Source organism: Streptomyces sp. NPDC018026, assembly GCF_044327745.1.
GTDB classification, from domain to species: domain Bacteria; phylum Actinomycetota; class Actinomycetes; order Streptomycetales; family Streptomycetaceae; genus Streptomyces; species Streptomyces rubrogriseus.
The window spans coordinates 167,976-282,678 of the sequence record NZ_JBIRFY010000009.1 but is presented as its reverse complement, the minus strand read 5'-3'; the positions used below and the strand labels follow the sequence as shown (position 1 = coordinate 282,678).

100 protein-coding genes, 2 tRNA genes, 2 pseudogenes and 1 riboswitch (2 of these 105 only partly in view) are annotated in these 114,703 nt (G+C 70.0%); of the genes and pseudogenes, 47 read left to right on the top strand and 57 right to left on the bottom strand.

Annotated elements, in window-relative coordinates; genetic code table 11:
* Together pknB and ACH4D3_RS27385 are read left to right on the top strand one after the other, a co-directional pair.
* Window positions 1-1,773 carry the 3' portion of a Stk1 family PASTA domain-containing Ser/Thr kinase gene (gene pknB, locus ACH4D3_RS27390; RefSeq protein WP_398326993.1) on the top strand. The gene continues 225 nt to the left of window position 1, outside the view, so only the last 1,773 of its 1,998 coding nucleotides appear in the window; its start codon lies beyond the left edge, outside the window; its stop codon occupies window positions 1,771-1,773.
* 201 nt (window positions 1,774-1,974) lie between these two features.
* Window positions 1,975-2,445, top strand: a complete 471-nt coding sequence (locus ACH4D3_RS27385) for a hypothetical protein (protein WP_387066822.1) — start codon at window positions 1,975-1,977, stop codon at window positions 2,443-2,445.
* A gap of 139 nt (window positions 2,446-2,584) precedes the next feature.
* Here the strand turns inward: ACH4D3_RS27385 and ACH4D3_RS27380 are convergent.
* Window positions 2,585-2,886, bottom strand: a pseudogene (locus ACH4D3_RS27380) (transposase); the annotation flags it as partial.
* A gap of 560 nt (window positions 2,887-3,446) precedes the next feature.
* On the opposite strand from ACH4D3_RS27380, the gene ACH4D3_RS27375 reads away from it, so the two are divergent.
* Window positions 3,447-4,496, top strand: coding sequence for a restriction endonuclease (locus ACH4D3_RS27375; RefSeq protein WP_398326990.1), 1,050 nt, complete (start codon window positions 3,447-3,449; stop codon window positions 4,494-4,496).
* 93 nt (window positions 4,497-4,589) lie between these two features.
* Here the strand turns inward: ACH4D3_RS27375 and ACH4D3_RS27370 are convergent, their stop codons facing one another.
* The 5 genes from ACH4D3_RS27370 to ACH4D3_RS27350 are packed head-to-tail and all read right to left on the bottom strand — an operon-like array spanning window position 4,590 to window position 8,077.
* On the bottom strand, window positions 4,590-5,351 hold the full coding sequence (locus tag ACH4D3_RS27370) for a class E sortase (RefSeq protein WP_381974547.1): 762 nt from the start codon (window positions 5,349-5,351) through the stop codon (window positions 4,590-4,592).
* Between the two features lie 13 nt (window positions 5,352-5,364).
* Window positions 5,365-6,423 carry a class E sortase gene (locus ACH4D3_RS27365; RefSeq protein WP_398326986.1) on the bottom strand — a complete coding sequence of 353 codons (1,059 nt, stop codon included), beginning with the start codon at window positions 6,421-6,423 and terminating at the stop codon, window positions 5,365-5,367.
* Window positions 6,420-7,058, bottom strand: a complete 639-nt coding sequence (locus ACH4D3_RS27360) for an aminodeoxychorismate/anthranilate synthase component II (protein ID WP_381974552.1) — start codon at window positions 7,056-7,058, stop codon at window positions 6,420-6,422. Before ACH4D3_RS27360 ends, ACH4D3_RS27365 begins: the two co-directional genes overlap by 4 nt.
* The gene (locus tag ACH4D3_RS27355; protein ID WP_174256084.1) at window positions 7,055-7,252 is read right to left on the bottom strand and encodes a hypothetical protein; all 198 of its coding nucleotides are present in this window, start codon (window positions 7,250-7,252) and stop codon (window positions 7,055-7,057) included. The genes ACH4D3_RS27360 and ACH4D3_RS27355 overlap by 4 nt, the downstream gene beginning before the upstream one ends.
* A gap of 45 nt (window positions 7,253-7,297) precedes the next feature.
* The gene (locus ACH4D3_RS27350; protein ID WP_398326982.1) at window positions 7,298-8,077 is read right to left on the bottom strand and encodes a DUF881 domain-containing protein; all 780 of its coding nucleotides are present in this window, start codon (window positions 8,075-8,077) and stop codon (window positions 7,298-7,300) included.
* A gap of 150 nt (window positions 8,078-8,227) precedes the next feature.
* Here ACH4D3_RS27350 and crgA point away from each other — a divergent pair, with 150 nt between their 5' ends.
* Window positions 8,228-8,482 (top strand): cell division protein CrgA, encoded by a 255-nt coding sequence (crgA, locus tag ACH4D3_RS27345; RefSeq protein WP_115743070.1) that lies wholly within the window; start codon window positions 8,228-8,230, stop codon window positions 8,480-8,482.
* A 267-nt stretch (window positions 8,483-8,749) separates the two neighbouring features.
* Here crgA and ACH4D3_RS27340 read toward each other — a convergent pair whose 3' ends face one another.
* Together ACH4D3_RS27340 and ACH4D3_RS27335 are read right to left on the bottom strand one after the other, a co-directional pair.
* Window positions 8,750-9,643, bottom strand: coding sequence for a rhomboid family intramembrane serine protease (locus ACH4D3_RS27340; RefSeq protein WP_398326979.1), 894 nt, complete (start codon window positions 9,641-9,643; stop codon window positions 8,750-8,752).
* A 104-nt stretch (window positions 9,644-9,747) separates the two neighbouring features.
* On the bottom strand, window positions 9,748-10,281 hold the full coding sequence (locus tag ACH4D3_RS27335) for a peptidylprolyl isomerase (protein ID WP_398326976.1): 534 nt from the start codon (window positions 10,279-10,281) through the stop codon (window positions 9,748-9,750).
* A 342-nt stretch (window positions 10,282-10,623) separates the two neighbouring features.
* Between ACH4D3_RS27335 and ACH4D3_RS27330 the strand changes: the two genes are divergently transcribed.
* Window positions 10,624-11,322 carry a DUF5324 family protein gene (locus tag ACH4D3_RS27330; protein WP_398326973.1) on the top strand — a complete coding sequence of 233 codons (699 nt, stop codon included), beginning with the start codon at window positions 10,624-10,626 and terminating at the stop codon, window positions 11,320-11,322.
* 109 nt (window positions 11,323-11,431) lie between these two features.
* On the opposite strand, the gene ACH4D3_RS27325 is transcribed toward ACH4D3_RS27330, so the two are convergent.
* Together ACH4D3_RS27325 and ACH4D3_RS27320 are read right to left on the bottom strand one after the other, a co-directional pair.
* Window positions 11,432-12,208 carry an isoprenyl transferase gene (locus ACH4D3_RS27325; protein WP_011029274.1) on the bottom strand — a complete coding sequence of 259 codons (777 nt, stop codon included), beginning with the start codon at window positions 12,206-12,208 and terminating at the stop codon, window positions 11,432-11,434.
* Between the two features lie 396 nt (window positions 12,209-12,604).
* Window positions 12,605-12,677: transfer RNA gene (locus ACH4D3_RS27320), tRNA-Ala, on the bottom strand.
* 180 nt (window positions 12,678-12,857) lie between these two features.
* On the opposite strand from ACH4D3_RS27320, the gene ACH4D3_RS27315 reads away from it, so the two are divergent.
* Window positions 12,858-13,406, top strand: a complete 549-nt coding sequence (locus ACH4D3_RS27315; RefSeq protein ID WP_104636363.1) for a DNA-binding protein — start codon at window positions 12,858-12,860, stop codon at window positions 13,404-13,406.
* An 87-nt stretch (window positions 13,407-13,493) separates the two neighbouring features.
* Window positions 13,494-15,176, top strand: a complete 1,683-nt coding sequence (locus ACH4D3_RS27310) for a protein kinase (RefSeq protein WP_398326969.1) — start codon at window positions 13,494-13,496, stop codon at window positions 15,174-15,176.
* 40 nt (window positions 15,177-15,216) lie between these two features.
* On the opposite strand, the gene ACH4D3_RS27305 is transcribed toward ACH4D3_RS27310, so the two are convergent.
* On the bottom strand, window positions 15,217-16,560 hold the full coding sequence (locus tag ACH4D3_RS27305) for a hypothetical protein (protein ID WP_398326966.1): 1,344 nt from the start codon (window positions 16,558-16,560) through the stop codon (window positions 15,217-15,219).
* A gap of 129 nt (window positions 16,561-16,689) precedes the next feature.
* A complete protein-coding gene (locus ACH4D3_RS27300; RefSeq protein ID WP_003999697.1) occupies window positions 16,690-16,818 on the bottom strand; it encodes a DLW-39 family protein in 129 nt (42 codons plus the stop codon).
* A 338-nt stretch (window positions 16,819-17,156) separates the two neighbouring features.
* Here ACH4D3_RS27300 and ACH4D3_RS27295 point away from each other — a divergent pair, with 338 nt between their 5' ends.
* The 3 genes from ACH4D3_RS27295 (at window position 17,157) to ACH4D3_RS27285 (ending at window position 19,260) form a co-directional block, all read left to right on the top strand.
* A complete protein-coding gene (locus tag ACH4D3_RS27295; RefSeq protein WP_398326963.1) occupies window positions 17,157-17,534 on the top strand; it encodes a DUF6344 domain-containing protein in 378 nt (125 codons plus the stop codon).
* A gap of 146 nt (window positions 17,535-17,680) precedes the next feature.
* Window positions 17,681-18,469, top strand: coding sequence for a GntR family transcriptional regulator (locus ACH4D3_RS27290; RefSeq protein ID WP_398326960.1), 789 nt, complete (start codon window positions 17,681-17,683; stop codon window positions 18,467-18,469).
* Window positions 18,466-19,260: a glycosyltransferase family 2 protein gene (locus ACH4D3_RS27285; protein ID WP_398326957.1), complete on the top strand. Its 795-nt coding sequence runs from the start codon at window positions 18,466-18,468 to the stop codon at window positions 19,258-19,260. The genes ACH4D3_RS27290 and ACH4D3_RS27285 overlap by 4 nt, the downstream gene beginning before the upstream one ends.
* A gap of 68 nt (window positions 19,261-19,328) precedes the next feature.
* On the opposite strand, the gene ACH4D3_RS27280 is transcribed toward ACH4D3_RS27285, so the two are convergent.
* On the bottom strand, window positions 19,329-20,204 hold the full coding sequence (locus tag ACH4D3_RS27280; protein ID WP_398327084.1) for an FkbM family methyltransferase: 876 nt from the start codon (window positions 20,202-20,204) through the stop codon (window positions 19,329-19,331).
* Window positions 20,205-20,266: 62 nt separating this feature from the next.
* Window positions 20,267-20,479 (bottom strand): ferredoxin, encoded by a 213-nt coding sequence (locus ACH4D3_RS27275; protein WP_003975067.1) that lies wholly within the window; start codon window positions 20,477-20,479, stop codon window positions 20,267-20,269.
* A gap of 282 nt (window positions 20,480-20,761) precedes the next feature.
* Here ACH4D3_RS27275 and ACH4D3_RS27270 point away from each other — a divergent pair, with 282 nt between their 5' ends.
* Together ACH4D3_RS27270 and ACH4D3_RS27265 are read left to right on the top strand one after the other, a co-directional pair.
* A complete protein-coding gene (locus ACH4D3_RS27270) occupies window positions 20,762-21,328 on the top strand; it encodes a hypothetical protein (RefSeq protein ID WP_398327082.1) in 567 nt (188 codons plus the stop codon).
* A gap of 374 nt (window positions 21,329-21,702) precedes the next feature.
* Window positions 21,703-26,358 (top strand): hypothetical protein, encoded by a 4,656-nt coding sequence (locus tag ACH4D3_RS27265; protein ID WP_398326954.1) that lies wholly within the window; start codon window positions 21,703-21,705, stop codon window positions 26,356-26,358.
* Between the two features lie 218 nt (window positions 26,359-26,576).
* Here ACH4D3_RS27265 and ACH4D3_RS27260 read toward each other — a convergent pair.
* From ACH4D3_RS27260 to dnaA, 9 genes are all read right to left on the bottom strand, one after another.
* A tRNA-Ile gene (locus tag ACH4D3_RS27260) sits at window positions 26,577-26,653 on the bottom strand.
* 111 nt (window positions 26,654-26,764) lie between these two features.
* Window positions 26,765-27,526 carry a DUF3566 domain-containing protein gene (locus ACH4D3_RS27255; protein WP_398326951.1) on the bottom strand — a complete coding sequence of 254 codons (762 nt, stop codon included), beginning with the start codon at window positions 27,524-27,526 and terminating at the stop codon, window positions 26,765-26,767.
* Between the two features lie 18 nt (window positions 27,527-27,544).
* Window positions 27,545-30,139 (bottom strand): DNA gyrase subunit A, encoded by a 2,595-nt coding sequence (gene gyrA / locus ACH4D3_RS27250; RefSeq protein WP_398326948.1) that lies wholly within the window; start codon window positions 30,137-30,139, stop codon window positions 27,545-27,547.
* 42 nt (window positions 30,140-30,181) lie between these two features.
* Window positions 30,182-32,242 carry a DNA topoisomerase (ATP-hydrolyzing) subunit B gene (gyrB, locus tag ACH4D3_RS27245; RefSeq protein ID WP_398326945.1) on the bottom strand — a complete coding sequence of 687 codons (2,061 nt, stop codon included), beginning with the start codon at window positions 32,240-32,242 and terminating at the stop codon, window positions 30,182-30,184.
* A gap of 434 nt (window positions 32,243-32,676) precedes the next feature.
* On the bottom strand, window positions 32,677-33,261 hold the full coding sequence (locus ACH4D3_RS27240; RefSeq protein WP_398326942.1) for a DUF721 domain-containing protein: 585 nt from the start codon (window positions 33,259-33,261) through the stop codon (window positions 32,677-32,679).
* Window positions 33,258-34,379: a DNA replication/repair protein RecF gene (gene recF, locus ACH4D3_RS27235; RefSeq protein WP_398326939.1), complete on the bottom strand. Its 1,122-nt coding sequence runs from the start codon at window positions 34,377-34,379 to the stop codon at window positions 33,258-33,260. Before recF ends, ACH4D3_RS27240 begins: the two co-directional genes overlap by 4 nt.
* Before the next feature lie 37 nt (window positions 34,380-34,416).
* Window positions 34,417-35,292, bottom strand: a complete 876-nt coding sequence (gene gnd / locus ACH4D3_RS27230) for a phosphogluconate dehydrogenase (NAD(+)-dependent, decarboxylating) (RefSeq protein WP_398326936.1) — start codon at window positions 35,290-35,292, stop codon at window positions 34,417-34,419.
* 220 nt (window positions 35,293-35,512) lie between these two features.
* Window positions 35,513-36,643, bottom strand: a complete 1,131-nt coding sequence (gene dnaN, locus ACH4D3_RS27225; protein ID WP_003975054.1) for a DNA polymerase III subunit beta — start codon at window positions 36,641-36,643, stop codon at window positions 35,513-35,515.
* 929 nt (window positions 36,644-37,572) lie between these two features.
* Window positions 37,573-39,543: a chromosomal replication initiator protein DnaA gene (gene dnaA, locus ACH4D3_RS27220; RefSeq protein WP_398326933.1), complete on the bottom strand. Its 1,971-nt coding sequence runs from the start codon at window positions 39,541-39,543 to the stop codon at window positions 37,573-37,575.
* Window positions 39,544-39,920: 377 nt separating this feature from the next.
* Between dnaA and rpmH the strand changes: the two genes are divergently transcribed.
* The 9 genes from rpmH to ACH4D3_RS27175 all read left to right on the top strand — a co-directional run bounded on the left by rpmH (window position 39,921) and on the right by ACH4D3_RS27175 (window position 46,902).
* Complete coding sequence (gene rpmH / locus ACH4D3_RS27215) at window positions 39,921-40,058, top strand: 50S ribosomal protein L34 (protein ID WP_003975051.1); 138 nt, start codon at window positions 39,921-39,923, stop codon at window positions 40,056-40,058.
* 21 nt (window positions 40,059-40,079) lie between these two features.
* Window positions 40,080-40,451: a ribonuclease P protein component gene (gene rnpA / locus ACH4D3_RS27210; RefSeq protein ID WP_042822545.1), complete on the top strand. Its 372-nt coding sequence runs from the start codon at window positions 40,080-40,082 to the stop codon at window positions 40,449-40,451.
* Window positions 40,448-40,822: a membrane protein insertion efficiency factor YidD gene (gene yidD, locus ACH4D3_RS27205; RefSeq protein WP_003975049.1), complete on the top strand. Its 375-nt coding sequence runs from the start codon at window positions 40,448-40,450 to the stop codon at window positions 40,820-40,822. The genes rnpA and yidD overlap by 4 nt, the downstream gene beginning before the upstream one ends.
* A gap of 3 nt (window positions 40,823-40,825) precedes the next feature.
* Window positions 40,826-42,133 carry a membrane protein insertase YidC gene (gene yidC / locus ACH4D3_RS27200; protein WP_398326929.1) on the top strand — a complete coding sequence of 436 codons (1,308 nt, stop codon included), beginning with the start codon at window positions 40,826-40,828 and terminating at the stop codon, window positions 42,131-42,133.
* A 15-nt stretch (window positions 42,134-42,148) separates the two neighbouring features.
* Complete coding sequence (locus ACH4D3_RS27195; protein WP_115743094.1) at window positions 42,149-42,661, top strand: R3H domain-containing nucleic acid-binding protein; 513 nt, start codon at window positions 42,149-42,151, stop codon at window positions 42,659-42,661.
* Window positions 42,662-42,785: 124 nt separating this feature from the next.
* Complete coding sequence (gene rsmG, locus ACH4D3_RS27190) at window positions 42,786-43,505, top strand: 16S rRNA (guanine(527)-N(7))-methyltransferase RsmG (RefSeq protein WP_115743095.1); 720 nt, start codon at window positions 42,786-42,788, stop codon at window positions 43,503-43,505.
* 304 nt (window positions 43,506-43,809) lie between these two features.
* Complete coding sequence (locus ACH4D3_RS27185; protein ID WP_398327079.1) at window positions 43,810-44,883, top strand: ParA family protein; 1,074 nt, start codon at window positions 43,810-43,812, stop codon at window positions 44,881-44,883.
* Entirely contained in the window at window positions 44,880-45,986 is a 1,107-nt protein-coding gene (locus ACH4D3_RS27180; RefSeq protein ID WP_398326924.1) for a ParB/RepB/Spo0J family partition protein, read from the top strand. The genes ACH4D3_RS27185 and ACH4D3_RS27180 overlap by 4 nt, the downstream gene beginning before the upstream one ends.
* Window positions 45,987-46,284: 298 nt before the next feature.
* Window positions 46,285-46,902, top strand: coding sequence for a GNAT family N-acetyltransferase (locus ACH4D3_RS27175; RefSeq protein ID WP_398326921.1), 618 nt, complete (start codon window positions 46,285-46,287; stop codon window positions 46,900-46,902).
* 89 nt (window positions 46,903-46,991) lie between these two features.
* Here the strand turns inward: ACH4D3_RS27175 and trxA are convergent, their stop codons facing one another.
* The 7 genes from trxA to ACH4D3_RS27140 form a co-directional block, all read right to left on the bottom strand.
* Complete coding sequence (gene trxA, locus ACH4D3_RS27170) at window positions 46,992-47,324, bottom strand: thioredoxin (protein WP_003975042.1); 333 nt, start codon at window positions 47,322-47,324, stop codon at window positions 46,992-46,994.
* Window positions 47,325-47,362: 38 nt separating this feature from the next.
* Window positions 47,363-48,331: a thioredoxin-disulfide reductase gene (gene trxB / locus ACH4D3_RS27165; protein WP_398326917.1), complete on the bottom strand. Its 969-nt coding sequence runs from the start codon at window positions 48,329-48,331 to the stop codon at window positions 47,363-47,365.
* 159 nt (window positions 48,332-48,490) lie between these two features.
* Complete coding sequence (locus tag ACH4D3_RS27160; RefSeq protein WP_398327076.1) at window positions 48,491-49,342, bottom strand: anti-sigma factor family protein; 852 nt, start codon at window positions 49,340-49,342, stop codon at window positions 48,491-48,493.
* Window positions 49,343-49,359: 17 nt separating this feature from the next.
* Window positions 49,360-50,085, bottom strand: a complete 726-nt coding sequence (gene sigM, locus ACH4D3_RS27155; RefSeq protein ID WP_398326914.1) for an RNA polymerase sigma factor SigM — start codon at window positions 50,083-50,085, stop codon at window positions 49,360-49,362.
* Between the two features lie 28 nt (window positions 50,086-50,113).
* Window positions 50,114-51,811, bottom strand: coding sequence for a protein kinase family protein (locus tag ACH4D3_RS27150; protein ID WP_398326911.1), 1,698 nt, complete (start codon window positions 51,809-51,811; stop codon window positions 50,114-50,116).
* A 139-nt stretch (window positions 51,812-51,950) separates the two neighbouring features.
* Entirely contained in the window at window positions 51,951-54,401 is a 2,451-nt protein-coding gene (gene murJ / locus ACH4D3_RS27145; RefSeq protein ID WP_398326908.1) for a murein biosynthesis integral membrane protein MurJ, read from the bottom strand.
* 44 nt (window positions 54,402-54,445) lie between these two features.
* Window positions 54,446-56,818: a DUF6049 family protein gene (locus ACH4D3_RS27140; protein WP_398326905.1), complete on the bottom strand. Its 2,373-nt coding sequence runs from the start codon at window positions 56,816-56,818 to the stop codon at window positions 54,446-54,448.
* Between the two features lie 226 nt (window positions 56,819-57,044).
* On the opposite strand from ACH4D3_RS27140, the gene ACH4D3_RS27135 reads away from it, so the two are divergent.
* Window positions 57,045-58,496, top strand: a complete 1,452-nt coding sequence (locus tag ACH4D3_RS27135; RefSeq protein ID WP_398326902.1) for a CCA tRNA nucleotidyltransferase — start codon at window positions 57,045-57,047, stop codon at window positions 58,494-58,496.
* Between the two features lie 102 nt (window positions 58,497-58,598).
* On the opposite strand, the gene ACH4D3_RS27130 is transcribed toward ACH4D3_RS27135, so the two are convergent.
* The 4 genes from ACH4D3_RS27130 to ACH4D3_RS27115 form a co-directional block, all read right to left on the bottom strand.
* Window positions 58,599-59,183, bottom strand: a complete 585-nt coding sequence (locus ACH4D3_RS27130) for a hypothetical protein (protein WP_398326899.1) — start codon at window positions 59,181-59,183, stop codon at window positions 58,599-58,601.
* 31 nt (window positions 59,184-59,214) lie between these two features.
* Window positions 59,215-60,492: an MFS transporter gene (locus tag ACH4D3_RS27125; RefSeq protein WP_398326896.1), complete on the bottom strand. Its 1,278-nt coding sequence runs from the start codon at window positions 60,490-60,492 to the stop codon at window positions 59,215-59,217.
* Window positions 60,493-60,571: 79 nt separating this feature from the next.
* Entirely contained in the window at window positions 60,572-61,654 is a 1,083-nt protein-coding gene (locus ACH4D3_RS27120; protein ID WP_398326893.1) for an inositol-3-phosphate synthase, read from the bottom strand.
* A 44-nt stretch (window positions 61,655-61,698) separates the two neighbouring features.
* Entirely contained in the window at window positions 61,699-62,376 is a 678-nt protein-coding gene (locus ACH4D3_RS27115) for a helix-turn-helix transcriptional regulator (protein WP_385358589.1), read from the bottom strand.
* A 664-nt stretch (window positions 62,377-63,040) separates the two neighbouring features.
* On the opposite strand from ACH4D3_RS27115, the gene ACH4D3_RS27110 reads away from it, so the two are divergent.
* Together ACH4D3_RS27110 and ACH4D3_RS27105 are read left to right on the top strand one after the other, a co-directional pair.
* Window positions 63,041-65,428, top strand: coding sequence for a transglycosylase domain-containing protein (locus tag ACH4D3_RS27110; protein ID WP_398326890.1), 2,388 nt, complete (start codon window positions 63,041-63,043; stop codon window positions 65,426-65,428).
* Between the two features lie 120 nt (window positions 65,429-65,548).
* Entirely contained in the window at window positions 65,549-67,057 is a 1,509-nt protein-coding gene (locus ACH4D3_RS27105; protein WP_398327073.1) for a glycosyltransferase family 87 protein, read from the top strand.
* 75 nt (window positions 67,058-67,132) lie between these two features.
* Here ACH4D3_RS27105 and ACH4D3_RS27100 read toward each other — a convergent pair whose 3' ends face one another.
* From ACH4D3_RS27100 to ACH4D3_RS27090, 3 genes are all read right to left on the bottom strand, one after another.
* Complete coding sequence (locus ACH4D3_RS27100; RefSeq protein WP_003975028.1) at window positions 67,133-68,164, bottom strand: alanine racemase; 1,032 nt, start codon at window positions 68,162-68,164, stop codon at window positions 67,133-67,135.
* A gap of 61 nt (window positions 68,165-68,225) precedes the next feature.
* A complete protein-coding gene (gene femX, locus ACH4D3_RS27095; protein ID WP_003975027.1) occupies window positions 68,226-69,347 on the bottom strand; it encodes a peptidoglycan bridge formation glycyltransferase FemX in 1,122 nt (373 codons plus the stop codon).
* 151 nt (window positions 69,348-69,498) lie between these two features.
* Complete coding sequence (locus tag ACH4D3_RS27090; RefSeq protein ID WP_385358583.1) at window positions 69,499-69,804, bottom strand: hypothetical protein; 306 nt, start codon at window positions 69,802-69,804, stop codon at window positions 69,499-69,501.
* A 275-nt stretch (window positions 69,805-70,079) separates the two neighbouring features.
* On the opposite strand from ACH4D3_RS27090, the gene rpsF reads away from it, so the two are divergent.
* The 4 genes from rpsF (at window position 70,080) to rplI (ending at window position 71,795) form a co-directional block, all read left to right on the top strand.
* Entirely contained in the window at window positions 70,080-70,370 is a 291-nt protein-coding gene (rpsF, locus tag ACH4D3_RS27085) for a 30S ribosomal protein S6 (RefSeq protein WP_003975025.1), read from the top strand.
* 80 nt (window positions 70,371-70,450) lie between these two features.
* A complete protein-coding gene (locus ACH4D3_RS27080) occupies window positions 70,451-71,047 on the top strand; it encodes a single-stranded DNA-binding protein (RefSeq protein WP_109029143.1) in 597 nt (198 codons plus the stop codon).
* A gap of 46 nt (window positions 71,048-71,093) precedes the next feature.
* Window positions 71,094-71,330 carry a 30S ribosomal protein S18 gene (gene rpsR / locus ACH4D3_RS27075; RefSeq protein WP_003949403.1) on the top strand — a complete coding sequence of 79 codons (237 nt, stop codon included), beginning with the start codon at window positions 71,094-71,096 and terminating at the stop codon, window positions 71,328-71,330.
* Window positions 71,331-71,348: 18 nt separating this feature from the next.
* The gene (gene rplI, locus ACH4D3_RS27070; protein WP_388526493.1) at window positions 71,349-71,795 is read left to right on the top strand and encodes a 50S ribosomal protein L9; all 447 of its coding nucleotides are present in this window, start codon (window positions 71,349-71,351) and stop codon (window positions 71,793-71,795) included.
* Between the two features lie 100 nt (window positions 71,796-71,895).
* Here rplI and ACH4D3_RS27065 read toward each other — a convergent pair whose 3' ends face one another.
* The gene (locus ACH4D3_RS27065; protein ID WP_398326885.1) at window positions 71,896-73,233 is read right to left on the bottom strand and encodes an MATE family efflux transporter; all 1,338 of its coding nucleotides are present in this window, start codon (window positions 73,231-73,233) and stop codon (window positions 71,896-71,898) included.
* 459 nt (window positions 73,234-73,692) lie between these two features.
* Here ACH4D3_RS27065 and dnaB point away from each other — a divergent pair, with 459 nt between their 5' ends.
* The 3 genes from dnaB (at window position 73,693) to ACH4D3_RS27050 (ending at window position 77,275) form a co-directional block, all read left to right on the top strand.
* Window positions 73,693-75,168, top strand: coding sequence for a replicative DNA helicase (dnaB, locus tag ACH4D3_RS27060; protein ID WP_385358579.1), 1,476 nt, complete (start codon window positions 73,693-73,695; stop codon window positions 75,166-75,168).
* Between the two features lie 142 nt (window positions 75,169-75,310).
* Complete coding sequence (locus ACH4D3_RS27055) at window positions 75,311-75,763, top strand: nuclear transport factor 2 family protein (RefSeq protein WP_398326881.1); 453 nt, start codon at window positions 75,311-75,313, stop codon at window positions 75,761-75,763.
* A gap of 126 nt (window positions 75,764-75,889) precedes the next feature.
* Complete coding sequence (locus ACH4D3_RS27050; RefSeq protein ID WP_398326878.1) at window positions 75,890-77,275, top strand: serine hydrolase domain-containing protein; 1,386 nt, start codon at window positions 75,890-75,892, stop codon at window positions 77,273-77,275.
* An 82-nt stretch (window positions 77,276-77,357) separates the two neighbouring features.
* Here the strand turns inward: ACH4D3_RS27050 and ACH4D3_RS27045 are convergent, their stop codons facing one another.
* The 8 genes from ACH4D3_RS27045 to ACH4D3_RS27010 form a co-directional block, all read right to left on the bottom strand.
* Entirely contained in the window at window positions 77,358-77,810 is a 453-nt protein-coding gene (locus tag ACH4D3_RS27045) for a GNAT family N-acetyltransferase (protein ID WP_398326875.1), read from the bottom strand.
* A gap of 44 nt (window positions 77,811-77,854) precedes the next feature.
* Window positions 77,855-78,319 (bottom strand): MarR family winged helix-turn-helix transcriptional regulator, encoded by a 465-nt coding sequence (locus ACH4D3_RS27040; RefSeq protein WP_398326872.1) that lies wholly within the window; start codon window positions 78,317-78,319, stop codon window positions 77,855-77,857.
* A gap of 117 nt (window positions 78,320-78,436) precedes the next feature.
* On the bottom strand, window positions 78,437-79,303 hold the full coding sequence (locus ACH4D3_RS27035; protein WP_398326869.1) for a GNAT family N-acetyltransferase: 867 nt from the start codon (window positions 79,301-79,303) through the stop codon (window positions 78,437-78,439).
* 78 nt (window positions 79,304-79,381) lie between these two features.
* Complete coding sequence (locus ACH4D3_RS27030) at window positions 79,382-79,864, bottom strand: NUDIX domain-containing protein (RefSeq protein WP_398326866.1); 483 nt, start codon at window positions 79,862-79,864, stop codon at window positions 79,382-79,384.
* A gap of 70 nt (window positions 79,865-79,934) precedes the next feature.
* Complete coding sequence (locus ACH4D3_RS27025) at window positions 79,935-80,840, bottom strand: LysR family transcriptional regulator (RefSeq protein WP_398326863.1); 906 nt, start codon at window positions 80,838-80,840, stop codon at window positions 79,935-79,937.
* A gap of 193 nt (window positions 80,841-81,033) precedes the next feature.
* Entirely contained in the window at window positions 81,034-82,212 is a 1,179-nt protein-coding gene (locus ACH4D3_RS27020; RefSeq protein ID WP_398326860.1) for a cystathionine gamma-lyase, read from the bottom strand.
* A complete protein-coding gene (locus tag ACH4D3_RS27015; RefSeq protein ID WP_398326857.1) occupies window positions 82,209-82,703 on the bottom strand; it encodes a low molecular weight protein-tyrosine-phosphatase in 495 nt (164 codons plus the stop codon). The genes ACH4D3_RS27020 and ACH4D3_RS27015 overlap by 4 nt, the downstream gene beginning before the upstream one ends.
* 5 nt (window positions 82,704-82,708) lie before the next feature.
* Entirely contained in the window at window positions 82,709-83,086 is a 378-nt protein-coding gene (locus ACH4D3_RS27010; protein ID WP_385358559.1) for a phage holin family protein, read from the bottom strand.
* Window positions 83,087-83,136: 50 nt separating this feature from the next.
* Between ACH4D3_RS27010 and ACH4D3_RS27005 the strand changes: the two genes are divergently transcribed.
* The 4 genes from ACH4D3_RS27005 (at window position 83,137) to ACH4D3_RS26990 (ending at window position 85,390) form a co-directional block, all read left to right on the top strand.
* Window positions 83,137-83,454 carry a cupin domain-containing protein gene (locus tag ACH4D3_RS27005; protein WP_398326853.1) on the top strand — a complete coding sequence of 106 codons (318 nt, stop codon included), beginning with the start codon at window positions 83,137-83,139 and terminating at the stop codon, window positions 83,452-83,454.
* 141 nt (window positions 83,455-83,595) lie between these two features.
* Window positions 83,596-83,808: a DUF5326 family protein gene (locus ACH4D3_RS27000; protein WP_003975008.1), complete on the top strand. Its 213-nt coding sequence runs from the start codon at window positions 83,596-83,598 to the stop codon at window positions 83,806-83,808.
* 318 nt (window positions 83,809-84,126) lie between these two features.
* Window positions 84,127-84,852: an IclR family transcriptional regulator gene (locus tag ACH4D3_RS26995; protein ID WP_398327070.1), complete on the top strand. Its 726-nt coding sequence runs from the start codon at window positions 84,127-84,129 to the stop codon at window positions 84,850-84,852.
* A gap of 100 nt (window positions 84,853-84,952) precedes the next feature.
* On the top strand, window positions 84,953-85,390 hold the full coding sequence (locus ACH4D3_RS26990; protein ID WP_003975006.1) for an SsgA family sporulation/cell division regulator: 438 nt from the start codon (window positions 84,953-84,955) through the stop codon (window positions 85,388-85,390).
* Window positions 85,391-85,439: 49 nt separating this feature from the next.
* On the opposite strand, the gene ACH4D3_RS26985 is transcribed toward ACH4D3_RS26990, so the two are convergent.
* Window positions 85,440-86,999 carry a YibE/F family protein gene (locus tag ACH4D3_RS26985; RefSeq protein ID WP_398326849.1) on the bottom strand — a complete coding sequence of 520 codons (1,560 nt, stop codon included), beginning with the start codon at window positions 86,997-86,999 and terminating at the stop codon, window positions 85,440-85,442.
* Window positions 87,000-87,070: 71 nt separating this feature from the next.
* A riboswitch (TPP riboswitch) is annotated at window positions 87,071-87,260 on the top strand.
* Here ACH4D3_RS26985 and thiC point away from each other — a divergent pair.
* Window positions 87,253-89,082 carry a phosphomethylpyrimidine synthase ThiC gene (gene thiC, locus ACH4D3_RS26980; protein ID WP_398326846.1) on the top strand — a complete coding sequence of 610 codons (1,830 nt, stop codon included), beginning with the start codon at window positions 87,253-87,255 and terminating at the stop codon, window positions 89,080-89,082. Its footprint overlaps the riboswitch before it by 8 nt.
* A 63-nt stretch (window positions 89,083-89,145) precedes the next feature.
* Here the strand turns inward: thiC and ACH4D3_RS26975 are convergent, their stop codons facing one another.
* Complete coding sequence (locus tag ACH4D3_RS26975) at window positions 89,146-90,219, bottom strand: hypothetical protein (RefSeq protein ID WP_398326843.1); 1,074 nt, start codon at window positions 90,217-90,219, stop codon at window positions 89,146-89,148.
* A 121-nt stretch (window positions 90,220-90,340) separates the two neighbouring features.
* Here ACH4D3_RS26975 and ACH4D3_RS26970 point away from each other — a divergent pair.
* Window positions 90,341-90,472, top strand: a pseudogene (locus tag ACH4D3_RS26970) (thiamine biosynthesis protein ThiC); the annotation flags it as partial.
* A gap of 79 nt (window positions 90,473-90,551) precedes the next feature.
* Window positions 90,552-91,955, top strand: coding sequence for a VWA domain-containing protein (locus ACH4D3_RS26965; RefSeq protein ID WP_398326840.1), 1,404 nt, complete (start codon window positions 90,552-90,554; stop codon window positions 91,953-91,955).
* A gap of 24 nt (window positions 91,956-91,979) precedes the next feature.
* On the opposite strand, the gene ACH4D3_RS26960 is transcribed toward ACH4D3_RS26965, so the two are convergent.
* From ACH4D3_RS26960 to ACH4D3_RS26950, 3 genes are all read right to left on the bottom strand, one after another.
* Window positions 91,980-92,852: a hypothetical protein gene (locus tag ACH4D3_RS26960; RefSeq protein ID WP_398326837.1), complete on the bottom strand. Its 873-nt coding sequence runs from the start codon at window positions 92,850-92,852 to the stop codon at window positions 91,980-91,982.
* A gap of 181 nt (window positions 92,853-93,033) precedes the next feature.
* Window positions 93,034-94,140, bottom strand: a complete 1,107-nt coding sequence (sppA, locus tag ACH4D3_RS26955) for a Ser/Thr/Tyr protein phosphatase SppA (RefSeq protein ID WP_398326834.1) — start codon at window positions 94,138-94,140, stop codon at window positions 93,034-93,036.
* A gap of 387 nt (window positions 94,141-94,527) precedes the next feature.
* On the bottom strand, window positions 94,528-95,640 hold the full coding sequence (locus ACH4D3_RS26950) for a LacI family DNA-binding transcriptional regulator (RefSeq protein ID WP_398326831.1): 1,113 nt from the start codon (window positions 95,638-95,640) through the stop codon (window positions 94,528-94,530).
* Between the two features lie 427 nt (window positions 95,641-96,067).
* Here ACH4D3_RS26950 and hisC point away from each other — a divergent pair, with 427 nt between their 5' ends.
* The 6 genes from hisC to ACH4D3_RS26920 all read left to right on the top strand — a co-directional run bounded on the left by hisC (window position 96,068) and on the right by ACH4D3_RS26920 (window position 106,496).
* The gene (gene hisC, locus ACH4D3_RS26945) at window positions 96,068-97,147 is read left to right on the top strand and encodes a histidinol-phosphate transaminase (RefSeq protein WP_398326828.1); all 1,080 of its coding nucleotides are present in this window, start codon (window positions 96,068-96,070) and stop codon (window positions 97,145-97,147) included.
* 288 nt (window positions 97,148-97,435) lie between these two features.
* A complete protein-coding gene (locus ACH4D3_RS26940; protein ID WP_398326825.1) occupies window positions 97,436-98,941 on the top strand; it encodes a cytochrome ubiquinol oxidase subunit I in 1,506 nt (501 codons plus the stop codon).
* A 20-nt stretch (window positions 98,942-98,961) separates the two neighbouring features.
* Window positions 98,962-99,966 (top strand): cytochrome d ubiquinol oxidase subunit II, encoded by a 1,005-nt coding sequence (gene cydB / locus ACH4D3_RS26935; RefSeq protein ID WP_003974997.1) that lies wholly within the window; start codon window positions 98,962-98,964, stop codon window positions 99,964-99,966.
* A 75-nt stretch (window positions 99,967-100,041) separates the two neighbouring features.
* Entirely contained in the window at window positions 100,042-103,560 is a 3,519-nt protein-coding gene (gene cydD, locus ACH4D3_RS26930; RefSeq protein WP_398326822.1) for a thiol reductant ABC exporter subunit CydD, read from the top strand.
* Between the two features lie 81 nt (window positions 103,561-103,641).
* Window positions 103,642-105,324, top strand: a complete 1,683-nt coding sequence (locus ACH4D3_RS26925) for a GAF domain-containing sensor histidine kinase (RefSeq protein ID WP_398326819.1) — start codon at window positions 103,642-103,644, stop codon at window positions 105,322-105,324.
* 122 nt (window positions 105,325-105,446) lie between these two features.
* Window positions 105,447-106,496 carry a peptidoglycan DD-metalloendopeptidase family protein gene (locus ACH4D3_RS26920; RefSeq protein WP_398326816.1) on the top strand — a complete coding sequence of 350 codons (1,050 nt, stop codon included), beginning with the start codon at window positions 105,447-105,449 and terminating at the stop codon, window positions 106,494-106,496.
* Window positions 106,497-106,567: 71 nt separating this feature from the next.
* Here ACH4D3_RS26920 and ACH4D3_RS26915 read toward each other — a convergent pair whose 3' ends face one another.
* The 6 genes from ACH4D3_RS26915 to ACH4D3_RS26890 form a co-directional block, all read right to left on the bottom strand.
* Window positions 106,568-107,455, bottom strand: a complete 888-nt coding sequence (locus ACH4D3_RS26915; RefSeq protein ID WP_398326813.1) for an HAD family hydrolase — start codon at window positions 107,453-107,455, stop codon at window positions 106,568-106,570.
* A gap of 86 nt (window positions 107,456-107,541) precedes the next feature.
* Window positions 107,542-108,447 carry an LLM class flavin-dependent oxidoreductase gene (locus ACH4D3_RS26910; RefSeq protein WP_398326810.1) on the bottom strand — a complete coding sequence of 302 codons (906 nt, stop codon included), beginning with the start codon at window positions 108,445-108,447 and terminating at the stop codon, window positions 107,542-107,544.
* 53 nt (window positions 108,448-108,500) lie between these two features.
* Window positions 108,501-108,959: a hypothetical protein gene (locus ACH4D3_RS26905; RefSeq protein ID WP_398326807.1), complete on the bottom strand. Its 459-nt coding sequence runs from the start codon at window positions 108,957-108,959 to the stop codon at window positions 108,501-108,503.
* A 6-nt stretch (window positions 108,960-108,965) separates the two neighbouring features.
* Window positions 108,966-109,514, bottom strand: a complete 549-nt coding sequence (locus ACH4D3_RS26900) for an RNA 2'-phosphotransferase (protein ID WP_398326804.1) — start codon at window positions 109,512-109,514, stop codon at window positions 108,966-108,968.
* Between the two features lie 110 nt (window positions 109,515-109,624).
* The gene (locus ACH4D3_RS26895; RefSeq protein ID WP_398326801.1) at window positions 109,625-111,382 is read right to left on the bottom strand and encodes an SDR family oxidoreductase; all 1,758 of its coding nucleotides are present in this window, start codon (window positions 111,380-111,382) and stop codon (window positions 109,625-109,627) included.
* Window positions 111,379-112,242 (bottom strand): M24 family metallopeptidase, encoded by an 864-nt coding sequence (locus tag ACH4D3_RS26890; protein ID WP_398326798.1) that lies wholly within the window; start codon window positions 112,240-112,242, stop codon window positions 111,379-111,381. Before ACH4D3_RS26890 ends, ACH4D3_RS26895 begins: the two co-directional genes overlap by 4 nt.
* Window positions 112,243-112,516: 274 nt before the next feature.
* Here ACH4D3_RS26890 and ACH4D3_RS26885 point away from each other — a divergent pair, with 274 nt between their 5' ends.
* The 3 genes in view from ACH4D3_RS26885 to ACH4D3_RS26875 are tightly spaced (each overlapping or abutting the next) and all read left to right on the top strand, a layout consistent with a single transcriptional unit that may run on beyond the window.
* Window positions 112,517-113,479 (top strand): ABC transporter ATP-binding protein, encoded by a 963-nt coding sequence (locus tag ACH4D3_RS26885; RefSeq protein ID WP_398327067.1) that lies wholly within the window; start codon window positions 112,517-112,519, stop codon window positions 113,477-113,479.
* Window positions 113,469-114,380: an ABC transporter permease gene (locus ACH4D3_RS26880; protein WP_398326795.1), complete on the top strand. Its 912-nt coding sequence runs from the start codon at window positions 113,469-113,471 to the stop codon at window positions 114,378-114,380. Before ACH4D3_RS26885 ends, ACH4D3_RS26880 begins: the two co-directional genes overlap by 11 nt.
* Window positions 114,377-114,703, top strand: the 5' portion of a protein-coding gene (locus ACH4D3_RS26875) for an ABC transporter ATP-binding protein (protein WP_398326792.1). 585 nt of this gene lie beyond the right edge of the window; only the first 327 of its 912 coding nucleotides appear in the window; its start codon is at window positions 114,377-114,379; the stop codon falls past the right edge of the window. Before ACH4D3_RS26880 ends, ACH4D3_RS26875 begins: the two co-directional genes overlap by 4 nt.

Genomic DNA, 114,703 nt, shown 5'->3' with positions numbered 1-114,703 from the left:
GACACGGGCGAGGACTACATCGACAACGTGTCGATCCCGTACATCGTCATGGAGTACGTCGACGGCTCCACACTCCGTGAGCTGCTCCACTCCGGCCGCAAGCTGCTGCCGGAGCGGACCCTGGAGATGACCATCGGCATCCTCCAGGCACTGGAGTACTCGCACCGGGCCGGCATCGTCCACCGCGACATCAAGCCGGCCAACGTCATGCTCACCCGCAACGGCCAGGTCAAGGTCATGGACTTCGGCATCGCCCGCGCCATGGGCGACTCCGGCATGACGATGACCCAGACCGCCGCCGTGATCGGCACCGCCCAGTACCTCTCCCCGGAACAGGCCAAGGGCGAGCAGGTCGACGCCCGCTCCGACCTGTACTCCACGGGCTGCCTGCTCTACGAGCTGCTCACCGTGCGCCCGCCCTTCGTCGGCGACTCCCCGGTCGCGGTCGCCTACCAGCACGTGCGCGAGGAACCGCAGGCGCCCAGCGTCTTCGACCCCGAGATCACGCCCGAGATGGACGCGATCGTACTGAAGGCCCTGACCAAGGACCCCGACTACCGCTACCAGTCGGCCGACGAGATGCGCGCCGACATCGAGGCCTGCCTCGACGGCCAGCCCGTCGCCGCCACCGCCGCACTGGGCGCCATGGCCGCCGGCGGCTACGGCGCCTACCCCGACGACCAGCCCACCACCGCCCTGCGCTCGGACGGGGGCGGCGGCGCCACGACCATGCTGCCGCCCATGAACCCGGACGACGGCGGCTACGGCTACGACGAGCGCCCCGACCGGCGCCGCCAGCAGCCCCGCAAGAAGAACACCTCCACGATCTTCCTGGTCCTGGCCGGCGTCCTCGTCCTCGTCGGCGCCATCCTGATCGGCAAGTACGCCTTCAGCGGGGACGGCGGACCGAGCAACGACAAGGTCCCGGTGCCCGCCTTCGTCGGCCTGAGCAAGGCCGACGCCCAGCAGCAGGCCGACAACATCGACCTGGTGCTGACGTTCAAGCAGCAGGAGTGCGAGGACCAGCCCAAGGGCAACATCTGCGCCCAGGACCCCAAGCAGGGCACCGACGTCGAGAAGGAGTCCACCGTCAACCTGGTGGTCTCGACCGGCGCACCCAAGGTCGAGATCCCGGACGTCGAGGGTCTCACCTTCAGCGAGGCGGAAGCAGCTCTGAAGGACAAGGGCTTCGAGGTGGAAAAGCAGTCGGAGGAGTCCACCCAGACTCCGGACACCGTGCTGACTCAGGACCCCAAGAGCGGTGCGTCGCGGGAGAAGGGCTCCACCGTCACCCTCACCGTCGCCAAGGAGACGGCACAGGTAACCGTGCCCGACCTGAGCGGCATGGCGCCCGAGGACGCCAGGAAACGGCTGGAGGAGCAGGGGCTCGTGCTCGGCACACAGGAGCAGGTCGAGTCCACCGCGCAGGCCGAAGGAACCATCTTCGAGCAGACCCCCAACGGCGGGAAGGACGTCGACCGCGGCAGCACGGTCAACGTGAAGATCGCCAAGGCCCCGGCCAATGAGAAGATCCCGATGCCGAAGGTCACTCAGATGACTGTTGCCCAAGCCAAGCAGGTCCTCGCTCAGAACGGCCTTCAGCTCGAGAAAGTCGAAGGCGGCGGTGACGACAACGCCGTAGTGGTGGCCAGCAACCCGGTGGAGGGCCAGGAGGTCAAGAAGGGCGACAAGGTCATCCTCTTCGCCCCCGCCCAGCAGGGTGGCAACAATGGCGGGGGCACCATCGCTGGCCTCCCCGGATTCGGCAACTGACACCATCTCCCACACTGCCCAGAGCCCCGGACCTCAGCGGAGGGACCGGGGCTCTACAGCGCCTAGGAGGCAGCGTCACGTGACGGGTCATCAATCCAGCTGTATTTTTGCTATTTTGTCACATTGCAGGGACATGCCAGGCCGGGTAACGTCCCTTTGCGCAAGATCAACTCCCGTCTGAGACATCTTGGAGATGACCTCATGCGCAAAACGCTGTCCACCCTTTTCGCGGTATTTGCCATGCTCGCTAGTGGTATCGCCTTCGCACCCAACGCCAGCGCAGCGGCATCCGCCTATGGGTGCAGCGGAAATCTGGTCGGCACTTACGACGTAAGAACCGGCGGTGGCACCAAGTACGGCGTCATCAACGTCTACTACAGCTCCGCAAACGGCGGCACCAACTGCGCCGCCGTCGTCGATACTTACTGGGGTACCGGCACGACCAAGAACATGATCGCCAGCATCTGGAAGTGCAAGGCCGGAACCGTACCAGGCGGCGGCACCTGCAGCATCGACACGCAAGACAACGACAACGGCTACTACTCCTGGTACGCCGGACCCGTCACCGTAACGGGTACGGCCTCTCGCTGCATCTCCGTCTGGGGCACGATCTGGAGCCCCTCCAACTCAACGGACGCCAACGGCCGTGGGGTAGCAGTCCACTGCGGCTAGCCTCGATCTTTCGTGAGGGTCCGCTGACGGAGTCGGCGGACCCTTTCGTTTCCCGAGCTGATGGTCGGCAGACCGGTAGCGCGGCTGTCCCGCCGGGTGGGCGTCGGATTCCGCTGCCGGGGACAGTTGACGGTGCTGGTCAGCCGGGGTTTGGCAGGAGCCCGAGTCGTTCGAGTGCGGCACTGATCTCGCCGGTCCAGGGCCGATGCTTGTTGAGGCAGAGGATCTTGAGGCGGCTGGTGGTGACGAGTTGCGCGGCCGCGGAGGGCTGGCGGAATTGCCGCAGCGGGGTTCCCGGAGCCGGGTAGTGCCGGTGAGAGCGAGCATGGGCAGCCAGGCCGGCAGGTCGGAGCGATCTGGACGATCTCAAGCCAGGCCCTGTTCTGAGCTGCCTGGTGAAGGGGCAGGTTGTGCAGGCCGGTGCCGTGCGGCTCGGATCCGGTGGACGTGCCTTCATATGTCAGAACTCGTTAAGTCCGGTTGACCACGTCATCCCAAGAGGGAAAGCCGGGCAATGATCAACGAGACGGCTCTACTGGAATCGCGCACCCTGCGCAGCGGCACGGCATCCTCGAACGCACGGACGTACTCGACCGCATGAAGGCCTGTCCCTCCTGCCGAACGGCATACACGTGACTACGGTGATGGTGGCGACGTACTTCCAAGTCACCGCCGAAGCCGTCCGACAGCTGACCACGCGCCACCGTGAGGAACTCGAAGTCAACGGAATGACCGTGCTCCGAGGCGCCGACCTGAGAGAATTCGAGAGTGACAACATGTCACTCTGGCTGGCCAGTTATCCACAGGCCCGCCGAAGCCTCACCATCTACTCCAGGCGAGCCGTACTCACCAGCGCTCTGCTCCTGCGCGACAGCGACATCGCCCGCCGGTTGCGCACCCCTGCTCGACACCCAGTGCGACCGCGAACCGATCGTGTCTTCGTATGTCATGACTCGTTAACCCAGGGTGACCACACAACTCCCTCTTTAGGGGCAACGATCATGATCAGCGAGACCGTCCTGCTCGAATCACCGGCCCTACGCAGCAGCGTGCGCGACCGCATGGACGTACTCGACCGCGTCAAAGCACTGTCCTTGCTGCCGGACGGCATGCACGTAACGACGGCAATGGTAGCGACGTACTTCTGCGTCACCACTGACGCCATCCGTCAGCTCAAGGCACGGCACCGTGAGGAACTGTCGAGCAGCGGGCTGCGCACTCTCCAAGGACCTGCGCTCGCTCAATTCAAGCGTGACGTCCTGTCACGCTATCCGGGAGGTCATCCACAGCCCCGGTCAAGCCTCACCCTCTACTCCCGTCGTTCCGTCCTCAACGTCGCCATGCTTCTCCGGGACAGCGAAGTCGCACGTCAGGTGCGCACCTACCTCCTGGACACGGAGTACCTGGCCCGCAGGCAGCCTGTGGAAAACCCGGCCCCTGCAGACACCTCCGCCCTCGACGCCCACATCGACCAGCGCATCACCCACATTCTCGGCCGGACGGTCGTACCGATGTTCAATGCCTTGATCGAAACGTCCAGCGATCACCAACGAGAGCTCATCGCTCTCCGGACGGGAGTCCAGCGCATCGAGAAGCGGCTCCGGCAACACAACGCCCGGCTGCAACGGCTGGAAGGCCCGTGGGAGGACCGTCCACTCGCCGGGGTCATGGCCTCCATGGACGCCATGAACGGCCGCGAGTTCGAGGAGCACGTGGCCCTACTGCTCCGCCGTGACGGATGCACCGACGTTCTCGTGCGCGGTGGCAGCAGGGACCGAGGTATCGACATCACCGCACTCACCGCCGCCGGGCGAACGCTCGTCGTCCAGTGCAAGAGGTTCGCGCCTCACCTCACAGTCACCAGCCCCGAGATCCAGAAGTTCATCGGGGCGGCCAAGGTCCTGCACAGCTCCGAGGTCGCCCTGTTCGTGGCGACCTGCCCCTTCACGCGTGACGCCCAGAACATCGCCGTCGAGAGCGGCATCACCGCCGTCCATCGCGGACTCCTGGAAGAGTGGAGCGCCGGTGCACCACTGAACGTCCTGCAGTAGCCGAACGAAGAGGCCCGAAGCCGCAAGACCAAGTTGCGGCTTCGGGCCTACATCATGTTAGGTCACAGAGGTCCCCACAGGACCCCAGTCACCTCACCGCAGCTCCTCCGGCGGCGTCCGGTCGCCGTCCACCTTCTCCGTGCGGACCAGCTCGCCCCAGACCACGTACCGGTAGCGGCTCGTGTAGACCGGGGTGCAGGTCGTCAGGGTGATGTAGTGGCCGGCCTTCTTCTTCCCGGACTCCTTGGGGATGCCGCCGAGCACCTCGACGTTGTACTTCGAGGTCTCGGGCAGGACGGCGTACGTCTTGTACACGTACCAGGTGTCCTTCGTCTCGAAGACGATCGGGTCACCCTTCTCGATCTTGTCGATGTTGTGGAACTTGGCGCCGTGCCCGTCGCGGTGGGCCGCGAGCGAGAAGTTGCCCTTCTTGTCCGAGGTGGGCAGCGTCGCCTTCACCGGGTCGGTGTAGTAGCCGGCCACGCCGTCGTTGAGGATCTTCATCGACGTGCCCTTCTCCACCAGGATGTCGCCCTCGCTCATCGCCGGGACGTGCAGGAAGCCGATGCCCGCCTTGGTGTCCAGCGCACCGGGGCCGTCCGGGCCGTTCCCGCCCACCCGGTCCTGGGCCCAGTTGTCACGGACCTTCTCGGCCTGTTTGTCCGCCGCGCGGTCGGCGACCACGTTCGTCCACCACAGCGAGTACACGACGAACAGGCCCATCACCAGGCCCGCGGTGATGAGCAGTTCACCGAGAACGCCGACCGCCTGCGCGACGATCCGTCCGGGACGACGCCGCCCGCGACCGCCCGCCCCGGTCTGCTCCTGGTGCTCCGTGTCGGTGGTCGCTGCCACTGGTCATCCGCCCTTAACTGACGAGCGCATCCGGCTTGCCCTTGCTGCGCGGCCGTTCCTCGACCATCTTGCCCCACACGATCATGCGGTACTTGCTGGTGAACTCCGGCGTACAGGTGGTGAGGGTGATGTAGCGGCCGGGTCCCTTGAAGCCCGACTGCTTCGGAACCGGGTCCAGCACGCTCACGTTGCTCGGCGAGGTCACCGGCAGGATCGACGCCATCTTGTAGACGAAGTACTTGTCCTGCGTCTCCACCACGATCGGATCGCCCGGCTCCAGCTTGTTGATGTACCGGAACGGCTCGCCGTGCGTGTTGCGGTGCCCCGCGAGCCCGAAGTTGCCGGTCTTCGCGTCCGGCATCGCCGTCTTCAGCCCGTCCTCCGCGTAGTGCCCGACCATGCCCCGGTCCAGCACCTTCTTGCTGCTGATGCCCTCCGCGATCGGCACCACCACGTCCAGCTTGGGGATGTGCAGCAGCGCGAACCCCTGTCCGGGCTCGAAGGCCCCCGGGTTGCGCCTGCCGTTCGCCCAGTCGTCCTGGAGGTCGCTCGCGGCCTGGTTCGCCTGCGCGTGCGCCCGCACGTTCGTCCACCACAGCTGATAGGTGACGAACAGCAGCATCAGCACGCCGGTCGTGATGAAGATCTCACCGATTGCCCGGCTGGCGACCACCGCGGCACCGGGCTTGCGCGCCCGCGCCTGCCGACGGGCCTCCACGCGCGACAGGGGCGCCTTCGGGGCCTGCTCGGCCTCTTCCTCCGGCGCCGGGTCCCGGGGCGCCCCACGGCGCCCGTGACGCCGTTTCGCGGCCTTCCTGCGGGCCGCGCGACCGCCGCCCACCGGACCGCCCCCGGCCGGCCCCGTCCCGGCGGCCGCCCGGGGCACCGGGGGGTCCGGGATCCGCAGCGCCACCGTCTCGTCGTCCACGAGCGGCGGCAGATACTCCTCCCCGACGGCGAACTCCTCGTACCCACCGTCCCCGAACGCACCGGAATCCCCGTACGGCTGCCCGTACGAGGATCCCTGGTCACCGGCCGTGCCGGAGTCGCGCTCGGGGCGCAGCGCGGTCACGCCGTGGCCCTGCCCACCACCGGGGCGAGCCCCGCCGACCTCGCCACCGCGTCCTGGTAGCCGCACTCCACCAGCCAGTTGGCCAGCATCCGGTGCCCGTGCTCGGTCAGCACCGACTCCGGGTGGAACTGCACGCCCTCGACGAGCAGTTCCCGGTGGCGCAGGCCCATCACGATCCCGTCCGGCGTACGGGCCGTCACCTCCAGCTCGGCCGGCACCGTGGCCGGCTCCGCCGCCAGCGAGTGGTAGCGCGTCGCGGTGAAGGGGGAGGGCAGGCCCGCGAAGACGCCCTGCCCCGTGTGCTCGACGGGCGAGGTCTTGCCGTGCAGCAACTCCGGCGCCCGGTCCACCACACCGCCGTACGCGACCTGCATCGACTGCATGCCCAGGCACACGCCGAAGACTGGCACGCCGGTCGCCGCGCAGTGCCGGACCATGTCGACGCAGACGCCCGCCTGCTCCGGCGTACCCGGCCCGGGCGAGAGCAGCACCCCGTCGAAGCCGTCCTGGGCGTGCGCCGTCGACACCTCGTCGTTGCGCAGCACCTCGCACTCCGCGCCGAGTTGGTAGAGGTACTGGACGAGGTTGAAGACGAAGCTGTCGTAGTTGTCGACGACGAGGATGCGCGCGCTCACTGGTTGTCCACCGTCACATCGTTGAAGGGCAGCAGCGGTTCGGCCCACGGGAAGACGTACTGGAACAGGACGTAGACCACGATCATCGCCAGCATGAGCGAGAGCAGCGCCTTCACCCACGCGTTCCCCGGCAGATGCCGCCAGATCCAGCCGTACATGCCGTCCCTTCCGTCGCACCACGGCGCCAGACTCACGCCGTACCGCACCAGACTAGCGGCGCGCGGCCCTCGGGAACGGCCCTAATCCACAGGCTGGGCATAGTGCAGGTCGGCCGTGCCGGAGTAGCCCGGCAGGGTCGCCCGGCCGTCGTCCTCGACCTTCCAGCCGAGCCCGTACACGTTGACGTACACCATGTAGTTCTGGATCGCGGGCGACTTCGCCAGCGCCTTCTTCAGCCGCTCCGGATCGCCGACCGCCTGGATCTTGTACGGCGGTGAGTAGACGCGGCCCTGGAGGATCAGGGTGTTGCCCACGCAGCGCACCGCGCTGGTGGAGATCAGCCGCTGGTCCATGACCTTGATGCCCTCGGCGCCGCCCTGCCAGAGCGCGTTCACCACGGCCTGGAGGTCCTGCTGGTGGATGACCAGGTAGTCGGGCTGCGGCTCCGGGTAGCCGGGGAGCTTCGCGGTGGCGTCGGGCGGGGCGTCGTCGAGCGTGACGGTGATCGCCTCGCCCTTCAGCTTCTGCGTACCCGCCTTCTCCTCCAGCGCCGCGAGCTTGTCGTCCTCCGACTTCGTACGCCCGTCGTCGCGTTCCGCGAGCGATTCGACGTCCTCGCGCAGGGCTCCGTTGGACTCCTCCAGATCGCCGTTCTCCCGGCTGCGTTCATGGATGAGATCGGACAACTTGAGCAAAGAGGAGTCCGTACGGATATTGGTGCCCTTCGCGGTATTGAAGCTGGTGAAGAAGATAAGTCCCGCCAGCGCGAAGACGGCCGCCGTGAGCACCCGCACGGGCCGGAAACGGCGCCGGCGGACAGGGCTGGATCCCGTCCCGGGGGAGTCGGCAGAATTGCTCAACGTACCCTTATCTCCTTCGGCGCCACGGAAGGACTACGCTAACGGACGCCCGGGGGAGCGCTCAGAGTCCCCTCGTCCCATCCACGCCGCACCCGAGACCGAGCCCCGTTCCCTGCGCGGCCACGCAGCGCATCGACAGGAGAGACCCTCGTGCCGAAGTCACGTATCCGCAAGAAGGCCGACTACACGCCGCCGCCCTCGAAGCAGGCGACCAGCATCAAGCTGACCAGCCGCGGCTGGGTGGCGCCGGTCATGCTGGCCATGTTCGTCCTCGGCCTGGCCTGGATCGTCCTCTTCTACGTCACCGACGGTTCCCTGCCCATCGACTCCCTGGGCAACTGGAACATCGTGGTGGGCTTCGGTTTCATCGCCGCGGGGTTCGGCGTCTCCACGCAGTGGAAGTAGCCCACGCGATCGCTCCCCGGTAGCTCTGCCCAGGGGTATTCGCGGAGTTATCCACAGGCATTGTCCACACGCTGGGGAAAAGAAAGACGATCTGTGGATAACCCACCCGGCATTGACGCCGGTGTGACGGAAGTACCGGCTGGACCCAGCTTCCGAAAACATGTTCGCCCCCTGTCTGACCTGGGATAACACTGGTCAGCGACAGGGGGCACATGTGTTCCCGCACGCTGTGCACAAGATCCGCCACCTACTGTGGACAACGGGCGCTCAACTGAGCTGCGCCGACCTCAACAGGGTCAGGCCGACGACGACCACGAGGACCAGCGCACAGGTGCCGTACTGGACGAGCGTGCGCCGCTCGCGGGGCGCGTGGAGCATGGCGTAGCCGATCACGGCACCCGCGACGAGGCCGCCGACGTGGGCCTGCCAGGAGATGTTGCTCCGGGTGAAGGTGAAGATCAGGCTGATCACCAGCAGGATGACGACGGGCCGCATGTCGGCGTTGAGCCGGCGCACGAGGGCGGCGGTGGCGCCGAAGAGGCCGAAGATCGCGCCGGAGGCGCCGAGGGTGGCCGTGGTGGGCGAGGCCAGCAGGTAGGCGAGCACGCTGCCGGCGAGGCCGGAGACGAGGTAGAGGGCGAGGTAGCGGGCTCTGCCGAGGGCCGCTTCCAGGGGGCCGCCGAGGAACCAGAGGCTGATCATGTTGAAGCCGATGTGCCAGATTTCCTCGTGGGTGAACATCGTGGTCACCAGCCGGTACCACTCGCCCTCGGCGACGCCCTCGGTCGGGACGAAGGGGGCGGGGGGCCAGCGTCCGATGAGCACCATGTCGCTGAGGAAGGACGACGGGAGCGCCTGGACGGCGATGAACACCGCCACGTTGATCCCGATCAGGATCTTGGTGACGAGGTGGGGGTCGGCCGCGACGGTGCCGCCCGCGAGGGTGCGGGGGCGGGAGGCGCTCGGGGCCGGGCCGGCGGCCCCCGGTGTGCGGCCGGCGGCGCAGTCGGGGCAGTGGAAGCCGACGGAGGCGTTGACCATGCAGTCCGGGCAGATGGGGCGCTCGCAGCGGGTGCAGCGGATGCCGGTCTCGCGGTCCGGGTGGCGATAGCAACCGGGCAGGCTCTGGGCATCCGGTCGGCCGGCGGCCGCGTGGTCCATGGCATCCCCTCGGTCGTCCCTGCGGGCAGTGTGTGCGGGTGCACCGCCCCGCCCTTCTCTACGGATGAGCGGGGCGTTTGGTTCCTGCCCGGTGTGGCGGGGCGTCAGGCGTTCCGTGTCTCGACGACGACCGACTCGATGACGATGTCGGTGAGGGGCCGCTCGGTGCGGGGGTTGGTCCGGGCGGCGGCGATGGTGTCGACGACCCGCTGGCTGGCCGCGTCGGTCACTTCGCCGAAGATCGTGTGCTTGCGGTTGAGCCAGGTCGTCGGGGAGACGGTGATGAAGAACTGCGAGCCGTTGGTCCCGGGGCCGGCGTTGGCCATGGCCATCAGGTAGGGCCTGTCGAAGGCGAGGTCGGGGTGGAACTCGTCCGGGAACTGGTAGCCGGGGTCGCCGGTGCCGTTGCCCAGCGGATCGCCGCCCTGGATCATGAAGCCGCTGAGTACCCGGTGGAAGACGGTGCCGTCGTAGAGCCTGGCCAGGGACTTCTCGCCGGTGGCGGGGTGGGTCCACTCCCGCTCGCCGCGGGCGAGCTCGACGAAGTTCTTGACGGTCCTGGGTGCGTGGTTCGGCAGCAGCCGGACCTCGATGTCACCTTGGCTGGTCTTCAGGGTGGCGTAGAGCTGCGCGGCCACGAGGTGCCTTCCGTCGTCCTGTTGTGCGCACCGATCCTCGCACGGGCGGGGACGCGTTCGTCGCTCTTACGTCGCTCTTACGTCGCTCTTACCGCTGGGTCACGAGCGTGGGGCGCCGATCCGTGGCATGGTCGTGGACAGGCTCGTGTTGCCCGGTATTCATCGGTTATTGACGTTGATCAGCTCTTGTTCGCAACTTCATCACCACTTGCCCCAGAGGACGCGGCGGCATCGCCCGTGACCCGGATGCCCGCCCTCGCATGCCTGGCGGCGCGTCCCCAGGCATGATCCGTAAAAGGGTGGAAAGTCGAATTACCGTACGCCACCGAGGAGGAGGAACCCGTGACCCGCATCGACAGCGTGCGCGCCGCGACCGGTTCGGCGAAGGACAGCGTGCTGCACGCCGCGGAAGTGGTGGCGCCCTACGCCGACACGGCCAAGGACAGGGCCGCTCACTATGCACAGGAGGCGCGCGTACGGCTGGCGCCCAAGGTGTCGCAGGCCACGTGCCAGGCGCGCCTGCAGTACGGCACCCACGTGGCGCCGCGGCTGGAACAGGCCCGTACGCATGTGCCGCCGAAGATGGACGCGGCCGCGCAGGAGGCCGCTGTCCGTACGCGTCTGGCCGCTCGGCAGGCCGCCGACTACTCACGTCCGAGGATCGAGCAGGCGGTGGCCGCGGCGGGTCCCGTGCGCGACGAGGCCACGGCGCGCGGTGTCGCCGCGCTGGCCGCGCTGCGTGGTCAGGTCACGGCCAAGGAGATCCAGCGGCTGACGCGCAAGCACCAGCGTCGGGCCAGGGCCGGCCGGGTCGCCAAGGTTCTCGCGGTGGTCGGCATTGTCGCCGGTGGTGCCTTCGCCGCCTGGAAGTGGTGGGACAAGCAGGCCAACCCGGACTGGCTGGTGGAGCCGCCGGAGGCGACGGAGGTTCCCGAGTCGGGCCGGCTGACGTCGGTGGACGGCACCGGTGAGGCGATCCTCGATCCCGAGGTGCAGGCCAAGCAGGCGCAGGAGGAGGCGGAGGGCGACGAGCCCCGCTGATCTCCGCCGGCCGTACCGGCGCCGGCCGTCTTCTGTCGTTTGGTTACCGCCGCGGGGCGGGAGACTCGTGGTCTCCCGCCCCGCGGCGATGTTTCACGTGAAACGGCGCTCAGCGGCCGTAGCGGCGTTCCCGTAGGGAGTAGGAGCGCAGGGCGCGCAGGAAGTCGATCTCCCGGAAGTCCGGCCAGTACGTCTCGCAGAAGTGGACCTCGGCGTAGGCGGACTGCCAGAGCAGGAATCCGGAGAGCCGCTGTTCGCCGGAGGTACGGATGATGAGGTCGGACTCGGACCGTGTCTTGGAGTACAGGTGCTTGGAGATGTGCTCCATGGTGAAGGTCTCGATGAACTCGTCGATGTCGCCGCCCTGGGAGCTGTGCTCGGTGAGGGCGGAGCGCACGGCGTCGACGATCTCGCGTCTGCCGCCGTAGCCCACGGCGACGTCGACCTTGGTGCCGCCCTTGCGGCCCTGGGTGGCGGCGGTGGCGGTCTTGAGGCGGCTCGCGGACTCCGCGGGCAGCAGGTCCAGGGCGCCGACGGCCTCGACGGGCCAGGGGTTGCCCGGCGCGGCCAGCTGCTCGACGACCTCGGCGATGATGTCGATGAGGGGGTTCAGCTGCTCTTCGGGCCGGGCGAGGTTGTCGTCGGAGAGCATGAAGAGGGTGACGTGCTCGATCTGTGCGGAGTCGCACCAGCGCAGGAAGTCCAGCACCTTGGCGCCGCCGGCCCGGTAGCCCTCGCGGGGGTCGTCGATGCCCGACATCTTGGCCCACCGGCGGTTGCCGTCGAGCATGATGCCGATGTGCTGGGGGCGTGGGCGTCCTTCCAACTCTCTGACCAGTCGCTTCATATAGAGCGCGTCGAGAGCGGCCCGTACCTTCGCCCGCATGGTCTACCCCTTCCACCTCGTCGGTAGCGACCGGACGGCTCCGACGGCGATGAGCCACGTGGCACCGCCCCGCAGGGGTCTGCGCTGATGCCCTGTGGGGTGACGATATCAAGAGCAGACAGCGCCGCCGGGGCGTCGAGAGGGGCCCGTCCGGGGGCCGGTTCCGGTGGTGGCGCGGGTGCCGGGGCGCTGTTCCATGTCCTCAACTGGCCCTTTCCCTCCGGTCGTTGTTGATCATCCGGGCGGCGCGTGCGGTGCCGGGCACGGTGTGGGGCCCGCGACGGTGAGGAACGTCTCCGTCCGCCGGCGCCCGCTAGGGCGGGCCGCTTCCGCCCGCCGGAAGCGAACAGAGCGCCTCCGATCTACGTTTCCGCAGGTCGGAGGCGCTCTTTACGGTGGAGCCTAGGGGAGTCGAACCCCTGACATCTGCCATGCAAAGACAGCGCTCTACCAACTGAGCTAAGGCCCCTCGGGTGGCGTCGCCGGTCCTGGTGTCGCGGGCCGCCGGTCGCCGCGGACAAGAGTACCGGGTCGTCCCCCGTATCTCACAAATGATTGGGGCTCCCGGGGAACGACCACGCTCCGTAAGATGCTCGGCGTGGTTCGCTGGAGCGAACTGCGGTCTTTGGGGAAGCGATGGGGAGACGCAATGGACGCCGCACAGCAGGAAGCCACCGCAAGAGCGCGGGAACTGCAGCGGAACTGGTACGGGGAGCCGCTGGGGGCGCTCTTCCGCAGGCTTATCGACGATCTCGGTCTCAACCAGGCTCGTCTCGCGGGAGTGCTGGGGCTGTCCGCGCCGATGCTGTCGCAGCTGATGAGCGGCCAGCGGGCGAAGATCGGCAACCCCGCGGTGGTCCAGCGGGTGCAGCTGCTGCAGGACCTGGCGGGGCAGGTCGCCGACGGCAGTGTGAGCGCGGCCGAGGCCACGGAGCGCATGGACGAGATCAAGAAGTCCCAGGGGGGCTCGGTGCTCAGCAACACCACGACGACGACCAGTAGTTCGGGTGCGCCCACGGTCAAGCGGGTGGTCCGGGAGATCCAGTCGCTGTTGCGCTCGGTGGCGGCCGCCGGAGACATCATCGACGCGGCGGACTCCCTCTCCTCCTCGCATCCGGAGCTGGCGGAGTTCCTGCGGGTGTACGGCGCGGGCCGCACTTCGGACGCGGTCGCGCACTACCAGTCCCACCAGAACTGATCCCGTGGGTCCGGTCCGCCGAGGGGGTCGGCGGCCGGGCCCGCGGGAGTGGCGCGACAGGTCCCAGGGGAGGAGCGGCGCACAGCCATGGGTGAGGTCTTCGCGGGCCGGTACGAGCTGGTCGACCCGATCGGCCGGGGCGGGGTGGGTGCCGTCTGGCGTGCCTGGGACCACCGGCGCAGGCGTTATGTGGCCGCGAAGGTGCTCCAGCAGCGGGACGCGCACTCGCTGCTGCGGTTCGTCCGTGAGCAGGCGCTGCGGATCGATCACCCTCATGTGCTCGCCCCCGCGAGCTGGGCGGCCGACGACGACCAGGTGCTGTTCACCATGGACCTGGTCACGGGAGGCTCGCTGGTCCACCTGGTCGGGGACTACGGTCCGCTGCCGCCCGAGTTCGTGTGCACGCTGCTCGACCAGCTCCTGTCGGGCCTGGCGGCGGTGCACGGGGAGGGGGTGGTGCACCGTGACATCAAGCCCGCCAACCTGCTCCTGGAGGCGACGGGGACGGGCCGTCCGCGCCTGAGGCTGTCCGACTTCGGCATCGCGATGCGGCTGGGTGAGCCCCGGCTGACGGAGACCAACCTCGTGGTGGGGACGCCGGGTTATCTCGCGCCGGAGCAGATGATGGGTGCGGAGCCGGACTTCCCCTCGGACCTGTTCGCGGTGGGTCTGGTCGCGCTGTATCTGCTGGAAGGTGCCAAGCCGGACGCCAAGGTGCTCGTCCAGCACTTCGCCGAGCACGGTACGCCGCCCGCGCCGCGCGGGATTCCCGAGCCGCTGTGGCAGGTCGTGGCGACGCTGCTGCAACCGGATCCGTCCGCGAGGTTCCGTACCGCGACGGGGGCGCGCAAGGCGCTGGCCGCGGCGGTGGAGCTGCTGCCGGAGCCCGGTCCCGACGACGAGCTGATCGAGATCTTCGACCAAGTGGGCCCGCTGCCCACGGGGTTCGGGCCCGAGGGCCCGCTCAAGAGGGCCTCCGGTGTGGACGACGTACCGACGGACCCGCGACGCCCTGCGGACACGCCTTCGGGCACGGGTACACCTTCGGGCGCGGCAACGCCTTCGGGGACGGGTACACCTTTGGGCGCGGCAACGCCTTCGGACGCGGCAACGCCTTCGGACGCGGGAACGCCTTCGGGGGCTGGCCCGTCCTCGCCCGCCACTCCGCCGGCGCCCCTGCCGACACCCCCGTGGCAGGGCACGCCCCCGGCCGGTCCGCCGTCCGGCCAGGACTGGCCGTCGCCCGGTGTCCCGATCCCGCCCCCGACGGGCCCGGCCTCGGCGCCCGCGACCCCGCACCTGCCCCCGCCGGGGGCCCCGCCCGCACCGAACGGCGTCCCGTCCGACCAGGACTGGACGCCCTCCGCACCCTCCGGCGAGACCGGCGGTTTCCACCTGCCGCCCCCGCAGCCGACCGTCACCCCGGCGTCGGACGCGGCGGCCGAAACGACGCAACCGCCCGCACCGCACCCGGCGTTCACGGGCGGACCGCCGCACCTGCCGCCGGAGCAGGCCCCCGGCCGGAGCCAGTACCCGGCACCGCACGGGCCGCCGCTCCCCGCCCCGTCCCTCGCGCCGTCCCCGGCGCGGCGTGCCGACGTCCCCACCGCCGCGTACACCGCCCGGAACCCGCGGTCCGACCCTCCCGCCCAGCACCGCGGGGCACGGCGCCGCCGTCGTCCCGGCCCTCCGGCGCGGGTGGCCCTGCCGCTGCTGCTGCTCGCGCTGGCCTGCTACGCCGTGGGCTTCTGGGCGCTGACCCGCATCTGAGCCCGGGGCGCCGGACGGCTGGGGGCGCCTGCCTCGGCTTCTACGGCTGGGGCCTGCGGCGGGCCGTCGCCGTCCACACGGCCAGGCCGAGCAGCAGCAGGCTGCCGGTGCCGATTCCGCCGACGGCGACCGCCTTCATGGCGAGGTCGTCGTCCGCCGCTCCGCCGGCCGGGGCGGCCACCCGGTCCTGCGCGGAGACCTCGAAGAGGCCCTTCGGCCGGGACTCCCCCGCGTATCCGGGGCCGGTCCCCGCCGATCCCCCGAGCCGCAGGCGCAGCGTCAGTGCGAAGGGGCCCTGGCCGAAGTCCTCGGCCACCTGTGCCGCGAGGTGGATCACGACGTAGTAGTCACCGGCGAACCGCAGCGCGCCGACCTGCCCGTCGGTGGTGTACCGGTTGGGGTACGCCACGGGCGGCAGGGAGGCGAGGCCGACCGTGGTCGTCCGCCCGGTGTAGCCCTTGGCCGCGTCGTCCACCTCGCCGCGCACGGGGTTGTGCAGGGCCAGTCGCAGGGCACTGGTGGCATAGCCGGAGGCGTCCGCGGAGCCGGCGAGTTCGGCGGTGGCGTACACCTGGCGGCCCCAGTCGACGGGCACCTTGTAGTAAAGGGTCTCCCCGGGCCGGATGTCGTCGCGCCAGACCCCCTGTCCGACGAGGGTGGCGTGGGCGAATCCGGTGCCGCCCGGCCGGCGTTCCGGCTCGCCCGCGAGGGGGTCGGGCGAGGCGGAGTTCCAGGCCTCGGGGGCCTTCGTCGCGCCGGTCTCGCGCGGGCGGGGCTCGGTGGCGACGGTGAGTTCCAGGTCCCAGTCGTCCGGCGGGGAGTCCTGGGGCCGGGTCCGCTCGACGCCCACGTAGTAGGCGCCGGGGTCCTGGCACCGGTGGGCGGCGGGGTCGATCTCGCGCATGCCCCGGGCGGTGACCGGGCGGGGGCTGCGGGCGGCGCCGAAGGTCGCGCTCTGCACGGAGCACGAGCCGCCGTCGGCGTCCTGCACGGAGACCCGGATGCCGTCGACCGCGGTGACCTCCCCGTTCGCGCCGGGAACGGCGGTGACGGAGACGTAGGCGTCCGAGGCGGCGTCGAGTTCGAGGCGGTAGTAGAGGGTGCCGTTCCTCGGCAGGGAGCTGCGGTACGTGGCGCCCGCCGCCAGCGGTTCGGCGTCCGCCGTGGCACTCGCGCCCGCGATCCGTACGGCGTCGTCGGCGAAGTCGTACCCGGCGGCCGAACCTGCCGACCCGGCCGCCCCTGCCGCCCCGGCCGACCCGGTGGCGAGACCGACCGCGAGTGACGTGGCGCCGGGCAGGGCAGCGGTCGTGGCCAGTACGGCGGCCACCACGGCCACGCGCCCCACCGCGGCACCCCGTCGAGCCGTACACCACCGTCCCATGACCCGCCACCCCTCGCGCTCACCGGCTCTGTCGCCGCCCGCCCCGAGCGGACCGTGCCCCCTCAGGGCAACACAAAACCCCGACCGTTTGACGGCCGGGGTCTGCTCAGGACCGGATGTCGGTCGTACTCACGAACCCGTGGGCACGGAGTCAGTCGCCTCCGTCCACAGATCCTGCTCGGCGCGATCCGCCTGGATCTGGCGGTACACGAGGAGCCCGCCGATGGCGGCCAGTGCGACCAGGAGAAGCTTCTTCACCGCGCGACCTCGTCTTTCCTTGACGTTGGGGACCTTCGGCGCCCGACTATACACACCGGCCGATACCGATCGGTGACCTGCGTCGGCGGTCAACTGCCCGTCGCCGGAGCCCTTTAGAAGCGGACGAACCCATTCTGATCGGAGGGTGATCACACCCTCACATGCGGTGACTTTTGCCCGCCTCCCTCCCGTCTGCGCACCTTTTCCAACGCCTTGCGGCTATTCGGGTGGTGTTCATCTGAACATCGACGCGCCACGGGCGCAGGTCCACCACTTCGCGACGCTCATACACATCATGAGGAAAGTACGCAAATCGCCCAACCCGAAAGTGAGGGGCCATGGCCCGGAACAAGGTCCTGACGCTGTGGACCAGCATCGTCACCGCCTTCCTCGCGCTGTGCACGGCGCTCGGACTCGTCACGACGACGGCCGCCGCGGCCGTACCGCAGACCGGAACGCACAGCAACAGCGAGAGCGCCTCTCCCGAGGCGGCACCCGCGGCCGCGCTTCCCCTGCCCCGGTCCCGAACCGGTTCCCTGCCCCCCACGATGAAGCAGCGCATCCGCGCCGAGGCGCACGGCGCGGCGCCCAGCTGCCGCCATCACCCGCTCGCCGACTCCGCCGCGGCCACGACCGCGGCCACGACCACCGGCCTTCCGTGCGACGACACCGCGGTCGAGTCCCGGGCCCAGCACACCATCCCGCTCCAGCGCTGAGCGGCCCGCGCCACCCCCGACCCTGACGTAACGGCGATCTGCGTACCGCACCACACGCGAGAAACGGCCCGGCCGCTCGACAGAGCAGCCGGGCCGCCGCCGTACCCGGCTCTTCAAGACCTCTTGAGGAGTTGTAGCCTGCGACCGTGCCCAAGGCCTATGAAGTGATCGCCGACGATCTGCGCCGCTCCATCCGGGCGGGTGAGCGGCGGCCCGGCGACCGGCTGCCCTCGGAGGCCGACCTCGCCCACCACTACCGGCGCAGCGTGCCCACCGTGCAGAACGCGCTCCGGCTGCTGAGCGACGAGGGACTGATCGACAAGCGGCACGGCCTCGGCACCTTCGTCCGCCGCCCCCGCACGCCGGCGGTGCGGGACAACCGCCGCCATCAGTGGGAGAAGGACCGGGCCCGCCGACCGCTCGCCACCAGGGCCGAGACCGGCGCCACGGAGCACGACACCGGTCTGCGGGGCGACGACCTGGTCTTCCACGCCGAGTACCGCGAGCTGAAGGCGTCCGGGGAGCTGGCCGAGGCCTTCGGCGTTCCCGAGGGCACCGTGCTGCTCCAACGCACCTTCCGCACCCGGTACTCGGCCGAAACCGCTCCCTTCAGCCTCGTCACCTCCTACCTCGTCCACGACCTGGTCGCGGCCAATCCCGACCTTCTGGACGAGGCCAACGAGCCCTGGCCGGGCGGGACTCAGCACCAGCTGCACACCGTCGGCGTCGAACTGGACCGCGTGGAGGAGCGCTTGACCGCCCGCCCGCCGACGCCGGAGGAGGCAGCGGCCCTGGACCTGCCACCGGGCACGTCGGTGATCCTGCTCCGCAAGACCTCGTACGACACCGGCGGCCGGGTGGTGGACGTCTCCGACGTCACCCTGCCCGGGGACCGCACGGAACTGCTCTTCACGACCCGTCTGGAAAGGTGGTGAGTGCCGTCGTGAACCGGCGCGTCGTCATCGTCACGGCCGTCCACGGCCCCTCCGCCCGCTTCCTCCCCGAGGCCTACGCCTCGCTGTGCGCGCAGGAGCTGCCCGACGGCTGGGAGTGGCGCTGGGTGATCCAGGAGGACGGCCGTACGCAGGACGTCCGGCCGCACGTGCCCGACGATCCGCGGGTCGTGTTCCACCAGGGGCGTCACGGACGGCAGGGCGGGCCGGGGGTGGCGCGCACGATGGCCCTGGCCCACGCGGACGGGGCGTACGTGAAGGTCCTGGACGCCGACGACCGGCTCACTCCGGGCGCCCTGGCCCGCGACCTGGCCGCCCTGGAGGCCGACCCGTCGATCGGGTGGGCGACCTCGCGGGTCCTGGACCTCCTGCCCGACGGTTCGACGGCAGGTTTCCCCGGCGACCCGGCGCACGGGCCGATCGAGCGCGGGCAGGTGCTCGACTTCTGGAGGGCGAACGGCTTCCGGGCCCAGGTCCATCCGGCGACCCTGCTGGTCCGGCGCGACCTGCTGCTCGCCGTCGGCGGCTGGATGGCCCTGCCCGCCTCCGAGGACACCGGCCTGCTGCTGGCGCTCAACTGCGTGAGCCGGGGATGGTTCACCGAGGACGTGGGCCTTCTCTACCGCAAGTGGGAGGGCCAGGAGACCGGCCAGGCGTCCCACGTGGAACCCGCGGAACGCGATGCCCGGATGGCGGTGGTGGAGGCCAGGGCGCGCGCCCTGGCGTCCTTCGGGTGGCGCCTGCCGGAGGGCACCGGCGGCTTCGCCCGCTGAACGGCGGGAGCGCCCGGCGGCAGGGGCACCCGGCGGCGGGAGCACCCGGCGGCAGGAGCACCCCGCGGTCAGGGCAGCCGTTCCGCGTCCGTCCGCGAGAAGACCAGGTCGCTCTCCCCGGTCACCGGCCCGCGCAGCCGCACCGGCGCCCGGGGCGCACCGCTCAGCGCCGGGGGATAGCTCCCGGGCGCGTAGTCGTTGGCCAGCCGGTAGCCGTGGAACCCGGCGTCCCGCATCACCGCGAGCAGGTCGTCGACCCGGTCCCCGAGCCGGGCCATGCGCTCCGGTGCCACCTCGACCGCGATCTCCGCGTCGGGCCGCAGAGCGCCCAGCATCGGCGCGAGACCGCGCACGACACTCCCCTCCGCGCCCTCGACGTCGATCTTGATCACCCGCGCGGTCGCGATCTCCGCCGGGCCGAGGAGCTCGGGCAGCGGCCGGGCCTCGGTCCGGAAGCTCGACTCCACCGGGCCGTCGTACGGGACGACGCTGTTCGCCCCCGTGTTCCGCGAGCTGGCGAGCGCGAAGGTCAGGGTCCTGGTGCGGTCCGAGACGGCGGCGTTGAGCGCGCGGATGTTCCCCAGGCTGTTGAGCCGGGCGTTCCCCACCAGGCGCCGGTGGACGTCCGGGGAGGCCTCGATCGCGACGACCCGGCCCTCGTCGCCGACCAGCCGGGCGGCCAGGACGCTGAAGACGCCGATGTTGGCCCCGACGTCGACGAAGCCGTCCCCCGGGCGCAGCCGGCGCCGCAGCCAGGCGGTCAGGTGCGGCTCCCAGGCACCGAACAGGTACAGGTACCGCTGTATGAGGTCCTGCGTGTCCACGGCGAAGCGACCGCCCGAGGGCAGCTCGACGACGGCCCTGCGGGGATGCTCGCGCAGGCGCGCGTTGAGCCAGCGCGTGGCGAGGGCCGCCTTCCCGAAGGTGCCGGGGCCGTTGCGCACGTACCGCGTCGCGAGTCCGACCAGGGCCTCGGTCACGGCGGCGCCCGGTTCGCCCCGGGTGTTCAGCCCCGGACCTCTTCCGCTTCCGTGCGGGCGATGGTGATCGCGGCGGACGGGCACCCCTCGGCCGCCTCGCGCACCCGCGGAGCGTCGACGTCGTGTTCCCGGCCGGGTATGACGGCACCGAGGCCGCCCACCTGGGTGAAGACGGACGGGGCCCGGTGGACGCAGTCTCCGGAGCCGTAACACTGCTCGGGGTCGACGGAGATCCTCATGCGCACTCCAGCGGCGGTCGGTTTCGGAGCCTTCTCGACCTGCCTGCCCACGGATCGGCGTACTGAACCCGCCCCGCACGCACGCCCGTTGGCCGGCAAGCCGGTTGGCCCGCCCGCCCCGGCCCTCGTAAGATCGTCCGGCAATCCCACATTCGCTCGCGGCCCTTCGATGGCCTGCGACGGTCCGTGACGGCTCGTGAGGCCCCGCGGAGTACTGAGTGCGGGGTGTGGGAGTGCGGAGCTGTGACCGAGGGGGACGGTTTGGGGACCGGCGAGCAACTCGTGACGATCGGGGCCGTGCTGGTCGGCGCGCTGACCACACACGTCACGAACTACCTGATGGAGCGGAGCCGCAACCGCAACCAGCTGCTGACGCGGTGGGACGACAAGAAGGTCGACGCCTACGGGGAGTACGTGGACGCCGCCAAGCTGCGGATCGCCGCGTCCGTGCCGCTGTACGAGGCGCGGGAGGCGTTGCGCGAGACCCACCGCAGCGAGGAGGACCTCCGCGACGACCTCGCGGAGGCGAGCCTGCGCTGGGGGGCGGCCTTCGAGCGGGTCATGCTGCTCGGCGGGGACGACGCCATCGAGTCCGGGCACGAGCTGAACGTGCTGCTCGCCGAGATCGAATGGCAGGCGACCGGCCGGGTCGACGGCAGCCTGGAGGAGTGGCGGGAGCGGCACCGGGCGGCGTTCCGCGCCATCAACGCCTTCCACGAGGCGGCCAGGGCCGATCTCGGCATCCGGGGCCGCGTCACCGGCGAGAAGCACCCGGAGCGCGACCTGCTGGTCCCGCCCGCCCGCGGGTCGTCCACCGGCTCGCCCACCGGTTCGTCCACCGGGGACTGACCCGCGGCGGCTGCCGCTGCCCGTTCACATGTGCGCGTCGGCATGGTTTGGCTCCGGTCCCTCCCCTCGTGGGGACCGGTGCCAAACCATGCCGACGCCGTTTTCGCGTGCGGTACCGGATGGGTTCGAGGAGGGACGGGCTGCCGAAAGCTGACCGAGAACATGCGGCCTCATGGGGTGGCTCTCCAAGTGCTGAGCCGCTGACCTGTCCGGGTGTCGCGGGGCCGCCTCGCCACTGCGACGCGATCCTGCCACCCGAGGTCGCCCCGGAGGAGGTTCCGGTATCCGGAAGCTGCTGTAGCCGCAGGTCAGCCGTATAGAGTGAGTTTTCCGGTCCGGACGTCCAGGTGCGGGGGAAGTAAGGAGTGGAGACCTTGAGTTTCGACTCAGGGGCACGCACGGCCTTCGCAGAACGCCTCGCACTGCTGTACAGGGAGGCCGGCAACCCTCCCCTCAAACGTGTGTCCGAGGCCGTCGTCCGGCTCCAGCGCGTCGACGAACGAGGGCGTCCGGTGCGGGTCTCCGCCCAGCGGATCAGCGACTGGCGGCGGGCCAAGAACGTGCCGGCCCAGTTCCCCGCCCTCGCGGCCGTCCTGCACGTCCTCATACCCCAGGCCCGGCGCGCACGGCCCGTACCGGTCTCCGCCGGTCTGTACGACCTGGTCCAGTGGCAGCGCCTGTGGGAGCGGGCGGTGGCCGACCCGGGCGGTGAACGTCCCGGGGCGGCCGCGGCGGAGGAGCAGACCCCCGCCGAGGCTCCGGCGGCCCTCGGCGGGGTCTGCCCCTACCGGGGCCTGGCCGCCTACCGCAGGCAGGACGCCGACTGGTTCTTCGGGCGGGAGCGGAGCACGCGGGCCCTCCTCGCCCAGCTCGACGCCACGCGGGACACCGGCGGTCTGGTCATGCTGGTCGGCGCCTCCGGGGCAGGGAAGTCCTCCCTTTTGAACGCCGGCCTGGTGCCCGCCCTGCGCACCGGCACGCGGGACGCCGGGGGCGGTCCGCCCGGAAGGGTGCTCCAGCTCGTGCCGGGGGCCGACCCGCTCGGCGAACTGACCCGCCTGGTACCGCAGCTCGCGCCCGTCGTCGTCGCCGTAAGGGAAGCGGCGGACCGGGACCCGGGCTCTCCCGGGACCTGGAACCCGGGCGACCCACAGACGGAGGACGCCGTCAGGGCGGCCTTCGCGGCCTGGGCGGCAACCGCGGAAGCCCCGTCCGGGCACGAGGACCGGGACGGGCGGGAGAGCAGGGGCGGGAACAAGGGACTGGACGGGCAGAGCGGGCCGGAGAGTCAGGACGGTCCGGGCAGACGGAACGGGCTGGACAGGCACCCGCCTGGCCCCGCCGACCCCGCCGACCGTGCCGACCCGGCAAGACAGACCAACCAGGCAGCCTGGGCCGACCGGGCAGGACAAACCGGCCAAACAGAACGGGCCGACGAGGCAGGCCAGGTCAGCCAAACAGAACAAACAGGACGAGAGGGGCAGGAAGACCGGAGCGACCGGGAAGACCGGGGAGACCGGGGAGACCGGGGCGACCAGCGAGGCCAACCGGACCACAGCGGCCGGACCGGTCGGGGCAGCCCCACCAGCCCGGTGCGACAGCTCGGCAGGGCTCCCTCGGACGGCGGGACCCGCCCAGAGGGACCGCCAGGGCAAGCGAGCCGGACCGGCCGGGCGATCCGGACGCACCCGCCGGGCCCGGCACCCTCCGACGGCCGGGAAGACCGCGCGCACCCCGATGCCGCGCTGGCCCCGGCAGCCTCCGACGGCCGGAAAGGCCACGCAGGCCACCCCGATGCCCCCGCCGCTGTCCAGCCCGTCGTCATCGTGGACCAGTTCGAGGAGGTGTTCACGCTCTGCGCCGACGAGGCGGACCGGCGCGTGTTCGTCCAACTGCTTCAGGCCGCCTGCGTGCCCGGCGCCGACGGGGCCCCGCCGCCGGTGCTGGTAACCCTGGGCGTACGCGCCGACTTCTACGACCGGTGCCTGCGGTACCCCGAGCTGGCCGACGCGCTGCAGCACCGGCACATGGTGCTCGGGCCGCTGACCACCGCGGAGCTGCGCGAGGCGGTGACCGCCCCCGCCAGGGCCGTCGGCATGGAGCTGGAACCGGGGCTCGCCGAGCTGATCATCCGCGAGGTGAGCACCGACGGCCCGCGCGGTGGGGGCGCCTCCCACGCCTTCCGGGCCGTGGGGGAGCACGACGCGGGCGTGCTGCCGCTCCTGTCCCACGCCCTGCTCGCCACCTGGCAGCGGCGCAAGGCGGGCCGGCTGACCCTGGCCGGGTACCGCGCGGCCGGCGGCATCCAGGGCGCGGTGGCGGCGACCGCCGAGCGGGCCTGGTCCGGTCTGGACCCGGCGGCCCGCACGGCCGCGCGGCTGCTGCTGCTCAGGCTGATCCGGCTGAGCGAGGACACGCAGGCCACCCGCAGGCGCAGTACCCGACGCCGGCTGGCCGAGGAGTCGAGAGACCCGGGCAAGACCGAGGAGTCCCTCGAGGCGCTGGTGCGGGCCCGCCTGGTGACGCTCGACGCGGACACCGTGGAGATCACCCACGAGGCACTGCTGCACGCCTGGCCCCGGCTGCGCGACTGGATCGACGAGGACCGCGCCGGAAACCTGCTGCGCCAGCGGCTCGAGGAGGACGGCCTGGCCTGGGAGGAGTCGGACCGCGACCCCGCGCTGCTCTACCGGGGCTCCCGGCTGGCGCAGGCCGACGGCTGGGCGAAGTCGGCCGACGACACCTTCCTGACCCGCGGCGCGGTGGAGTTCCTGGCCGCCGCGGTCAGGCTGCGCAGGCGCACCGTCATGGTCAGCCGTGCCGCGGTTTCGGCGCTGGTCGTCCTGGCCCTCCTGGCCGTCGGTTCCGCGGTGCTCGCCTGGCAGCAGCGCAACGACGCCGTGTTCGAGCAGGTGGTCGCCGAAGCGGACCGGGTCCAGGACACCGACCCGTCCCTGTCGGCCCAGCTGGACCTGGCGGCCCACCGCCTGCGGCCGGACGACGAGGACGTCAGGAACCGGCTGATCTCGATCGTGAACGCGCCCCTGGCCACCCCGCTCCTCGGGCACACCGGCGCCGTCTACCTCACCTCCTTCAGCCCCGACGGACGGATCCTGGCGACGGCCAGCTACGACCGCACCGTCCGGCTCTGGGACGTCTCGGACCCCGACCGCCCGAAGCAGCTGGGCAAGCCCCTCACCGGACACACCAGCTGGGTGAGCACCGCGGTCTTCAGTCCGGACGGCCGTACCCTGGCCAGCGCCTCGGACGACGGCACGATCCGGCTCTGGGACGTCACCGACCCCGGCCGCCCGCGACCGCTCGGGGCACCGCTGGCCGGCCGCGGCGGCACCGTCTACCTGCTCGCCTTCAGCCCGGACGGCCACACCCTGGCCTCCGCCCACGACGACCACGCCGTCCGCCTGTGGAACGTGGCCGACCGGCGCGACCCCGAGGCGCTCGACACCCTGGCCGGTTCCACGGAGGCGGTGCGCTCGGTGGCGTTCAGTCCCGACGGGGACACGCTCGCGGCCGGCGGTGACGACGACAAGGTCCGGCTCTGGGACGTGAGCGATCCCCGCCGTCCCGAGCCGGCCGGCGCACCGCTGGCCGGTCACAGCGGCCTGGTGCACTCCGTGGCCTTCAGCCCCGACGGCCGCACCCTGGCCAGCGGCAGCGCCGACGACACCGTCCAGCTCTGGGACGTCACCGACCCGCTCCGGGCGAAGCCCGTCGGCGCACCGCTCACCGGCCACAGCGGTCCCGTCTGGGCGGTGGCGTTCAGCCCCGACGGCGCCATGCTCGCGGTGAGCAGCGCGGACAGCACGGCGAGCCTGTGGAACGTCAGCGACCCGGCCTACCCCTCGCAGGTCGGCGTGCCCCTCGCCGGAGGCAGCGGTGAGATGTACGCCCTCGGCTTCAGCCCCGACGGCCGCACCCTCGCCACCGGCAGCGGCGACAGCAAGGTCCGCCTGTGGTCGCTGCCGACGTCGGACATGATCGGCCGCATCGGGGCCTTCCGTCCGGACGGGCACGTACTGGCCACGGCGGCCCGCGACGGCCGGGTCCGGCTGTGGGACGTGACGGACCCCCGCCGGCCCGTCTCGCTGAGCGCTCCGTTCGAGCCGGGGGACGGCGACATACGGTCGTTGGTGTTCTCCCCGGACGGCGGGACCCTCGCGGTCCTCGTGGGGGGCGGCTCGTTGCAGCTGTGGGACGTCACGGACCCGGCCGGGCCCACCGCCCACGGACCGCCCGTGGCGCTGAGCACCCGCTACGCGGGCCCCGACACGCTGGCGTTCAGCCCGGACGGCCGCACCGTCGCCACGGCCCACGACGACCGCACCATCCAGTTGTGGAACGCCGACGACCCGTCCCATCCCCGTCGCCTGGGCAAGCCGCTCACCGGCCACTCGGGATACGTGAACACGCTGGCGTTCAGCCCGGACGGCCGCACCCTCGCCAGCGGCGGTGCCGACGACGCCGTACGCCTCTGGGACGTCACCGACCCCGCGCACGCCACCCGTCTCGGCGCGGCCCGTACCGGGCACCTCGGGCCCGTCAACGTCCTCGCCTTCGGTCCCGACGGCCGCACCCTGGCCAGCGGCAGCGACGACGGCACGGTCCGGCTCTGGGACGTCACCGAGCCGGGCGAGGCGTCCGGGGCCGGGACCACGCTCGCCGGACACACCGACTCGGTGGTGTCGCTGACGTTCAGCCAGGACGGCGACACGCTGGCCAGCGGCGCCAACGACAACACGGTCCGGCTCTGGAGCGTCACCGATTCCGCCGAGGCGGCCCCCATCGGCCGGGCGATGAGCCCCAACGCCAAGACGGGCAACTTCCTGTCCTTCAGCCCCGTGAGCCACATGCTCGGGGTGTCCAGCGGCACGGACACGGTCCGGCTGTGGAGCCTGGACGTGGACGACGCCATCGACCGCATCTGCTCGGCCACCCGGGGCGTGCTGACCGAGGAGAAGTGGCACGAGTACCTGCCGCGCCTGGACTACGAGCCGCCGTGCCACCAGTGAGGCACCACCACCGCCCACGTGATCCCTGTCACATCACCGGCACCCGACCGACCAGTCGGCACCCACTGGACACCCGGCCTTGTTAGCCTTGGCCACAGCCCGGCCGCTGGCGCATCCCCCGTCGCCAGCGGTCGGGTCTTTTCCTGGACTTGTCCCACCGCGGCGAACGACGGCGAACGCGAAGACCCCCAACCGATACCGGCTGGGGGTCTTGGTGCTGGTGGGGCTAACAGGATTTGAACCTGTGGCCTCATCCTTATCAGGGATGCGCTCTAACCAACTGAGCTATAGCCCCGCCGCGCTCTGCGGTGTATGTCCCGCGCGCTGACTCCTGAAGATTAGCGCACGAGGCGGGCAGTCCCAAAATCGGTTGTCGCGCGGACCGGGGGCCGGGACGGCCCGCGGATCACTCGTCCTCGGCGAGCGTCAGCTCCACACCGCCGACGAAGCCGGCGGACAGGTTGTAGATGAACGCGCCCAGCGTGGCCAGGGCCGTCGCGAGGACGACGTCGATGACCGCGATGATCGTCGTGAACATCAGCACGTTGGGCAGCGACAGGAAGGACTGCAGGTCGAAGCCGTTGGACTCGTTGGAGCCGGTGGCCTCGGAGATCGTGCCGCCGACCGTGGAGAAGACACCCATGGCGTCCATGACCATCCACAGCACGGCGGAGGCGACGATGGTGCAGATGCCCAGCGCGATGGAGAGCAGGAAGCTGACCTTCATCACCGACCACGGGTCCGCCTTCGACACGCGCAGGCGCGCCTTGCGGACGCGGGGCGTGGTGCGGGCGCCGGTGCGCGGGCGGCGCACGGCGGACGCGTTGCCGCCGTGGGTCTGATTACCGCCGTGGGTCGGATTGCCGCCCTGGGTCTGGTAGGCCTGCGGCGGGTGGTAGGGCCCGCCGGGCTGCTGGGGCTGCCGCTCTCCCGGCAGCGGCGAGGCCGCCTGCTGAGTCCGCTGGCCTCGGGTGTCCGTCACAGTTCCCCCCTGGGATCCATGCGTTGAGGACGAGCTCCCCGAGTGCGAGTCGGTCGCTCCGTCGTCGATCTTGCGCAGTTGAGTCGTGTGCGAATCCGTCGCACGCGCGGCTGAGCCACGGCCGCCGCCGCCCGTTTCCGTACCCGTGGGGGTACCGGCCGATCCGGCGCCCGTGGCTCCGCTCACGATGACTCTCTCCTCGTGCTACTCGGCCGAGGGCGCCTCGCCCTCGTCCGTGCCGGTGGTCGCGGCACCCTCGGCGGTCTCGTCGACGGCCACATCGCCGTCGACCTCCTCCGCCTCGCGTCCCGCCTCGGCGTTGCGTGCGATGCCGACGACGGCATCGCGCTTGCCCAGATTGATCAGTTGAACGCCCATGGTGTCACGGCCGGTCTCCCTGACCCCGCTGACTCGCGTACGAATCACACCGCCCGAGAGTGTGATGGCGAGGATCTCGTCGTGCTCCTCGACCACCAGCGCGCCCACGAGCGACCCGCGATCCTCGACGATCTTGGCGGCCTTGATGCCGAGGCCGCCGCGACCCTGGACGCGGTACTCGTCGACGGAGGTGCGCTTCGCGTAACCGCCGTCGGTGGCAGTGAACACGAACGTACCGGCTCGAACAACATTCATCGAGAGCAGCTCGTCCCCTTCGCGGAAACTCATGCCCTTGACGCCCGAGGTGGCACGCCCCATCGGACGCAGTGTGTCGTCCGACGCGGTGAACCTGATCGACTGCGCCTTCTTGCTGATCAGCAGCAGATCGTCCTCGGCCGAGACGAGTTCGGCTCCGATCAGTTCGTCGTCGCTGCCGTCCGCCTGCTCCCGCAGGTTGATGGCGATGACGCCGCCGGAGCGCGGCGAGTCGTAGTCCTTCAGCGGCGTCTTCTTCACCAGACCGGCCTTCGTGGCCAGGACCAGGTACGGAACCGCCTCGTAGTCGCGGATCGCGCGGATCTGCGCGATCGTCTCGTCCGGCTGGAAGGCCAGCAGGTTCGCCACGTGCTGGCCGCGCGCGTCCCGGCCGGCGTCCGGCAGCTCGTACGCCTTGGCGCGGTAGACGCGGCCCTTGTTGGTGAAGAACAGCAGCCAGTGGTGCGTGGTGGACACGAAGAAGTGGTTGACGATGTCGTCTTCCTTGAGCTTCGTGCCGCGCACGCCCTTGCCGCCGCGCTTCTGCGCCCGGTAGTCGTCGGTCTTGGTGCGCTTGATGTAGCCGCCACGGGTGACCGTGACGACGATGTCCTCCTCGGCGATCAGGTCCTCGATGGACATGTCGCCCTCGTACGGGATCAGCTTGGTCTTGCGGTCGTCGCCGTACTTCTCGACGAGCGCGGTCAGCTCCTCGCTGACGATCCCGCGCTGGCGGACGGGGGAGGCGAGGATCTCGTTGTACTCGTTGATCTTCATCTGGAGCTCGTCGTGCTCGCGGACGATCTTCTGCCGCTCCAGGGCCGCGAGGCGGCGCAGCTGCATCTCCAGGATGGCGTTGGCCTGGATCTCGTCGATCTCCAGGAGGTCCATCAGGCCCCCGCGCGCGATCTCGACGGTGTCACTGCGCCGGATGAGCGCGATGACCTCGTCGATGGCGTCCAGCGCCTTGAGCAGGCCGCGCAGGATGTGCGCCCGCTCCTCCGCCTTGCGCAGCCTGAAGCGCGTACGGCGGACGATGACCTCGATCTGGTGGTTCACCCAGTGACGGATGAACGCGTCCAGGGACAGGGTGCGCGGCACGCCGTCGACCAGGGCCAGCATGTTGGCGCCGAAGTTGGTCTGCAGGTCGGTGTGCTTGTACAGGTTGTTCAGGACGACCTTGGCGACCGCGTCCCGCTTCAGCACGATGACCAGGCGCTGGCCGGTGCGGGACGACGTCTCGTCGCGGACGTCGGCGATGCCGCCGATCTTGCCGTCCTTCACCAGGTCGGCGATCTTCTGCGCGAGGTTGTCCGGGTTGACCTGGTAGGGCAGCTCCGTGACCACCAGGCACTGGCGGTTCTGGATCTCCTCGACCTCGACGACCGCGCGCATGGTGATCGAGCCGCGCCCGGTGCGGTACGCCTCCTCGATGCCCTTGCGGCCCACCACGAGGGCGCCGGTGGGGAAGTCGGGGCCCTTGATGCGCTCGATGAGCGCGTCGAGCAGCTCCTCGTGCGAGGCCTCGTAGTTCTCCAGGTACCACTGGGCACCGGCCGCGACCTCGCGCAGGTTGTGCGGCGGGATGTTGGTCGCCATGCCGACCGCGATACCGGCCGAGCCGTTGATCAGCAGGTTCGGGAAGCGGGCCGGCAGGACGGTCGGCTCCTGGGAGCGGCCGTCGTAGTTGTCCGTGAAGTCGACGGTCTCCTCGTCGATGTCGCGGACCATCTCCATCGACAGCGGCGCCATCTTGCACTCGGTGTACCGCATGGCCGCCGCCGGGTCGTTGCCCGGCGAGCCGAAGTTGCCGTTGGAGTCGACCAGCGGCATCCGCATCGACCAGGGCTGGGCGAGGCGGACCAGGGCGTCGTAGATGGAGCTGTCGCCGTGCGGGTGGTAGTTGCCCATGACGTCGCCGACGACGCGGGCGCACTTGTAGAAGCCGCGCTCGGGGCGGTAGCCGCCGTCGTACATGGCGTACAGCACGCGGCGGTGCACGGGCTTGAGGCCGTCGCGGACGTCGGGCAGCGCACGCGAGACGATGACGGACATCGCGTAGTCGAGGTAGGAGCGCTGCATCTCCGTCTCGAGCCCGACGGGCTCGACACGCATCGCCAGGGCGTCACCCTCGGGCGTCGTCACAGGAGTGTTCTCGTCGGTCATTGCTGGTGAAGGTCCTTCCTGGTGCGGTCAGCGGAGACCGACTCAGATGTCGAGGAAGCGGACGTCCTTGGCGTTGCGCTGGATGAACGCGCGCCGGGCCTCGACGTCCTCGCCCATCAGCACCGAGAACAGGTCGTCGGCCTGCGCGGCGTCGTCGAGCGTGACCTGGCCGAGCACCCGGTGCTCCTGGTCCATGGTCGTGATGCGCAGCTCCTCGGCGTTCATCTCGCCGAGGCCCTTGAAGCGCTGCACGGAGTCCTCGCGGATGCGCTTGCCCGCGTTGCGGCCCATCTCGATCAGCGCGTCGCGCTCGCGGTCGGAGTACGCGTACTCGAAGTCGTCCCGGCCCCACTTGATCTTGTACAGCGGCGGGCGGGACAGGTACACGTGCCCGGACTCGACCAGCGGCCGCATGAAGCGGAACAGGAAGGTCAGCAGCAGGGTGTTGATGTGCTGGCCGTCGACGTCGGCGTCCGCCATCAGAATGATCTTGTGATAGCGGAGCTTCTCGATGTCGAAGTCCTCGTGCACACCGGTGCCGAACGCGGAGATCATCGCCTGGATCTCCTGGTTCTGCAGGATCCGGTCGATGCGCGCCTTCTCCACGTTGAGGATCTTGCCGCGGATCGGGAGGATCGCCTGGTACTGCGGGTTCCGGCCGGACTTGGCGGAGCCGCCGGCGGAGTCGCCCTCGACGATGAAGATCTCGCACTTGGTCGGGTCGTTCGACTGGCAGTCGGACAGCTTGCCCGGCAGCGACGCCGACTCCAGCAGACCCTTGCGGCGCGTCAGGTCGCGGGCCTTGCGGGCCGCCACGCGCGCGTGGGCCGCCTGGATGCCCTTGCGGATGATGTCCGCGGCCTCGTTGGGGTTGCGGTCGAGCCAGTCCGTCAGGTGCTCGTAGACGACCTTCTGCACGAAGGTCTTCACCTCGGTGTTGCCCAGCTTCGTCTTGGTCTGGCCCTCGAACTGGGGCTCGCTCAGCTTGACCGAGATGATCGCCGTCAGGCCCTCGCGGATGTCGTCACCCGTGAGGTTGTCGTCCTTCTCGCGCAGCAGCTTCTTGTCCCGCGCGTACTTGTTGATCAGCGAGGTGAGCGCCGCGCGGAAGCCCTCCTCGTGCGTGCCGCCCTCGTGCGTGTGGATGATGTTGGCGAAGGAGTACACGCCCTCCGTGTAGCCGCCGTTCCACTGCATCGCGACCTCGAGGGACAGGCTCTTGTCCTTGTCCTCGGCCTCCAGGTCGATCACGGTCGGGTGCACCAGCTCTCCCTTGCGGGAGTTGAGGTACGTCACGAAGTCGACGATGCCGCCCTCGTAGTGGTACGAGACGCTCTTGACCTCGTGCTTCTCGTCCTCGCCCGCCTCGTCCGCGCCGGCGGTGGCCTTCGCCGACTCGCGCTCGTCGGTGAGGTTGATCTTCAGGCCCTTGTTGAGGAAGGCCATCTCCTGGAAGCGCCGGGAGAGCGTCTCGAAGGAGTAGTCGGTGGTCTCGAAGATGTCCCCGTCGGCCCAGAAGGTGACCGTCGTGCCGGTCTCCTCGGTGGCCTCGTGCCGGGCGAGCGACGCCGTGGGGACGCCCAGCTTGTACTCCTGCGTCCAGCGGTAGCCGTCGGTCTTGACCTCCACCGCCACCCTCGTGGAGAGGGCGTTGACGACGGAGACACCCACGCCGTGCAGACCACCGGAGACCGCGTAGCCGCCGCCCCCGAACTTGCCGCCCGCGTGCAGCACGGTCAGCACGACCTCGACGGCGGGCTTCCCCTCGGAGGGGACGATGCCCACCGGGATGCCACGGCCGTTGTCGACGACGCGGACACCGCCGTCGGGCAGGATCGTGACGTCGATCGTGTCCGCGTGACCGGCGAGTGCCTCGTCGACGGAGTTGTCCACGACCTCCTGCACCAGGTGGTGCAGGCCCCGCTCACCGGTCGAACCGATGTACATACCGGGTCGCTTGCGGACCGCGTCCAGACCCTCGAGGACGGTGATGGCACTGGCGTCGTACGACGCGGAGGCATCGCCGTGCGGGGTGCTCACCGCGTCGTTCACGCCGGTGTCGGTGGACGGGTTGTTCTCGTTGGGGTTGCCGGAATCGGCCACGAAGCGCCCTTTCTGGCACAGCACGAGCCGGGCTCGTCGGCAGGTTGCCGGAGCGGCTGCGGCATGTTGCGTTGGTAAGCCTTGATCAGCGTTGCTCAGCTAGTCCCGGACGGTCCCCACGTTCGGGGCGGGATTCTCTCTCATTCTACCGGTACCACTGACACTGATGGGGGTTTGCCGGTACCTGAGTCCGCATGTGCCGCCCTGAACCAGCCTCGTCCGACTCCCGATATGCGGATGGGGGCCTCAAGAGGCTCACAACGGCACTCAGCGCTTCGAGGCGTCAACCCTTTGCTACTTGGGAGTCAGATCGGGATTCGCGCTCGCGCGCAGGGGTACGACGCGGCGCGCGCCGACGGTTCACGCCGCCCGTCGTCGCCGTTTTTTGTGAGGTACATCACGCGCCCCTGACGGGCTGCCAGAACGCCCGCACATCACCCGTAGGTGTCACCAGGACCCTGGCTCCCAGGGGCCCGCAACGGCCCGTACCGCCGGCCCGGACCACCTGGGCCACCCGGCCCGAGAACCTTGATCATCCGTACCGAACCGTGCCCCAGGTCCTCGTTGAGGCGCGCCACCAGCGTCGGCGCGAGCAGCCGCAGGTTCGTCGCCCACGCCGTCGAGTCGCAGCGCACCACCAGCACCCGCTCGTCCTCGTCGTACCGCTCCGGCACGCAGTGCTTCGCCACGTCCGCACCGACGATCTCCGGCCAGCGGCCCATCACCCCGCCCACCGCGGCCGGTGTCTCCCAACCGCGCTCGGTGATCAGCCGGTTGATCGCGGAACCCAGCGCCATGGGGTCACGGCCGTCGGCCCGCGCCCCGGACCGCAGCCCCCCGCGCCGCGCCTGCTTCTTCTGCAGAGCCGCGTCCCCACGCGCGCGTGCCGCCTCCCGCGCCGCCCTGAGCGCCACGCGCGCGAGGTCGACGCCGGACGGCTCCGGGCCGCCGCTCCCGCGCTCGCCAGAGGGCTGCCCGGGGGGCTGCCCGGGGCCCGGCTCCGGTGCGTCCGCGCTCATACGCGCTCCACCGTGCCCTGCGCCACCGTGCACCGCGCCCCCGCCAGCACATCCGGTACGTCGTCGTCGACCGCGGCCGTCACCAGCACCTGCTCCCCGGGTGCCACCAGCTCCGCCAGCCGCTCCCGGCGCCGCGCGTCCAGCTCGGCGAACACGTCGTCCAGCACCAGCACCGGCTCGTTGCCCTCGGCCCGCAGCAGGTCGAACGACGCCAGCCGCAGCGCCAGCGCGTACGACCACGACTCGCCGTGGGAGGCGTACCCCTTGGCCGGCAGCGAGCCGAGCTTGAGCAGCAGGTCGTCCCGGTGCGGACCGACCAGGGTGACGCCCCGCTCGATCTCCTGCTTGCGCGCCTCGGCGAGCGCCGCCATCAGCTGCTCGTACAGGTCCTCACGCGTGTGCGCCTCACCGGGCGCCGACGGCTTGTACTCCAGGGCGACCGGGCCCCCGCCCGGGGCCAGCTGCTCGTACGCCTTGTCGGCCAGCGGCTGCACGGCCGCGATCAGGTCCAGGCGCTGGGCGAGCAGCTCGGCGCCCGCGCGCGCGAGGTGCTGGTCCCAGACGTCGAGCGTGGACAGGTCCATCGTCCGGCCGCCGTGCCGTCGGGCCAGCGCCGCCGACTTCAGCAGCGTGTTGCGCTGCTTGAGGACCCGGTCGTAGTCCGAACGCACCCCCGCCATCCGCGGGGAACGGGCGGTGATCAGCTCGTCCAGGAAACGGCGCCGCTCGCCCGGGTCGCCCTTCACCAGCGCGAGGTCCTCCGGCGCGAACAGCACCGTGCGCACGATGCCGAGCACATCACGCGGTCTGACCTGCGAGGACCTGTTGACGCGGGCGCGGTTGGCCCGGCCCGGGTTCAGCTCCAGCTCGATCAGCTGCTGCCGCTCGCCCTGCCGGACCTGGGCCCGGATCACGGCCCGCTCGGCGCCCATGCGCACCAGCGGGGCGTCGGAGGAGACCCGGTGGCTGCCGAGGGTGGCGAGGTAGCCGACCGCCTCGACCAGGTTCGTCTTGCCCTGCCCGTTCGGGCCGACGAAGGCGGTGACGCCCGGGTCCAGGGGCACCTCGACCCGGGCGTACGAACGGAAGTCGGCCAGCGACAGATGCGTGACGTGCATGGTCGTGCGCCGACCTCCCCAGCCTTCCGGTTACTTCCTACTTCTTCTCGACCGCGTGGCCGCCGAACTGATTGCGCAGCGCCGCGATCATCTTCATCTGCGGCGAGTCGTCCTGCCGGGACGCGAACCGCGCGAAGAGGGAGGCCGTGATCGCGGGCAGCGGCACCGCGTTGTCGATCGCCGCCTCCACAGTCCAGCGTCCCTCACCGGAGTCCTGTGCATAACCCCGGAGCCCGTTCAGGTGCTCGTCGTCGTCGAGCGCGTTGACCGCGAGGTCGAGGAGCCAGGAGCGGATCACCGTGCCCTCCTGCCAGGAACGGAAGACCTCGCGGACGTTCTCCACGGAGTCGACCTTCTCCAGCAGCTCCCAGCCCTCGGCATAGGCCTGCATCATGGCGTACTCGATGCCGTTGTGGACCATCTTCGCGAAGTGGCCCGCGCCCACCTTGCCGGCGTGCACGGCACCGAAGTCGCCCTCCGGCTTGAGCGCGTCGAAGACCGGCTGCACCTTGGCGACGTTCTCCGCGTCGCCGCCGTACATCAGCGCGTAGCCGTTCTCCAGGCCCCACACGCCGCCGGAGACACCGCAGTCGACGAAGCCTATGCCCTTGGCCGCCAGCTCCTCGGCGTGCTTCTCGTCGTCCGTCCAGCGGGAGTTGCCGCCGTCCACGACCACGTCGCCGGGCTCCAGCAGCTCGCCGAGCCGGTCGACGGTGGCCTGGGTGGCCTCGCCGGCCGGGACCATCACCCACACCACGCGCGGGGCGCTGAGCTTGCCCACAAGCTCTTCCAGGCTGGGGACGTCGGCGAGGTCCGGATTGCGGTCGTATCCGACGACGGTGTGGCCCGCGCGGCGGATCCGCTCGCGCATGTTGCCGCCCATCTTGCCGAGGCCGACGAGACCGAGCTCCATCAGTTGCGTTCCTTAAGGTGTGCGAGGTGGCAAGGCGGCACCTCCGAACCCGCCGGACGGGTGCCGCGGCACTTTCGTACCCGCGTCGAGCCTAAACCCGCACGCCCGTGCACAGCTGTGGGCATACGCGCTCAGACGTATGCCCCCACCTGCGGGTTCGTCCCCACCCTGTGGACAGCGGCTGACGGCGCCACCGGCCGGCGGGCGACGGCCTGTGGACTCAGCCGCTCAGCCGCACCGGCATGATCAGGTACTTGTAGGCCTCGTCCGCCTCGGCGTCCACCGCGGGCCTGCCGCTGAGCAGCGCCGGCTTCGTGGAGGTCGTGAAGGACAGCTGGGCGACCGGGGAGTCGATGGCGCTCAGACCGTCCAGCAGGAAGGTCGGGTTGAAGGCGATCGAGATGTCGTCGCCCTCCAGTTGCGCGTCGACCCTCTCCACAGCCTGTGCGTCGTCGCTGGAGCCGGCCTCCAGGATGAGCACGCCCTGCTCGAAGCTGAGCCGCACCGGCGTGTTGCGCTCGGCGACCAGGGCCACGCGCTTGACGGCCTCCACGAAGGGGGCGGTCTCGATCACGGCGACGCTGTTGAACTCGGTCGGGAACAGCGTCTTGTACTTCGGGAGGTCACCCTCAAGCAGCCGCGTCGTCGTCCGGCGGCCCGCACCCTCGAAACCGATCAGGCCCTCGCCCGCGCCCGAGCCGGACAGCGCCAGGATCACCTGGTCACCGCTGGTCAGCGCCTTGGCGGTGTCCTGGAGCGTCTTGGCGGGCACCAGGGCGACCGCGGAGATGTCCGGGTTCTCCGGCTTCCACAGGAACTCGCGGACCGCGAAGCGGTAGCGGTCGGTGGAGGCCAGCGTCACCGAGTCGCCCTCGATCTCGATGCGCACACCGGTCAGGACGGGCAGCGTGTCGTCGCGGCCCGCGGCGATCGCCACCTGCTGCACGGCGGAGGCGAAGACCTCACCGGGCACCGTGCCGGTCGCCTCCGGCATCTGCGGCAGCGCCGGATACTCCTCCACCGGCAGGGTGTGGAGGGTGAACCGCGAGGAGCCGCAGACCACCGTCGCCCGTACACCGTCTGTGGAAATCTCCACCGGCCGGTTGGGCAGGGCGCGGGAGATGTCGGCGAGCAGACGGCCGGAGACGAGGACCGTGCCCTCCTCCTCGATCTCGGCCTCCACCGACACCCGCGCCGAGACCTCGTAGTCGAAGCTGGACAGGCTCAGCTGCCCCTCCTCGGCCTTCAGCAGCAGGCCCGCGAGGACCGGCGCCGGCGGACGGGCCGGGAGGCTGCGAGCCGCCCAGGCGACTGCCTCCGCGAGTACGTCGCGTTCCACCCGGATCTTCACTGTTGCCGCCTCCTGCTGTTGCCGGCGCTGCTCGCCCTGCTTCGCCTTCGTCGTCTGACCGGTGTCGCCCGCCGCTGTGAGGGGCAGAACACCGGGGACCAGTCTGACGCACCCCACTGACAGTAGGTGCCGTTCGGGGTCAAGTCGTGACGAGGCGCGGTCGGGCCCGAGAGGCCGAGTTGTGCACAGGACCCGCTTCGAAACGAATTCCGCTCTCTCTCTAGTCGTCAGTAGTAGTAGGGCCTGTGGATACCGTGGATAACCTCGTTTGCCCAGGTCAGAGCAGGAATTTTGTCCACGGGGCCTGTGGGCGGAGCCGGTGGACAACCGGGCGTATCTGTGGAGAACAGAAAGTTCTGCACACACCGTGCACAGGGAGAGGCGACTTCTCCCCAGCGCCGTCCCCAGCTTTACCCAGGTTTCCCACAGCCCAACCAGGCAGCCTGGTGTGACGGCTTTCACTCGACGCGGTGACGGGGCGCGTCACGTTGCCGAACAGTGGACAGGCATGTGGAGAAGCTGGTGATCGCTGGGGACAACGCCCTCCAGCCTGTGGGTTGCCCGTGGACAACTGAATGCACAGCCTGTGGATCATTTCTTCGTCCACAGCCTGTGGAGATCCTTCGTCCACGAATCCACAGGGACCTGACCTGCCCTGATGATCCCTCACCAGCCTGGCCTGTGGACAGGATCGGGACAACTTCCCAGTCCCCAAGGTGTGGACGGAAAAAACTGGCCGAATCTGTGGACGACGGCCGTAACCCGGCGGGGATTCGAACAGCGGACAGGACAGCCGTACGAAGGCCGGGCGGGCGGGGAGCGGCGGGGAGCGGCGGGGAGCGGCGGGGAGCGGCGGGGAGCGGCGGGGAGCATGCGAAAGGCGCCCCCAGGGGTCCCGGAGGCGCCTTCGTGACCGGTGGCGGCGGTCGTCAGCCGTTCTTGATGCGGTTGGTCAGCTCGGTCACCTGGTTGTAGATCGAGCGCCGCTCGGCCATCAGATTGCGGATCTTGCGGTCCGCGTGCATCACCGTGGTGTGGTCCCGGCCGCCGAACAGCGCGCCGATCTTCGGCAGCGACAGGTCCGTCAGCTCGCGGCACAGGTACATGGCGATCTGCCGGGCCGTCACGAGCGCGCGCCCCCGCGAGGTGCCGCACAGGTCCTCGACGGTGAGGCCGAAGTAGTCGGCGGTGGCGCCCATGATGGCCGTGGAGGTGATCTCGGGGGCGGAGTCCTCGCCGCCGGGGATCAGGTCCTTGAGGACGATCTCGGTCAGGCCCAGGTCCACCGGCTGCCGGTTGAGCGACGCGAACGCCGTCACCCGGATCAGCGCGCCCTCCAGCTCGCGGATGTTGCGCGAGATCCGGGAGGCGATGAACTCCAGTACCTCCGGCGGGGCGTTGAGCTGCTCCTGGACCGCCTTCTTGCGCAGGATCGCGATGCGGGTCTCCAGCTCCGGCGGCTGGACGTCGGTGATCAGCCCCCACTCGAAGCGGTTGCGGAGCCGGTCCTCCAGCGTCACCAGCTGCTTGGGCGGCCGGTCGCTGGAGAGCACGATCTGCTTGTTGGCGTTGTGGAGGGTGTTGAAGGTGTGGAAGAACTCCTCCTGCGTCGACTCCTTGTCCGCGAGGAACTGGATGTCGTCGACGAGCAGGATGTCCATCTCGCGGTAGCGCTTGCGGAAGCTGTCGCCCTTGCCGTCGCGGATGGAGTTGATGAACTCGTTGGTGAACTCCTCCGAGCTCACGTAGCGCACGCGCGTGCCGGGGTAGAGGCTGCGCGCGTAGTGCCCGATGGCGTGCAGGAGGTGGGTCTTGCCGAGTCCCGACTCCCCGTAGATGAACAGGGGGTTGTAGGCCTTGGCGGGTGCCTCGGCGACGGCGACGGCTGCCGCGTGGGCGAAGCGGTTGGAGGCGCCGATGACGAAGGTGTCGAAGAGGTACTTCGGGTTCAGCCGCGCGGTCGGCTCGCCCGGGCCGGTGGCCGGCGCCGGCTGTGCCGCCAGCGGTCCGGGCGCCCCGGTGGCGGGCCCGGGGCCGACGGGGCCGCCGCGGTGGACGTGTCCGGATCCCGCCGGTGGCTCGGGCAGGTCGCGGCGCGGACCGCGCTGGTCGTAGTCACCCCGCTGCTGGTCGTAGTCGCCGCGGGGTTTGTCGTACTCGCCGCGGGACTGCTCGTAGTCGCCGCGCTGGGCGTCGTACGACGGGCGTTCCGGGGGCTGCGGCCGGTAGTCCTGCTGGTAAGAGGTGTGGGACTCGTGGGAGTACGGCGGTGGCGGCGGCTCCTGGCCGTACGGCTCCTGCGACGGGGACGCGTAGGGGTCCCGTTCCGGGAAGCCGAGGCGCTGCTGCTGCCAGCCGTAGTCGTCCTGCTGCGGGGGGCGGGGCCAGGAGCCGGGCTCGGGGCGCTGGTACTCCTGCGGATAGGCGGGCCGGGCGGTGGGGAGCTGGTCCGCGCGGTTGCGGCCGTAACCCTCGTACTCGTCGAGGTCGCGGTACTCCTCGCGGCCTCCCTGACCGGGGGCGGGGAGCTCGGGCTCCTCGTAGCGGTGCTGGGGGCGGGCGGGCGGCGGCTGGGGTGCCTGCGGGGCCTGCGGTGCTTGCGGGGCGGGGCCGGCGGGTTCGCCCGCGGTGTCGTCGACGGTGATCGCGATGCGGATCGGGCGCCCGCACTCGCGGCTCAGGGTCTCGCTGACGATCGGTGCGAGGCGGCCCTCCAGTACGCCTTTCGCAAATTCGTTCGGTACGGCGAGCAGAGCGGTGTCGGCGACCAGCGCGAGCGGCTGGCAGCGCCGGATCCAGTGCTCGTCCTTCGACTCGACGCCCTGCCCGCGGCCCTCTCCGAGAAGTTGCTCCAATACGCGTGGCCACACTGCGGCAAGATCGGCAGGTACGTCAGCCACAGGGCACGCTCTCTCACGAGTCCCTCGAAGGTGTGATTCGGGGACGGGTCGGGATGAAACTCGGGTGGGGCAGGGATAAGGGAACGAATCGGAGTCCAGTCACGGTAGTCAGCGCGACGGGTAGGGTTCAAGTTGTTGTCCCCAGCCTGTGGACAAGTGTCTCCCGGTCACCGCTGGTTTGACCGAATGGCGCAGTCGCACGTACCGTAACCAGGTCGAGTTGTCGATGGCTGCTGCCGCCTGCCTCCGATGGGCACAGGTCACGTCCAAGGTGATCGAAAAGCGGTGCACTCGGGCGTAACGCGAGCTACTCGTGGGCGCACGGTGACAGCCAGGACGGCACCCCGCCAACACCCGAATCTTTCTGGAGCCCCCGAGTGAGCAAGCGCACCTTCCAGCCGAACAACCGTCGCCGCGCGAAGACCCACGGCTTCCGGCTGCGTATGCGTACCCGTGCCGGCCGCGCGATTCTCGCGACCCGCCGCAGCAAGGGTCGCGCCCGTCTGTCCGCCTGATCCCGGTCAGGTCATGACATCGTGCTGCCCACCGAGAACCGGCTGAGGCGGCGCGAGGACTTCGCGACCGCGGTACGACGAGGTCGCCGGGCCGGCCGCCCGGCCCTCGTCGTCCACCTTCGAAGCGGTGCCACGGACCCGCACGCGCCTGGGGAGAGCGCTCCCCGGACACGTGCGGGTTTCGTCGTGAGCAAAGCCGTGGGTGTCGCGGTCGTGCGCAACAAGGTGAAGCGCAGGCTTCGCCATCTGATGCGCGACCGGATCGACCTGTTGCCCCCCGGTAGCCTGGTAGTCGTACGAGCGCTGCCCGGTGCGGGTGACGCCGACCATGCACAGCTGGCCCGAGACCTGGACGCCGCCCTGGCGCGGCTACTGGGAGGGGGCGCGCGATGAAGTACCCGCTGCTGGCTCTGATCAAGCTCTACCAGTGGACGATCAGTCCGCTGCTGGGGCCGGTGTGCAAGTACTACCCGTCGTGTTCCCACTACGGCTACACGGCCATCGACCGGCACGGAGCCGTCAAGGGCACGGCACTCACCGCCTGGCGCATCCTGCGGTGCAATCCGTGGTCGCTGGGCGGCGTGGACCATGTTCCGCCGCGCAAGCGCCCGCGGTGGCACGAAATGCTGCGTGCCGCCTGGCGGGCACGCAAGGGCGGGACCTCCGCCGCCGAACCGGCCACCGAAGGAAGGCCTGCTCATCCGAGCTCGTCCGATCCTTCGAGCCCGGCCGCAGAGACCTCGCCCCATGCCCAAGGAGCATGATTAGTGGACACGATTGCCAGCCTCTTCAGCTTTATCACCTGGCCCGTCTCCTGGGTCATCGTCCAGTTCCACACGGTGTACGGGGCGATCTTCGGACCTGACACCGGATGGGCCTGGGGCCTGTCCATCGTGTCCCTGGTGATCCTCATCCGCATCTGCCTGATCCCGCTCTTCGTGAAGCAGATCAAGGCGACGCGCGGGATGCAGACGCTCCAGCCGGAGATGAAGAAGATCCAGGAGCGCTACAAGAACGACAAACAGCGTCAGTCCGAAGAGATGATGAAGCTGTACAAGGAGACGGGCACCAACCCGCTCTCCTCGTGCCTTCCCATCCTGGCGCAGTCCCCGTTCTTCTTCGCCCTGTACCACGTGCTCAACGGCATCGCGTCCGGCGACACCATCGGCGCCGTCAACCAGGACCTGCTGGAGAGCGCGCAGAAGGCGCACATCTTCGGCGCCCCGCTCGCCTCCAAGTTCTTCAGCAGCGAGAGCGACGTCGCCGCGCTCAGCGCCTCCCTGACCGACGTCCGCGTCGTGACTGCGATCATGATCGTGCTGATGTCGGCCTCGCAGTTCTTCACCCAGCGCCAGCTGATGACGAAGAACGTCGACACCACGGTGAAGACGCCGTTCATGCAGCAGCAGAAGATGCTGATGTACGTCTTCCCCGTCATGTTCGCCGTCTTCGGCGTCAACTTCCCCGTCGGTGTCCTCGTCTACTGGCTGACCACGAACGTGTGGACCATGGGCCAGCAGATGTACGTCATCCGCAACAACCCGACGCCGGGCTCCAAGGCGCAGGCCTCCTACCTGGAGCGGCTGCACAAGAGCGTCACCGAGCACGGCAAGACCCGTCGCCGGGGCGAGAAGGCCATCGTGAAGGCCATCGTCGCCAAGGGCCGGGACCGCAACGAGGCCGAGCGGAAGTTCATCAACGGTCTGAACAAGGCGGGCCTGGCGGCTCAGGCCGACGGCAACGTGGTGAAGAGCGACACCGCCGTGGCCGCCCAGAGCGCGGACGGCTCGACCGTGGCCACCGCGGCTCAGCCCAAGCGTCAGCAGCCCAAGCGGCAGAGCAAGTCCCAGCGTCAGGCCAAGCCCGCCGGCGAGGCCGAGCCGAAGACGTCGCTGACCAAGTCGGACGAGCCGGAGGACGCCAAGCCGGCCGGCAAGCAGGACGCCAAGCAGGATGCCAAGCCTGCCGGCGGCGCCAAGAAGCCGGCTCAGAAGTCCGGCGGCGGTGGCCGCAGCAAGGCACAGTCCGGACAGCGCAAGGGCCCGCAGCGGCCCAAGTCCCCGTCGAAGAAGTAAGAAGGAGTCCATCCCGTGACGGAAGGCACCACCTCCGCCGCCGCCGAGGGTGCAGACACCCTCACCCGCCTCGAGCAGGAGGGCGAGATCGCCGCGGACTACCTGGAGGGTCTGCTCGACATCGCCGACCTCGACGGTGACATCGACATGGACGTCGAGGCCGACCGTGCCTCCGTCTCGATCATCAGCGACAGCAAGAGCCGGGACCTGGAGAAGCTGGTCGGCCGGGACGGTGAGGTGCTGGAGGCTCTGCAGGAGCTCACGCGTCTGGCCGTGCACCGCGAGACCGGTGACCGCAGCCGCCTGATGCTCGACATCGCGGGGTACCGCGCCGACAAGCGCGCCGAGCTGTCCGAGCTGGGGGCCAAGGCCGCGGCCGAGGTCAAGAGCAGCGGCGAGTCCGTGCGGCTGAAGCCGATGACGCCCTTCGAGCGCAAGGTCGTGCACGACGCGGTCAAGGCCGCGGGACTGCGCAGCGAGTCCGAGGGCGAGGAGCCGGAGCGCTTCGTCGTCGTGCTTCCCGCCTGATCGGTCCTCTCGTTCTCCGGCCCCGTCTGTTGCGCAGGCGGGGCCGAATTTTGTCAGCCTGATAGTTCTGGTGGTTCTGGTTCCGGCGCCCGGTGCGCCGGTGCCGTACGGAAGGACGGTCCCCGTGTCGGAGGCAGCGGAGCTCCCCCCTGTACCCGAGCAGGCACGTGATGTGTTCGGTGATCGCTACGCGGACGCGGTCCGCTACGCGGAACTGCTCGCCGAGGCGGGGGTGAAGCGTGGCCTGATCGGCCCGCGAGAAGTACCCCGGCTCTGGGAGCGGCACCTGCTGAACTGCGCGGTGCTCTCGGAGGTCGTGCCCGAGGGAGTGACGGTGTGCGACGTCGGTTCGGGAGCCGGCCTGCCGGGTATCCCGCTGGCGCTGGTGCGGGAAGACCTGAAGATCACCCTTCTTGAGCCGCTGCTGCGCCGCACGAACTTCCTGACCGAGGTCGTGGAGCTGCTGGGGCTGGACCATGTCACCGTGGTGCGGGGCCGGGCCGAGGAGGTCATGGGCAAGCTGCCGCCGGTGCATGTGGTGACGGCCCGTGCCGTAGCCCCGCTGGACCGCCTCGCCACCTGGGGCATTCCCCTGCTGCGCCCGTACGGGGAGATGCTCGCCCTCAAGGGCGACACGGCTGAGGAGGAGCTGAAGGCGGCGACCGCGGCGCTGAGCAAACTCGGTGCGGAGCAGACGTCCATCCTCCACGTCGGCGAGGGCGTCGTGGATCCCCTGTCCACCGTGGTGCGCGTAGAGGTGGGCGAGAGCCCCGGTGGTGTGCGCTTCGCCGCCAAGCGGGCCAAGGCCGCACGGACCGGTCGGACGCGGCGACGTCGCGGCTAGCGACTCGACTTCGCTCGGTGGTCAGTCGTACTCCACCCAGCCGTACTCCACACAGGCCGTACTCCACACAAGCTGCCCTGCTCACGTATGCCGGAGTGTCGCGGCAGTTCGGCATCAGCTGCTGTGCATCGTGTTTCACGTGAAACGTCGCTCACTGCTGCACGGCATCATCAGCCGCGGCCGCGCCGCGGCCGACCCCCGCGACCGAAAGCCTCTCGGGTCGCTCGGAGAGGGCACGGAGTTGTCCACAGAGGTGGATTTCTCCACAGAAGACCAGGCCTCACTGGTTCATGACCCCGGAGGCATGGGAGGCTCTGTTCATTGCGAGCCTGAAGTCGAGGAGAGTGAATCCTTGCGGTCCGACGCCAATATCGCGGGACCGATGACCGATCCGGTCCCCGGTCCCCGTACCGAGTCGATGGGGGCGGATGTTTCACGTGAAACACCGCCTCCGATGGACGACACGCCGATCGGTCGTGCTGCCCAACTGGCGGTGGAGGCTCTGGGCCGCGCCGGCGAGGGGCTGCCGCGACCCGAGCAGACCCGGGTCATGGTCGTAGCGAACCAGAAGGGCGGTGTGGGCAAGACGACGACGACCGTCAATCTTGCCGCCTCACTCGCCCTGCACGGTGCGAGAGTCCTGGTGGTCGACCTCGACCCGCAGGGCAACGCCTCCACCGCGCTGGGGATCGACCATCACGCCGATGTACCGTCCATCTACGACGTGCTGGTCGAGAGCCGACCGCTGTCGGAAGTGGTCCAGCCGGTCCCCGATGTCGAGGGTCTGTTCTGTGCGCCCGCCACGATCGATCTCGCCGGTGCGGAGATCGAACTGGTCTCTCTGGTCGCACGCGAGAGCCGCCTCCAGCGAGCGATCACGGCGTACGAGCAGCCGCTGGACTACATCCTCATCGACTGCCCGCCCTCCCTCGGTCTGCTGACCGTCAATGCCCTCGTCGCGGGCCAGGAGGTGCTGATTCCCATCCAGTGCGAGTACTACGCCCTGGAAGGGCTGGGGCAGCTGCTCCGCAACGTCGACCTGGTGCGGGGACATCTCAATCCCACGCTGCATGTATCGACGATCCTCCTCACCATGTACGACGGCCGGACGCGGCTCGCGTCGCAGGTCGCGGACGAGGTGCGCAGCCACTTCGGCGAGGAGGTGTTGCGGACGAGCATTCCCCGCTCGGTCCGTATCTCCGAGGCCCCGAGCTATGGGCAGACGGTACTGACCTACGATCCTGGATCAAGTGGAGCCCTCTCCTATCTGGAGGCGGCCCGTGAGATCGCGCTGAAGGGTGTGGGCGTCACCTATGACGCCACCCACGCCCACGTCGGCGCTCAGAACGATCCGAGCATGGTGGAGGGGACCCAGTGAGTGAGCGACGGAGGGGGTTGGGTCGTGGCCTCGGTGCACTGATCCCCAACGCCCCGACCGAGAAGTCGGTTGCCTCGGCAGCCTTGGGGAGCGCGGCATCTGCGGCCCCGGGGACGATGCCTCTGCTGCCGAGCGAGCGTGGGGTGGCCGCGGCGAAGGTGGCCACGCTGCCGCATGTTTCACGTGAAACCGAAGAGCCGACGGCGTCGCAGGGCGTGGAGGGGCTTCGGCCGCCCATGGGGGCGCACTTCGCCGAGGTTCCGCTTGACGCCATCACGCCGAACCCGAAGCAGCCGCGCAAGGACTTCGACGACGACGCGCTGGCCGAGCTCGTCACCTCCATCCGAGAGGTCGGTCTCCTCCAGCCGGTTGTCGTTCGGCCGACGGAGCCCGGGCGCTATGAGCTCATCATGGGTGAGCGCCGCTTCCGCGCCTGCCGAGAGCTGGAGCTGGACGCCATCCCGGCGATCGTGCGGGCGACGGAGGACGAGAAGCTCCTTCTGGACGCGCTCCTGGAGAACCTGCACCGCGCTCAGCTGAATCCGCTGGAGGAGGCCTTCGCCTACGACCAGTTGCTGAAGGACTTCAGCTGCACGCATGACCAGCTGGCGGACCGTATCGGCCGCTCCCGTCCGCAGGTGTCCAACACCCTGCGTCTGCTGAAGCTCTCCCCGAAGGTGCAGAACCGGGTGGCCGCAGGTGTGCTCTCCGCGGGGCACGCGCGAGCCCTGCTGTCCGTGGACGACCCGGAGGAGCAGGATCGACTGGCGCATCGCATCGTGGCCGAAGGGCTCTCGGTGCGGTCGGTCGAAGAGATCGTGACCCTGATGGGTTCCCGGCCGCAGAAGCCGCAGCGAGCCAAGGGCCCGCGGGCCGGCTCTCTGGTCTCCCCAGCACTGTCGGACCTTGCGACGCGGCTCTCGGACCGCTTCGAGACGCGTGTGAAGGTCGACCTGGGACAGAAGAAGGGCAAGATCACCGTGGAGTTCGCCTCCATGGACGACCTTGAGCGGATCCTCGGCAGTCTCGCTCCCGGCGAGGGCCCCGTACTGCAGAAGGGCCTCCTGGAGGACGAGGACGGGAACGGGGACATCGAGTCCTGATCGGCTGTCTTGAGGGCGGGCCGCGTCCGGTGCATACCGGAACACGGTCCGCCCTTTGCTTTGCGTCGGTGTCGGGTCCACCGCATCGTGGATACGATGCGAGCGGGAGAGCGTTGTCACCTGGCGGTACCTCTGGGAGGAAGGCAGGGGCCATGCGAACGATGAGCCGTACCGAATGGGTGAGCGCGGGCTTGGGACTGGGCGCGGTCGGTGGGTTCATCGGCAGCCTGCTCAGGGAACGGAGCGCTCTGACAGCCGCCCGCGACGCGGCAGGGGAAGGAAGCGAGGATCAGCCTTCATGGGGCGCCGGCTCGTACCGCTCACGCTGGACAACCTTCAGGACCTTCCCCAGCGCTGTCGCTCGTGCGTCTTCTGGGAACTGGACCCCGTCAGCGGCGAGGCCGCGGTAGAGGCCGGTACGCCGGCCCTGGAGAAGGAGTCCTGGATCTCCGCCGTGCTGCTGGACTGGGGATCCTGCGGCCGGGTGGTCTACGTCGATGACGTGCCGGTGGGCTTCGTTCTGTATGCACCGCCCGCGTATGTGCCGCGCTCGGGGGCTTTCCCCACCAGTCCGGTCTCCTCCGACGCGGTTCAGTTGATGACCGCGTTCGTGATGCCGGGGTACCAGGGCCAGGGGCTGGGCCGGGTGATGGTCCAGACGGTCGCCAAGGACCTCCTGCGTCGTGGCTTCAAGGCCATCGAGGCGTTCGGCGACGCCCGCTGGAAGGAGCCCGCCTGCGTTCTGCCGGCGGAGCATCTCCTGGCGGTGGGCTTCAAGACGGTCCGACCGCATCCCCGGCATCCGCGGCTGCGGCTGGATCTTCGCTCCACACTGTCCTGGAAGGAAGACGTGGAGATGGCTCTGGACCGCCTGCTCGGCGCCGTGCAGAAGGAGCCGGCGCTGCGTCCGCTGTAGCTCGGCACCGGAGACCGCTGTACACCAAATGGGCCGACCCGTTCGGGTCGGCCCATTTGTGTTTCACGTGAAACGTCAGTCGACGATCGTCAGTCGGCGATGAAGTCCTCGAGGTCGCGGACGATCGCGGCCTTCGGCTTCGCACCGACGATGGTCTTGGCGACCTCGCCACCCTGGTAGACGTTCAGGGTCGGGATGGACATGACGCCGTACTTGGCGGCCGTACCCGGGTTCTCGTCGATGTTCAGCTTGACGATCTCGATCTTGTCGCCGTACTCGGCGGCGATGGCCTCGAGGGACGGCGCGATCTGGCGGCACGGACCGCACCAGGCGGCCCAGAAGTCCACCAGGACGGGCTTGTCGTTCTTGAGGACGTCCTGCTCGAAGGAGTCGTCAGTCACATGCTTCAGGGTGCCGGCCACGGCGGGCTCCTAACTGGTTGGTGCGAGGGATGGGGTGGTCAGACGGCGGTCTTCTCGGGCTCCGCCTTGTCCTCGTCGCTGAGGGCGGCGAGGAAGCGCTCGGCGTCGAGCGCGGCGGAGCAGCCGGTGCCCGCAGCGGTGATCGCCTGGCGGTAGGTGTGGTCGACCACGTCACCGGCCCCGAAGACACCCGTCAGGTTGGTACGCGTCGAGGGCGCGTCGACCTTCAGGTAGCCCTCCGGGTCCAGGTCGAGCTGGCCCTTGAAGAGTTCGGTGCGCGGGTCGTGGCCGATCGCGATGAACAGGCCGGTCACCGGCAGATCGGAGAGCTCGCCGGTCTTGACGTTGCGCAGCTTCAGGCCCGCCAGCTTCTGGTCGCCCTGGACCTCGGCGATCTCGCTGTCCCAGACGAACGAGATCTTGGGGTCGGCGAAGGCACGCTCCTGCATCGCCTTGGAGGCGCGCAGGGTGTCCCGGCGGTGGACGATCGTCACGGACTTCGCGAAGCGGGAGAGGAAGGTGGCCTCCTCCATCGCGGTGTCCCCGCCGCCGATCACGGCGATGTCCTGGTCCTTGAAGAAGAAGCCGTCACAGGTCGCGCACCATGAGACACCGCGCCCGGACAGCGCGTCCTCGTTCGGCAGGCCGAGCTTGCGGTGCTGGGAGCCGGTGGTGACGATGACGGCCTTGGCCCGGTGGACCGTTCCCGCGGTGTCGGTGACGGTCTTGATCTCACCGCTGAGGTCGACGGCCACGACGTCGTCCGGGATCAGCTCCGCCCCGAAGCGCTCCGCCTGGGCCCGCATGTTGTCCATGAGCTCGGGGCCCATGATGCCGTCCTGGAAGCCGGGGAAGTTCTCCACCTCGGTGGTGTTCATCAGCGCTCCGCCCGCGGTGACGGCACCCTCGAACACCAGCGGCTTCAGGGACGCTCGCGCGGTGTAGAGCGCCGCCGTGTAGCCGGCGGGCCCGGAGCCGATGATGATCACGTTTCGGACGTCGCTCACGGCTTCATTCCTCGTCTCTGGACTGCGTCTTCAGGGCCGGGTGGAGCTGCACTCGGAACTCTCACCCCACCTAACGGATCCTACGGGGCGCGCATTCCCGCTGTGCCCGGGCACACGGCGGCAGGGTCCGGCTTGCCGGTGGAAGGGAAGGAAGGACCGCTACGAACGCGCGTAGGAGTGCTTGAGAAGGATCTTGGCCTTGCCGACCGCGGGCTGATCCACGCACGCCGTCTCGACGATGTAGGCGGTGACCCGGGTGTCATTGGTCGCGTCGGGCAGTACCACCAGCAGGGCTTCCTTGCCCTTGTAGACGCCCGGCTCCGTGGCGATCACGGCCTCGTCGCGACCGATGCCCTGGCGGATGCACTCGGGGACGGTCGGTTGCTTGAAGACATGGTTCTCGGCGGTCTCGCCACCGTTCTCGGACTCCACGCCGAAACTGCGCGGCGTACGTGATCCGCCGCCCTCGGTGCTCCCGTCCGCGAGGAGACCGGAGACCTTGTCCTGGAGTCGGCCCTCGGCGAAGGTGTCCGGGAGCGGGGTCTGCTGCCCGTGGGCGGTGTCGTGGGAGGGGCTCTCTCCAGTGAGGGAGGACACGATGACCGAGCCGAGCCCGATCGCGGCAGCGGCGGCCACGGCGCCGAGCACAGCGACCCTTCGCCGACCGCTTCGGCGGCGGTCCTTGCGGCCGGGACCGGTGGAGGAGGTTCGCGCGTGCCCGGCGGGCCGGTCGGCCGGTGCCGATGTTTCACGTGAAACACGCGGGCCGTCTCCGCCCTCCGGCAGAGGCTCATTCGCCAGGGCGGCGTCGATACGGGCGGCCACGTCGTCCGGCATCGGCGTCGGGGAAGGCAGGGCGCCGAGCAGTCCCTGGATCTCTTCCAGCGAGGCGTAGACGTCCGCGCAGAGCTCGCAGCCTTCCAGGTGCCGCCGTACATCGGTGGTCCGTGTGCTCGGGAGGAGGCCCTCGGCGAGGTCGGAGATCTCCGCGACATCCGGGTGCCCGGTCATGTCTGTCGTCGACGACGTCACGCTCGTCCACCTCCGCCCTTCACTACGGCTGAATCACTCGGCCCGGTCTCCGGCGGACCCGCACGCCGCGGTCCCGCTGCCGGTGGGACGGATGCCCCCGGCGTCCGGTTCCGCTCCGGGCCGGGCGTCCTGCCGTCTCCGCTGCCGTCCGGGCGCAGGTGGGTGATCAGCGGCAGGAGCCGGGCTCTGCCCCGGGCGCACCGGCTCTTGATCGTGCCACTCGGCACGTCGAGGATGCGGGCGGCCTCCGCGACCGGATAGCCCTGCATGTCGACCAGGACGAGAGCGGCCCGCTGGTCGGCGGGCAGGGTGCCCAGTGCCTCCAGCAGCTGGCGGTGCAGGTCGTTGCGCTCTGCGGGAGCGGAGGCCGACTCGTGCGGCTCCAGCAGCTGCTCCAGGCGTTCGGTGTCGTCGACGGGCGCGGTCTTCCGCGAGGCGGCCTTGCGGGCACGGTCCAGACAGGCGTTCACGGTGATCCGGTGCAGCCAGGTGGTGACGGCCGCCTGTCCGCGGAAGGTGTGGGCGGCCCGGTAGGCGGAGACGAGCGCGTCCTGGACGGCGTCGGCGGCCTCCTCACGGTCCCCCAGCGTCCGCAGGGCCACCGCCCAGAGCCGGTCGCGGTGACGGCGCACGAGCTCAGCGAAGGCGTCGGGGTCGCCCTCGACGTGGCGGGCGAGCAGTTCCTGGTCGGTCACCCCGTCATGACTCGCGCCGCCCGCCATCACACCCCTCTCCCTGCGGTAGGTGCCGTCAGCTGGTCACCTTGATGTCGGCCAGCCGGCCGCGCCAGTTCCCGTCTGACTGCACTGGCAGATCGGTGAGCCACACCAGGAGGTACCGGCTCTGGACGGCCTTGTCGGGCTTGAGTTCCACCGTCGTGCCCGAGCCCCCGGCGACCTTCTCGTACTGGTCGAAGGAGGTCGGCTCCGCCGTCGTGTCCTTGCCCGCACTGCGCAGCTCGACGGACGTGTTCCCGACGAAGGTGACGGTCACCTTGCCGACCTGCTGTACCTTGCCGAGGTCCAGGATGACGCCGACGCCGGGCTTTAGGCGGCCGAAGTCGGAGCTGAGGTAGTAGTCCGTCTGCCAGTAGGTGGACTTGCTGCCGTCGTAGACATTCCCGATCTCGGAGGGCTTCTCGGACTGGTCGCCGAAGGGGTCGAAGTCCCGGGCACTGGTGATCGGAACGGCCTTGCCGGAGGCCGGGGGCTTCGAGCCCTTGTCGTTGTCGCCGTCCACCGTCTGCGTCTGGTTCGGGTCGTCCGCCTTGCCACCCCGTTCCATGAGGGCGTCCGCGAGCTGCCAGCTGCCGAGGCCGAGCGCGGCGATCAGCAGGGCCGACACGCCCCACTTCAGAGCCTTGCCGGTGCGGCTCTGCAGCGGGGGCGGCGGCGTCGGCACGGGCTGGGTGACACCGGGGCGCGGCGCCGGACGACCGTACGCACCCTGCTGGTGGGCCGTCCGCTGGTACGGGGGCGGTGCGGTGTACGTCGGCTCCGGCGGGCGGATGCGCGGCATCTCGCCGATCGCCTTCACCAGTTCCTCCGGCGTGGTGCACGGGGACTCGTGCCGGGAGGCGGTGGCACCGTCGTTGGCGAGCGCCCGCATCGCCAGTTCGGACAGGCCGCGGTGGACGCCGGCACGTACCTGGTCCGGCGGGATCAGCCCGATGTCCTTGGGCAGGCCTGCCAGACCGTGCGCGTCACTCTCGTACGGCCAGCGCTGGGTGAGCGTGGCGTACAGGAGGGCGCCGATGGCCTCGGTGTCGGTGCGCTGCGGAGTGTCGGAACTGATGCCGCGCAGTGCGGCGTTGACGGCCAGCCCGCGGATCCGCCACTGGCCCGTCGACGTACGCAGCACCGCGTTGGGGCTCAGACGCAGATGGGCGAGGCCCTCCCGGTGCGCGGCCGCCATGGCCGACGCGACCTGACTGACCATCTGGTAGGCGTCGTACACCTCCAGCGGCCCGGCGGCGAGGAGAGCGGTCAGCTCGGTGGCATCGGGCAGCCACTCGTGCACGACGTAGACGAGGTCGTTGTCCTCGACGGCGTCCAGTACCTGGACGAAGCGGGGGTCGCCGAGCAGGGCGGACGAGCGTGCCGCGGCCAGCACGGACCGGGCGCGCGGGTGGTCCGCGGGGAGGAGGTGGACTCCGACGGCGCGGCGCAGCTTCTCGTCGACGGCCCGCCAACTGCTGAAGCCGTCCAGACGGGTGACGCACTCCTCGAGGCGGTAGCGTCTGGCGAGCTTGTGCCCGCTGTGCAGTTCGGGAGGCGAGGCCTTGCCGGGCTCCTCGCTCGTGGGGTTCCCCTGTGCCTCGTCGCTGTCCGTGTCCTGCTCCCGGTTGTTGGCCACCCCGTCGGCCGTGGACTGGTCCGCCTGTGCGGTCAGCGGCTCATCGCCGCTGTTGTCTGCCACGTCGACGGCAGCTGTGCTCCGTTCCGCCACCGCCGTTCCTGCCTCCCCATTCCGTGCGCGTCGGCCGACTCCCGATCCGCGCGTCCGACGCCGAACCCAATTGTGCCCACAGTCCGCCGCTAAGCACGACACACAGCGGCGGACGATGGTTGTGCGCCTACCCCGGGTCTCAGCGTCCCAGGCGTCCGCGCACCATGCCGACCAGAGAGTTGACCTCTTCGATGCGCATGCGGCGGGCGGCGACGAAGAAGACACCGAACAGGAGCACTCCGCCGGCCAGCAGCGCGGCGAACGATCCCACGACGTCCTGGCCGAGCGAGCGGCTGATCGCGTAGCAGGCGGCGCCACCGACCAGGGCGGCCGGGACGGACGCGATGCACAGCCGGGCGTACGTGCGCAGCACCCGTGCGCCGTCCAGGTCCCCGCCGAGCCGCTTGCGCAGCCTGCGCCAGGCGACGCCCACGCCGATCACGTAGGCCAGGCCGTAGGAGGCGGCCATGCCGACGACGGCCCAGCGCGAGGGCAGCAGGAGGTAACACAGGCCCGAGGCGGCGGCGTTGACCACGGCCACGATGACAGTGTTGTAGAAGGGCGTCCGGGTGTCCTCGTAGGCGTAGAAGGCGCGCAGGACGACGTACTGCACGGAGTACGGGATGAGGCCGAGGCCGAAGGCCATCAGCATGTAGCCCATGTTGGTGGCCGCGCCCGTGCCCGAGGAGCCGAAGATCAGTGTGCACATCGGGATGCCGAGCGCGACGAAGCCGAAGGAGACCGGCACGATGGCGACGGCCGTGGTGCGCAGCCCCTGGGAGATGTCGTCGCGGACCGCTCCCCCGTCCTCCTCGGACGCCGAGCGCGAGATGCGCGGCAGCAGGGCGGCCATCAGGGAGACGGTGATGATGGCCTGTGGCAGCCCCCAGATGAGCTGGGCGTTGGCGTAGGCGCTGTAGCCGGTGCCGGCGAGGTCGGTGTCCGTGACCGACGCCGTGGCGAGCTGGATGACGACGAGGGCACCCGCCTGGTTGGCGAGGACGAAGAGGATCGTCCACTTGGCGAGCATCGCGGCCTTGCCGAGGCCGTGCCCCCGCCAGTCGAATCGCAGGCGCAGCTTGAACCCGGTCTCGCGGAGATAGGGGATCATCGCCAGGGACTGCACGACGAGGCCGAGCAGGATGCCGATTCCGAGGAGCTTCTCGCCTTCCGGCGGGATGGTGGCGACCGTCATTCCGGAGTCGGCGGCCGTGCCGTAGACCCAGAGGAACATGCCGAGGGTGACGATGATGACGATGTTGTTCAGGACCGGGGTCCACATCATCGCGCCGAACCGTCCACGGGCGTTGAGGATCTGCCCCATTACGACGTGGACGCCCATGAAGAAGATGGACGGCAGGAAGTACCGGGTGAAGGTGACGGCCGTGTCGTTGGCGGCGGGGTCCGAGGCGACCGGGTTCGACAGCGCGCGAACCAGCAGGGGGGCCGCCAGCATGCCCAGTGCGGTGAGGACTCCGAGGGCCACCATGACCAGGGTCAGGAGTCGGTTGGCATAGGCCTCGCCACCGTCGTCGTCCTTCATGGCCCGGACGAGCTGGGGTACGAAGACCGAGTTGAGGCCGCCGCCGACGGTGAGGATGTAGATCATCGTCGGCAGCTGGTAGGCGATCTGGAAAGATTCGCCCAACAGCGCGAGGCCCAGGGCCGAGACGATCATCGCGGACCGGACGAACCCGGTCAGCCGCGACACCATCGTGCCCGCCGCCATCACGGCGCTCGACTTCAGCAGGCCACCCGCGCGCCCGCCCTTCTTGGGCGCGGCCTGGGTGGCCGCGGGCGCGGCCTCGGGCTCCTGGAGTGGAGCCTCGGCCGCCTCGGGGGTGGGGGCCACCGCGTACTGGCCGGGCGCGGGCGCCGCGTGCTGCCCGGGCGTCGGAGCGGAGCCGCCGTACTGAGCGGGGCCACCGTACTGAGCGGAGCCGCCGTACTGACCATGTGTCTGGGCGTTCCCGTACGGATCGGGCCCCTGGTGCCCGCCGTACTGGCCCGGCGGCGGCGGTGGTGGCGCGGCGTACTGGCCCGGCCCCGCCGCCCCGCCGTACGGCCCCGGTGCGGGGGCGGGGGCGGGTACGGCGGCCTGGTCGTCGTACGAGGGGTGGCTGCCGCCCTGCTGCTGGTCGCGGAACAGGTGCGCGAAGGCGTCCGGCTCGTGACGCTGGTCTCCGGCCTGGCCGACCAGGTCGTCCACGCCCACGAACTGGGTGGTCCGAGGGTCGTCGCCGTACGGCAGGTACTGCGTCGGTCCCTCCGGCTCCGGGGCGGGCGTCTGGGCCCACACCCGGGGATCGGGGGCGTACGGCGACTGGGAGGGCTGGGAGTACAGCGGCTGCTGCGGCGGGTACGTTCCCGGAGGCGGCGGGGGGTGCGCTGCACGGTCGTAGAGCGCCTCGGAGACCGGATCCTGGGCGGAGAGGTCCTGGGCCCGGTAGGGATCCTGGTCGTAGGCGTCCTGGAGGTACATGTCCGCCGGCGGCTGCGGCGGCGTCTGGCCGGGGTCCGGCGGCGGGCCCTGGGGGTGACCCGAGCCGTCCGCGGCCTGACCGCGGTCACCGTCGTACGGCGCGTTCATGGTTACCCCACCTCATCGTCCCGGGCCGACCGGCCACGACATCCTCAACGGTCCACTCTCTCACCCGTGCCGGACGGGTCGTCGCTTTCCGCTGCGGTGTCCGGTGTCGGGTCACTCGGCTGCTCCGGATCGTCCTCGGCGTCCTCCGCGGTCTCCGACTCTCCGGAACCACCCTCCTCACCCTCATCGCCCGCCTCGTCGTGCTCGCCCGACTCCGCCTTCTCCGCGGCACGGGCCGCGGCGCGCTTGCGCTGCGTGTACATCCGGAAGCCGGCGAGGACGAGCAGCAGGACGCCGCCTCCGATGACGAGCATCACGGTGGCCGTGATCTCGGTGACCTTCACGTCGAAGGTGACCGGCTTGCCGTAGGGCCGCCCGTCCGTCGTGTACAGCTGGGCGATCACCGTCGCCCGTCCGTTGGCGTTGGCCGACGTGGTGAACTTCACCGACTGGCTGTGGCCGCCGGAGACCGAGATCGGCTGCTCCTCGTAGCGGGCGCCGTCGATCTCGAGGCGGGTCGGGTTCGCCGAGGTGAGCCGCAGGACCAGGGGGCCGACGTCCTGCACCAGGTTGTTCTGCACCGTCACCGGGATGGTGGCGCTGCGGCCGGAGAGCTTCGTCTCCGACTTGTCGATCAGTCTGACCCGGCCGGTCAGCCCGTCGAGGTACGACTTCACTCCGGCGCGGAACGACTGCGCCTCGGCGGCCCGGCCGCGCCACGACACGGACAGCTCCCGGTTCAGGGCGCGTCCGAAGGGGGTCACCACCCGGGACGGGTCCGAGAGCACGACCTTGAAGCTGTCCAGCGCGTCCTGCGTCCGGGCGCTCTCCACGAACGCCGACCGGGGCAGCTCCTTCTTGCGCAGCGCCGAGGGATAGGAAGAGGTGTCCGGAACCTTGGTGGCGGCGTCCGGATCCGGCTTGGCCGCCGCGGTCGCCGCCAGCTTCTGGGACTGGGACCACGTGCCGCTCTGGAGGGCTCGCAGCCCTTCGGCCATCGCGCGCGCCTGGCTCCCGGAGGGTGTGCGCTGCGGGGCGATGACCACGCTGCGCTGCTTGTCGGTCTGGAGGCCCAGGCCCAGGCTCTGGGCGAGGAAGCGCTGTACGGCGAGCGTGGACGCGGACGCCGTCGTCAGGTCGCCCTCGAACGCCGTGGACATCCGGGCGTCCGCCACCACGGCCGTGGTGCCGCCGCCGATGGGACGGGCGGCGGACGGCGTGTACGGCAGGGCGTCGGTCTCCTGGAGGCTGTCGCTGCGCGCGATCACCTTGTCGGCGCCCGCGGAGGTGGCGACCTTGACGATGGACCGGTCGACGGCGCCCTCCACGGGCCAGGCGAACTCGGTGTTCGGCTTCACATGAAGGATCGGCTCGACGGTGTTGGCGACGACGTCCGTCGCCTCCTTGAGCTGACTCAGCGAGCCGGTGACGTCCGTGCCGTTGTGGGCGAGGGACGCCAGGTCGGGGTCGGCGAAGGGGAGGGCGACGACCTCCTCGTCGGCCACCGCGTCCTGCAGGTCGGCGAGCCACTGCTTGGCGACCGTCTGATGGGTGCCGGCGGTGGTCTGGTCCCCGTCCCGGACGCGGTAGCTGCCCGTCATCGCGTCGACGGAGGCCAGCAGGTCCGGGTCGACCACCCAGGTGACATCGAGGTCCTTGCCCAGCGCCACCATCTGGTTCAGCCGGCCGCCGGGGGAGATCTCCTTCGCCAGGTCGTCATTGAGGAAGACCGGGGTCTGCTCCTCGTTCGGTCCCGTTTCGGCGGCCATGTGGGTCGTCGAGACGAGTGGCCACAGCGCCGTGGTCTTGGTTTTGGTGTCGGCCCCGTCGGGCTGCCAGGGCAGGAAGGTCCGCTGGATGCCGAGGATCTGCTCCCACGGCTGCGCGGAGGTCTCTCCGGACAGCGAGACCGCGAATTCGTAGACGCCGTCGTTGCCGAGGTTCAGCTCGTCGACCGGTACCGAGATGTTGAAGTGCTCCGCCACGCCGGGAGTGAGCTTGGAGAACTTCTCCGTGTACTCGTTGTCGATCTCCGGCGAGATGGAGCCCTGGAGATCGTCGCTGTCCTTGGCGATCGCATCGACGGACGAGCGGGTGTCGAGCTGTGGGCCCACGCGCAGGCCCACGTGGGCGTCGGTGACGGTCCGCTTGCCGTGGTTGGTCACGGTGCCCGACACGGTCACCGTGTCCCCGTCCGTGGGCGCGGAGGGGGTGAGTGAATCGAGGGCCACGGCCACCGAGCCCGAGTCGGAGTCGGTCAGCGCGGCGGCCGCCTCTTCGGCGTGTGCCGAGCCGGCGGCGGGCAGCTGGACCAGACCGGCCAGCAGCGGCGCCCCGGCGAGCAGCGCCGTGGTGCGCCGGAGCCACCGGCGGGCAGGTGAGGCACTGGTCCCCTGGAAGTCTGCCGCCTCGGCCACGCGCTCGCCCGTCCCTCGTCGTGATCAGTGGTCGTCGGAATGTGCGTCCACGCATGGTAACGAGGTGCGCTGAGGGGAAGTGCCGCGGACTACGTCACAAGATCCGCTGCCAGAGCCGGGCTTCCCTCTATGTGCGTCTATAAAGGGAGCGGTACGAAAGCGGGGGATTCGGTGCGCGATCAATGGGGACGCTTGTCGCCGTCAGGGCCACGTACCCTGTTTTGTTGTGCCGAACGCCAACGAAGTCAGCCCCAGTGTCCTGAGCCAGGAGCAGCACCGCGCGGCGGGTGAGCCGCTGCGGGTCGCCCCTGTCGCCGACGATCTCGCCCGCCGTTTTCAGGAGGCCGGGTTCTCACTCGCCCTGGTCGGCGGCTCGGTGCGGGACGCCCTGCTCGGGCGGCTCGGCAACGATCTGGACTTCACCACCGAGGCCCGTCCCCAGGACGTTCTGAAGATCATGCGCCCTTGGGCGGACGCGGTATGGGAGGTAGGGATCGCCTTCGGCACGGTCGGGGGGCAGAAGGACGGCTGGCAGATCGAGGTGACCACCTACCGCTCGGAGGCGTACGACCGCACCTCGCGCAAGCCCGAGGTGTCCTACGGCGACTCCATCGAGGAGGACCTCGTCCGGCGTGACTTCACGGTGAACGCGATGGCCGTCGCGCTTCCGGAGAAGGTGTTCATCGACCCGCACGGCGGACTCGACGACCTCGGGGCCCGTGTGCTGCGCACGCCGGGTACTCCCGAGGGCTCCTTCTCGGACGACCCGCTGAGGATGATGCGGGCCGCGCGCTTCGCCGCGCAGCTCGATTTCGAGGTGGCGCCGGAGGTGGTCAAGGCCATGCACGACATGGCCGGGCGCATCGACATCGTCTCCGCCGAGCGGGTCCGCGACGAGCTGAACAAGCTCATCCTCTCCCCTCACCCGCGCAAGGGACTGAGTCTGCTGGTGGAGACGGGCCTTGCCGAGCACGTCCTGCCCGAGCTGCCGGCGCTGCGGCTGGAGCGGGACGAGCACCACCGGCACAAGGACGTCTACGACCACACCCTCATCGTCCTGGAGCAGGCGATGGCCCTGGAGAGCGAGGGACCGGATCTGACCCTTCGTCTGGCCGCTCTGCTGCACGACATCGGCAAGCCGCGCACTCGCCGCTTCGAGAAGGACGGCAGGGTCTCGTTCCACCACCACGAGGTGGTCGGGGCCAAGATGACGAAGAAGCGCATGATCGCGCTCAAGTACTCCAATGACCTGGTGAGGGACGTCTCACGCCTGGTCGAGCTCCATCTGCGCTTCCACGGATACGGCACGGGCGAGTGGACGGACTCCGCGGTGCGCCGCTACGTCCGGGACGCCGGGCCGCTGCTCGACCGGCTCCACAAACTGACGCGGTCGGACTGCACGACGCGCAACAAGCGCAAGGCTTCGGCCCTCTCCCGCGCGTACGACGGTCTGGAGGACCGGATCGCGCAGCTTCAGGAGCAGGAGGAGCTCGACGCGATCCGCCCGGACCTGGACGGCAACCAGATCATGGAGGTCCTCGGTGTCCGCCCTGGGCCGGCTGTCGGGCAGGCGTACAAGCATCTGCTGGAGCTTCGCCTGGAGAACGGGCCGATGGAGCACGACGCGGCGGTGGCGGCGTTGAAGGAGTGGTGGGCTCAGCACCCGGACAACGCATGAGAACGGGCGGCACGTTTCACGTGAAACGTGCCGCCCGCCGGGGTCATGTTTCACGTGAAACATGACCATGAAGCAGAAGGTGGAGAGGGTCTGTCTGTCGCCTCAGACCTTGCCGAGGCAGAGCAGGAACTCTTCACCGTCGCCGGTCTCGGCGTAGAAGCCGGTGGCTCCGTCGACCTTCCGGCACTCCGTCTCGGCGGTCAGCGACGTGAAGTGGCCCTTCACCTTCGACAGCACCTTGCCCTCGGCCTCCGAGGAGGAGCAGTCCACGACCTCCATGCGGTCCGAGGACGACGAAGCGGACTTCAGGCAGTCACCCACGCCGGCCTGGTCGGCGTCGTCCCGGCTGGCGATGTAACCGCCGACCGCGACACCCACGACGACCACCGCGATGACGATGTTCTTGATCATCTTGAAGCTCGGCTTGCGGCGGGCCGGCTGCGGCGGCACCGGGGCGTACGGTGCGCCCTGCTGCGGAAAACCGGGCTGACCGGCCTGCTGCGGGAAGCCGGGCTGCCCCTGGGCGTAGGGGTTCTGCCCCTGAGGCTGCTGCGGGGCCTGCGGCTGGTTCTGCGCGAACGGGTTGCCCTGGGGCGGCGGCTGGGTGGTCACTGGGGGTCCCCCTGAAATAGGTGCGTGTCGCGGACATGCCGCGAGATAAGACGCACGTAAGCTACCGGGTCCCACTGACAACTCTGTAGTCCGGTGGGGCTCTGTGTCACTGATGTGACACTTGCCGGCTCTCAAACCGGGCCATAGCTGCCGCAACCGCTCCGTAGATAGCGGCGACCGTCACGACCAGCGGCACCGACCGGCCGTCCGGCGGCAGCATGAGCGCGGCCACCCCGGCCGCGCCGACGAAGGCCACGTTGAACAGCACGTCGTAGACGGAGAAGATCCGGCCCCGGAAGGTGTCGTCGACCGAGGACTGCACGACCGTGTCGGTCGCGATCTTCGCCCCCTGGGTCGTCAGGCCCAGCACGAACGCTGCGGCGAGCAGGGGTGCCGTCGAGAACGGCAGGCCCAGCGCCGGCACCAGCACGGTGGCGAGCGCCGCGCACACGGCCAACCAGCGGCCGGGCCCCAGCCGTCCCGCCGCCGAGGGGGTGACCACCGCCGCCGCGAAGAAGCCCGCCCCGGAGACCCCCAGCGCTAGCCCCAGCAGGGCGAGTCCCTCGTCCGTGTCCGAGGTCAGGGAGTACCGGCACAGCATCAGCAGCATGACCAGCAGGGCGCCGTAGCAGAACCGCATCAGCGTCATGCCCGCGAGTGCCCAGGCCGCTTCCCGGCGGGCGGGGGCGGCGAGGTGACGCACGCCCGCCGCCAGGTCGCGGGCGGTGCCGGTGAGCGCCGAGGTCAGTCTGGGCGGCACGAGTGCCGGGTCGGGGCCCAGCAGTTCCACGGCGATCCGCAGCGACGCCAGGGCTCCGCACAGATAGAGGAAGGCGCCGAGCAGCACCACGGCGGCGTCGGAGTCCGAGACCACGAGGCGTACGACGAAGGCGAGGCCGCCGCCCGCCGTGGCGGCCAGCGTGCCGGCCGTCGGGGAGAGCGAGTTGGCGATCACCAGGCGTTCGGCGTCGACCACCCGGGGCAGTGCGGCGGACAGGCCCGCGAGCACGAAGCGGTTGACGGCCGTGACGCAGAGCGCGGAGACGTAGAAGAGCCAGTCAGGGACGGAGGCGATCATCAAGGCCGCCGTCACCGTGGCCAGCACGGCGCGCAACAGGTTGCCGTACAGGAAGATCTGGCGGCGGCGCCAGCGGTCCAGCAGGACACCGGCGAACGGGCCCACCAGGGAGTACGGGAGCAGCAGGACCGCCATCGCGGAGGCGATCGCGGCGGGCGAGGTCTGTTTCTCCGGGGAGAACACGACGTAGGTGGCGAGCGCGACCTGGTAGACGCCGTCGGCGCCCTGGGAGAGCAGGCGAACGGCGAGCAGGCGCCGAAACCCCTTCAGGCGCAGCAGGACGCGCAGGTCACGGACGACGGCCATGGGGCACAGCCTCACATACGGGAAGGGTCCCCGGGTCATGCGACCCGGGGACCCTCGGCAGACCGGGGTCAGCGGCTGATCAGCGCTCGACCTCGCCCGCGATGAACTTCTCGACGTTGGCGCGGGCCTCGTCGTCGAAGTACTGGACCGGCGGGGACTTCATGAAGTAGCTCGACGCCGACAGGATCGGGCCGCCGATGCCGCGGTCCTTGGCGATCTTCGCGGCGCGCAGGGCGTCGATGATGACACCGGCCGAGTTCGGGGAGTCCCAGACCTCGAGCTTGTACTCCAGGTTCAGCGGGACGTCGCCGAAGGCGCGGCCCTCGAGGCGGACGTAGGCCCACTTGCGGTCGTCCAGCCACGCGACGTAGTCGGACGGGCCGATGTGGACGTTGTCCGCACCCAGGTCGCGGTCGGGGATCTGGGAGGTGACGGCCTGCGTCTTGGAGATCTTCTTGGACTCCAGGCGCTCGCGCTCGAGCATGTTCTTGAAGTCCATGTTGCCGCCGACGTTCAGCTGCATCGTGCGGTCCAGGACGACGCCCCGGTCCTCGAACAGCTTCGCCATGACGCGGTGCGTGATGGTGGCGCCGACCTGCGACTTGATGTCGTCGCCGACGATCGGGACGCCCGCCTCGGTGAACTTGTCCGCCCACTCCTTGGTGCCGGCGATGAAGACCGGGAGGGCGTTGACGAAGGCGACCTTGGCGTCGATGGCGCACTGGGCGTAGTACTTCGCCGCGGTCTCGGAACCGACGGGCAGGTAGCAGACCAGAACGTCGACCTGCTTGTCCTTGAGGATCTGGACGACGTCGACGGGCGCCTCGGCGGACTCCTCGATGGTCTGGCGGTAGTACTTGCCGAGACCGTCGTGGGTGTGGCCGCGCTGGACCTGGACGCCGCTGTTGGGCACGTCGCAGATCTTGATGGTGTTGTTCTCGGAGGCGCCGATGGCGTCCGCGAGATCCAGGCCGACCTTCTTGGCGTCCACGTCGAAGGCGGCGACGAACTCGATGTCACTGACGTGGTAGTCGCCGAACTGGACGTGCATCAGGCCGGGGACCTTGGCCGCCGGGTCGGCGTCCTTGTAGTACTCGACGCCCTGCACCAGCGATGCGGCGCAGTTGCCCACACCGACGATGGCTACGCGAACCGAACCCATTCCGGTTGCTCCCTGTGTGTACGAGTGAGGCCCTGACTGGGCGCTCACGTGGCGGTGTCGCCGGGCGTATCCGGCCGGGGGTCGTTCCCCGGCCGGGGCAGGCCGCCCGTCGCTCCAGATGTCGTGTCCTGTTGAGCGGTCCCCTCGGCGGCGGAACCTCTGAGGTCCCGCCCCGCCCGCTCGCTCTCGATGAGCTCGTTCAGCCAGCGCACTTCGCGCTCCACGGACTCCATTCCGTGGCGCTGCAGCTCAAGCGTGTAGTCGTCGAGTCGCTCCCGGGTGCGGGCCAGTGAGGCCCGCATCTTCTCCAGGCGCTCCTCCAGCCGGCTGCGCCGGCCCTCGAGCACGCGCATGCGTACGTCTCGCGACGTCTGCCCGAAGAACGCGAAGCGAGCGGCGAAGGTCTCGTCGTCGTACGCGTCCGGGCCTGTCTGGGAGAGGAGCTGCTCGAAATGTTCCTTACCGTCGGCCGTCAACCGGTAGACGATCTTGGCGCGGCGTCCCGTGAGGGAAGCGGCGGCCTCGCCGACGTTCCCCGGTTCCTCGATCAACCAGCCGTTGGCGACCAGCGTCTTGAGGCAGGGATAGAGCGTCCCGTAGCTGAACGCCCGGAACACACCCAGTGACGTGTTGAGCCGTTTACGCAGCTCATAGCCGTGCATCGGGGACTCGCGGAGCAGGCCGAGTACGGCGAACTCGAGGATGCCGGATCTCCGGCTCATCGTCGCCTCCTCTCGCCCTTATGCCGCGCTGATGTATCGAGTCGATACATCAGCACGATAGAACGAGCTTCTGCGTGCGACAAGAGGGGAACTGGTGAACGGGATCACATCAGGGTTTCATCGCGAGCAAGTTGCCTGATTTGAGGTGAACTTCGGGCCGCGGGGGTTTTGACGGTGCGTAGTGTGTGCGCCATGCAAACCACCGGGAACCGAGTGACGTCCGGGGGCGTCCCTGTCCCCGGTGCAGTACGGGTGAATGCGGAAGGGGCCGCATCCGTACTTCGGGGGGACCGGAAACCAGCCGCCTTTACCAGGCGCGCAAAGGTGCGCCTGCCCGAGGAGTAGTCGTTCGATGAGCGAGCACCGTCGCAAACCGCCGCAGCCGCAGGGAGGCGGACGTGCCGCGGCCCGACGCGGTCAGTCCGGCTCGTCCTCCGGCCGCCGTGCGGCACCGCGAGGCGCCACAGGGTCGCCGTCCGGCTCGTACGGTCCGGAGAACGAGGAGCGTGCGTACGGGAGCCGCGCCGAAGCCCGGCGCGCGGCACAGCGGAACGGGGGCGGCCGTCGCAGAGCGGCCGAGCCGGGCCGCGGCGGCCGGCGGGGAGCACCCGACGGCGCGGCAGGACCCGGGCGGGGCCGGGCCGCGGCGCCCGGCAAGAAGCGCATGATCGACTACCCGCGCCACAACAAGGACGGGTGGCAGCGCTGGGTGCCCTCCTGGAGACTCGTCTCCGGGCTGTGCATCGCGTTCTTCGGGTGCCTGGTCGGCGCCGCCGGCCTCGCGTACGCCATGGTGAGCGTCCCCGTCATCGACGAGAGCGCCACCGCGCAGAACAACGTCTACTACTGGGCGGACAACACCCAGATGGTGGCCACGGGCGGTGACCGCAACCGCCAGAGCGTCAATCTCTCGCAGATTCCCAAGGCGATGCGCTACGCCGTGATCTCGCAGGAGAACAAGACGTTCTACTCCGACAGCGGCATCGACCCCAAGGGCATCGCCCGCGCCGTGTTCAACATGGCCAAGGGCGGGGACACCCAGGGTGGCTCCACCATCACCCAGCAGTACGTCAAGAACGCGATGCTGAACGACCAGTCGCAGACGATCTCCCGCAAGGTCAAGGAGATCTTCGTCTCGATCAAGGTCGGCGCCGAGGAGCCGAAGGACAAGATCCTCGAGGGCTACCTGAACTCCGCCTACTACGGCCGCGGTGCCTACGGCATCCAGGCGGCCGCTCGGGCGTACTTCAACGTCGATGCCGTCGACCTCAACCCGGGACAGTGCGCGTTCCTGTCGGCGGTGCTCAAGGGCGCCACCTACTACGACCCGGCGGGCTCGATCGCGATCGACCCGGCGGCCACGCCCGAGGCGAACAAGAAGCGGGCCCACGCCCAGATGCAGGACACCCTCGACAAGATGGTCGAGTACGGGCATCTGAGCCAGGCGGACCGGGGCAAGTACACCGAACTCCCCACCACGCAGAACCCGCAGTCGAACGCGAAGCTGGGCGGCCAGATCGGCTACCTCGTCAGGCTCGCCAAGGCCTCCGTGGTCAGGAGCGGCGCGGTGACGGAGCAGCAGCTGGAAAAGGGCGGCTACTCGATCTACACGACCTTCGACAAGAAGAAGGTCGACGAGATGGAGAAGGCGGTCCAGAAGGTCTACAAGGAGAAGATCGACCCCAAGAAGCGGCCCGAGAAGGACACGCACGTCCAGTTCGGCGGGGCGTCCATCGACACCAAGACCGGGGCCATCAAGGCCATCTACGGTGGCCAGGACGCGACCAAGCACTTCACCAACAACGCCGACGTGACCGGTGCCCAGGTCGGTTCGACGTTCAAGCCGTTCGTGCTCGCGGCTGCGATGAAGTGGGGCGTGCGCGACCCGGACCTCGGCGAGGTCCAGGCCCAGGACGAGCGCACCGTCGTCTCCCCCAAGAGCCTCTACAGCGGCAAGAACGACCTGAAGATCAATAACTATGACGGGTCGATCTGGGAGAACGAGAAGGGCGAGCAGTGGCGTCAGGAGAACGACGGTCAGGACGACGTCGGTAACCCGCCGGACTACAAGATCGACCTTCGTGAGGCGATGCGGGAGTCGGTGAACTCCGCCTTCGTGCAGCTCGGCATGGACGTGGGCCTGGACAAGGTGAAGGAGTCCGCCGAGGACGCGGGCCTCCTGGAGGACAGCCTGGCCGGCGCCGGCTACCCGTCGTTCTCCATCGGTGTCTCGGACCCCAGCGCCATCCGCATGGCCGGCGCGTACGCCACCTTCGCCGACAGCGGCAAGCAGCGCGAGCCGTACTCCGTCACGAAGGTGACGAGCAAGGACGGCACCCTCTACACGCACAAGGTCGAGGAGAAGCAGGCGTTCACGGCGAAGGTCGCGGACAACGTGACGGACGTCCTGAAGACCGTCGTCGAGAAGGGAACGGGCACCAACGCCCAGCTGCCGGGACGTGACGTGGCCGGTAAGACCGGTACCACCGACGGCAACAAGTCCGCCTGGTTCGTCGGCTACACCCCGCAGCTGTCGACCGCGATCAGCATGTACCGCTACCCGGACGACGAGACCATCAAGAACCGCACGTTCCTGGAGATGTACGGAACCGGTGGCGAGAAGAAGATCCACGGTGCGTCCTTCCCGTCCACGATCTGGCAGGACTACATGTCGGACGCGGTCAAGGGCATGAAGGCGGAGAAGTTCCCGAAGCCGGAGCCCATCGGCGAGGTCATCAACGACGCCCCGTCGCCGACTCCGACTCCCTCCCCCTCTCCGTCCGCTTCCGAGACCGAGGAAGTCAGCCCGTCGCCGAATCCGTCGCCCAGCGAGACGCCGACCAGTCCCTCACCTCCCGCGCCGACCGAGTCGTGCGAATTCTGGGACATCAACTGCAACAACGGGAACAACGGGGGCAATGGCAACGGAGGGACCGGGCCGGGCGGCTCGGAGGAGAGTGAGTCGCCTTCTCCCTCGGCCACCGAGACAGAGGGAGAGGGCGACAGCAGCGGAAACACTCGTGGAAACACCATCTGGGGTACGAACGGCTAGCCGAAGCGTCCCGAGTAGGGGTGTTTCACGTGAAACACCCGCAAGTTCCACGTGAAACAGGGGCCGCCGCATCCGCGAGGGTGCGGCGGCCCCGTCGTGTTCTCAGTCCCGTACGGCAGGATGTGCCCCATGCCCAGTGCAGAATCGACGCCAGCGAGCGTGCACGAGCCGGACCCGGTGCGGCCGACCAGGGAGGACACGGTCGCCGCAGCCGGCAGCGAGCTGATCGGCGGCCCGCTGGGACGACGTGCCCTGCTCGGTACGTCCTGGTGGACCCCCGTCCGGGTGATCGCGCTCGTGGCGATCGGCATGTTCGCCCTAGGACTGGTCCAGAAGGCACCCTGCTACAACGGGGCCTGGTTCTTCGGAGCCAGTTCCCAGTACACGCACGCGTGCTACTCGGACATCCCGCATCTCTACCAGGGCCGCGGTTTCGTCGACGGGCTCGTGCCGTACTTCGACAAGCTCCCCGGCGACATGGAGTACCTGGAGTACCCCGTACTGACCGGCCTGTTCATGGAGGTCGCGTCCTGGCTCACGCCGGGCAGCGGCAGCATCCAGCACCAGGAACAGTGGTACTGGATGGTCAATGCCGGGATGCTCATGGTCTGTGCGGCCGTGATCGCCGTCTGTGTGACCCGTACGCACACCCGACGCCCCTGGGACGGTCTGCTGGTCGCCCTGGCCCCCGCCTTCGCGCTGACCGCCACCGTCAACTGGGACCTGCTGGCCGTCGCCCTGACGGCCGCCGCCGTCCTCATGTGGTCCCGGGAGCGTCCGCTGGCCTTCGGCGTGCTGCTGGGCCTGGCCACGGCCGCCAAGCTCTACCCCTTCCTCATCCTCGGGCCCCTGCTCGTCCTGTGCTGGCGTGCGGGCAAATGGCGGGCGTTCGCAACGGCGCTGGGGGGTGCGGCCGTCGCCTGGCTGGTGGTGAACCTGCCGGTGATGCTCTACGCCTTCGACGGCTGGTCGAAGTTCTACACGTTCAGCCAGGAACGGGGCGTGGACTTCGGGTCCTTCTGGCTGATCCTCGTCCAGAACTCCGACAACCCGCCGAGCACCGAGACCGTCAACACCCTCGCCACGCTTCTGATGCTGCTGTGCTGCGGTGCCGTCGCGGCGCTCACGCTGACCGCCCCCCGGCGCCCGCGGTTCGCCCAGCTCGCCTTCCTGATCGTCGCGGCGTTCATCCTCACCAACAAGGTCTACTCACCGCAGTACGTGCTCTGGCTGGTACCGCTGGCCGCGCTGGCCCGGCCGAAGTGGCGGGACTTCCTGATCTGGCAGGCGTGCGAGGTCGCCTACTTCCTCGGTATCTGGATGTACCTCGCGTACACGACCAGCGGCGACGCCCACAAGGGACTGCCCACCGACGGCTACCACTGGGCCATCGGCCTGCACCTGCTGGGAACGCTGTTCCTCTGCGCCATGGTCGTACGCGACATCCTGATGCCGGACCGGGACCCGGTCCGGCGGACGGGTGACGACGACCCGTCGGGCGGTGTGCTGGACGGCGCGGAGGACGTCTTCGTCCTGGGCCCCGCGGCTCGGGCCGAGCGGCCCACGGCCCACTTCGAGGGTCCCCAGGTGCACTGGGGCAAGGGCCGGCAGCCGAACGGTTCGAGCTGAGCGAACGTGTGAAGGGCCGTGCACGAGGTTCACGAAGACGTCGTGCACGGCCCTCTCACCGGCGGAACCTGCTCGCTAGCGATCGAGGATGCGGTCGAACTGCGTGGTGGTGTGCCGAAGGTGGGCCACCAGTTCGTCACCCACCTGGGGCTCCGACGCGTCCGAGGGAACGAACAGGATCGACACCTGCATGTGCGGCGGCTCCGCGAACCAACGCTGCTTGCCGCTCCACACGAACGGCGAGAGATTCCGGTTGACCGTGGCGAGACCGGCCCGGGCGACCCCCTTGGCACGCGGCATGACGCCGTGCAGCGCCTTCGGAGCCTCCAGCCCCACCCCGTGCGACGTACCGCCCGCCACGACCACCAGGAAGCCGTCCGAGGCGGCCTTCTGCTGCCGGTAGCCGAAACGCTCGCCCTTGGCGACGCGCGTGACGTCCAGGACCGCCCCCCGGTACTCGGTGGCCTCGTGGTCCCCCAGCCACAGCCGGGTGCCGATCCGGGCGCGGAAGCGGGTCTGCGGGAACTGCTGCTGGAGCCGGGCCAGTTCGTCGGCCTTGAGATGGCTGACGAACATGGTGTGCAGCGGCAGCCGGGCCGCGCGCAGCCGGTCCATCCAGCCGATGACCTCCTCGACGGCGTCCGAGCCGTCGGTACGGTCCAGAGGCAGGTGGATGGCGAAGCCCTCCAGCCGGACGTTCTCTATGGCGGCGTGCAACTGCGGCAGGTCCTGCTCGCTGATGCCGTGCCGCTTCATCGAGGACATCACCTCGATCACCACGCGCGCGCCCACCAGGCCGTACACCCCGTCGATGGACGACACCGAGCGCACGACCCGGTCGGGCAGCGGAACAGGCTCCTCACCGCGTCGGTACGGCGTGAGGACCAGCAGGTCGCCGCCGAAGAAGTCCTTGATCCGGGCGGCCTCGTAGGTGGTGCCGACGGCCAGCACGTCCGAGCCCAGCCGCGTGGCCTCCTCCGCCAGCCGCTCGTGACCGAATCCGTAGCCGTTGCCCTTGCAGACCGGGACCAGTCCGGGGAACTGCTCCTGCACGTGCTTGTGGTGCGCCCGCCAGCGCGCGGTGTCGACGTAGAGCGTGAGCGCCATGGCCGGACCTGGAACCTTTCTCGTGGCTGTCAGAGGTGCGGATCGGGGATGGGCGGTGCGGTCAGCGGCGCGACATGTAGATGTCGAGCGCCTTGTGGAGCAGCTTGTTCAGCGGGAAGTCCCACTCGCCGAGGTACTCGGCCGCCTGACCGCCCGTACCCACCTTGAACTGGATCAGGCCGAAAAGGTGGTCGCTCTCGTCCAGCGAGTCGGAGATGCCCCGCAGGTCGTAGACGGTGGCGCCGAGCGCGTAGGAGTCGCGGAGCATGGCCCACTGCATGGCGTTCGACGGCCGGACCTCGCGGCCGATGTTGTCGGAGGCGCCGTAGGAGTACCAGACGTGTCCGCCGACGACCAGCATGGTCGCCGCCGACAGGTTGACCCCGTTGTGCCGGGCGAAGTACAGCCGCATGCGGTTCGGGTCCTCGTTGTTGAGGGCCGCCCACATGCGCTGGAAGTACGACAGCGGGCGCGGCCGGAAGTGGTCGCGCACGGCCGTGATCTCGTACAGGCGCTGCCACTCCTCCAGGTCGTGGTAGCCGCCCTGGACGACCTCGACACCGGCCTTCTCGGCCTTCTTGATGTTGCGGCGCCACAGCTGGTTGAAGTTCTTGTGGACCTCTTCCAGGGAGCGGTTGGCCAGCGGCACCTGGAAGACGTAACGGGGCTGCACGTCACCGAAGCCGGCGCCGCCGTCCTCGCCCTGCTGCCAGCCCATGCGGCGCAGCTTGTCGGCCACTTCGAACGCGCGCGGCTCGATGTGGTCCGCCTCTATGTCCCGCAGTCGCTTGACGTCCGGGTCCTGGATGCCCTTCTTGATCGACGTCGCGTCCCAGCGCCGGATGATCACCGGCGGGCCCATCTTCACGGAGAAGGCGCCCTGCTGCTTGAGGTGCGCCAGCATCGGCTCCATCCAGTCCTGGAGATTCGGCGCGAACCAGTTGATGACCGGGCCCTCGGGGAGGTACGCGAGGTAGCGCTTGATCTTGGGCAGCTGCCGGTACAGGACGAGACCCACACCGACCAGCTCACCGGTCCGGTCGTCGAACCAGCCGAGGTTCTCCGAGCGCCATTCCGCCTTGACGTCCGCCCATGCCGGGACCTGCATGTGACTCGCCGCCGGCAGGCTCTGGATGTAGGCCAGATGCTGCTCGCGACTGATGGTCCTCAGGGTCAGGCTCATTCGGGGCGCTCCTCGGGCTGGTGTGTCCCCATGGGTACAGGGGCTCCGGCTCTCGCGCGAAGCCTACTGCGCCCTGTGAGCGCCCCGTCCGGCGTACGGCTGGAAGGGCTTGTGCGGCGGGCGGCCGCCGCAAGGCATCAGCCGACGGGCATCAGCCGATGAGCCCGCCGTGGTAGATGCCGAAGAACAGCCCGAGTGCGGAGGCGCCGAGTCCGAGTACCAGGCCGAAGCGCTCCCGTGTCGTCTCGGACACGTACTGGCCGTACCCGCCGGTCAGGACACCGAGCAGCCCTGCCCAGGAGGTCAGGACGTGCAGTCCCCGGAAGCTCGCGGTGGCCAGGGCGAGCACCCCGAGGACCAGGGTCACGGCCAGCAGTGAGTCCTGGAGGGGGTGTCGCTTGCCGTCGGTGGCCAGCAGGCCGGTCCGGGGCCTGGCGGGTCGCATGATCTGTGCCATGGAGAACCTCCTGCCGAAGGCAGTGTGTTTTAGCCCTCACATCCCTGACTACCGATTGTGTCCCCGCGGGGCCGGATTTCAACCGCAAGGCGACGGCCGGGTACGCTGTACCTTCCGCACCGGTGTCTGTTGCCGGCCCCGGCCGGGCCACCTCCTCGGAGGAGGCCCGATTGTCAGTGGGTCCTGGTTTACTCGTTGATGCCGGTGCGAACGCATCGCAACCCTCCTGCCACGGAACGACCGTGGCCGCTGAGTCCAAAGGAGGTGGGTTCCACATGCGTCACTACGAGGTGATGGTCATCCTCGACCCCGATCTCGAGGAGCGCTCTGTCTCCCCGCTGATCGAGAACTTCCTCTCTGTCGTCCGTGACGGCGGCGGAAAGGTCGAGAAGGTCGACACCTGGGGCCGTCGTCGTCTCTCGTACGAGATCAAGAAGAAGCCCGAGGGCATCTACTCGGTCATCGACCTGCAGGCCGAGCCTGCGGTCGTCAAGGAGCTCGACCGCCAGATGAACCTGAACGAGTCGGTCCTCCGGACCAAGGTCCTCCGTCCCGAGATGCACTGAGCCTTCCCGCTCAGCTGATCCCGGGATTCGAGTAGCAGCAACCAAGCAGCCAGAGCAGCAAACCCGCCGAGAGGTTCCCCATGGCAGGCGAGACCGTCATCACGGTCGTCGGCAATCTTGTCGACGACCCCGAGCTGCGCTTCACCCCGTCCGGTGCGGCCGTCGCGAAGTTCCGCGTCGCGTCGACTCCCCGCACCTTCGACCGCCAGACGAACGAGTGGAAGGACGGCGAGAGCCTCTTCCTGACCTGCTCGGTCTGGCGTCAGGCGGCGGAGAACGTCGCCGAGTCGCTCCAGCGAGGCATGCGCGTCATCGTGCAGGGCCGGCTGAAGCAGCGGTCCTACGAGGACCGTGAGGGCGTCAAGCGCACGGTCTACGAGCTGGACGTCGACGAGGTCGGCGCCAGCCTGCGCAGCGCCACGGCCAAGGTCACCAAGACCTCGGGCCAGGGCCGCGGCGGCCAGGGCGGTTACGGCGGCGGTGGCGGCCAGGGTGGCGGCGGCTGGGGCGGCGGCCCCGGTGGCGGCCAGCAGGGCGGCGGCGCGCCGGCCGACGACCCCTGGGCGACCGGCGGTGCTCCCGCCGGTGGTCAGCAGGGCGGTGGCGGCCAGGGTGGCGGCGGCTGGGGCGGCGGCTCCGGCGGCGGTGGCGGCTACTCGGACGAGCCCCCCTTCTAAGGGGACGGGCTCTACCCACACTTCTTGATCACACAGGAGAAACATCATGGCTAAGCCGCCTGTGCGCAAGCCGAAGAAGAAGGTCTGCGCATTCTGCAAGGACAAGGTCACGTACGTGGACTACAAGGACACGAACATGCTGCGGAAGTTCATTTCCGACCGCGGCAAGATCCGTGCCCGCCGCGTGACCGGCAACTGCACCCAGCACCAGCGTGACGTCGCCACAGCCGTGAAGAACAGCCGTGAGATGGCGCTGCTGCCCTACACCTCCACCGCGCGATAAGGGAAGGGTGACCGAAACATGAAGATCATCCTCACCCACGAGGTCACCGGCCTCGGTGCCGCGGGCGACGTCGTCGACGTCAAGGACGGTTACGCTCGCAACTACCTGATCCCGCGGAAGTTCGCGATCCGCTGGACCAAGGGTGGCGAGAAGGACGTCGAGCAGATCCGTCGTGCTCGCAAGATCCACGAGATCCAGACCATCGAGCAGGCCAACCAGGTGAAGGCCCAGCTCGAGGGTGTGAAGGTCCGTCTGGCCGTCCGCTCCGGCGACGCCGGTCGTCTCTTCGGCTCCGTCACCCCGGCCGACGTCGCTTCGGCGATCAAGGCCGCCGGTGGCCCCGAGGTCGACAAGCGCCGCATCGAGCTGGGTGCGCCGATCAAGACCCTGGGCGCCCACGAGACGTCCGTGCGTCTGCACCCCGAGGTTGACGCCAAGGTCAGCGTCGAGGTCGTCGCTGCCTGAGCACTGCTCTCGCTGAAGCGATGAGAGGGGCCGCATCTCCCGTCGGGGGATGCGGCCCCTCTTCGTGACCGTGCTCGAAGCCGTGTTTCACGTGAAACGGTCAGCGCGTCGCCCCGGTGACGATCCAGCGCCCCGATCGGGTACGCAGCCACAGCGTCACCAGACGCATCGCCATCATCAGCGTCATGGCCGCCCACAGGGCGGTGAGCCCACCGCCGAGGGTCGGGACGAGAAGCGCCGCGGGCGTGAAGACCGCCAGAGTGAGCAGCATGGCCCAGGCAAGGTAGGGACCGTCGCCCGCACCCATGAGGACCCCGTCCAGGACGTAGACCACACCGCAGAGGGGTTGTGCGACGGCCACGATCACCAGTGCGGGCAGCGCGGCGTCCTTGACCATGGAGTCGCCGGTGAACAGGGGCAGGAACACCGGGCGGGACAGCACCACGAGCAGACCCAGTACGACCCCGACCGCGACGCCCCACTCCACCATCCTGCGACACGCTTCGCGCGCGCCCTGGGCGTCGTCCGCGCCCAGATAGCGCCCGATGATGGCCTGCCCCGCGATGGCGATGGCGTCGAGGGCGAACGCGAGCAGGCTCCACAGGGACAGGACGATCTGATGTGCGGCGATGTCGGCGTCGCCGAGGCGGGCAGCCACGGCCGTCGCGATCATGAGGATCGCCCGCAGGGAGAGCGTGCGCACGAGCAGCGGCATCCCGGCCTGAGCGGAAGCCCGGATGCCGGCCAGGTCCGGGCGCAGGGAGGCACCGTGTCGTCGGGCTCCCCGGACGACCACCCACAGGTAGACCGCGGCCATGCCGCACTGGGCGATGACGGTGCCCCAGGCGGAGCCCGCGATGCCGAGTCCGGCGCCGTAGACGAGCAGGACGTTGAGGACGGCGTTGGCGATGAAGCCGGCCACGGCCACATAGAGCGGGGTTCGGGTGTTCTGCAGTCCCCTCAGGACACCGGTCGAAGCCAGCACGACGAGCATGGCGGGGATGCCGAGGGAGGAAATCCGCAGATAGGTGGTGGCGTAGGGGGCCGCGGTGTCGGATGCGCCGAAAAGCTCCACGAGGGAGGGGGCCGCGGGCAGAAAGACCGCGATGACGGCGGCGCCGAGCAGCAGTGCCAACCAGATGCCGTCCATGCCCTGACGGATCGCTGCCTGCAGGTCACCCGCGCCGACGCGGCGCGAGACGGCCGCGGTGGTGGCGTAGGCGAGGAAGACGAAGACGCTGACGGCCGTGGTGAGCAGGGCCGAGGCGATGCCGAGTCCGGCGAGCTGAGCGGTTCCGAGATGGCCGACGATGGCGCTGTCGGCCATGACGAAGAGGGGCTCGGCGACGAGCGCGCCGAAGGCCGGAACGGCCAGCGCGACGATCTCTCGGTCGTGCCGGCGCCGGACGGTCCGGGTGCGCGCGGGGGCCTGTGTCATGAGCACCAATCTAATCGTCCACAGGTAAGAGATGCAAAGCTTTGGCGACCCTTACGTCCGGTCTCGAACCGTGTACTTCTGGGTACCGTTCGAAGTGATCTTGGTCCGACTGGGAAAGTTTTTCTTCTGCACAGGCGGTGGACGGTAAAGGCGCAGTTCAAAGAGGGTTCTCGGGTCGCGGTGCGGGCTTGTTCACAGGGCTGTCCACCGGGTCGTGCACAGGTTTCGCGGAGTTCTCCACAGCATCTGGCCGGTCGTCCACATGGCCTGTGGATAACCAGATTGGCTGACGGTGCCCGCAGGCCTACGGTTATCCGGCGCCCGCTCCGTCCGTCGGCCGGTGAACCCTCACAAAACCGACGCGCCAGAACCGGAGTTGGGCGTCCTATTTGTCAGTGCCGTGCCGTAGAAATGAGAGGCACGGCGAGGTCCGCTCGGCGGACGGGAGGAGGTGGCTCGGTGAGCATTTCCGAGCCCTTGGACGACCCGTGGGCCGACAGCGGACCCAGTGATCGTCTGCCTGCTTCCCGCCGTCGCAGCGAGGGCGGCCGCGGCCGGGACGAGCAGCACGAGCGCGGCCCGGACAGCGGATGGGACGGTGGCGGCGCCTCCTTCGAGCGGGTACCGCCGCAGGACCTGGACGCCGAGCAGTCCGTCCTCGGCGGGATGCTCCTGTCCAAGGACGCCATCGCCGACGTCGTGGAGATCCTCAAGGGCCACGACTTCTACAAGCCGGCCCACGAGACGGTCTACCAGGCCATCCTCGACGTCTACGCAAAGGGCGAGCCGGCCGACCCCATCACGATCGCCGCGGAACTCACCAAGCGCGGGGAGATCAACAAGGTCGGCGGCGCCTCGTACCTGCACACCCTCGTCCAGACCGTGCCGACGGCCGCGAATGCCGCGTACTACGCGGAGATCGTGCACGAGCGGGCGGTGCTGCGCCGCCTGGTCGAGGCCGGCACCCGGATCACACAGATGGGATACGCGGCCGACGACGACGTCGACGAGATCGTCAACCGCGCCCAGGCCGAGATCTACGCCGTCACCGAGCAGCGCACCAGCGAGGACTACCTGCCGCTCGGCGACATCATGGAAGGCGCGCTGGACGAGATCGAGGCCATCGGATCACGCAGCGGCGAGATGACCGGTGTGCCGACGGGCTTCACGGACTTCGATTCGCTGACCAACGGCCTTCACCCCGGGCAGATGATCGTCATCGCCGCACGTCCCGCGATGGGCAAGTCGACCCTGGCGCTGGACTTCGCGCGGGCCGCCTCGATCAAGAACAACCTGCCGAGCGTCATCTTCTCCCTCGAAATGGGGCGCAACGAGATCGCCATGCGACTGCTGTCCGCCGAGGCCCGCGTCGCGCTGCACCACATGCGGTCGGGCACGATGACGGACGACGACTGGACCCGGCTGGCGCGCCGGATGCCCGACGTTTCGGCCGCCCCGCTCTACATCGACGACTCCCCCAACCTGTCGATGATGGAGATCCGCGCCAAGTGCCGTCGCCTCAAACAGCGCAACGACCTCAAGCTGGTCATCATCGACTACCTCCAGCTGATGCAGTCCGGCGGTTCGAAGCGCGCCGAGAGCCGGCAGCAGGAGGTCTCGGACATGTCCCGAAACCTCAAGCTGCTGGCGAAGGAGCTGGAGATCCCGGTCATCGCGCTCTCCCAGCTGAACCGTGGTCCAGAGCAGCGCACCGACAAGAAGCCCATGGTCTCCGACCTGCGTGAGTCCGGTTCGATCGAGCAGGACGCCGACATGGTCATCCTGCTGCACCGCGAGGACGCCTATGAGAAGGAGTCACCTCGCGCGGGCGAGGCAGACCTGATCGTGGCCAAGCACCGTAACGGTCCGACGGCGACGATCACGGTCGCCTTCCAGGGCCACTACTCGCGTTTCGTGGACATGGCACAGACCTGACGGCGGCCTGTGCAGGGTCTCGGATTCCGCGGCACGCTCGCTCTGAGCGGGGCCGTGTCACATTCCGGAGAGCCGTGTCGTCGTACCCATGGCGGGACGGTGTCGTTAGTGCACCGAGCTCGAGGCCATGAGGAGGAAAGCGATGAGTGACTTTCAGGCCATCTCGGATCGCGTCGAGATCGAGGCGATCCGCGGTGAGTTCACCGACGCGGCGATGATGCGCGACTACGACCGTCTCGCTTTGCTGTTCACACCGGACGGCGCGCTGCGGATGCCCAATATCCCCGTTGAGCTCGAAGGCCAGGAGGCGATCCGCGGCTGGGGGAGGCGGGTGCCGGACGTTGTGGACTTCCTCGTGCAGAACACGCACCCGGGCGTGATCCAGCTTGACGGCGACACCGCGTCCGGCCGTGCGTACATGTCAGAGATCGGGCGTGGCCGCGACGGCCGCGGGGGGCTGAACTACGCCATCTACCATGACCGTTACCAGCGCACCGGCGAGGGCTGGAAGTTCGCCGAGCGCGTCTACGAGATCCGGTACGAAGACACCTCGCCGCTGGCCGGCTCGCCGCCCCGGCCGGCTGAGGACGCGTGACCCGCCGACCTGGCACCCCAGCGGCCGGAACTGCACGGCCCGATTGGGGCGCCGTTCTTCCCGCAGCGGACGGAGCCACGGGGAAATCGGCTCGACGTGCGGTGTCCCGGCAGGTGGACTGGGCACATGACGACACCTCAAGGAGAGCTGCTCCCCACCACCCGGCGGGCGCTGACGCACCGGGTCGCCGTGGCCCAGGCGGAAGGGCGTACGCCGTCGCTCGTCACCGCGGTGGTCCGGGGCGGGCGGGCCGTGTGGCACGGTGCGCGGACCTCGATCGACGGGCACGGCCCGGACGAGAACGTGCAGTACCGGATCGGCTCGATCACCAAGACGTTCACCGCCGTCCTCGTCCTGCGGCTGCGCGACGAGGGCGTGCTCGACCTCGGGGATTCGCTGGAGAAGCACCTGCCGGGCACCGGGGCGGGGGAGGCGACGATCGCCGAACTGCTCGCACACTCGGGCGGGCTGGCCGCCGAGTCACCGGCGCCCTGGTGGGAGCGGACACCGGGCTCGCTGCGCCCCGAACTCGCCGATGTGCTGGGCAAACAGCCGCTGCTGCACCCGGTGGGCCGTCGGCACCACTACTCCAACCCCGGCTACACGCTTCTCGGGGCGCTGGTCGAGAAGCTGCGCGGCGCTCCGTGGGAAGTGGTGCTGCAGCGGGAGGTGCTGGACCCGCTGGGGCTGCGGCGTACGGGCACCCGGCCCAGCGCCCCGCATGCCGGTGGCTGGGCGGTGCATCCATGGGCCGATGTGATGCTTGCCGAGCCTGTCGAGGACCTCGGGCGGATGGCCCCGGCCGGACAGCTCTGGTCCACCACCGGGGACCTGGCGCGGTTCGCCGTCTTCCTGACCCTGGGGGACGACCAGGTGCTCGGAGCGGAGACCGTGCGGGAGATGCGGGCGCCCGCCGCCCCGGCCGAGGCCGCGGATGTGGTGGACGGCGCTGCCTACGGACTGGGGCTGCAGATCCAGCATCGGGACGGGCGGCTGCTCGTCGGGCATTCCGGATCCCTGCCGGGCTTCCTGGCCAACCTCACCATCGGCGTGGAGGACGACGTGGCCGCGGTGGTTCTGACCAACTGCACCTCGGGGCCCCTGCTCGCCGGGGTCGGAGCCGACCTCGTGCGCATTGTCGCCGAGGCGGAGCCCCGGATTCCCGAGCCGTGGCGTCCACTGCGTGAGGTCGACTCCTCCGTGCTGGAGTTGGCGGGGCAGTGGTACTGGGGGACGCACGCCTTCGCGCTGCGGCTGACGCCCGACGGAGGGGTCTCGCTGGGGCCGCTGTCCGGCCAGGGGCGCCGCTCACGGTTCCGGGCGAATGGTGACGGCAGCTGGACGGGACTGGAGGGGTATTACGCGGGGGAGTCGCTGCGTGCGGTGAGGCGTCCGGACGGCACCGTCAGCCATCTGGATCTCGGGTCGTTCGTCTTCACGCGTCAGCCTTACGACGAGGGCGCCTCGGTGCCGGGTGGAGTGGACCCGGAGGGGTGGCGGGGGATCGGCTAGCAGCCGTCCGTGCAGAAGCGGCCCTGTTTCACGTGAAACAGGGCCGCGCACCATCGAGAGCGTCTGACGGGAGCCCGTGCACTCAGAGCTGGAGTTTGAAGCCCGTGTGCGAGGCCTCGAAGCCGAGTCGCCCGTAGAAGCGGTGGGCGTCTGTACGGGTCTTGTCGGAGGTGAGCTGCACCAGGTGGCAGCTCTGCCGCCGGGACTCGTCGATGGCCCACTCGATCAGCTGTGTGCCCAGTCCGCTGCCGCGTTCGTCACGGTGGATGCGTACCCCTTCGACGATCGAACGGGTGGCGCCGCGCCGGGACAGTCCGGGGACGATCGTCAGCTGGAGCGTGCCGACGACACGACCGTCACGGACGGCCACCACCAGATGCTGGTTCGGATCAACCCTGAGGCGTTCGAAGGCGGCCAGGTACGGGCCCAGGTCGTCCGGGAATTCGCGCCGTGAGCCCAGCGGGTCGTCAGCGAGCATCGCGACGACCGCCGGGATGTCCTCGGCGGTGGTGGGGCGTATTTCGAGATCTCCCATGCCTGCACTCTAGAACCGGGCCGGCACTGGTTGTCCGGACGTCCCTAGGCGGGTACCGGTGCCTTCAGGGTCTCCACGGCCCGGACCAGCGGGGCCAGATCGGGGTTCGCCGCCGCCTCGTCGAGGGCCTCGCGCAGGGCGGCGTCATTGGTGGGCCGCGCCTCGTCGAGCAGCTGCAGGCCCGCCGTGGTGACGTTGGTGTAGATGCCGCGCCGGTCGGTGGGGCACAGGTAGCGCTCGAGCAGGCCACGGTCCTCGAGCCGGGTGACCAGCCGGGTGGTCGCGCTCTGACTGAGGACGACGGCGTCGGCGACCTGCTTCATCTGCAGATGCCCCCCGTCGCCGTCGTGCTGGCGGCTGAGCACGTCGAGCAGGGAGTACTCGCGGACGCTCAGGTCGTGCCCGGTCTGCAGAGCGCGCTCGATGTGTGCCTCGATCCTCCCGTGCAGCAGGGAGAGGGTGCACCAGCCCTGGGAGAGGGCGGTGAGCGCGGGGTCCGTCGCTGTCATGTGGATCCTCCGTCCAGGGCGGCTGAGACCAGGGTAGACCAGTCACGCGATTGTCGGCGCTTACATATTGCCCGCGCGTGCAATTACTAGAGGCGAACCACGGGCGTCCCGCCGCAGTCAGCCCGCCGCCACCGTCAGCGGCGCGAAGCGCCGGGTCCAGTCGCCGGGCAGCTCGGTGATTCCGTAGGTCATGACCGCGTTGGGGGCGATGCTGGAGAGGCCGCGCTCCTTCACCCACGCCAGCAGCTCCTCGTGCCGTACGTCGATGTCCGTGCGCAGCGGTCGGTCGGTGCGGGCGGCGAGAGAGCCGATCAGGGCCTTGGCCGTCTCGGTGTCACGGGCGATCAGTGGGCCCACCACGTGGGTGTCCATGTTCGGCCAGGCCGCGGCGTACCCGATGATCCGGCCGTCCTCCTCGGCGACACGCAACTGGTCGGCGAAGGCGGGCAGCCGCGTGACGATCGGGGTGCGGTCCGCACCGAAGACCTCCTCGTCGAGCCGGAGGACCGCGGCGAGGTCCTCGGCGGTGGCCGTGCGGGTGACGGTCTTCGGTTCCGCCCCGCCCGGGACGAAACGGCCACGCACCATCTCCGCCCCGCCCGTCACCTTGAAACCGAGCTCCTCGTAGAGCGGCCGCCCGTACGGCGTCGCGTGCAGGGTCAGCGGAAGGGCGCCCAGCTCGGAGACGATGTGACGCATCAGACGCCGTCCGACGCCCTGGCGCGCGTGCCGCTCGGCGACCAGCACCATGCCGATGGCGGCGAGCGAGGGACGTTCCTGCGGTCCGTACTCGGTGACGGTGCAGGCGGCGACGAGACCGCCGCCGGGGTCGTCGATGCCGTACCCCTTTCCGGCGGTGAGGAGGAACCCCCACTTGTGCTCCTCACGCGGCCACCCCCGGTCCTCGGACAGGTCGGCGCAGGCGGTGAGATCGCGGAGCGTCAGACGGCGGATCGGAGCAGAGGCGAGGAAAGGTGTCGGCACGCAGGTCAGGCTGTCCGACGCCGGCCTCTCCCGTCCACCTCTTTCCGGTGGAACCTGCGAGCTTTCGGCCAAGTCGGTTCAGCCGAGGTCGGGGGCGTGCAGGGCACGCACACCCTCGATGTTGCCGTCCAAGTAGTGCCGCAGGGACAGCGGTACGAGGTGGACGGAGGCGATCCCGACCCGGGTGAACGGCACCCTGACGATCTCGTACTCACCGGCCGGCTCATCGACCTCGGGGCCGTGCCGCAGGGACGGATCCATGGATTCCAGGTGGCAGACGAAGAAGTGCTGCACCTTCACGCCGGTCGCGCCACCGTCCTCACCGATGTGCTCGACGGTGTCGACGAAGCAGGGCACCACGTCGCTGATCTTGGCGCCGAGTTCCTCGTACACCTCACGGTGCAGGGCGTCCACGACGCTGGTGTCGTCCGGCTCGACCCCGCCGCCGGGAGTGACCCAGTAGGGGTCGACGCCGGGCTTGGTCCGCTTGATCAGGATCAGGTGGTCGCCGTCCAGCAGGACGGCGCGAGCGGTGCGCTTGACCACGGGTCGGACGGTCATGGGAGAAATGTGGCCCGGCTGGTTCCACGTGAAACATCCTGAGACGCGACCGGTTCGTGAGTCCGGCGGCTCAGTTCCAGTCGGCGGCCGCGCGCAGCAACCACTCGTGGGCGCGGGCGATGTGCGGCATCGCCAACGTGCCGGTGCGTACCACCAGGAAATACGTCCGCAGCGGCGGCACCGGCGGATCGTGCAGGGCGACGACGTCACCGCGCTCCAGCGCCTCCGCGCACAGATAGCGGGGCAGGACGGCGAGCCCCGCGCCCGCGACCGCACAGGCGAGAACGGCACGCAGGTCGGGGGCGACGACCGTGGCCGGGGAGGCCGGACGGGCGTCGAAGACGGAGGCCCAGTAACGGGCGACGAAGGGCAGTGACTCGTGCACTTCGACCACGGGGACGTGCTTCAGGGCGGAAGCATCGGTGTCGCGGACCTTTTCGACGCCCGCGCGCTCTGCCCAGTGCGGCGTGGCGACCAGGATGTGCTCTTCGTCGCAGAGCGGAGTCGCGGTGAGCAGCGCCCCGCGTGGACGAGCCGTGCCGATGGCCAGATCGTGATGCCCGGCCGCCAGGCCCTCCAGGGTCTCCTCGGCGTTCCCGAACGAGGCGCGCAGGGCGAAGGCGTGGCCGTCCTCACCGGTGAGCTCGCCGAGCGCGGGCAGCGCCCGTTCGGCGGTGAACTCGGGCGGTCCGGCCAGGTGCAGGGTCCGCAGGGAGGAGTCGTCCTCCAGCCCGGTCTCGGCGATCTCCACCAGGGCGTCTAGATGCGGTGCGGCCTTGTGGGCGAGTTCGTCGCCGATGGTCGTCGGGGTCACGCCGCGGGCCTGTCGAAGGAACAGCGGGCGGCCGAGCTGACGCTCCAGCGTGCGGATCTGCGAGGTGACGGCGGGCTGCGAGAGGCCGAGCAGAGCAGCCGCGCGGGTGAAGGAACCGGCCCGGTGCACGGTGACGAAGGTGCGGAGCAAGGCCAGATCCACGGAAAATCCGCCCCTCTTCTGTTCTTCTCCAGCCCCCGCCCGCGCCCAACTATAAATAAGTCGATAGGTCTGTGTCGCTAGGGTGATTGGACGCTGACACTGAGTCAACTAGCCTTGTGCGCGCGGTTCTTCGCGCGCGGAACCGGAGGACGGTCCGAGCCACGAGGGGGGAGGCTCGGACCGTCCGTCGACGTCATTCCGTCGTTTCGTCCAGCGCGCGCAGCAGATCCGCCAGCAGGTCGTCGGGGTCCTCCGCGCCGACGGAGAGCCGGATGAAGCCCTCCGGCACCGCGTCGCCGCCCCAGCGCCCGCGCCGCTCCGCCGTGGACCGCACCCCGCCGAAGCTCGTCGCGCCCTCGACGAGGCGCAGCGCGTCGAGGAAGCGATCGGCACGCGCGCGCGAGGGCAGCGTGAAGGAGACGACACAGCCGTAGCGCAGCATCTGCTGCGAGGCGACCTTGTGGGACGGGTCGTCGGGCAGCCCGGGGTAGCGCAGGCCGGTGATCTCGGGCCGGGTGCGGAGGGCTTCGGCCACCTTGAGCGCGGTGGAGTCCTGCCGGTCCACGCGCAGCTGGAGGGTGGCGATCGAGCGGTGCGCGAGCCAGGCCTCCATGGGGCCGGGAATCGCACCGACGATCTTGCGCCAGCGCCGAACCGCGGCCATCGCCCCGGCGTCGCGGCCGGCCACGTAGCCCAGCAGGACGTCTCCGTGGCCGGTGAGCTGCTTGGTTCCGCTGGCCACCGAGAAGTCCGCGCCGAGCTCCAGCGGGCGCTGCCCGAGCGGGGTGGCGAGGGTGTTGTCGACGGCGACCAGGGCGCCGCGCGCGTGCGCCGCCTCGACGAGCCGCCGTACGTCGCACACGTCGAGCCCCGGGTTCGACGGCGTCTCGATCCACAGCAGCTTCGCCCCGTCCAGGACGTCGAGCTGGGCGTCCCGGCCGGTCGGCGCGGTGCGCACCTCGATGCCGTACGCCTCCAGCTGCGCGCGGACCAGCGGCAGCGCCTGGTAGCCGTCGTCGGGCAGGACGGCCGTGTCGCCGGCACGCAGCTGCGAGAAGAGCACCGAGGAGATCGCGGCCATGCCCGAGGCGAAGACGAGTGTCTCCACGCCGGCCTCTCCGGGCGCCTCCAGCTCGCCGATGGCGCTCTCGAGGCGGGTCCAGGTCGGGTTCTCGTCGCGGCCGTAGGTGTACGGCCCGGTCGGGTCCCCCGGCAGGTGAAAGTGGGCGGCGAACACCGGGCCCGGCAGGGTGGGCTCGTGCTTGACCGGTTCGGGCAGCCCGGCCCGCACCGCGCGTGTGCCGTCGCCGGGAGCGGAAGCGGATCTCTCCGCGCCCGTACCGGCGCTGTCGTTCGTAGCGGAATCGCTCATGCCGCCCGTCCTTCCACTTGCTCGCGTACCGCGGCGAGCAGTCCGGTACTCGCCGCCTCCACCATCTCAAGGCATTCCTCGAAGCCGTCCAGGCCTCCGTAGTACGGGTCCGGGACGTCCAGGTCGCCGCCCTCGGCAGCGGGGTCGTAGGACCGCAGCAGACGCACCTTGGCCGCGTCCCGCTCCGTGGGGGCGAGGCGCCGCAGGGCTCGCAGATGACCGGCGTCGAGGGCGACGACCAGGTCGAGACGGGAGAACCAGGACTGCTGGAACTGCCGGGCCGTGTGGTCGAGGTCGTAACCGTGGTCCGCCAGCACGGCCCCGGTGCGCGGGTCCGCGCCCTCTCCCTCGTGCCAGCCGCCGGTACCGGCGCTGTCGGCCTCGACGAGGTCGCCGAGTCCGGCGTCCGCCACGCGCGCGTGGAAGACGGCCTCGGCCATCGGGGAGCGGCAGATGTTGCCCGTGCACACGAAACAGACGCGGTAGGTCATCGGGCTCAGTCCCCGTCGGGCAGGAACGCGTTGAGGGCCCAGGAGACGACCGAGACGATCAGGCCGCCCAGCACGGCGGTCCAGAACCCGTCCACGTGGAAGCTCAGGTCGAGCTTGTCGGCCACCCACGACGTGAGCAGCAGCATCAGCGCGTTCACCACCAGCGTGAACAGGCCGAGGGTCAGGATGAACAGCGGGAAGGTCAGCACCTGCACGATCGGCTTCACGACCATGTTGACCAGGCCGAACACCAGGGCGACCACGATCAGCGTGAGAGCCTTCTCCCCGGTGCTGCCCCCGGTCAGGGTGATTTTGTCGAGCAGCCACACGGCGACGGCGAGGGCGCCGGCGTTGGCGATCGTCTTGACTAGGAAATTCTTCATGTGTCTGATCGTGGCAGACGCGATCGGACACGAACGGGGCGGACGAGGCGATGAAGGCATTCCGGCTGGACGAACTGGAGGCGGAACGCGCCGCCAACGACGGTGCCTACCTGCAGTTCCTGCGGGAGCGGAACATGTCGGTCGGTCTGTACGCCCTCGACGCGGGCACGACCGACCCGCAGAAGCCGCATGCGCAGGACGAGGTGTACTTCGTGGTGAGCGGACGGGCCGCGATCACCGTGGGCATGGAGACCACCGAGGTCGCCCGCGGCAGTGTGGTCTACGTGCCGGCCGGGGTCGCCCACAAGTTCCATCACATCAGCGAGGACCTGCGGGTCCTGGTGGTGTTCTCTCCGCCGGAGAGCTGAGACGCGACCCCGGGGTTCCCTAGGGGATCGGTCAGGGGGAGACAAGGGGTGCGGGGCCCCTGCCGTGGCGCTCGCGGCTCTAGCATCGAGGGCAGGACATCAAAGGATTCCCAGGATTCCCCGAAAGGTGAGGCAAGGGCGATGCGAGAGATCTTCACGGGACTGCCGTGGTGGGTGAAGTGGATCGCGGTGCCGGTCATCGCCCTGGTCGTGTTCGGCGGGCTGATCGCCAGCGTGGTCGGGTTCGTGGTCGGACTGCTGTTCAAGCTGCTGGTCTTCGTCGCGCTCGTCGGCGGACTGATCTACGTCGTACGCAAGTTCATGTCGAGCTCGTCGTCGCGCAGCGACTGGTGAGAGACGTGGGGCACCGGTGGCGGTAACAGGAACCACCGGTTCCCTCGGGCGAGGGAAGTTTCCCGGACGGACCGTCGGTGAGCGGTGACCGACGGTTAGAGTCCGGAACTCCACGCGGGGGCGACTCCGCGAACGGCGTGCACCCCCACTCGTGTTCGCCGCACGGGCTGCCACCTCGCGTTCCGGGAGTGACCCTTGGCCACGGCTGACACCGCATTCGCTCAGCTGCACGCCCTTCCCGTGCAGCCCTGCCCGACGTCCCGGACGCGCCCCGCGCCGGCCGCCGCCGACCCGCCGTCCGCGACTCTGATCGGCTCCGTGCAGCGGGCGATGCGCCTGCTCGAGCGCGTCGCGGAGCACGAGTACGGGGCCCCCGCCAAACAGCTGGCCCGCGAGACGGGGCTGGCGCTGCCCACGGCGTACCACCTGCTGCGCACCCTGGTGCACGAGGGCTATCTGCGCCGGGAGAAGGGGCTGTTCTTCCTCGGTGAGGCCGCCGAGCGGCTGAGCAGCAGCGGGGCCGAGCAGAAACGTCGCAGCACGGTGGTCGACACCATGGCGCGCTGGCGCGACGCGATCGGCGTCCCCGTGTACTACGCCATGTACCGGGACGGCGAGATCGAGGTCATGTGCGTCTCCGACACCCCGGGCACTCCGGCGGTCGAGGAATGGGCGGACTTCCGGGAGACGGGACACGCACACGCCATCGGGCAGTGCCTGCTGTCCCAACTGGACGACGACGCGCGCCGCGACCACCTGGAGCGCTACCCCGTGCAGCCCCTCACGCCGTACACGGTGCGTGACGGCCACAGTCTCCTGAAGCGGCTGGAACGCATGCGCCGGATGGCGCCGGTGACCGAGCGCCAGGAGTACGCACTGGGGACGGTCTGCGCGGCGATCCCGATCACCGTCGGCACCACGGCCGCCACGATGGCCATCTCGCTGCCCCTCCATCAGGCGGACCGTTTACTCCCCGCGGCTCAGCGGTTGCAGAACGAGGTGGGGCGGCGTCTGGGGTCGCTCGCGCTCTCTATCAGTATCTGAAAACTCACTCCTTGTGATCTGGTGTGTACGTTGAGCAAGATGCCACCAGTGTTAGAGGTTTGATTCCCGGACAGTCGACGGCGAATGACGGGGTAGGCGAATGGGCGAGTCCGTACAGGCAGAGGTCATGATGAGCTTTCTCGTGTCCGAGGAGCTCTCATTCCGCATCCCGGTGGAGTTGCGCTACGAGACCCGGGATCCCTATGCCGTACGCCTGACCTTTCATCTGCCCGGAGACGCGCCGGTGACCTGGGCCTTCGGCCGGGAGCTGCTGGTCGACGGGGTGGGCCGGCCGTGCGGCGACGGTGACGTGCGCATCGCACCGGTGGAGCCCGAGCCGCTGGCCGAGGTGCTGATCCGCCTTCAGGTCGGCAGCGACCAGGCACTCTTCCGTTCCTCCGCCGCGCCCCTGGTGGCCTTCCTCGACCGCACCGACAAGCTGGTGCCGCTGGGCCAGGAGGGCGCGCTCGCCGACTTCGACAGCCACCTCGACGAGGCTCTGGACCGCATCCTGGCGGAGGAACAGAGCGCGGGCTGAACCGTTCCGGCAGCCATGCGGTCGCTGGCGTAACGCTTCGCCGGACGCGTCAGCGCTTGCGGCGACGGCCCCGCCCGCCACGGGCCGGGGTACTGGCCCCGCCACCCGCCGTCGCCGCCTGGGCCGGTCGTTCGGCCGGCCGGTCCGCCGACACGACCAGGGCGGCGAGGGCCGTGGTGACCGGCACGGAGGCCACCAGCCCGATCGAGCCGACCAGCGTCCGCACGATCTCCTCCGCCACCAGCTCGCTGTTGGCGACCGTCCCCACACCGCTCTGCGCGATCGAGAACAGCAGCAGCAGGGGCAGCGCAGCGCCCGCGTAGGCGAGGACGAGCGTGTTCACCACCGAGGCGATGTGGTCGCGGCCGATGCGGATGCCCGCGCGGTACAGACCGCGCCAGCCCATCGTCGGGTTGGCCTCGTGCAGTTCCCACACCGCCGAGGTCTGGGTGACCGTCACGTCGTCCAGGACACCGAGCGAACCGATGATGACCCCGGCGAGCAGCAGGCCGCTCATGTCGATGGACGGGTACAGGCCGTGAATGAGGCCGGTGTTGTCGTCCGTGTTGCCGGTGAGCGCGGCCCAGCCGATGAAGAGCGACCCGAGTACGCCGATCAGCAGTAGCGAGATCAGAGTGCCGAGCACCGCCACGGATGTGCGGGCCGACAGCCCGTGGCACAGGTACAACGCGATCAGCATGATGGCGCTGGACCCGATCACCGCCACGACCAGGGGGTTGGAGCCCTGCAGGATGGCGGGCAGGATGAAGAAGTTCAGCAGCAGGAAGCTGATGGCCAGCGAGACCAACGCCATGAGCCCGCGCAGCCGTCCGACGACCACGACGGCGAGGGCGAAGATGCCGGCGAGCAGGGCCAGGGGGAGCCGGCGGTTGATGTCGGTCACCGAGTACTGCAGGTCCTTCGGCGCGGAGGGCTCGTAGGCGACCACCACCTTCTGGCCCTCGTGCAACTGCCGTGACTGGTCCGGCTGCACGATCTCGTCGAACGTGCGGCCCTTGTCGTCGCCGGTGTCGACGCGGATGGTCGCCCGCTTGCAGTCGCCGTTCGCCTGCTGCACCGCGGAGGAACCCTCGGCGGTGGATGTGTCGCCGGTCGGGACACCGCCCGAGGCGTTGACGGACTGGCAGCTCAGTTCGACCACCTTGGTGACGGTGGCCTGCTGCGTCTGCCGGTCGAAGCCGACGCCGGTGCGCTCGTGCGCCGGTGCGCCGCCCGGCCACAGCACCGCGAGCCCGACCAGGACGGCCGCGGTGAAGGGGATGAGGATCGCGGCGATGACCTTCCGCAGATGCCGGGAGACGGGAGCCGCCGGTCCGTGCCCGTGCGAGTGCCCGTGCCCGCCGCCTACACCGTGCCCGCCGCCCTCACCGTGCCCACCGCCCGTGCCGTGTCCGCCGCCCGCACCGTGCCCACCGCTCGCACCGTGCCCATGGTCCGCATCGTGTCCGTAACCCGTCTCATGTCTGCCGGCGTTCGCGGCGGCGGCGACGCCGGGGACGTGGCCGACTGTCCGGCCGTCGCCCTCTTCGGCGTTCGGTCCGCGGCGGGGCCGGCGCGGTGGAAAGGAGGGGGGCTGCGGTGTGGTCACCGCCCGATCATCGCAAGAACGAGGGGGGCCCTCTGTTCACCGCGCCCGAATGGGCGCTAGCGTGGAGGCACCTTTGTACACGCGGGAGCTCGGAGCACCGGGCTGAGAGGGCGCTGACCTCCGTCCCAGCGATGTTTCACGGGAAACGTCACCGAAATCGAGTGACGTATCCCACGAAGCGTCGACGGACGGAAGCCGCTGCGTCGACCGCCGAACCTGTTACCGGGTAATGCCGGCGTAGGGAGTAGGTCTCATGACCATCAAGGACGCACGCACGCCTGCCTCCACGCAGAACACCGCCCAGGCGGACACCGCAGGCACCGCGGACAACGCGGAGGCCGGGAAGTCCATCGGCTGGCACAAGGCGTACGTCGAGGGCTCGCGCCCCGATCTGCGGGTGCCGGTCCGTCAGGTGCACCTCACCAACGGGCAGTCGGTCACGCTGTACGACACCTCGGGCCCGTACACCGATCCACACGTCGACACCGATGTCCGCAGGGGCCTTGCGCCGCTGCGGGAGAACTGGATCATCGCCCGCGGCGACACCGAGGAGTACGCGGGCCGCCCCGTCCGGCCCGAGGACGACGGAATCAAGCACACCTCGCCCCGCGGCGGCCTGCGCAACCTCGACGCCGTCTTCCCCGGCCGCCCGCGCCAGCCGCGCCGGGGCCGGGACGGCAACGCGGTCACGCAGCTCGCGTACGCGCGACAGGGGGAGATCACCCCGGAGATGGAGTACGTGGCCGTCCGGGAGAACGTCTCCCCGGAGGTGGTCCGCGAAGAGATCGCCGCAGGACGTGCCGTGCTGCCCGCCAACGTCAACCACCCCGAGATCGAGCCGATGATCATCGGCAAGCGGTTCCTGGTGAAGGTCAACGCCAACATCGGCAACTCGGCGGTGACGTCCTCCATCGAGGAGGAGGTGGACAAGATGACCTGGGCGACCCGGTGGGGTGCCGACACGGTCATGGACCTCTCCACCGGCCGCAACATCCACACCACCCGCGAATGGGTGCTGCGCAACTCCCCCGTCCCCATCGGAACCGTGCCGCTCTACCAGGCCCTGGAGAAGGTCGACGGCCGCGCCGAGGAGCTGACCTGGGAGATCTACAAGGACACCGTCATCGAACAGGCCGAGCAGGGCGTGGACTACATGACGGTCCACGCGGGCGTGCGCCTGCCGTACGTACCCCTCACCGCGAACCGCAAGACGGGCATCGTCTCGCGCGGCGGATCGATCATGGCGGCGTGGTGCCTGGCGCACCACAAGGAGTCGTTCCTCTACGAGAACTTCGAGGAACTCTGCGAGATCCTCGCCGCCTACGACGTCACCTACTCCCTCGGCGACGGCCTGCGTCCGGGGTCGATCGCGGACGCCAACGACGAGGCGCAGTTCGCCGAGCTGCGCACGCTCGGGGAACTCAACCGGATCGCCAAGCGTTGCAACGTACAGACCATGATCGAGGGCCCGGGACATGTCCCGATGCACAAGATCAAGGAGAACATCGATCTTCAGCAGGAGATCTGCGATGAAGCTCCGTTCTATACCCTCGGCCCGCTGACGACGGACGTCGCGCCGGCGTACGACCACATCACCTCCGGCATCGGTGCCGCGATGATCGCCTGGTGGGGCACGGCCATGCTCTGCTACGTCACGCCCAAGGAACACCTGGGCCTGCCCAACCGTGACGACGTCAAGACCGGCGTCATCACCTACAAGATCGCCGCCCATGCCGCCGACCTCGCCAAGGGTCACCCAGGTGCACAGGAGTGGGACGACGCGCTGTCGGACGCCCGGTTCGAATTCCGGTGGGAGGACCAGTTCAACCTGGCCCTAGACCCCGACACGGCACGGGAGTTCCACGACGAGACACTGCCGGCCGAGCCCGCCAAGACGGCCCACTTCTGCTCCATGTGCGGGCCCAAGTTCTGCTCGATGAAGATTAGTCAAAGCATCACAGAGCAGTTCGGCGGCACGGCGGCTGCGGGGGCGACGGCTGAGGAGGTCGCTGCGGGGATGCTCCAGAAGTCGAAAGAGTTCGCGGAGAGCGGGAACCGGGTGTACCTGCCGATGGCAGACTGACAGCGGCTGCAGATGCGTCGTGCCGGAGTGCGGAACGGCATTCCGGCGCAACGCCTGGACCTGCTACCGAGCGGAGACGGCCCAGCGGGTCAGTTGTCCGGAAGCCTCGTCGTGGGTGAGCCAGGTTCCGTCACCAAGTGGGCGGGCCGGTCCTTCTATGGGGCACGGGTAGCCGACCTGCCCCACTACCTCCAAGGTGGCCGAGTCAAGCAGCCAGTGACGGCCCTCACCGTGCTCCTCGTCGGCCTCAGTGGTCGAGGCCAGGACTGAGGTTGAGTCGATGTGCCCGCAGTAGTAGTCCCAGTACGCGGGGTCTTCGTTCTCGTAGTCCTCGTCTCCGTCTTCGGGCTGGAGCGGGGGGACGGCGGAATCGTCGACGGTCGCCATTGCGGCTCCCGAAGGAAATGCGTGGACGGAGAGGTCCCCGCAGTTGTGGTCCAAGGTCAGGAACTTGGTGCCCGATGGGTGGATGTCGACGAGGATGCGGTCGTCGTCGTTCATGTGCCAGCTGTGCAGGTTGCCTTGCTCCCACCGCGCCCAGTAGAGCATCGATCCGTCCTGCCCCAAGCCGATGCTCAGTCCCACGTGCTTCCCGTCCGGGTGGGCAATGTGTACAGAGCCGGCTGCCGCGCTGTCCAGAGGAGTCCGGCCCACAACCCTGCCGGTGATGGCATCGAGTACCAACCACTCCTCGTACTCGGAGCCACGAACGTGCCCCCAGACGAGAGTCCCGTCATCCGAGACCCGGACCGATCCGGATTCCAGACCGCCACAGATGTGGTCGGCGATGGTGTGATCGTGCTCCCGATTTCCCCAGCACTCGTGGCCGTACTCCCAGCGGACACTCCCGTCCGGCTCCACGGCACAGATCGCGTGCTGCCCACTGAATATCGCGAAGCTCAGATCAGGACTCACTGAGTTCACGCCGCGCCGCCAACCCGACCAGGGCGAGCGAAAGCTGACCTGCGGCTCCGCAACTCCGTTGAAGAGGCCCTCCAGGTCGTGGACCGCCAAGACACCCTCGTTGCGTATGAGTGCGAGCCTGTGGACGCCCCGTTCCTCCAAGGCAGTACCAGTGATCAGCAACCCTCCGTGCTGGAAGTTGACAGAGGCCACGGGCCGGGCGAAGACGCGCACAGTGCATTCCTTGTGTCTCGATACCTAGAAGTCCAGGAACACTAGAGGGCCTGCGATGGACGGCTGGCAGCACCCCAGCGCCGGACCTTCGCAAGATGCTGACTCCGGCTCGATGTAGTTCTCCATGAAGATCTCCCAGGACATTCGCCGGGAGCACGGGGGGAGCAAGGGCGAGATCGAGGAGGGCATGGCGCGCAAGTCGAAGGAGTTCGCGGCGGCGGGCAACCGGGTGTATCTGCCGATCGCGGACTGAGCGCACCGGCGCGGGAGGGGGACAGGCCGCCCGGTCGGCCCTCTCCCCGCCGGGGTGTCCCGCTCGGCAGACTGGGCGCATGACAGCCACCTCCCTGAGCAAGGGTGCCAACGTCGCCGTCGACTCCCCCGCGGTGCGGGCCGAACTCGTGTGGTCCCCCGGACCGGGCGTCCCCGAGGTCGACGCCTCCGCCCTGCTGCTCACCTCGGCCGGGCGGGTGCGGGACGACGGTGACTTCGTCTTCTACAACCAACCCCGCCACACGTCCGGCGCGGTGGGACACCTGGGCAAGCGGGTCGGCCCCGGCGCCAACGCGGGTCTCACGACCGATGCCGTCGAGGTGGATCTGCGTGCGGTCGAGGCGGCGGTCGAACGCATCGTTCTGTGCGCCTCGGCGGACGGCGGCACCTTCGGCCGGGTTCCGGGGCTGTCGCTGCGGTTGCTGGACGCCGCGACCGGCACCGGACTGGCCCGGTTCGACATCACGGCCGGCACGGAGACCGCGCTGGTCGGCGGCGAGTTGTACCGGCGCGGAGGGACGTGGAAGTTCCGTGCGGTGGGACAGGGGTACGCCTCCGGGCTGGCGGGACTGGCGACGGACTTCGGCATCACCGTGGACGACGACACTCCCCCCACGGCGCCCGCCACCCCGGCCACCGCCCCGCCCACGGCTCCCCCGGCCACCGCCACCGCCCCGTCGGCGCCGGCCGCCACCGGTCCCCGGCTCACCAAGGGCGAGGAGCGCCTCCCCGTGGACATGCGCAAGCGGCTGTCCCTGCGCAAGGAGCAGGTCGCGGTCAGCCTGAGCAAGCACGGGGCGTCCGGGATCACCGCGCGCGTCGTCCTCGTACTGGACGCCTCCGGGTCCATGTCCTTCCTCTACTCCAAGGGCGTCGTCGCCGACGTCGTGGAGCGGATGGCCGCCGTCGCCGCGCAGTTGGACGACGACGGGGAGATGCAGGCCTGGACCTTCGCCTCCAACCCGGCGCGTCTGCCCGACCTGCGCCTGGGCGACCTGCCCGAGTGGCTGCGGCTGCACGTGCGGGTGGGGGAGATCAGCCTGTTCCGGCGGGGCAGGAAGAAGGGCCTGCACCCCGAGCAGGTCGACATGCGGACGGTCGGCATCCAGAACGAGGAGCAGAAGGTGATCGCCGACGTCCGCGCCTTCGTCCGGGCCGACCCGGTACCGGTCCCGACCCTGGTGCTGTTCTTCTCCGACGGCGGTGTCTACCGAAACGCCGAGATCGAGCGGGAGCTGCGGGAAGCCGTGGAGGAACCCGTCTTCTGGCAGTTCGTCGGGCTCGGGCGCTCCAACTACGGGGTGCTGGAGCGGTTCGACACCCTGGCGGGCCGTCGCGTCGACAACGTCGGCTTCTTCGCCGTCGACGACATCGGCACCGTACCGGACCCGGAGCTGTACGACCGTCTGCTGTCCGAGTTCCCGTCCTGGATCACTGCCGCCGGCCGGGCGGGCATCCTCTGAACCGCTGCCCGCCCGTGCCGGTGGCTATTCGGACCGGTGTTCCGGGCCACCGAAGTCCGGGCTGCTGTAGTCCGGGCTCGAGTAGCTCGGACGCGGGCCCGCGTCGGGACCGCCGTCGGGGCTGGTGAACCCGGGACGGCCGTAGCCCAGGTGCGGCATACGGCTGCTGCCCGGGGCCGCCGGTTCCGTGCGGCGCAGTGCCGCCGTGCCCGGGTCGCCGAGCGCGTCCCGGAGGAAGGGCAGTATGCCGCGCTCCAGCAGGGCCTCCTGCCAGGCGTCCCTGGCCCGGGCCACCTCCTCGTCGCGTGCGCTGTAGAAGCCGGACTCGGCCGAGGGGCGGTTGCGCAGCGCGGTGAGCAGCAGCCCCACCGCGGCGACGAGGATCGCCACCGCGGTCACGGCACCGAACACCCATCCCGTGGTGAGCATGGTCTGCGCGAAGGTCTGCCCCGGGTCGAGCATCTTCAGGAGATAGCCGACCAGCAGGAATATCGCCGCGGCGGTGCCGGCCAGGACCGGCGCCAGGACGGCGACCACGGCGACGGCCCCCGCGCCGGTCGCCTCGGCCATCTCGCCCATGGTGGCGGCGAGTCCCCCCGCGCTCGTGCCCTGCTCCTGGGAGCCGGACTCGCGCGTGGCGGGCGACGGGCCCGAGGACGCCGGGTGGCGCAGTTCCTCGCGGACCTTGACGTAGTGCTGGTACTCGGTGGTGGCCGCCGCCGTGATGAGGGCGGTGGCGTTGAGTGCCATGGTGCGCAGTTGTTCGGAGTTGAGCCGCTGACCGACAGCGGTCAGCTCCGGGCGGTTTGGTGCGGAGCGCAGCGCCTCGTCGAGGATCCGCTCGTACTCCTGGCGGTCCTCGCTCGGCAGGTGCTGCGGAACGCTGTTCATGTGCATCCCCCGATGCTCCGTAGGGCTTGGGGCTCGCATGCCAACGAGCCGTCGGGCAGAAACGGAGGGGAGCCTGCTACGGATAAGCCGATGGTAGAGCGGTGACGGTGGAGGGTGACAGGGGGTTTCCAGAAATTGGGTGCCGGTCTGTACGGTCGGCACCCCGTAAAAGCCGCCCGGTGGACGGTCAGACGCTCAAGGGAAGTTGCTGGACCAGCAGCTTTCCGGCCATGGTCACGCCGCCGTCCATCGCGATGGCCAGGCCGTCCGCGTAGACGTGCGGTCCCTCGACCACGGTGCGGGTGTCGTCCTCGCCGTCCTCGGAGCCGACTTCGCCCAGCAGGTAGGGGATGGGGCTGTGGCCGTGAACGATCCGGGTGCCGCCGTACGTATCAAGCAGTGAGCGCACGGCGTCGGCGCCGCCCTCGTCGCGGAAGGAGAAGCGCTTGGTGAACTTGCGGAACAGGTCCCACACCTCCTCCGCGTCGTTGCGCGTGAGTGTCTCGCGGACGGTGTCGTTGACCTCTTCGATGGAGCGGCCGTAGTCGAGGTAGGTCGTGGCGTCCGAGTGGACCAGGAGGTGGTCGTCGACCTCCTCCATGGCGTCGAGGCGGGCCATCCACTGCAGGTGGTGGTCCTGCAGGCGGTCCATGTCGGTCTTCTGGCCGCCGTTCAGCAGCCACGCGGCCTGGAAGGTGGCGGTGCCCGCGCCGGAGTTGACGGGCGTGTCGCCGAACCGCTTGGCGCCGAGCAGCAGCAGTTCGTGGTTGCCCATCAGCGCCTTGCAGTAGCCGCCGGCCGCTGCGGCCTCGGCGGACAGCCGCATCACCAGGTCGATGACGCCGATGCCGTCCGGGCCGCGGTCGGTGAAGTCGCCGAGGAACCACAGCCGGGAGGTGCCCGCGCACCACTGGCCGGCCTCGTCGACGAGGCCCTTCTCCCGCAGCGCGGTCAGCAGCTCGTCGAGGTAGCCGTGCACGTCGCCGACGACGAACAGGGGCCCCTGTCCGGTCGCGGGCGGCTGCACCGCCGCCGGTGCGGGGTCGACCGTGACCTGGACCGTGTCACCCCGACGGATGACGGGCAGATCGCGCTGCGTGGGCGTGTAGCCCTCGGGCAGGGCCTCCTCGGGCCCCTCCTCGGAGGGCGGCTCGGGCTCGCTCGCGTGCGCGCCGGGGGCAGCGTACGGAGCGGTCTCGTGGACGTACGCGGGTACCCGGAAGTCGCGCACCGTCGCCGTCCGCTCCACCTCGGGTCCCTGACCGGCCCCCTGAGTCATCGACCCCTCCACCATCGCGCCGCATCTGCACCGCTTCGGACTGCCTGGTCGCAGCGGCCCGCGGTGTGTGGGCCCATCATAGGAATGCGGATCGCGCTGTGTGATGACCCAGGGGTGGTGAATCGGTCCAGGACTCCGGTTCACTGCGGCTTTCGCCCCGATTGGGCCCGGCTTCGCCCGTCGGTGACCGTGGCCCGGCCGTGGGTCTGCCGTGTTCCGGACGGGCCGGGTGTGGCCCTCGCCGCCCTGTTTCGCCGTCGTTCCGCGTTGTCGCGGTCCGCCGTTCTCCGCCGTTCTCCGCCGTTCTCCGCTGTTCTTCCACGCACCCCGCACCGGCCGGGTCGCGCGTCCGGCCGCGACCCGGTCCCGCGTCCGGCGCCCCCGGAGGACGCCGGACGCGCCCTACTCGCCCTCCGGCGACCGCGGCGGACTGACCGTCGTACGCGGCGGGCGCCGCTGCGACGAGGTGCGCACGATCAGTTCGGTCGGTATCACCTGCTCGACCGGCTCGTCGGAGTGCAGGCCCTCGATCGCGTCGATGAGGACCTGGATCACGGCGGTGCCGATGCGGCGGGGCTTCAACGACAGGGTGGTGATGGGAGGCTCGGTGCTGGCGTACACCGTGGACTCGCTGCAGCAGACCAGCAGCAGGTCCTCGGGGACGCGCAGACCGTAGCGGCGGGCGGCGGCGAGCAGATCGGTGCCGTTCGGGTCGAACAGCCCGTAGACGGCGTCGGGGCGGTCGGGGCGGGCGAGCAGCCGGTCGGCCGCGACCGCGCCGGCGCACGGGTCGTGCGCCGGGTAGGCCTCGTAGACCGGGTCCTGGCCGACGCGCTCGCACCAGCGCAGGTAGGCGGTGGTCGACAGATGGGTGTACGTGTCGGTCGTGGTGCCGGTGAGCAGGCCGATCCTGCGCGCGCCGGCGTCGGCGAGGTGGTCGAGGATGCCGAGCACGGCCGCCTCGTGGTCGTTGTCGACCCAGGCGGTGACCGGCAGTGAGCCGGCCGGGCGGCCGTCGGAGACGACGGGCAGTCCCTGGCGGACCAGTTCGCTGACGACCGGGTCGTGGTCGGAGGGGTCGATGACGACCGTGCCGTCGAGCGCGACGTTGGACCACACGTCGTGACGGGACGTCGCCGGGAGGATGACGAGGGCGTAGCCGCGGGCGAGCGCGGCGGACGTGGCGGCGCGCGCCATCTCGGCGAAGTACGCGAATTCGGTGAAGGTGAAAGGTTCATCCCCGTACGTCGTCACGGTCAGGCCGATGAGTCCGGACTTGCCGGTGCGGAGCGTGCGGGCGGCGGCCGAGGGCCGGTAGCCCAGTCGGTCGGCGACCTCGCGTACATGGCGCCGGGTGGCATCCGGGAGTCGGCCCTTGCCGTTGAGGGCGTCGGAGACGGTAGTGATGGATACTCCGGCGGCGGCGGCCACGTCCCTGATACCCGCCCGGCCCGGCCGGCTGCCTCGACGTGAGGTTTCCGCGCGGCTCACCTGGTGCTTCCCTGCTGCTGTCATGGCGAGCCGATAGTAGGGCTCATGGGGTGGGGTAGTGCGGACGCATATGCACGCGTTGACAGTCACGTTTCTGCAAGATCATTAAAGCTTAACGGCCTTGGAAAGCAAGCCAGTTGGGCTTACGCACCCCATTACCTGGCGTGTCGACCAGTGAGTGCCTGCGGGGTGGCGGATGTTGCGAAGAGGTCTCAACTCACCTGCACGAGGGATGCGCGCCACGGCGTGAGCCACCGGCGCGTAGATATATGTGCGGCGCGCCCCCCGAATCATGCGCCTTCGTGCACGGATGCCCCTGATGCTCCTGATGACAGTGTGACGGACGAGGTCTGCCCGACCTCGCCCGTCTCTCCCGCCTATACGCAGCGGCGGTGAATCCTCATAAGGTGAGAAGTATTCGATGCCGGTGGTGGTCATGAGGAGGACTGCGGTGAGCGAGACGAGCCCCAAGCTGCGCGCCGAGCTGGAGGGGATTCCCACCTACAAGCCGGGCAAGCCCGCCGCGGCCGACGGTCCGGTGGCCTACAAGCTGTCCTCCAACGAGAACCCCTACCCGCCACTGCCGGGAGTGATGGAGACGGTGACGGCCGCCGCCGCCTCCTTCAACCGCTACCCGGACATGGCCTGCACGTCGCTGATGGCCGAGCTGTCCGACCGCTTCGGGGTGCCCCTGGCCCACCTGGCCACCGGCACCGGCTCGGTCGGGGTTGCCCAGCAGCTGATCCAGGCGACCTCGGGCCCCGGCGACGAGGTGATCTACGCCTGGCGCTCCTTCGAGGCGTACCCGATCATCACGCAGATCAGCGGCGCGAGGTCCGTGCAGGTGCCGCTGACGCCGGGCGAGGTGCACGACCTGGACGCCATGGCGGACGCGATCACCGAACGCACTCGGCTGATTTTCGTCTGCAACCCCAACAACCCCACGGGGACGGTGGTGCGGCGGGCCGAGCTGGAGCGGTTCCTGGACCGGGTGCCGAGCGACGTACTGGTGGTCCTGGACGAGGCCTACCGCGAGTTCATCCGGGACGCCGAGGTCCCGGACGGTGTCGAGATCTACCGTGAGCGGCCCAACGTCTGCGTCCTGCGCACCTTCTCCAAGGCCTACGGTCTGGCGGGACTGCGGGTCGGGTTCGCGATCGCCCACGAGCCGGTGGCGGCGGCGCTGCGCAAGACGGCGGTGCCCTTCGGGGTCAGCCAGATCGCGCAGGAGGCGGCGATCGCGTCGCTGCGCGCGGAGGACGAGCTGATCGGCCGGGTCGGCTCGCTGGTGTGCGAGCGCACCCGCGTGGGCGACGCGCTGCGTGCGCAGGGCTGGACGGTGCCGGAGAGCCAGGCCAACTTCGTCTGGCTGCGGCTGGGGGAGCGCACGCTCGCCTTCGCGAACGCCTGCGAGCAGGCCGGCGTGGTCGTCCGCCCCTTCGCGGGTGAGGGCGTGCGCGTGACGGTCGGGGAGAGCGAGGCGAACGACATCTTCCTGAAGGTGTCGGAGGAGTTCCGCAAGGAGCTGTAGCGCGCACGGGGCGGGACGATGAGGCGCGGGACGGCAGGTGCCGCCCCGCGCTTTCGCATGCCGCGGGGCCGTCGCCCTCCCCCGAATTCAACGGTTTGTAGAAGTTCCGGCAGAGGGGTTGACGTCACAGGGGACCCCCCTTCCGGTGTCGAAAAGCGGTAGGTCATAATTGCTTGTGAATGTGAACGCGTTCACAAGCGTGTCCCGATTGCGCCCGCGTTGGGTGTGACAAACGCGCTCAAACTGCCGTTGACCACGGCGGTGTGGCGATGTGAGGAGAGTGACCACGTGGACCTGGCTCTGGCGCCGGAGACGCTGGCGCGATGGCAGTTCGGCATCACGACCGTCTACCACTTCCTGTTCGTCCCGCTGACGATCTCGCTGGCCGCCCTCACGGCCGGACTGCAGACCGCCTGGGTCCGCACGGAGAAGGAGAAGTACCTCAGGGCGACCAAGTTCTGGGGCAAGCTCTTCCTGATCAATATCGCGATGGGTGTCGTCACCGGCATCGTGCAGGAGTTCCAGTTCGGCATGAACTGGTCCGACTACTCGCGCTTCGTCGGCGATGTCTTCGGCGCCCCGCTCGCCTTCGAGGCGCTGATCGCGTTCTTCTTCGAGTCCACCTTCATCGGCCTGTGGATCTTCGGCTGGGACAAGCTGCCCAAGAAGATCCACCTGGCCTGCATCTGGATGGTCTCGATCGGCACCCTGCTGTCGGCGTACTTCATCCTCGCGGCCAACTCCTGGATGCAGCACCCCGTCGGCTACCGGATCAACGAGGAGAAGGGCCGCGCCGAACTCACCGACTTCTGGCAGGTCCTCACCCAGAACACCACCCTCAACCAGGTCTTCCACAGCTTCTCGGCGGCCTTCCTCACGGGCGGCGCCTTCATGGTCGGCATCGCCGCCTTCCACCTGATGCGCAAGAAGCACATCCCGGTGATGCGGACCTCGCTCCGGCTCGGCCTGGTGACCCTGGCGGTCGGCGGCCTGCTCACCGCGGTCAGCGGCGACACCCTCGGCAAGGTCATGTACGAGCAGCAGCCGATGAAGATGGCCGCCGCCGAGGCCCTGTGGGACGGCGAGGAGCCCGCACCGTTCTCGGTGTTCGCCTACGGCGACGTGGACAAGGGGCACAACAAGGTCGCCCTGGAGATCCCCGGACTGCTCTCCTTCCTCGCCCACAGCGACTTCGAGTCCTACGTGCCCGGCATCAACGACACCAACAAGGCCCTCCAGGAGCAGTTCGGGCCCGGTGACTACAAGCCCATCGTCCCCGTCGCCTACTGGGGCTTCCGGTGGATGATCGGCTTCGGCATGGCGTCCCTCTCCCTCGGTCTGCTGGGCCTGTGGCTGACGCGGAAGCGGTTCCTGCTGCCACCGGCCCTGCGCACCGGGGAGGACGAGGTCCCGCACCTGGTGCTGCTGAAGAAGCCGCTCGGGGCGAGGCTCTCCCGGATCTACTGGCTGCTGGCGCTGTGGACGATGGCGTTCCCGCTGATCGCCAACTCCTGGGGCTGGATCTTCACTGAGATGGGCCGGCAGCCCTGGGTGGTCTACGGCGTGATGCAGACCCGGGACGCGGTCTCCCCCGGTGTCTCCACGGCCGAGGTCATCATCTCGATGTCCGTCTTCACCCTGCTGTACGCCGTCCTGGCCGTCATCGAGGTAAAGCTCCTGGCGAAGTACGTGAAGGCCGGACCGCCCGAGCTGACCGAGGCCGACCTCAACCCGCCCACGAAGATCGGCGGCGATCTCCGTGACGCCGACAAGCCGATGGCCTTCTCGTACTAGGCCGAGGGAGCTGCACAGTCATGGAACTGCACGACGTCTGGTTCGTTCTGATCGCCGTCCTGTGGACCGGCTACTTCTTCCTGGAGGGCTTCGACTTCGGGGTGGGTGTGCTGACCAAGCTGCTCGCCCGCAACCGGGCCGAGAAGCGGGTGCTGATCAACACCATCGGCCCCGTGTGGGACGGCAACGAGGTGTGGCTGCTCACGGCCGGCGGTGCCACCTTCGCCGCCTTCCCCGAGTGGTACGCCACGCTCTTCTCCGGGTTCTACCTTCCCCTGCTGGTCATCCTGGTCTGCCTGATCGTCCGCGGAGTCGCCTTCGAGTACCGGGTGAAGCGGCCCGAGGAGAACTGGCAGCGCAACTGGGAGACGGCGATCTTCTGGACCTCGCTGATCCCCGCGTTCCTGTGGGGCGTGGCCTTCGGCAACATCGTCCACGGCGTGGAGATCGACCGGGACCTGGAGTACGTCGGCTCGGTCTGGGACCTGCTCAACCCGTACGCCCTCCTCGGCGGTCTGGTGACGCTGACGCTGTTCACCTTCCACGGCACGGTGTTCACCGCGCTCAAGACCGTCGGTGAGATCCGTGAGCGGGCGCGGACCCTGGCGCTGCGGGTCGGTCTGGTCACGGCCGTGCTGGCCCTCGCCTTCCTGCTCTGGACGCAGGCCGACAGCGGGGACGCCAAGAGCCTGGTCGCCCTCGTGGTGGCCGTCGCCGCCCTCGTCGCCGCCCTGATGGCCAACCAGGCCGGGCGTGAGGGCTGGTCGTTCGCCCTGTCCGGCGTCACCATCGTGGCGGCCGTGGCGATGCTCTTCCTGACGCTCTTCCCGAACGTCATGCCGTCCACGCTGAACGCGGACTGGAGCCTCACCGTCACCAACGCCTCGTCCAGCGCCTACACGCTCAAGATCATGACCTGGCTGGCCGTGATCGCCACCCCGGTCGTCCTGCTCTACCAGGGCTGGACGTACTGGGTGTTCCGCAAGCGCATCGGCACCCAGCACCTCGCCGACGCCGCGCACTGAGTCCTGGGATGCGTTTCACGTGAAACGTCGCGAAACGTCGGAACGCATCCCGCCGGGCAGGAAGGCCAGTTTCACGTGAAACCCATCGATCCACGTCTTCTGCGGTACGCCCGCGCCACCAGGCTCTTCCTGGCCGCGGTCGTCGCCCTGGGTGCCGTCGGGGCCGGACTGCTCGTCGCCCAGGCCATGCTCATCGCCGAGGTGGTGGTCGGCGCCTTCCAGCACGGCACGACGGCCGCCGGACTCCGCACCCCGCTGCTGCTGTTGGTGGCCGTCGCGTGCGGCCGGGCGCTGGTCGGCTGGCTCACCGAACTGGCCGCGCACCGGGCGAGCGCCGCGGTCAAGTCGGAGCTGCGGGGCCGACTGCTGGAACGGGCCACCGCGCTCGGCCCCGGCTGGCTGGGCGGACAGCGGACCGGCTCGCTGGTCGCCCTCGCCACCCGGGGCGTCGACGCCCTCGACGACTACTTCTCGCGCTATCTGCCGCAACTGGGCCTCGCGGTCGTCGTGCCGGTGGCGGTGCTGGCCCGCATCGTGACCGAGGACTGGGTCTCGGCGGCCATCATCGTCGGCACCCTCCCCCTCATCCCGGTCTTCATGATGCTGATCGGCTGGGCCACCCAGTCCCGGATGGACCGCCAGTGGCGGCTGCTGTCGCGACTGTCGGGACACTTCCTGGACGTGGTCGCGGGGCTGCCCACGCTGAAGGTCTTCGGCCGGGCCAAGGCGCAGGCCGAGTCGATCAAGCGCATCACCGGCGAGTACCGCCGGGCGACCATGCGGACCCTGCGAATCGCCTTCCTGTCGTCCTTCGCGCTGGAACTGCTCGCCACGCTGTCCGTCGCGCTCGTCGCCGTCACCATCGGCATGCGCCTGGTCCACGGGGACATGGCGTTGTACGACGGCCTGGTCGTGCTCGTCCTCGCGCCGGAGGCGTATCTGCCGCTGCGGCAGGTGGGGGCGCAGTACCACGCGGCGGCCGAGGGCCTCGCCGCCGCCGAGGACATCTTCTCGGTGCTGGAGCGTCCGGTACCGGCGTCGGGGACCGGCCCGGTTCCGGCGGACGGTGCGCTGCGTTTCGAGGGCGTGACGGTCCGCTATCCCGGACGCGCCGCGGCGGCCGTCACGGACGTGGACTTCACCGTCGAGCCCGGGGAGACGGTCGCGCTCGTCGGTCCCAGTGGCGCCGGCAAGTCGACGCTCCTGAACGCCCTGCTCGGCTTCGTTCCCCCGACCGGGGGGCGGGTCCGGGTCGGGGGAGCCGACCTCGCCTCGCTCGATGTCGCGCAGTGGCACGCCCGCGTCGCCTGGGTGCCCCAGCATCCGCACCTGTACGCCGGCACCATCGCGGAGAACGTACGGCTGGCCCGGCCCGACGCCGACGACGGCGCCGTGCGCCGGGCCCTGCGGGACGCGGGCGCCCTGGAGTTCGTGGACGCGCTGCCCGAGGGCACGGCGACCGTCCTCGGGGAGGACGGAACCGGCCTGTCCGCGGGACAGCGGCAGCGGCTGGCGCTGGCCCGGGCGTTTCTCGCGGACCGGCCGGTGCTGCTGCTCGACGAGCCGACGGCGGCCCTGGACGGGGCCACCGAGGCGGAGGTGGTGGACGCCGTCCGCAGGCTGGCGCAGGGGCGTACGGTCCTGCTGGTGGTGCACCGCCCGGCGCTGCTGGAGGTCGCCGACCGGGTGGTGCGGCTGGAAGCGCCGGCGGGCGTCGCCGGGGCCGAGGACAGCGGCGGACCACCCGCGGCGGCCCAGGACAGCCCGCGCACCGCCGCTCCGGGTTCCTTCGACGAGCCGGCCGCCGCGTCCGCCGGGCCTGCCGGGCCCGCCGCGAAGGCGCGGGGAGGCGTGCTGTCCCGGGTCCGCGCCATGTCCGGCGCCCGGCGCGGGCGGCTCGGCCTCGCGCTGCTGCTCAGCAGTCTGGCGCTGGGCAGCGCCGTCGGTCTGATGGCGACCTCCGGGTACCTCATCTCCCGGGCCTCCGAGCAGCCGCCGGTGCTGTACCTGATGGTGGCCGTGACGGCGACGCGGGCCTTCGGCATCGGGCGGGCCGTGTTCCGCTACGCGGAACGGCTGGTGTCGCACGACGCCGTGCTGCGGATGCTGGCCGACACGCGAGTCGCCGTGTACCGGCGGCTGGAGCGGCTGGCCCCGGCCGGGCTGCGGCATAGCCGCCGGGGCGACCTGCTGTCCCGGCTCGTCGCCGACGTCGACGCCTTGCAGGACTACTGGCTGCGCTGGCTGCTGCCCGCCGGAAGCGCGCTGGTCGTCTCCGCCGCCTCGGTCGGGTTCACGGCCTGGCTGCTGCCGGAGGCCGGCGCCGTGCTCGCGGTCGGCCTGCTCGCGGCCGGTGTCGGCGTTCCACTGCTCACCGCGGCCGTGGCACGGCGCGCGGAGCACCGGCTGGCCCCCGCCAGGGGTGTGCTCGCCACCCGGGTGACGGAACTGCTCACCGGTACCGCCGAGCTGACCGTCGCCGGTGCCCTGCCCGGTCGTGCCGCCGAGGCCCGGCGGGCCGACGGCACCCTCACCCGGATCGCCTCGCGCGCCGCCACGGCCACCGCGCTGGGCGACGGGCTCACCGCACTGGTCTATGGCCTGACCGTCGCGGGCGCCGCCCTCGTCGGGATCCAGGCGGTCGCCGACGGCCGGCTCGCCGGCGTGGCCATGGCGGTCGTCGTCCTGACCCCGCTGGCCGCCTTCGAGGCAGTCCTCGGACTGCCGCTCGCCGTGCAGTACCGCCAGCGCGTGCGCAGGAGCGCCGAGCGCGTGTACGAGGTGCTCGACGCCCCGGAGCCGGTGCGGGAGCCGGAGATGCCCGGGCAGGCCCCCGCCTCGCCGTTCCCGGTGGTCGTCGAAGGGCTGGCCGCGCGTCACCCCGGGCAGGACAGGGACGCGCTGGCGGGCCTGGACCTGACCCTGGAAGAGGGTCGCCGCGTCGCCGTGGTCGGACCGTCCGGGTCCGGCAAGACGACCCTCGCCCAGGTGCTGCTGCGCTTCCTCGACTCGGACGCGGGCTCCTACACGCTGGCCGGTGCCGACGCCTACGCCCTGGCCGGCGACGACGTACGGCGGCTCGTCGGGCTGTGCGCCCAGGACGCGCACCTCTTCGACAGCTCGGTCCGCGAGAACCTGCTGCTGGCCAGGAAGGACGCCACCGAGGGCGAACTGCGGGACGCGCTGGCGCGGGCCCGGCTGCTGGAGTGGGCCGACAGCCTGCCCGACGGTCTGGACACGCTGGTCGGGGAACACGGGGCCCGGTTGTCCGGCGGCCAGCGCCAGCGGCTCGCGCTGGCCCGGGCGCTCCTCGCCGACTTCCCCGTCCTCGTGCTCGACGAGCCCGCCGAGCACCTCGACCTGCCGACCGCCGACGCGCTCACCGCCGATCTGCTGGCCGCCACCGAGGGCCGTACGAGCGTGTTGATCACGCACCGGCTGGCGGGACTGGGGGCGGTGGACGAGGTGATCGTGCTGGACCGGGGCCGGGTCGTGCAGCGCGGTACGTACGCGGAGCTGGCGGCGGTGCCGGGGCCGCTGCGGGAGATGGCCGGGCGGGAGGCGGCGGCGGAACTGCTGGTGGGAGCGGTGTGACCGGCCGGCCCGGCCTCGGGTCCGCAAAAATTTGCCGCAATACGACTTTCCTGAACAAAAAGGTCTCATTAGGCTCGGGTCATGCCCCCAGCGCCGCCTCCCGGCTCCCCGCCGCCCCGTGCGGAGGCCTCCGCAGAACTACTGGCACGGGTGCCGAAACTGCTGGACGCGATGCGGTCCGTCGGCAGCGGACTGGAGCTGCACTCCACACTGCGCCGGATCTGCGAGACGGCCGCCGACCTGGCGCACGCCCGGTACGCGGCCATCGGCGTCGTCGACGAGGACGGCGACGGCCTCGCCGACTTCGTGCACCACGGTCTGGACGAGGCGACGGTCCGGCGCGTCGGCCACCTCCCGGACGGCCGCAAGGGACTGCTCGGCGCGCTCATCCGCGATCCCGAGCCGGTCCGGCTGACCGACCTGACCCAGGACCCGCGCTCCTGCGGCTTCCCCGGGCACCATCCGCCGATGCGCAGCTTCCTGGGCGTCCCCATCCGTGTGCAGGGCGAGATCTTCGGCAACCTCTACCTGACCGACAAGCTCGCGGGTGGGCCCTTCGACGACCACGACCTCGCCATGGTCCGGGTCCTGGCCACCGAGGCCGGTATCGCCATCGGCAACGCGCGACTGTACGAGGCCGCCCAGCAGCGGGAGCGGTGGATCGACGGCTCGGTCGCCGTCACCACCGCCCTGCTGTCCGGCGGCGACACCGACGACGCCCTGCAGACCGTCGCCGAGCAGGCCCGCCGTCTGTCCGGGGCGGCCGCCGGGATCGTCCTGCTGCCGGCCGACGGGGGCGGCCTGGAGATCGTGGCCGTCGACGCGCCGCATCCCACGAACGCCCTCGGCGCGGTCATCCCGCCCGAGAACGGCATCGTGGCGGAACTGCTCGCCGGTCGGCCCGTGTTCGTGGACGACGCCGCCACCGACCCCCGCCTGAACGCCGGACCGGCGCGCTCCTACGGCCCGGTCATGCTGGTGCCGCTGTGCCGGGACGGGAAGGTCCTCGGGGGCCTGGTCATGCCGCGTGCCCGGGGAGAGCGCCCGTTCACCCGGACGGAGCGCGCGCTCGGCGACCGGTTCGCCTCGCAGGCCGCGCTGGCCCTCACGATGGCCGAGGCGCAGCGCGACCGGGAGCGGCTCGCGGTGTACGAGGACCGGGACCGGATCGCCCGGGACCTGCACGACCTCGTCATCCAGCGGCTGTTCGCGACGGGGATGATGCTGGAGAGCGCCCAGCGCAGGTCGGCCGTGCCCGAGGTGCGCGACGGGGTCGGTGGCGCCGTCGACGAACTCGACGTCACCATTCAGGAGATCCGCTCGGCGATCTTCGCCCTCCAGCAGCCGGCCGAGGCGCCCACGGGACTGCGCACCCGCGTACTGCGCGAGATCACCATGGCCGCCGCCCCGCTGGGCTTCACCCCGGCGCACCGCTTCGTCGGCCCGGTCGACACCTCCGTCGGCGACGTGACCGGCAAGAACCTCATCGCCGCACTGCGCGAAACCCTGTCCAACGCCTTCCGGCACGCCCACGCCGGCCGGATCGAGGTGGTCGTCGACGCGACGGCGACCCTGCGGGACGGCCGGCCGGGCGTCCGGCTGACCGTCGCGGACGACGGCGTCGGCGTTCCCGAGGGCGGCCGACGCAGCGGCCTGCGCAACCTGGAGCGCCGCGCCGAGAGCGTGGGCGGTGCCAGTCGGCTCGGGCCGGGCATCGGGGCGGACGGCGGTGGCACGACCGTGCTGTGGGAGGCGCCGTACTGAGCGCCGCCGACGCCGCGTTGCCCCGAGTGCAGCAGCCGCGCTGAGCCGTGTGCAGCAACAAGTCCCCCACTCGTACGACCTGAACGAGACCCCGGGCGGCGCGCGGGTCCACGATCGCTGACATGCGCTCATCCCACCGACGTCCGCTGCTGGTTCCGGTGCTGCTGTGCGCACTCGCCCTGCTCGCGGCCCGCCCCACCGACGGCATGGACGGGGACGCCGGGCCCGGCGCCGGTCTCGGCCCGCAGGCGGCGCGGCTGTACGAGGACGCGGCGAAGGCCACCCGGCAGTACGAGGACGGGCGGCGAGAGGCCGAGGCGCAACGGTCGAAGGCCCTGGAGTACGAGCGCCGGCTCGACGCGCAGCGGCGGAAGACCGACGCCATGCACGAGGACCTGGGCCGGATCGCCCGTGCCCAGTACCGCGACGGCGGCGGCCTCCCGCTCACCGCGCGGATGCTGCTCGCCGACGATCCCGAGGAGCTGATGCGCGGTCAGCGGGCCGTCTCCCGGGCGAATCTGGCCGTCGACCGGGCCATCGGGAAGAACCTGCGGGCCGAGGACCGGCTCGCCGACGAGGAGGCGAAGGCGCGGGCGGCCTGGCAGGCGCTGGAGAAGCGCAACGCCGACCTGGCGAAGCTGAAGAAGGAGATCGAGAGCAAGCTGGAGGTGGTGCGGTCACAGCTGGAGGGGCAGGCGGACTCCTCCGTCGCGGCCGGCGCATGCCCCGGCGCGGTCCGCCTCGACCAGCCGGACGTGCCCTCCGGCCCGGCCTGGGTGGCCCCGGTCGACGCCTACGAGCTGTCGGCGTCCTTCGGCAGCGGCGGGTCCCGGTGGGCGCACCGGCACACCGGCCAGGACTTCGCGGTGCCGGTCGGGACACCGGTGCGGTCGGTCGGCACGGGCCGGGTCCTGAAGGTGTCCTGCGGCGGGGCCTTCGGCATCCAGGTCGTCGTCGAGCACGCGGGCGGCTACTACACGCAGTACGCCCATCTCGCCGCCGTCGCCGTCGACCAGGGCGACCGGGTCGAGGCCGGGCAGTGGATCGGTCAGTCCGGCAGCACCGGCAACTCCACCGGTCCCCATCTGCACTTCGAGGTCCGGGTCACCCCGGAGATGGGCTCGGCCCTCGACCCGGTGCCGTGGCTGTCACAGCGCGGGGTGCCGCTGTGACGGCACCGGACGCGGCACCGGACGCGGCACCGGACGCGGCACCGGACCGGGCGGTCCGCCGAGGCGGGAGGTCAGGGCAGGTCCGACAGCATCCGCTCGATCACGACCGCCACCCCGTCGTCGTTGTTGGCGACCGTCCGCCCCGACGCGGCGGCGATCACATCCGGGTGCGCGTTGCCCATCGCGTACGACCGTCCCGCCCAGGTGAGCATCTCGACGTCGTTCGGCATGTCGCCGAAGGCCACGACCTCCTCGTGCGAGATGCCGCGCTCGGCGCAGCACAGGGCGAGCGTGCTGGCCTTGGAGACGTCGGGGCCGCTGATCTCCAGCAGGGCACTGGGGCTGGACCGGGTGACATTGGCGCGGTCGCCGATGGCGAGGCGGGCCAGCGTGAGGAAGCCGTCCGGGTCCAGCTCCGGATGGAAGGCGAGGATCTTGAGGACGGGCTCGGTGGCGGCGCGCCCGCCCGGCGCCAGGATCTCCTCGGCGGGCAGAAGGTCGTCGGGGACCTCCATGTGCAGCTTCGGGTACGCCGGCTCCTGGTGGAAGCCGTACGTCTGCTCGACCGCGAACACCGTGCCGGGCGCCGCCTCCCGCAGCAGCCGCACGGCGTCAAGCGCGTTCTCCTGCGGCAGCTCGCGGACCTTTACGAACCTGTGCCTGCCGGGGCCGCCGTGCAGGTCGACCACGGCGGCACCGTTTCCGCAGATGGCGAGGCCGTGCCCGTGGACGTGGGCGCTGACGACGTCCATCCAGCGGGCGGGGCGTCCGGTGACGAAGAAGACCTCGATGCCCGCCTTCTCCGCGGCGGCCAGCGCGGCGACCGTACGCGGGGAGACCGACTTGTCGTCGCGCAGCAGGGTGCCGTCGAGGTCGGTGGCGATCAGGCGCGGGCGGGTGGCGGCGGCCGGGGGCTCGGGCTGTCGGGTCGCTGAGGTCACCCGGTCATTGTCACGCATATGCGTGCACGCCCGTGCGCGGCTCCGCACATATGTGAGCTACGGCTCTCCTGCCCGGCTCCCGGTCCCCGCTCGATTCCACGCCCTCATTCCTTCAGCTGGGCCAGCGCCTCCATCGCGATCCGCTCGAAGACCTTCTCGTCCGCGGCGAAGTCCGAGTCCGGGATCGGCCAGTGGACGACCAGCTCGGTGAAGCCCAGGTCGCGGTGGCGTCCGGCGAAGTCCACGAACGCGTCCACGGACGCCAGTGGGCGGCTGCGCTCCGGCGTGAAGCCGGTGAGCAGGACCCGGTCCAGTTCGCCCACCTCGCGGCCGATCGCGGCACAGGCGTCGGCCAGCCGGTCGCCCTGCTGACGCAGCGCACGGTCCGACTGCTGGGGGGTGCCGTTCTCGAACAGCTTCGGGTCGCCGGTGGTCACCCACGCCTGGCCGTGGCGGGCGGCGAGCGCCAGTCCCCGTGGGCCGGTCGCGGCCACCGCGAAGGGCAGCCGGGGCCGCTGTACACACCCCGGGATGTTGCGGGCCTCGTGCGCCGAGTAGAAGTCACCCTCGTACGACACGGCGTCCTCGGTCAGCAGCCGGTCGAGCAGCGGCAGGAACTCGCCGAACCGGTCCGCCCGCTCGCGCGGCGTCCATGGCTCCTGGCCCAGCGCCGTGGCGTCGAAGCCGGTGCCGCCCGCCCCTATGCCGAGCGTGATCCGCCCGCCGGAGATGTCGTCGAGGGAGATCAGTTCCTTGGCGAGCGTCACCGGGTGCCGGAAGTTCGGCGAGGTGACCAGGGTGCCCAGCCGCAGCCGCTCGGTGACGGCCGCGGCGGCGGTGAGGGTCGGCACGGCACCGAACCACGGGCCGTCCCGGAAGCTGCGCCAGGAGAGGTGGTCGTAGGTGTAGGCGGTGTGGAAGCCGAGCTGCTCGGCGCGCGTCCACGTCGAACGGCCGCCCTCGTGCCAGCGGCGGTACGGAAGGATCACGGTGCTCAGGCGCAGACTCATGTCTCCGAGCCTAAGCGGCCGTCCCCCGGTTTCACGTGAAACGGCCCCCGTCGTCACCGTACGCGACTGCTCAGCCACGGCGTGAGGAGGAGCATCGACACATGCTCCTTGTAGGCCCGGTCGCCCGGCAGCGGAACGATCAGGCGGTATCCGGGCGGGAAGCGGCGCCCGTGGACGTGGGCGAGGCCGCCGAAGACGGAGCGCAGGAACGCGGGCACGTCGTCGCGTTCGACATCGGGAAACTCCACGTTCTCGACGGTGAGCAGGGCGTCGCCCTCATGGAAGAGCCGGACGCTCACCCGGGGAACGCCGCCGAACTCGACGAACGCCTCGTGCGGGAGGGAGCCGTCGGTGTCGGTGGTCACCCCCACGCCCGCGGCGCTGTGGCGGGAGGTTTGGTCGGCGCCGATGTCGTCGGTGACCTCGATCTCCAGCGCGTACTCCTGCGCGATGGCGCGCAGGGCAGTGACGGCGGACTGGGTGGTGGGCAGGTGCTCCATGCCCTCGATCATGCGGGTTCAGTGCGGAGCGGGAAAGCGCAGATAGCGGGACGGCACGTGCCGCGTCAGCCAGACCCCGTTCGCGCTGACGTGGAAGACGTGTCCGTCGCGGTGCATGGCGGCGGCGTCCACCGGGAGGACGACCGGCCGGCCGCGGCGTGCCCCCACCCGGGTCGCGGTCTCGCGGTCCGGCGAGAGGTGGACGTCGTGCCGGTTCATCGGCCGCAGGCCCTCGGCCCGAATGGCCTCCAGATGCCGGGCCACGGTCCCGTGGTAGAGGTACGGCGGCGGGGTGGCCACGGGCAGCCGCAGATCCACCTCGATGCTGTGGCCCTGGCTGGCCCGGATGCGGGTCCCCTCCACCGCGAAGCGCCGCTTGTCGTTGGTGGCGACCACGTGGTCGAGCTCTTGGCGGGTGAAGGGGAAGCCGTGCGCGGCCGCCGCGGCGACGAGTGTGTCGATCTCGACCCAGCCGCCCTCGTCGAGCGTGAGCCCGATACTCTCCGGCTGGTGGCGCAGGTGCTTCGACAGATACTTGGACACCTTCACCGTGCGTTCCTGTTGCATGGCACCAGCCTGCCTAGTGAGACGCGTGTCACGCGATCGATTTTGCCGCCAGGGTTTGATCCACAGTCAAATCGAGTTATCCACAGGCTGGTTGGGGGATCCTGTGGAAACTACAGGGGCGGCTTCACCCGGGCGAGGCGCCGCAGCATCCGAGGTGCGAACCGGGACATGAGGTGGGCGCCGCGTGCTTCCGGCGTCACCGGGACCACCGCCCTGTTGCGCACGACCGCCTCCAGCACGGCGTCCGCCACCTTCTCCGGCGGGTAGTTGCGCGCCCCGTACAGCCGGGCGGTGCGCCGCTGCCGGCGCTTCTCCTCCTCGGCGTCCACGCCCGCGAAATGCGCGGTGGAGGTGATGTTGGTGTTGACCAGGCCGGGGCAGATCGCCGTGACACCGATCCCCTGACCGGCCAGCTCGGCGCGCAGGCACTCGCTCAGCATCAGCACGGCCGCCTTCGAGGTGCCGTAGGCGGGCAGCGCCCTGGAGGGCTGGAAGGCCGCCGCCGACGCGGTGTTGACGATGTGGCCGCCCTGCCCGCGCTCGGCCATCTGCCGGCCGAACAGACGACAGCCGTGGATCACGCCCCACAGGTTGACGTCGAGGACCTTCTTCCAGTCCTCCGGCGTGGTGTCGAAGAAGGAGCCCGACAGGCCGATCCCGGCATTGTTCACGAGCACGTCCACCACGCCGTACTCGGCGGCGACCCTGGCCGCCAGCTTCTCCATGGCCTGCTCGTCGGAGACGTCGACGGGCTCCGCCCAGGCGGCCGGCGCACCGATCAGCCGGGACAGCTCCGCGGTCCGGGCGGCGGCCTCGGCGTCCCGGTCGACGGCCACCACGCGCGCCCCGGCCTCGGCGAACGCGAACGCCGTCGCCCGCCCGATGCCGCTGCCCGCACCGGTGACCAGGACCAGCTGCCCGCCGAAGCGGTCCGCGTACTTGCCGCTCGCCGCCGTCTCGGACCGGCCGTCCTCGGTGGCGGTGACGAACTCCGTGATCCAGTGCGCCAGCCGGTCCGGCCGGGTGCGCGGCACCCAGTGCTTCGCGGGCAGCGTGCGCCGGGTGAGCCGCGGCGCCCACAGCTCGAGGCCGTCGTAGAGCCGCTCCGACAGGAACGCGTCGCCGAGGGGCGTGATGAGCTGCACGGGCGCGTGCGCGTAGGCGTCCTCGCGCGGCCTGCGCAGCCGGGGCCGGACGTTGTCCCGGTACAGCCACGCCCCGTGTGCGGCGTCCGACGGCAGGGACGGGGTCGGGTAGTCGCCGCCGGGCACCTTCTCGACGCGCTCCAGGATGCCCGGCCAACGCTTGCCGAGAGGGCCGCGCCAGGCCAGCTCCGGGAGCACGGGGGTGTGCAGCAGATAGACGTACCAGGACTTGGCGCCCTGGCCGAGGAGCTGTCCGACCCGGCGCGGGGTGGGACGCCTGAGACGCTTGTTGATCCAGTGCCCGAAGTGGTCGAGGGAGGGGCCGGACATCGAGGTGAAGGAGGCGATGCGCCCCTCGGTGCGCTTGACCGTGACGAACTCCCAGGACTGCACCGAGCCCCAGTCGTGGCCCACCAGGTGCACCGGGCGGTCCGGGCTGACCGCGTCGGCCACAGCCAGGAAGTCGTCCGTCAGCTTCTCCAGCGTGAACCCGCCCCGCAGCGGGCTCGGCGCGCTGGACCGGCCGTGGCCGCGGACGTCGTAGAGGACCACGTGGAAGCGGTCGGCCAGGCGGGCGGCGACCTCGGACCAGACCTCCTTGCTGTCCGGGTAGCCGTGCACCAGGACGACCGTGGGCCGCCGCGGATCGCCCAGCTCCGCCACGCACAGCTCGACCCCGCCCGTGCGCACCCGGCGCTCCCGCGCACCCTCCAGCACCGTCATGTCTCCTCCGCCCAGCGCCGCACGTGCGGCAGATCGTCGTCCAGCCAGAAGGCGCTCTCCTCGGGATCCGCGGAGTCGGTGACGACCAGGATCTCCTCGAACTTCGCGCCCGTACCCCGGAAACCGAGGTGGGGTTCGACCGCCCACAGCCCCGGGTGGGGCGGGTGGTCGGAGAAGCGGTACGGGGACCACAGCGGGGACCAGCCCTCGCGGTGGCCGTGCAGCGCGTCGCTGGCCAGCCCCTTGAGCGACTGCGTGCCGAAGCCGAACAGGCGCGGGGACAGCCGCCGTTCCGGCACCCGGTCCACCTTGTGGGCGATCACGCCGAAGGGATAGGCGCGGTGCCGGTTGGCACAGCCCTGGCGGACCATGAGCCGGTCCACGTCCTCGTAGATCTCCCGCAGCGGCCTGCGTTCGCGCACCTCGCGCAGGATCAGCTCGCGGTGCGCCGCCAGGTCGGCCGCCAGCCGGTGCTGCACGGGGTTGGGGCCGAGCGCCCCGGAGTAGCCGATGTCGGCGGTGAATCCCCGGTACACCGGCGCCATGTCCAGGATGAACGGCATTCCCGGCTCCAGCCGGCGACTCGTGGGGAAGAACTGCAGCGGCACCCGGAAGCCCGTGAACGCCGTGCGGTCGCCGAACCAGGCGAAGGGCAGGTGGAACCAGTCCCGCACACCCCGCTCCCGCAGCCACGCGCGCTGCATGCGGGCGGCGTCGCGCTCGGTCACGCCCGGCTCCAGCCGGGCGGCCACGGCCTCGGCGCATTCGTAGGCGAGGCGCTGCACCTCGCGGAAACCCCGCAGTTCCGCGCGGAGCCCGGCCGTTGCCGTCGCCGTCGTCGCCGTGGCTGTCGTCGCCATCGGGTCACCCATGCCGTGCCACCCCCGTCCCACCGTCCGCACCGTCGCGACGCCCTCCGCGCCGACCGTGCTACTCGTCCGTAACGTGACGCCGCCGAATCTCCCAGTTGTTAGACCCGACGTCAATAGGACGGCCGGGGCGGCTCGGAAGCCGGTGCCGTGGCTCTCAGGTACGGCATCCCCTACGGGCCCGTACTACTCGAGTCTGACGCCAAGACGGCTCTGCGGTCTGACGACCGCAGTGGCGGACGTCACTACTGTCATCGATGTGACTGTGATCGCGACCGAAAGCCTGAGCAAGCGGTTCCCCCGGGTGACCGCGCTCGACCGGCTCTCCGTGGACGTCGGACCCGGTGTGACCGGACTCGTCGGTGCCAACGGCGCCGGCAAGTCCACCCTGATCAAGATCCTGCTGGGTCTGTCTCCCGCCACCGAGGGCCGGGCCGAAGTGCTCGGACTCGATGTCGCCACCAAGGGCGCCGACATCCGCGAGCGGGTCGGCTACATGCCGGAGCACGACTGCCTGCCGCCCGACGTCTCGGCCACCGAGTTCGTCGTCCACATGGCACGCATGTCCGGCCTGCCGCCCGCCGCCGCCCGCGAGCGCACCGCCGACACCCTGCGCCACGTCGGCCTCTACGAGGAGCGCTACCGCCCCATCGGCGGCTACTCGACGGGCATGAAGCAGCGGGTCAAACTCGCGCAGGCCCTCGTGCACGACCCCCAGCTGGTCTTCCTCGACGAGCCGACCAACGGCCTCGACCCGGTCGGCCGCGACGAGATGCTCGGCCTCATCCGCCGCATCCACACCGACTTCGGCATCTCCGTCCTGGTCACCTCGCACCTGCTGGGCGAGCTCGAGCGCACCTGCGACCACGTCGTCGTCGTGGACGGCGGCAAGCTGCTGCGCTCCAGCTCCACCACGGACTTCACCCAGACCACCACGACCCTCGCGATCGAGGTCACCGACACAGACGCACACCCCGACGGCACCCGCGCGGTGCGCGACGCGCTCGACGCGCGCGGGGTCACCGTCCAGGACGGCAGCGGCCTGCCCGGCGCCGGGCACGTCCTGCTGCTCACCTCGGCGGGCGAGGAGACCTACGACCTGGTCCGCGACGTCATAGCCGACCTCGGCCTCGGCCTGGTCCGCATGGAGCAGCGCCGGCACCACATCTCGGAGGTCTTCACCGACAGCGACGCAGCACGGAAGGAGGCGGTCGGCCATGGCAGCTGAACAGCCCACAGCCACGGTGGCACCGGGTGACCAGACCCGCATCCACAACATCGGCTACCGCAGTTACGACGGCCCCCGCCTCGGCCGCGCCTACGCCCGCCGTTCGCTGTACTCGCAGTCCCTGCGCGGTGCCTACGGCCTCGGGCGCTCGGCCAAGTCCAAGGTGCTGCCGGCGCTGCTGTTCGTGGTGATGTGCCTCCCGGCGGGCATCATGGTCGCGGTGGCCGTCGCCACCAAGACCAACGACCTGCCCGTGGACTACACGCGCTACGCGATCCTCCTGCAAGCCGTCATCAGTCTCTACGTCGCGGCCCAGGCCCCCCAGTCCGTCTCCCGCGACCTGCGCTTCAAGACCGTGCCGCTGTACTTCTCCCGGCCGATCGAGACCTCCGACTACGTGCGCGCCAAGTACGCCTCGCTGGCCTCGGCCCTGTTCATCCTCACCGCCGCACCCCTGCTGGTGCTCTACGTGGGTGCGCTGCTCGCCAAACTCGACTTCGCGGACCAGACCAAGGGGTTCGCCCAGGGACTGGTCTCCGTGGCACTGCTCTCCCTGCTCTTCGCCGGCCTCGGCCTGGTCGTCGCATCGGTCACCCCGCGCCGCGGCTTCGGCATCGCGGCCGTCATCGCCGTCCTGACCATCACCTACGGCGCGGTCTCCACGCTCCAGGCCATCGCGGACGACCAGGGCAGCTCCGGGGCCGTCCCCTGGATAGGCCTGTTCTCGCCGATCACCCTCATCGACGGAGTGCAGTCCGCCTTCCTGGGCGCCACCTCCGCCTCCCCCGGCGGGGCAGGCCCGAGCAACGGCGAGGGCGCGGTCTACGTCCTCGTCACCCTGGGCCTGATCGCCGGCGCCTACGGCCTGCTGATGCGCCGCTACAAGAAGGTGGGACTGTGACCACGCTGAACATCGACCACGTCTCCCGCTGGTTCGGCAACGTGGTCGCCGTCAACGACATCACCATGACGATCGGCCCCGGCGTCACCGGCCTGCTCGGCCCCAACGGCGCGGGAAAGTCCACCCTCATCAACATGATGGGCGGCTTCCTCGCCCCCTCCACCGGCAGCGTCACGCTCGACGGCCAGCCGGTCTGGCGCAACGAGGACATCTACAAGCAGATCGGCATCGTCCCCGAGCGGGAGGCGATGTACGACTTCCTCACCGGCCGCGAATTCGTCCTCGCCAACGCCGAACTGCACGGGCTCGGGGCCAAGGCGGCC

Bases quoted from the DNA above. Each gene is read 5' to 3' on its own strand.
- ACH4D3_RS27305 (WP_398326966.1), bottom strand. From the start codon at position 16,560: ATGGGACGGTGGTGTACGGCTCGACGGGGTGCCGCGGTGGGGCGCGTG.
- ACH4D3_RS27125 (WP_398326896.1), bottom strand. From the start codon at position 60,492: ATGGCCGTCGTCCGTGACCTGCGCGTCCTGCTGCGCCTGAAGGGGTTT.
- rpsF (WP_003975025.1), top strand. From the start codon at position 70,080: ATGCGTCACTACGAGGTGATGGTCATCCTCGACCCCGATCTCGAGGAG.
- ACH4D3_RS26925 (WP_398326819.1), top strand. From the start codon at position 103,642: ATGCCCCCAGCGCCGCCTCCCGGCTCCCCGCCGCCCCGTGCGGAGGCC.
- ACH4D3_RS27325 (WP_011029274.1), bottom strand. From the start codon at position 12,208: ATGCGGGCGAAGGTACGGGCCGCTCTCGACGCGCTCTATATGAAGCGA.
- sppA (WP_398326834.1), bottom strand. From the start codon at position 94,140: ATGGTGGAGGGGTCGATGACTCAGGGGGCCGGTCAGGGACCCGAGGTG.
- ACH4D3_RS26880 (WP_398326795.1), top strand. From the start codon at position 113,469: ATGGCAGCTGAACAGCCCACAGCCACGGTGGCACCGGGTGACCAGACC.
- ACH4D3_RS27385 (WP_387066822.1), top strand. From the start codon at position 1,975: ATGCGCAAAACGCTGTCCACCCTTTTCGCGGTATTTGCCATGCTCGCT.
- cydB (WP_003974997.1), top strand. From the start codon at position 98,962: ATGGAACTGCACGACGTCTGGTTCGTTCTGATCGCCGTCCTGTGGACC.
- ACH4D3_RS27020 (WP_398326860.1), bottom strand. From the start codon at position 82,212: ATGAGCGATTCCGCTACGAACGACAGCGCCGGTACGGGCGCGGAGAGA.
- femX (WP_003975027.1), bottom strand. From the start codon at position 69,347: ATGAGCCTGACCCTGAGGACCATCAGTCGCGAGCAGCATCTGGCCTAC.
- ACH4D3_RS27100 (WP_003975028.1), bottom strand. From the start codon at position 68,164: ATGGCGCTCACGCTCTACGTCGACACCGCGCGCTGGCGGGCGCACCAC.
- ACH4D3_RS27310 (WP_398326969.1), top strand. From the start codon at position 13,494: ATGGGTGAGGTCTTCGCGGGCCGGTACGAGCTGGTCGACCCGATCGGC.
- ACH4D3_RS27090 (WP_385358583.1), bottom strand. From the start codon at position 69,804: ATGGCACAGATCATGCGACCCGCCAGGCCCCGGACCGGCCTGCTGGCC.
- ACH4D3_RS27110 (WP_398326890.1), top strand. From the start codon at position 63,041: ATGATCGACTACCCGCGCCACAACAAGGACGGGTGGCAGCGCTGGGTG.
- ACH4D3_RS26895 (WP_398326801.1), bottom strand. From the start codon at position 111,382: ATGACGGTGCTGGAGGGTGCGCGGGAGCGCCGGGTGCGCACGGGCGGG.
- ACH4D3_RS27105 (WP_398327073.1), top strand. From the start codon at position 65,549: ATGTGCCCCATGCCCAGTGCAGAATCGACGCCAGCGAGCGTGCACGAG.
- ACH4D3_RS27010 (WP_385358559.1), bottom strand. From the start codon at position 83,086: ATGAAGAATTTCCTAGTCAAGACGATCGCCAACGCCGGCGCCCTCGCC.
- ACH4D3_RS27000 (WP_003975008.1), top strand. From the start codon at position 83,596: ATGCGAGAGATCTTCACGGGACTGCCGTGGTGGGTGAAGTGGATCGCG.
- ACH4D3_RS27030 (WP_398326866.1), bottom strand. From the start codon at position 79,864: ATGACCGTCCGACCCGTGGTCAAGCGCACCGCTCGCGCCGTCCTGCTG.
- ACH4D3_RS27005 (WP_398326853.1), top strand. From the start codon at position 83,137: ATGAAGGCATTCCGGCTGGACGAACTGGAGGCGGAACGCGCCGCCAAC.
- ACH4D3_RS26965 (WP_398326840.1), top strand. From the start codon at position 90,552: ATGACAGCCACCTCCCTGAGCAAGGGTGCCAACGTCGCCGTCGACTCC.
- ACH4D3_RS26950 (WP_398326831.1), bottom strand. From the start codon at position 95,640: ATGACAGCAGCAGGGAAGCACCAGGTGAGCCGCGCGGAAACCTCACGT.
- ACH4D3_RS27080 (WP_109029143.1), top strand. From the start codon at position 70,451: ATGGCAGGCGAGACCGTCATCACGGTCGTCGGCAATCTTGTCGACGAC.
- ACH4D3_RS27340 (WP_398326979.1), bottom strand. From the start codon at position 9,643: ATGGACCACGCGGCCGCCGGCCGACCGGATGCCCAGAGCCTGCCCGGT.
- ACH4D3_RS27120 (WP_398326893.1), bottom strand. From the start codon at position 61,654: ATGGGTTCGGTTCGCGTAGCCATCGTCGGTGTGGGCAACTGCGCCGCA.
- murJ (WP_398326908.1), bottom strand. From the start codon at position 54,401: ATGAACGCGCCGTACGACGGTGACCGCGGTCAGGCCGCGGACGGCTCG.
- ACH4D3_RS27315 (WP_104636363.1), top strand. From the start codon at position 12,858: ATGGACGCCGCACAGCAGGAAGCCACCGCAAGAGCGCGGGAACTGCAG.
- ACH4D3_RS26890 (WP_398326798.1), bottom strand. From the start codon at position 112,242: ATGGCGACGACAGCCACGGCGACGACGGCGACGGCAACGGCCGGGCTC.
- ACH4D3_RS27065 (WP_398326885.1), bottom strand. From the start codon at position 73,233: ATGACACAGGCCCCCGCGCGCACCCGGACCGTCCGGCGCCGGCACGAC.
- ACH4D3_RS27185 (WP_398327079.1), top strand. From the start codon at position 43,810: ATGGGAGGCTCTGTTCATTGCGAGCCTGAAGTCGAGGAGAGTGAATCC.
- ACH4D3_RS26990 (WP_003975006.1), top strand. From the start codon at position 84,953: ATGGGCGAGTCCGTACAGGCAGAGGTCATGATGAGCTTTCTCGTGTCC.
- ACH4D3_RS26915 (WP_398326813.1), bottom strand. From the start codon at position 107,455: ATGCGTGACAATGACCGGGTGACCTCAGCGACCCGACAGCCCGAGCCC.
- thiC (WP_398326846.1), top strand. From the start codon at position 87,253: ATGACCATCAAGGACGCACGCACGCCTGCCTCCACGCAGAACACCGCC.
- ACH4D3_RS27295 (WP_398326963.1), top strand. From the start codon at position 17,157: ATGGCCCGGAACAAGGTCCTGACGCTGTGGACCAGCATCGTCACCGCC.
- ACH4D3_RS26910 (WP_398326810.1), bottom strand. From the start codon at position 108,447: ATGAGTCTGCGCCTGAGCACCGTGATCCTTCCGTACCGCCGCTGGCAC.
- ACH4D3_RS26920 (WP_398326816.1), top strand. From the start codon at position 105,447: ATGCGCTCATCCCACCGACGTCCGCTGCTGGTTCCGGTGCTGCTGTGC.
- ACH4D3_RS26960 (WP_398326837.1), bottom strand. From the start codon at position 92,852: ATGCACATGAACAGCGTTCCGCAGCACCTGCCGAGCGAGGACCGCCAG.
- gyrA (WP_398326948.1), bottom strand. From the start codon at position 30,139: ATGACCGACGAGAACACTCCTGTGACGACGCCCGAGGGTGACGCCCTG.
- rplI (WP_388526493.1), top strand. From the start codon at position 71,349: ATGAAGATCATCCTCACCCACGAGGTCACCGGCCTCGGTGCCGCGGGC.
- ACH4D3_RS27050 (WP_398326878.1), top strand. From the start codon at position 75,890: ATGACGACACCTCAAGGAGAGCTGCTCCCCACCACCCGGCGGGCGCTG.
- ACH4D3_RS27045 (WP_398326875.1), bottom strand. From the start codon at position 77,810: ATGGGAGATCTCGAAATACGCCCCACCACCGCCGAGGACATCCCGGCG.
- yidD (WP_003975049.1), top strand. From the start codon at position 40,448: ATGAAGTACCCGCTGCTGGCTCTGATCAAGCTCTACCAGTGGACGATC.
- ACH4D3_RS27240 (WP_398326942.1), bottom strand. From the start codon at position 33,261: ATGAGCGCGGACGCACCGGAGCCGGGCCCCGGGCAGCCCCCCGGGCAG.
- ACH4D3_RS27160 (WP_398327076.1), bottom strand. From the start codon at position 49,342: ATGACCGGGCACCCGGATGTCGCGGAGATCTCCGACCTCGCCGAGGGC.
- recF (WP_398326939.1), bottom strand. From the start codon at position 34,379: ATGCACGTCACGCATCTGTCGCTGGCCGACTTCCGTTCGTACGCCCGG.
- ACH4D3_RS27375 (WP_398326990.1), top strand. From the start codon at position 3,447: ATGATCAGCGAGACCGTCCTGCTCGAATCACCGGCCCTACGCAGCAGC.
- gnd (WP_398326936.1), bottom strand. From the start codon at position 35,292: ATGGAGCTCGGTCTCGTCGGCCTCGGCAAGATGGGCGGCAACATGCGC.
- ACH4D3_RS27175 (WP_398326921.1), top strand. From the start codon at position 46,285: ATGGGGCGCCGGCTCGTACCGCTCACGCTGGACAACCTTCAGGACCTT.
- ACH4D3_RS26900 (WP_398326804.1), bottom strand. From the start codon at position 109,514: ATGCAACAGGAACGCACGGTGAAGGTGTCCAAGTATCTGTCGAAGCAC.
- ACH4D3_RS27115 (WP_385358589.1), bottom strand. From the start codon at position 62,376: ATGAGCCGGAGATCCGGCATCCTCGAGTTCGCCGTACTCGGCCTGCTC.
- ACH4D3_RS27040 (WP_398326872.1), bottom strand. From the start codon at position 78,319: ATGACAGCGACGGACCCCGCGCTCACCGCCCTCTCCCAGGGCTGGTGC.
- ACH4D3_RS26905 (WP_398326807.1), bottom strand. From the start codon at position 108,959: ATGATCGAGGGCATGGAGCACCTGCCCACCACCCAGTCCGCCGTCACT.
- ACH4D3_RS27015 (WP_398326857.1), bottom strand. From the start codon at position 82,703: ATGACCTACCGCGTCTGTTTCGTGTGCACGGGCAACATCTGCCGCTCC.
- ACH4D3_RS27055 (WP_398326881.1), top strand. From the start codon at position 75,311: ATGAGTGACTTTCAGGCCATCTCGGATCGCGTCGAGATCGAGGCGATC.
- rpsR (WP_003949403.1), top strand. From the start codon at position 71,094: ATGGCTAAGCCGCCTGTGCGCAAGCCGAAGAAGAAGGTCTGCGCATTC.
- ACH4D3_RS27275 (WP_003975067.1), bottom strand. From the start codon at position 20,479: ATGAGGATCTCCGTCGACCCCGAGCAGTGTTACGGCTCCGGAGACTGC.
- sigM (WP_398326914.1), bottom strand. From the start codon at position 50,085: ATGGCGGGCGGCGCGAGTCATGACGGGGTGACCGACCAGGAACTGCTC.